The sequence below is a fragment of the Sporosarcina luteola genome (assembly GCF_023715535.1).
In the GTDB taxonomy this organism is placed as follows: domain Bacteria; phylum Bacillota; class Bacilli; order Bacillales_A; family Planococcaceae; genus Sporosarcina; species Sporosarcina luteola_B.
The window spans coordinates 57,672-141,926 of record NZ_JAMBOI010000006.1; the positions used below are offsets into that span (position 1 = coordinate 57,672).

74 protein-coding genes and 2 riboswitches (1 of these 76 cut by a window edge) are annotated in these 84,255 nt (G+C 45.4%); of the genes, 11 read left to right on the forward strand and 63 right to left on the reverse strand.

What is annotated here, in order from left to right:
• The 10 genes from rsgA to M3191_RS12755 form a co-directional block, all read right to left on the reverse strand.
• A protein-coding gene (gene rsgA / locus M3191_RS12710) for a ribosome small subunit-dependent GTPase A (RefSeq protein WP_251700823.1) crosses the window boundary here: on the reverse strand, positions 1-823 show its 5' portion. Its footprint begins 257 nt before the window's first position; the window shows 823 of its 1,080 coding nt (coding positions 1-823); the start codon lies at positions 821-823; its stop codon lies beyond the left edge, outside the window.
• 206 nt (positions 824-1,029) lie between these two features.
• Positions 1,030-1,635: a VanZ family protein gene (locus M3191_RS12715; RefSeq protein WP_251700751.1), complete on the reverse strand. Its 606-nt coding sequence runs from the start codon at positions 1,633-1,635 to the stop codon at positions 1,030-1,032.
• Positions 1,636-1,923: 288 nt separating this feature from the next.
• Complete coding sequence (locus tag M3191_RS12720) at positions 1,924-2,679, reverse strand: energy-coupling factor transporter transmembrane component T family protein (protein ID WP_251700752.1); 756 nt, start codon at positions 2,677-2,679, stop codon at positions 1,924-1,926.
• The gene (locus M3191_RS18710) at positions 2,660-4,030 is read right to left on the reverse strand and encodes an ABC transporter ATP-binding protein (protein WP_251700753.1); all 1,371 of its coding nucleotides are present in this window, start codon (positions 4,028-4,030) and stop codon (positions 2,660-2,662) included. The genes M3191_RS12720 and M3191_RS18710 overlap by 20 nt, the downstream gene beginning before the upstream one ends.
• A complete protein-coding gene (locus M3191_RS12730; protein WP_251700754.1) occupies positions 4,023-4,604 on the reverse strand; it encodes an ECF transporter S component in 582 nt (193 codons plus the stop codon). The genes M3191_RS18710 and M3191_RS12730 overlap by 8 nt, the downstream gene beginning before the upstream one ends.
• A 1-nt stretch (position 4,605) precedes the next feature.
• Complete coding sequence (locus M3191_RS12735; RefSeq protein WP_251700755.1) at positions 4,606-5,187, reverse strand: Ykof family thiamine-binding protein; 582 nt, start codon at positions 5,185-5,187, stop codon at positions 4,606-4,608.
• A gap of 78 nt (positions 5,188-5,265) precedes the next feature.
• Positions 5,266-5,372: riboswitch (TPP riboswitch) on the reverse strand.
• A gap of 285 nt (positions 5,373-5,657) precedes the next feature.
• Positions 5,658-6,140: an NUDIX hydrolase gene (locus M3191_RS12740; RefSeq protein ID WP_251700756.1), complete on the reverse strand. Its 483-nt coding sequence runs from the start codon at positions 6,138-6,140 to the stop codon at positions 5,658-5,660.
• Positions 6,141-6,257: 117 nt separating this feature from the next.
• Positions 6,258-7,256, reverse strand: a complete 999-nt coding sequence (locus M3191_RS12745) for a YecA family protein (RefSeq protein ID WP_251700757.1) — start codon at positions 7,254-7,256, stop codon at positions 6,258-6,260.
• A 147-nt stretch (positions 7,257-7,403) separates the two neighbouring features.
• The gene (locus tag M3191_RS12750; RefSeq protein WP_251700758.1) at positions 7,404-8,333 is read right to left on the reverse strand and encodes a polysaccharide deacetylase family protein; all 930 of its coding nucleotides are present in this window, start codon (positions 8,331-8,333) and stop codon (positions 7,404-7,406) included.
• 105 nt (positions 8,334-8,438) lie between these two features.
• Positions 8,439-9,005 carry an AAA family ATPase gene (locus M3191_RS12755; protein ID WP_251700759.1) on the reverse strand — a complete coding sequence of 189 codons (567 nt, stop codon included), beginning with the start codon at positions 9,003-9,005 and terminating at the stop codon, positions 8,439-8,441.
• A 113-nt stretch (positions 9,006-9,118) separates the two neighbouring features.
• Here M3191_RS12755 and M3191_RS12760 point away from each other — a divergent pair, with 113 nt between their 5' ends.
• Positions 9,119-9,448, forward strand: coding sequence for a DUF3889 domain-containing protein (locus M3191_RS12760; RefSeq protein ID WP_251700760.1), 330 nt, complete (start codon positions 9,119-9,121; stop codon positions 9,446-9,448).
• A 177-nt stretch (positions 9,449-9,625) separates the two neighbouring features.
• On the opposite strand, the gene M3191_RS12765 is transcribed toward M3191_RS12760, so the two are convergent.
• The 13 genes from M3191_RS12765 to M3191_RS12825 form a co-directional block, all read right to left on the reverse strand.
• Positions 9,626-10,471: an MBL fold metallo-hydrolase gene (locus M3191_RS12765; protein ID WP_251700761.1), complete on the reverse strand. Its 846-nt coding sequence runs from the start codon at positions 10,469-10,471 to the stop codon at positions 9,626-9,628.
• A 31-nt stretch (positions 10,472-10,502) separates the two neighbouring features.
• Positions 10,503-11,558 (reverse strand): LLM class flavin-dependent oxidoreductase, encoded by a 1,056-nt coding sequence (locus tag M3191_RS12770; protein WP_251700762.1) that lies wholly within the window; start codon positions 11,556-11,558, stop codon positions 10,503-10,505.
• 281 nt (positions 11,559-11,839) lie between these two features.
• Complete coding sequence (locus tag M3191_RS12775) at positions 11,840-12,502, reverse strand: ribonuclease H family protein (protein WP_251700763.1); 663 nt, start codon at positions 12,500-12,502, stop codon at positions 11,840-11,842.
• A gap of 178 nt (positions 12,503-12,680) precedes the next feature.
• Complete coding sequence (locus tag M3191_RS12780; RefSeq protein WP_251700764.1) at positions 12,681-13,613, reverse strand: DMT family transporter; 933 nt, start codon at positions 13,611-13,613, stop codon at positions 12,681-12,683.
• 261 nt (positions 13,614-13,874) lie between these two features.
• Complete coding sequence (locus tag M3191_RS12785; RefSeq protein WP_251700765.1) at positions 13,875-14,321, reverse strand: YueI family protein; 447 nt, start codon at positions 14,319-14,321, stop codon at positions 13,875-13,877.
• Positions 14,322-14,411: 90 nt separating this feature from the next.
• Complete coding sequence (gene arcC / locus M3191_RS12790; RefSeq protein ID WP_251700766.1) at positions 14,412-15,350, reverse strand: carbamate kinase; 939 nt, start codon at positions 15,348-15,350, stop codon at positions 14,412-14,414.
• A 138-nt stretch (positions 15,351-15,488) separates the two neighbouring features.
• Positions 15,489-16,763 carry a DUF1116 domain-containing protein gene (locus M3191_RS12795; RefSeq protein WP_251700767.1) on the reverse strand — a complete coding sequence of 425 codons (1,275 nt, stop codon included), beginning with the start codon at positions 16,761-16,763 and terminating at the stop codon, positions 15,489-15,491.
• A gap of 60 nt (positions 16,764-16,823) precedes the next feature.
• A complete protein-coding gene (fdrA, locus tag M3191_RS12800) occupies positions 16,824-18,572 on the reverse strand; it encodes an acyl-CoA synthetase FdrA (RefSeq protein ID WP_251700768.1) in 1,749 nt (582 codons plus the stop codon).
• Between the two features lie 92 nt (positions 18,573-18,664).
• A complete protein-coding gene (gene allD / locus M3191_RS12805; protein WP_251700769.1) occupies positions 18,665-19,714 on the reverse strand; it encodes an ureidoglycolate dehydrogenase in 1,050 nt (349 codons plus the stop codon).
• Positions 19,715-19,768: 54 nt separating this feature from the next.
• Positions 19,769-20,818: an ureidoglycolate dehydrogenase gene (allD, locus tag M3191_RS12810; protein ID WP_251700770.1), complete on the reverse strand. Its 1,050-nt coding sequence runs from the start codon at positions 20,816-20,818 to the stop codon at positions 19,769-19,771.
• A 24-nt stretch (positions 20,819-20,842) separates the two neighbouring features.
• Positions 20,843-21,610, reverse strand: a complete 768-nt coding sequence (allE, locus tag M3191_RS12815; RefSeq protein ID WP_251696539.1) for a (S)-ureidoglycine aminohydrolase — start codon at positions 21,608-21,610, stop codon at positions 20,843-20,845.
• 55 nt (positions 21,611-21,665) lie between these two features.
• Positions 21,666-22,913: an allantoate deiminase gene (gene allC, locus M3191_RS12820; protein WP_251700824.1), complete on the reverse strand. Its 1,248-nt coding sequence runs from the start codon at positions 22,911-22,913 to the stop codon at positions 21,666-21,668.
• A gap of 257 nt (positions 22,914-23,170) precedes the next feature.
• A complete protein-coding gene (locus tag M3191_RS12825) occupies positions 23,171-24,826 on the reverse strand; it encodes a PucR family transcriptional regulator (RefSeq protein WP_251700771.1) in 1,656 nt (551 codons plus the stop codon).
• Between the two features lie 108 nt (positions 24,827-24,934).
• Between M3191_RS12825 and M3191_RS12830 the strand changes: the two genes are divergently transcribed.
• Entirely contained in the window at positions 24,935-25,807 is an 873-nt protein-coding gene (locus tag M3191_RS12830) for an alpha/beta hydrolase (RefSeq protein WP_251700772.1), read from the forward strand.
• Between the two features lie 51 nt (positions 25,808-25,858).
• On the opposite strand, the gene M3191_RS12835 is transcribed toward M3191_RS12830, so the two are convergent.
• Together M3191_RS12835 and M3191_RS12840 are read right to left on the reverse strand one after the other, a co-directional pair.
• Complete coding sequence (locus tag M3191_RS12835; protein WP_251700773.1) at positions 25,859-27,223, reverse strand: uracil/xanthine transporter; 1,365 nt, start codon at positions 27,221-27,223, stop codon at positions 25,859-25,861.
• Entirely contained in the window at positions 27,220-28,179 is a 960-nt protein-coding gene (locus M3191_RS12840; RefSeq protein ID WP_251700774.1) for a DUF2877 domain-containing protein, read from the reverse strand. Before M3191_RS12840 ends, M3191_RS12835 begins: the two co-directional genes overlap by 4 nt.
• Positions 28,180-28,382: 203 nt before the next feature.
• On the opposite strand from M3191_RS12840, the gene M3191_RS12845 reads away from it, so the two are divergent.
• Positions 28,383-30,020 (forward strand): PucR family transcriptional regulator, encoded by a 1,638-nt coding sequence (locus tag M3191_RS12845; protein WP_251700775.1) that lies wholly within the window; start codon positions 28,383-28,385, stop codon positions 30,018-30,020.
• Between the two features lie 42 nt (positions 30,021-30,062).
• On the opposite strand, the gene M3191_RS12850 is transcribed toward M3191_RS12845, so the two are convergent.
• The 4 genes from M3191_RS12850 to M3191_RS12865 all read right to left on the reverse strand — a co-directional run bounded on the left by M3191_RS12850 (position 30,063) and on the right by M3191_RS12865 (position 36,090).
• Entirely contained in the window at positions 30,063-31,406 is a 1,344-nt protein-coding gene (locus M3191_RS12850) for an allantoinase (RefSeq protein WP_251700776.1), read from the reverse strand.
• Positions 31,407-31,476: 70 nt separating this feature from the next.
• Positions 31,477-32,835 (reverse strand): allantoinase AllB, encoded by a 1,359-nt coding sequence (gene allB / locus M3191_RS12855; RefSeq protein ID WP_251700777.1) that lies wholly within the window; start codon positions 32,833-32,835, stop codon positions 31,477-31,479.
• 79 nt (positions 32,836-32,914) lie between these two features.
• Positions 32,915-34,384, reverse strand: a complete 1,470-nt coding sequence (allW, locus tag M3191_RS12860) for an allantoin permease (RefSeq protein ID WP_251700778.1) — start codon at positions 34,382-34,384, stop codon at positions 32,915-32,917.
• Between the two features lie 308 nt (positions 34,385-34,692).
• Positions 34,693-36,090 carry an NCS1 family transporter gene (locus tag M3191_RS12865; RefSeq protein WP_251700779.1) on the reverse strand — a complete coding sequence of 466 codons (1,398 nt, stop codon included), beginning with the start codon at positions 36,088-36,090 and terminating at the stop codon, positions 34,693-34,695.
• 422 nt (positions 36,091-36,512) lie between these two features.
• Here M3191_RS12865 and M3191_RS12870 point away from each other — a divergent pair, with 422 nt between their 5' ends.
• From M3191_RS12870 to M3191_RS12885, 4 genes are all read left to right on the forward strand, one after another.
• Complete coding sequence (locus M3191_RS12870) at positions 36,513-36,830, forward strand: hypothetical protein (RefSeq protein ID WP_251700780.1); 318 nt, start codon at positions 36,513-36,515, stop codon at positions 36,828-36,830.
• A gap of 63 nt (positions 36,831-36,893) precedes the next feature.
• Entirely contained in the window at positions 36,894-37,562 is a 669-nt protein-coding gene (locus tag M3191_RS12875) for a spore coat protein (RefSeq protein ID WP_251700781.1), read from the forward strand.
• A 203-nt stretch (positions 37,563-37,765) separates the two neighbouring features.
• Positions 37,766-39,838 carry a S9 family peptidase gene (locus M3191_RS12880; RefSeq protein WP_251700782.1) on the forward strand — a complete coding sequence of 691 codons (2,073 nt, stop codon included), beginning with the start codon at positions 37,766-37,768 and terminating at the stop codon, positions 39,836-39,838.
• A 69-nt stretch (positions 39,839-39,907) separates the two neighbouring features.
• Positions 39,908-41,086: a DHH family phosphoesterase gene (locus tag M3191_RS12885; RefSeq protein ID WP_251700783.1), complete on the forward strand. Its 1,179-nt coding sequence runs from the start codon at positions 39,908-39,910 to the stop codon at positions 41,084-41,086.
• A gap of 38 nt (positions 41,087-41,124) precedes the next feature.
• Here the strand turns inward: M3191_RS12885 and M3191_RS12890 are convergent, their stop codons facing one another.
• The 10 genes from M3191_RS12890 to M3191_RS12930 all read right to left on the reverse strand — a co-directional run bounded on the left by M3191_RS12890 (position 41,125) and on the right by M3191_RS12930 (position 52,684).
• On the reverse strand, positions 41,125-41,892 hold the full coding sequence (locus M3191_RS12890; protein ID WP_251700784.1) for a 3-hydroxybutyrate dehydrogenase: 768 nt from the start codon (positions 41,890-41,892) through the stop codon (positions 41,125-41,127).
• 114 nt (positions 41,893-42,006) lie between these two features.
• A complete protein-coding gene (locus M3191_RS12895; protein WP_251700785.1) occupies positions 42,007-42,726 on the reverse strand; it encodes an ABC transporter ATP-binding protein in 720 nt (239 codons plus the stop codon).
• Positions 42,698-44,512 (reverse strand): branched-chain amino acid ABC transporter ATP-binding protein/permease, encoded by a 1,815-nt coding sequence (locus tag M3191_RS12900; protein ID WP_251700786.1) that lies wholly within the window; start codon positions 44,510-44,512, stop codon positions 42,698-42,700. The genes M3191_RS12895 and M3191_RS12900 overlap by 29 nt, the downstream gene beginning before the upstream one ends.
• Positions 44,513-45,412: a branched-chain amino acid ABC transporter permease gene (locus M3191_RS12905; protein ID WP_251700787.1), complete on the reverse strand. Its 900-nt coding sequence runs from the start codon at positions 45,410-45,412 to the stop codon at positions 44,513-44,515.
• A 168-nt stretch (positions 45,413-45,580) separates the two neighbouring features.
• Positions 45,581-46,786, reverse strand: a complete 1,206-nt coding sequence (locus M3191_RS12910; RefSeq protein WP_251700788.1) for an ABC transporter substrate-binding protein — start codon at positions 46,784-46,786, stop codon at positions 45,581-45,583.
• Between the two features lie 292 nt (positions 46,787-47,078).
• The gene (locus M3191_RS12915; protein ID WP_251700789.1) at positions 47,079-48,419 is read right to left on the reverse strand and encodes a sigma-54 interaction domain-containing protein; all 1,341 of its coding nucleotides are present in this window, start codon (positions 48,417-48,419) and stop codon (positions 47,079-47,081) included.
• 135 nt (positions 48,420-48,554) lie between these two features.
• Entirely contained in the window at positions 48,555-49,916 is a 1,362-nt protein-coding gene (gene rlmD / locus M3191_RS12920; RefSeq protein WP_251700790.1) for a 23S rRNA (uracil(1939)-C(5))-methyltransferase RlmD, read from the reverse strand.
• 273 nt (positions 49,917-50,189) lie between these two features.
• Entirely contained in the window at positions 50,190-50,300 is a 111-nt protein-coding gene (gene cydS / locus M3191_RS18785; protein WP_410055881.1) for a cytochrome bd oxidase small subunit CydS, read from the reverse strand.
• Positions 50,301-50,315: 15 nt separating this feature from the next.
• Complete coding sequence (locus M3191_RS12925; protein ID WP_251700791.1) at positions 50,316-51,341, reverse strand: cytochrome d ubiquinol oxidase subunit II; 1,026 nt, start codon at positions 51,339-51,341, stop codon at positions 50,316-50,318.
• A complete protein-coding gene (locus M3191_RS12930) occupies positions 51,338-52,684 on the reverse strand; it encodes a cytochrome ubiquinol oxidase subunit I (RefSeq protein WP_251700792.1) in 1,347 nt (448 codons plus the stop codon). Before M3191_RS12930 ends, M3191_RS12925 begins: the two co-directional genes overlap by 4 nt.
• 293 nt (positions 52,685-52,977) lie before the next feature.
• On the opposite strand from M3191_RS12930, the gene M3191_RS12935 reads away from it, so the two are divergent.
• On the forward strand, positions 52,978-53,412 hold the full coding sequence (locus M3191_RS12935; protein WP_251696594.1) for an NUDIX hydrolase: 435 nt from the start codon (positions 52,978-52,980) through the stop codon (positions 53,410-53,412).
• An 85-nt stretch (positions 53,413-53,497) separates the two neighbouring features.
• Here M3191_RS12935 and M3191_RS12940 read toward each other — a convergent pair whose 3' ends face one another.
• From M3191_RS12940 to M3191_RS12995, 12 genes are all read right to left on the reverse strand, one after another.
• The gene (locus tag M3191_RS12940) at positions 53,498-54,445 is read right to left on the reverse strand and encodes a diacylglycerol kinase (protein ID WP_251700793.1); all 948 of its coding nucleotides are present in this window, start codon (positions 54,443-54,445) and stop codon (positions 53,498-53,500) included.
• A 110-nt stretch (positions 54,446-54,555) separates the two neighbouring features.
• Positions 54,556-55,125 (reverse strand): thioredoxin family protein, encoded by a 570-nt coding sequence (locus M3191_RS12945; protein ID WP_251700794.1) that lies wholly within the window; start codon positions 55,123-55,125, stop codon positions 54,556-54,558.
• Between the two features lie 330 nt (positions 55,126-55,455).
• Positions 55,456-56,886, reverse strand: a complete 1,431-nt coding sequence (gene gatB / locus M3191_RS12950; protein ID WP_251700795.1) for an Asp-tRNA(Asn)/Glu-tRNA(Gln) amidotransferase subunit GatB — start codon at positions 56,884-56,886, stop codon at positions 55,456-55,458.
• Positions 56,886-58,352 (reverse strand): Asp-tRNA(Asn)/Glu-tRNA(Gln) amidotransferase subunit GatA, encoded by a 1,467-nt coding sequence (gatA, locus tag M3191_RS12955; protein WP_251700796.1) that lies wholly within the window; start codon positions 58,350-58,352, stop codon positions 56,886-56,888. Before gatA ends, gatB begins: the two co-directional genes overlap by 1 nt.
• Positions 58,353-58,376: 24 nt before the next feature.
• A complete protein-coding gene (gene gatC, locus M3191_RS12960) occupies positions 58,377-58,664 on the reverse strand; it encodes an Asp-tRNA(Asn)/Glu-tRNA(Gln) amidotransferase subunit GatC (RefSeq protein ID WP_251700797.1) in 288 nt (95 codons plus the stop codon).
• Positions 58,665-58,775: 111 nt separating this feature from the next.
• Positions 58,776-59,894: a CamS family sex pheromone protein gene (locus M3191_RS12965; protein WP_251700798.1), complete on the reverse strand. Its 1,119-nt coding sequence runs from the start codon at positions 59,892-59,894 to the stop codon at positions 58,776-58,778.
• A gap of 6 nt (positions 59,895-59,900) precedes the next feature.
• Positions 59,901-61,910 carry an NAD-dependent DNA ligase LigA gene (gene ligA / locus M3191_RS12970; protein WP_251700799.1) on the reverse strand — a complete coding sequence of 670 codons (2,010 nt, stop codon included), beginning with the start codon at positions 61,908-61,910 and terminating at the stop codon, positions 59,901-59,903.
• A gap of 12 nt (positions 61,911-61,922) precedes the next feature.
• Positions 61,923-64,157 (reverse strand): DNA helicase PcrA, encoded by a 2,235-nt coding sequence (gene pcrA / locus M3191_RS12975; protein ID WP_251700800.1) that lies wholly within the window; start codon positions 64,155-64,157, stop codon positions 61,923-61,925.
• A gap of 51 nt (positions 64,158-64,208) precedes the next feature.
• Positions 64,209-64,904 carry a heptaprenylglyceryl phosphate synthase gene (locus M3191_RS12980; RefSeq protein WP_251700801.1) on the reverse strand — a complete coding sequence of 232 codons (696 nt, stop codon included), beginning with the start codon at positions 64,902-64,904 and terminating at the stop codon, positions 64,209-64,211.
• Positions 64,905-65,016: 112 nt separating this feature from the next.
• The gene (locus tag M3191_RS12985; RefSeq protein ID WP_251629722.1) at positions 65,017-65,334 is read right to left on the reverse strand and encodes a YerC/YecD family TrpR-related protein; all 318 of its coding nucleotides are present in this window, start codon (positions 65,332-65,334) and stop codon (positions 65,017-65,019) included.
• Between the two features lie 24 nt (positions 65,335-65,358).
• Positions 65,359-66,438 (reverse strand): DUF3048 domain-containing protein, encoded by a 1,080-nt coding sequence (locus tag M3191_RS12990; protein WP_251700802.1) that lies wholly within the window; start codon positions 66,436-66,438, stop codon positions 65,359-65,361.
• A 9-nt stretch (positions 66,439-66,447) separates the two neighbouring features.
• Positions 66,448-68,166 carry an adenine deaminase C-terminal domain-containing protein gene (locus M3191_RS12995; RefSeq protein ID WP_251700803.1) on the reverse strand — a complete coding sequence of 573 codons (1,719 nt, stop codon included), beginning with the start codon at positions 68,164-68,166 and terminating at the stop codon, positions 66,448-66,450.
• 200 nt (positions 68,167-68,366) lie between these two features.
• Here M3191_RS12995 and M3191_RS13000 point away from each other — a divergent pair, with 200 nt between their 5' ends.
• From M3191_RS13000 to M3191_RS13010, 3 genes are read left to right on the forward strand one after another with little or no spacing between them, the layout of a single operon-like run.
• Positions 68,367-69,719: a spore germination protein gene (locus tag M3191_RS13000; protein ID WP_251700804.1), complete on the forward strand. Its 1,353-nt coding sequence runs from the start codon at positions 68,367-68,369 to the stop codon at positions 69,717-69,719.
• Positions 69,716-70,837 (forward strand): GerAB/ArcD/ProY family transporter, encoded by a 1,122-nt coding sequence (locus M3191_RS13005; RefSeq protein ID WP_251700805.1) that lies wholly within the window; start codon positions 69,716-69,718, stop codon positions 70,835-70,837. The genes M3191_RS13000 and M3191_RS13005 overlap by 4 nt, the downstream gene beginning before the upstream one ends.
• Positions 70,813-71,931: a Ger(x)C family spore germination protein gene (locus M3191_RS13010; RefSeq protein WP_251700806.1), complete on the forward strand. Its 1,119-nt coding sequence runs from the start codon at positions 70,813-70,815 to the stop codon at positions 71,929-71,931. Before M3191_RS13005 ends, M3191_RS13010 begins: the two co-directional genes overlap by 25 nt.
• A gap of 51 nt (positions 71,932-71,982) precedes the next feature.
• Here M3191_RS13010 and purD read toward each other — a convergent pair whose 3' ends face one another.
• From purD to M3191_RS13070, 12 genes are all read right to left on the reverse strand, one after another.
• On the reverse strand, positions 71,983-73,242 hold the full coding sequence (gene purD / locus M3191_RS13015) for a phosphoribosylamine--glycine ligase (RefSeq protein WP_251700807.1): 1,260 nt from the start codon (positions 73,240-73,242) through the stop codon (positions 71,983-71,985).
• A gap of 18 nt (positions 73,243-73,260) precedes the next feature.
• On the reverse strand, positions 73,261-74,796 hold the full coding sequence (purH, locus tag M3191_RS13020) for a bifunctional phosphoribosylaminoimidazolecarboxamide formyltransferase/IMP cyclohydrolase (protein WP_251700808.1): 1,536 nt from the start codon (positions 74,794-74,796) through the stop codon (positions 73,261-73,263).
• The gene (gene purN, locus M3191_RS13025; RefSeq protein WP_251700809.1) at positions 74,793-75,383 is read right to left on the reverse strand and encodes a phosphoribosylglycinamide formyltransferase; all 591 of its coding nucleotides are present in this window, start codon (positions 75,381-75,383) and stop codon (positions 74,793-74,795) included. The genes purH and purN overlap by 4 nt, the downstream gene beginning before the upstream one ends.
• Positions 75,380-76,438, reverse strand: coding sequence for a phosphoribosylformylglycinamidine cyclo-ligase (gene purM / locus M3191_RS13030; protein ID WP_251700810.1), 1,059 nt, complete (start codon positions 76,436-76,438; stop codon positions 75,380-75,382). Before purM ends, purN begins: the two co-directional genes overlap by 4 nt.
• A 12-nt stretch (positions 76,439-76,450) precedes the next feature.
• On the reverse strand, positions 76,451-77,878 hold the full coding sequence (gene purF, locus M3191_RS13035; RefSeq protein ID WP_251700811.1) for an amidophosphoribosyltransferase: 1,428 nt from the start codon (positions 77,876-77,878) through the stop codon (positions 76,451-76,453).
• Positions 77,854-80,085: a phosphoribosylformylglycinamidine synthase subunit PurL gene (gene purL / locus M3191_RS13040; RefSeq protein ID WP_251700812.1), complete on the reverse strand. Its 2,232-nt coding sequence runs from the start codon at positions 80,083-80,085 to the stop codon at positions 77,854-77,856. The genes purF and purL overlap by 25 nt, the downstream gene beginning before the upstream one ends.
• Entirely contained in the window at positions 80,069-80,755 is a 687-nt protein-coding gene (gene purQ, locus M3191_RS13045; protein ID WP_251700813.1) for a phosphoribosylformylglycinamidine synthase subunit PurQ, read from the reverse strand. Before purQ ends, purL begins: the two co-directional genes overlap by 17 nt.
• Positions 80,752-81,006: a phosphoribosylformylglycinamidine synthase subunit PurS gene (purS, locus tag M3191_RS13050; RefSeq protein WP_251696637.1), complete on the reverse strand. Its 255-nt coding sequence runs from the start codon at positions 81,004-81,006 to the stop codon at positions 80,752-80,754. Before purS ends, purQ begins: the two co-directional genes overlap by 4 nt.
• 54 nt (positions 81,007-81,060) lie before the next feature.
• Complete coding sequence (gene purK / locus M3191_RS13055) at positions 81,061-82,179, reverse strand: 5-(carboxyamino)imidazole ribonucleotide synthase (RefSeq protein WP_251700814.1); 1,119 nt, start codon at positions 82,177-82,179, stop codon at positions 81,061-81,063.
• Positions 82,176-82,664 (reverse strand): 5-(carboxyamino)imidazole ribonucleotide mutase, encoded by a 489-nt coding sequence (gene purE / locus M3191_RS13060; protein ID WP_251700815.1) that lies wholly within the window; start codon positions 82,662-82,664, stop codon positions 82,176-82,178. The genes purK and purE overlap by 4 nt, the downstream gene beginning before the upstream one ends.
• A gap of 170 nt (positions 82,665-82,834) precedes the next feature.
• A riboswitch (purine riboswitch) is annotated at positions 82,835-82,935 on the reverse strand.
• A gap of 84 nt (positions 82,936-83,019) precedes the next feature.
• Positions 83,020-83,211 carry an NETI motif-containing protein gene (locus tag M3191_RS13065; RefSeq protein ID WP_251700816.1) on the reverse strand — a complete coding sequence of 64 codons (192 nt, stop codon included), beginning with the start codon at positions 83,209-83,211 and terminating at the stop codon, positions 83,020-83,022.
• On the reverse strand, positions 83,208-83,735 hold the full coding sequence (locus tag M3191_RS13070; protein WP_251696645.1) for a DUF2179 domain-containing protein: 528 nt from the start codon (positions 83,733-83,735) through the stop codon (positions 83,208-83,210). Before M3191_RS13070 ends, M3191_RS13065 begins: the two co-directional genes overlap by 4 nt.
• Positions 83,736-84,255 lie beyond the last annotated feature (520 nt).

Sequence of the window (84,255 nt, forward strand, 5' to 3'; positions counted from 1 at the left end):
CGGAATCGAGGCTTTCACTTTCATTCCACAATTGGAACTCTCGCATTCCCGGCGTGTCAATGAGCACGCCTCCTGTCGGAATTTTGATGAGCTCACGGTGGGTCGTCGTATGTCTTCCTTTTGCGTCATCTTCCCGGATGTCTTGCACCGCCATCTTCCCTTCACCGCAAATCGAATTGACGAGCGATGATTTTCCAACGCCGGAAGAACCTAATAATGCTGCCGTTTTGCCGTTAGTCAACATATCCGTAATCTGATCGATGCCTTCCCCAGTCGTATTGCTCACCGGGAAAACATCCGTGCCGAGTGCGATAGCCCTTGCCATCTCTAAATAATGATCGGGGTCGTCGCTCACATCCATTTTCGTCAGGACGACAACCGGCGTCGCACCAGAATCATAGGCAGCAACGAGGTACCGTTCCAATCGTCTTGCATTGAAGTCGTGATTCATCGACATGACGAGGAAAACAATGTCGACATTCACTGCAATAATCTGTTCGGAAATTGTCGATCCCGCAGATTTTCTTGAGAATAGCGAAGTCCTTGGCAGGATGGCGTGGATGATGCCGCGCTCTTCCCCGGGCATCCTTTCGACGACTACCCAATCCCCGACTGCCGGATAATCCCTTCGTTCATGGGCCGCATGTTGAAATGCGCCCGAGCAGACGGAGAGCCACTCCCCTTCTGCCGTCATTACCCGGTACATCCGTTTATGTTCAAGCGTTACACGTCCTGGAACGCAATTGTCCGCTTTCACTTCTTCTACTATCGTTTTCATATTATCTTGATGGAATTCATTCCAACCGTATTCGTTTAAATTGATCAATGTTTTTCCTCCTATTATACATATAAAAAAGCATGGTTCCGGATCGGACACCATGCTTTCACGCGCATAACAGAAGAAACATGCCTATTAAGAAAGCATGGCAGGTGAATGTATGGTGCCGATCAATTGTGCAATAGCCTTATTGATTGTAGCCATAAAACATCACCCGCTTTCTGAAAGTTGTATTTATCATAACAAATCGATCATTTTAGGTCAACTGATTTTTTTTGCGATGCAACTACTTTCCAAATGAGAAAGATAAAATATCCAATAACGACGCCGATCGTATTCAAAATAATGTCGTCAATATCCGTGCTGCGGCCGATGAAATATTGGGTGCCTTCAATGAAGCAAGTGACACCTAACCCAATAAAGGCGATTTTACCAAACGATTGCATCCTTCTCCATAACAACGGAATGAAAAATCCAATCGGAGAAAACACGAACAAATTGCCGAGAAGATTCAAGAGCGAAACGCTGCTCCAACCACTCACATACTCATTGGCTTGAAAGTAATTCATAATTGTCCGGAACGGGATGAGATTGACGCTCGATAGACGGTCAAAGATGTAAACATCAAAAAAGAGCTTTCCCGTACTTCCGTCCACGCCCATACTCCACTTCGGAATAATCGTTTGGGAGGCGAGGCCGACTAAGTAGAGGATGAATACGGCAAGCAGCAGTTCATGTAATTTATTGACGGGATGCTTTCTTATTTTAATGATGATGATTCGGGCAATAATGTATATTGGTATTGCTACAATCATATACCCGAGCATATTAATGACATATGTACTAATTAACCACATAGCTCCTCCTTTTCACTCCGTTTTCTGCTTACAGAGCTTGACGTTTTCACTCTTGGAGTTGTTCCCATGATCCGCGGAAAGTTATCGGTCAATTCTTAGTGGTTATCGGTCATTTCCCTAGTTTTATCGTTCAATCTGGGCGAGTTATCGATCATTTCCCGGAAGTTATCGGTCATTTTCACAACTTTATCGTCATTTCATGACCTTCGACCCACAAGAAAAAGCTTCGACGGGCGTCTGCCTTCGAAGCTTTTCGTAGTAACCACACTTTAAGTGGACCCCGAGAACTTAATTGATATATAAAACACTGGTACAGCTTATGATGAGCAGCAGCATGAAGAGGCCAACCAAATATCCATCCAATCTGCCGACACGAATGACTTTGTAAAAGCTGGTCCTTTTCTCACCTGTGAATCCCCTTGCCTCCATTGCAAATGCGGCCCTTTCCGCTTTACGGACAGCCCCCGCTAGCATCGGTAGAAGGATTTTCCGCATATGCAACAGTCGGTGGATCGCATTTTTTTCTTGGATCGCTCCACGGAGACGATGGGCTTGTTGGATTTGCACAAATTCATCCTTCAGGACAGGCAGGAACTGATACCCGACTAAAATGCTGTAGGCGATTTTCGGCGACAGCTTCATTTGCTGCATGAGACTTAGTATGAATGAGACGGGATTTGTCGTCAATGCGAATAGCAATGACAAGCCCGAGAATGCCAAGACACGAAAACTTAATGACAATGCGTGATTCATCTGGACTTCCGTGATGTTAATCGACCAAATTGATAGAACGACAGGTCCTGACTTGTCTTCCGCAAAGACGAGCGTTGTCCAAAAATAACCGAACGCCATTATCACAAAGGGAATCATGAACAGGATCCATACCTTCCAATCAATCCGGCTGAACAACAGCTGGATGAGCAGCACGCCGATCCACATGAGCAACGGCGTCCATGGATTGAAGAAGAATGCCATCGTCAACATGCAAATCGTGACGACAATGAACTTTGCAGCAGGATTCATATTATGCAAAGCAGACTTCATGTTCCATCCACCCCTTTGGCTGAAGCAGATGATGCTCCGCCAGCAGCTTTTCATCACGCCATACTTGAGCAGCATCAAACTTCCCTGTCAAAGATCCACCCTTCATTAATAAAACCGAATCCGCTACATGAAACGCAAACTCCATATCATGGGTGACAATCAGAAAGGTCGTCCCTTCCCTTGCCCGCTCGTCAATCAACCCGAACAGCTCCACCATGGAAGCGGCGTCTTGCCCCGATGTCGGTTCATCCATCAAAATGATTTCCCTGCCGTCGCACAGCATCGAAGCAATCGCCACTCGCCTCTTCTGCCCATGGCTTACGGCAAACGGATGGGCATCTGCAACCGCCGCCAAGTGCAAACGAGATAGCAATTCATCTGCATCCGTTCCTCCGCCGAAAGCAATCTCATCCCGTACCGTTTTCGTAACGAATAAAAATTCCGGTGATTGAGGGACATAGCCTAAATGTTTTGGACGCACAGTTCCATGCGCAGGAATCAATTTGCATAATGCTTTCAGCAACGTCGATTTGCCACTTCCATTCGGTCCGGCCAGAATTGCAACTTCGCCCCGGTTCAATGAGAATGAAACGTCGTTTAGAAATGACTCCGTGCCGACGTTTGCCACTTCCAATGACTGACCTTCCTGTTTGCTGCTGATCCTTTTGCTCATTGGATTCACGTCATTTATTTGCTCCAACTGAATTTCACGATCGAAAAAACCTCCCCATAAATCGAGCCGATGCTCAATCGCCAAGATTGTCAGAGACCGTTCCTGTTGAAGCTCATCCAGCCAACTAATGAACTGCTTTGCGGTATACGGATCCAAATGGGAGATCGGTTCATCGAGCAGCAAAATTTTCGGTTCCATGATCAATGCACAGACGACCGCAATCCGCTGCTTTTGCCCTCCGGATAGCTGTTGGATGATGGAATGACGGAACTTGGTCAATCCTGTCAAATCCAATACGTCCTGAATCCGTCCATCCATTTCCTCCCGCTCCACATTCAAGTTTTCAAGCGTGAAGGCAAGCTCCTCCTCAACCGTCATCATGCAGAACTGTGCATCCGGATCTTGGAAAACGGTTGCAATGCGGTGATTCACTTCTCCCGGTGAATAAGACTGACTTTCTTTAGTAAATAACGTAACCGAGCCCTTCACGATGCCATCGCAGTTTTCAGGATACAGACGGTTGCACAAATAGAGCAACGTCGTTTTGCCACTTCCGCTAGGCCCCGTAATGACGACTCTTTCCCCGCTTTCCACGGAGAATGAAAGATCTTCAAAAATCCATTCCTCCTCGTCGGGATAACGGAAACTTACATTATCGAACCGGATCACTTCATGCACGTGCCTCACCTTTTTTCGCGCGCGTAATCGGATAGCCTCGGAGTGATCCCGTAGCTAGCAGTCCATCGACGACCGCCTTGCCCCCAATGCCCGCTATGACCGCGCCGCTGGCAATCCGGATACCGAGCATGAGCAGCACATATCCTGTGCTGAACACCGTGAATCCGCCTAGGAAATAACCATAAATGAAGCTGAATACCGAGGCGCCGACACCCGCCAGCATTAGCACCCATATATCAAATCGCCGATAGCGCGTTGCAGCGAAAGCCGCCTCGGCCCCTAGCCCTTGAATAATACCTGCGAGAATCAAACGCGGACCGACCGCATTTCCTAATAGCACCTCGATGGCAGCTGCAATCGTTTCCGAAATGACCGCAGCCCCGGGTTTTCGGATAATGTACATACAAATGATCGACACGATGAACCAAATGCCAAAAATCCATTCATAAGCGACTGGGCCAATGAACCCGGCCCAAATATTCCCGACGTGCAAAAACAACAAATAGACAATCCCGAACACAACAGAAAACAGCGACATGAGGACGACCTCTTTCAACTTCCATGACTTCAACATATTACAGTCCTCCGTGCGACGGACTGTTGATGCTCATCGAAACCGTCATGACGAGATGCTTATGCTCTTCCGAACGCGCATTGCTGAAAGCCTCTTCATAAAATGCAAACACATCATGGATATCCCCATGGATGCCGCTCGCATAATGCATCGATTCATTAAAAACGCCCTGCTCCTTCGCCCGATCCACTTCACGATAAATGATGTCCATATACGACGGATTATTCAGCGGATACAGTGCAAATTGAGACGACACATAATGCTTCGTATCATCTGTATTCGCGATCTTCTCGCTCTTTTCCAAATACGCGTCGCCCGCCGAATCACCCGGGCATCCTGCAGAAAATGTCCCGGATAGCGCAATATGCTTGCCCGTATTCGCCGCATGCAATGCAATCGCCTTCGCTACGTTAAAGACATGGACCTGCTTGCCGCGAATGACGGTAGAGACATCATCTGTATGCATCCACACATTGGACGTGTCCGTCTGTTCTAGCGCTCCTTTAATTACACTCACAAAATCATCTGCCATCGGATATAACGAAAAACGGAATCCGACGATTGGACTTAATCCACATTCCATTTCCTTCAACCCCCCGTAAAAATTTCATAAAAAAAACTACATCCCGGAAGATGTAGTACTTCTCCAATATGAAACAATCGGAAAGCCACTACACTTCCCCACGCAGGTATTATCCTGATCGGGTCGTAAGGGATCGGAGCTCATGCTCTCATCTCAGCCAATAGTGGGCACCCCTAGTGCAGAATCGGTATGTAGTTGGTTTTTATGTTGCCTTTAGTATAGATGAAGAATTTTTACTTGTAAATGGAATCTGACAAACTCGTACTTTCGTCTATAGTGTAGAATGCCTTTCTTGCAATGCGCATAAACTCTTCCATTTGCTCATAAAGTCGCGTAATCGCGCATAAACTCAAGGATTCACGCAGAAATCCATGAATGCACGCATAAACGTGATTAAAAGCTCATAAATCGCAGTATTCACGCATAAAGCAATTTATTCACGCATAACTGCACTAGCATGGAGTTTCCGCCTACATCTTCCTGCTCATTTTCACGTCAAATCCAGGATGTGTGACATATTCTTTATACTCCACATTCCCGTCAAACTTATAATATTCTTCAATTCGGGCTCGGATTGCAGGCTGCGTAATATACTCCAACACTTCATCCTTAGGAACCCACTTGCAATCCGACGTCTCGTCCGATGTGCAAAGCTCTCCGCCGACAGGCTTGCAAGCAAAGTCGAACATCACTTTAGTCGGGACGTCCGTCACTCCGTCATACCATTTATAAATGGCTGAATTTGTATACACGCCAATCAAGTGGCTCACTTCCACATCGATGCCGCTCTCCTCTTTCACTTCCCGGATGACGCCGTCCATCAAATTCTCCCCGACTTCGACTTGGCCGCCCGGAAACACCCACCCGCCATGATGCGTTTTTACGATTAATAGATTCCCTTCCCTGTCTTCCACAAGCGCCCCACAAGCAACAATATGTGTCGGCATTGCCATATTCCCCATCCCCTTTCTTTGAATATATCAATACTACCAATCTTTCACCATTAATAAAAGATTCAAAAAATCCACCTATCGCTTTTAATAGCAATAGGTGGAGTCGTCATGGAATATTTATGCTTCAACTTGCGAGCGGTAATAAGCGTCTAAGTCCTTATAATACTTATTCATGGAAGAAGGGGAAACATCGAACCATTCGGCGATTTCTTTCAATGTCATAGATAGGGGCTCGAAAAATGAATGTTCTTGGCCGAATCGGATTGCACCAGCTGCAATCGCTGTTTCTTTACGGGCATTTGGTTGTTGTTCCACTAAAAAGTCTTCGACAACGTCTAGTAACTTTCTAGACATGCGGTCATGTTTTTCGAGAAATTCCATTGCATCGAGTAATACGCCTGCTTCAAACTCAGTAAACTCGCCGCCTTGATATCCGTTTTGACCAAGCAGCTTCCAGAAATTCATCGCATTTTCTTTTAAGAACTTGCTGACATCCTGTTCTTCATACGCTGCAAATTGTTTTGCAAATTCCTTGAACACTTCTGCATGATCTGTCGGGAAAAAGATTAGGCTCGACACTGCCAAATGCTGACTTTCCTCCCCTGTACCGTCAGGAAGCATGAAACAGAATAAGTGTACACCGACTGGTACCGGCTTCTCACTTTCCCGTCGCAACCGGATGACTTCGTCAGTAAAGATCGATTTCACCGTAATGTACCCTTCTTCAACGCCAGTCACTTCTCCAATTATTGCTTGTGGCTGCTGCCATGTGTCAATTACCCGCAGAACGGAAGGACGCAACAGCTTCTTCCTCTGTTTGTCCAAGTAGCCAGTCCAAATTTCCGGTCGATGATGGAAAAAGAATTCATCCAAAACAATGGCTTCAATCATCTCTTCTTCGGGCAAATATGTATCCAATGAACGTTTCCATTCATTCGCTAGCTCCAAGTAGTCCGGAAGATCCTTCCGCTCTGGATACAGATCATAAAATGTCTGCAGTATCCCTTCCAGTTCTTCCATTTGAACTGTCTCAACGGTAACAGTCTGTTTCGACTGACAACATTTCTTATATTTCTTTCCACTGCCACAAGGACAAGGTTCATTACGTCCAATCATTCAAACACTTCCTTCATAAAAATAGAACTTATCTAGTTTACCATTTTTCTGCCGTTTCTGGAACGGTCCCAAATTCGTATTTTCTGATATGAATTAATGAACGAAAGCCCGGCATTTGATGATGTTTCATCAGATGCCGGGCTTTTTTTAATCAATTCGTTTTTCGCTCATTAGGTCGCTCACTGTTCCGAGTCGAAGCCCTTTTGCTTTAATATCAGTTATCATTGCCCCTAGCCCTTTAGCGACAGGGTCGGTTGGATGCATCAGGATCATTGAGCCGTTCTCCACTTTTGATACGACGCGCTGCACCATTTCAGAGGGTTCAGGTTTTTTCCAATCTACCGTGTCGACCGTCCATAATATCGTTTTCATATTAAGTTCATGTGCGACATCAATCGTTTGTTGATTGAAGCTTCCGCTAGGCGGTCCAAACCATTTCGGCTTGAAGCCGATTGTTTGCTCGATGACATCATTTGTCTTTGAGATTTCTTCCATCGTCTCAGTCCTGGAGCGCTTTTGGAGATCGGGATGACTATACGCATGGTTGCCGATTTCATGACCTTCATTATATATCATTAATGCCAAATCGGGATTCTTCTTCGTCCAACTGCCGTCAAAGAAAAAAGTTGCCTTTACTTTTTGATCTTTCAGGATTTTGAGGATGGGCGGGATATATTCATCACCCCACGCCACATTGATCAGAAGGGATACCATCGGCTTTTCAGGATTCCCCCTGAAGATCGGCTGAGGATCTAAGTCATCCAAATGAACAGCAGGAGGCACTTCTTTAAAAACGAGCTTTGTCTCGTCGAACTTCCCTGTTGTCTTCATCTTGTCATAACTGGCGTCGACGTCTACAATCAACCCATTATATCCCGGCATCGCCTTCCAGACCCTATCCACCTTCGCATCGATCGGTTTGATTTCATGCTGCTCACTGTAAGATTTGATCTCTTGATGAAGTGCTTCATTTTTCACAACGGTTTTCATCATTGAGTTTTGAAACATAGCGTTGCTTGGAATCTCGAAAGTTCCCGCTGCTAAGATGAATGCGCCGACAAGCAATAAATACTTCATGATGTCAATTTCCCAGGCCAGTTATCGTTTATCATTGCCAGTCCTCCATTTGGATATAGTGGCCTTACGATTCCCGTTCGCAAAGGAACTATACTTGGCCAGTGACTAGCGGTTATGTTTTGCCATCCTAACAATGCGCTGGATAACATCCTCAACTTCACCACTGTTTTTAATTACGAATAACTGATCTGCTTCTCCCTCAACTGGATCTACGACGTCTTCCTTAAGCGAATCGGCGTTTTGCCGAACGAGGACTTCTTCGAAATTGGACGCGCTTCTGAAGATATCCGTATCACGTTGACTGTTCGCAATGCGCGATTGAAGTACAGCATCCGGCAGATCCAAGTGGACGAGGACCCGATGGAATTCATTTTCAGGAAAGAACTGTTCAAGCAAATATGCGCGACCTTTCCGGCTTCGATTTGAATTGCAAATAATGAGATGGCAGTCGCTATGCTCTTTCGCATAATCAACAATTAGCCGGGAGATTGCGTGCTTCAGCGTATTCGGTCCTGTCTTCGGTTGTAAGGACTTGTAGTATGTATTAATAAATGCCCCATGGTTATCTTGATCCACCACAATGGAGTTAGTTAGCTTTTGTTCCAAAGCCTTCGCAAATGTAGTTTTTCCGCTATGTGTCTTGCCGACAGTAAGTATGATTAGCCTTTTCATTGCCACATCTCCTATTCTTACAATCTGCAAATCAGTTATTTGAGCACGAACAGAATGAATCCAAGCAAATGACTCATCCTAACAGCACTAGCCGAAAAAGGAGTTGAAACTTCATGAAATATTTACTTGTAACGCTTGGATTAATCATGTCAGTTCATGCATCGGTAGCAGATATAACTATCCCTACGCAGCAGCACGAACAAACACCCGCATACGCCAAATGGGGAGCACTGGCAGTCAAAGAGACTAAACAAAAATACCCCGACGCAAATATTGTCGACTACTTGCATATCGGGAGCGAAACAAAAGACGATACAACCATTGAAAAGTTCAAGTTATGGTTAAAAGACGACCAGCACGAATTCGGCGTTATTATCCATATCACATTCACCACAAAAACCGATAACATCATCAAAATCGATTTCCAGGAAACCGACAGGTAAAAGTTAAAAGCGGTGCCTGTGCAGCACACTAATCAGTTTATTAACCACAATTGAATAAACTGACAATGGAAACATTGAGCTATAAGTGTTTATATCTAATTAAGGTGTATTTTTATCCATAATATTAAATAGTCATAAATGCACCTTGCACAGGCACCCACACAATTCTCACACAATTCACCAGCCGTTGACGAAGTAGCCGATTGTTTCGATTTCTTCTTCGTTCAATTCTCGTTGCAGTGTGCTGGCCATTTCTTGGCGGATGGCTTCTTCGTTCCCATCATGCTTTTGGGTGAGCAGGGCTGAATTTTTCAGCAGTTGCAGAAACGAGTTGAATTCTTCTTTCGGTAGAGGCGCTGGATGATGGGAGAGGAAGTAAATATCCGCATCGTACTTCTCTAATTGCTGAACAAGCTTAAGTATCTTTCCCACTGTATAATTCCACTTTTCAGCGTACAGATTCGCATAGAGGCAGTCCCCTAAAAACAGTGCCTTTTCTTCCGGAATGAATACAATGCAGGAATCGCTTGAATGGTCGCCGCCGATGTGTTCAATTTCACAAGTCACCCCACCCACATATATTGTCATTCGATTTTCGAAGACAATCGTAGGAAGCTGAACTTGGATATCCCGCTCAGAACCGAATTCCTCTTTGATTGCGTCCGCACAAAACGGGATTTCCGTCCCCTCCTCTACCCGTTGATCCAAGTCTTTGTCTTCCCAGGATAGGGACTGCATTTCTCGGATATTTGCGTAGGTTTCCTTACAGGAAATACTCGGTACTGCGATCTCACGCATGCCAAAGACATGGTCCCAATGCCAATGGGTGAGGATGAGCAGATCCGCCCTGACTCCAATTTCCTCGAGCTGTTGTAAAAACAGCTTGGCATGCTGTGAGGAATTTCCGGAGTCGATGAGCACTGTCTTTTCTTCCCCGACAATCGCCCCTAGTATCGGGCGGTCCGTTACTTGAACAGGCGGTAAATAATAAAGTCGATCGGATACTTTCGTTAGTTTTTGCATTTTTCTTCTCCTTACTTCCTATCTAAATCTGTTATTGCGTGTTTTCTTTTTCCCATCGTCCAATTTCAGCTCTGACAATTGGAGCCACTTCCGTTCCTAGCAGCTCGATTGCCCTCATGACGTCTTCATGCGGCATGGAACCGACAGGAACGTGGAGCATGAAACGTTCAACTCCGACATTCTTACGTAGGAAAATTATTTTCTCCGCGACTGCTTCCGCGTCTCCTACGTACATGGCCCCTTCCAAGCTGCTTGCGGCCTCAAATGTATCACGTGTGTAAGGTCCCCACCCGCGTTCTTTCCCTAATATATTCATCACTTGAGCTGTTGGCGGGAAGAATTTATCCTTTGCTTCGGCTGTTGTCTCTCCTACAAACCCATGGGAATGGGATGCAATCTTCAGCTTCGATACGTCATGTCCAGCCTGCTGCGCAGCTCGTTTATATAACTTCACAATCGGTGCAAACTGCAGAGGACTGCCTCCAATAATCGCTAGAACTAATGGCAGTCCAAGGACACCGGCACGCACGGCGGACTGCGGCGTTCCTCCGCTCGCAATCCAAATTGGCAAACGGTCTTGTTCAGGTCGTGGATACACGCCTAAATTTGGAATGGATGGACGATGCTTGCCGTTCCAAATAACCTTTTCGGATTCATTGAGTTTCAATAATAATTCCAGCTTCTCATCAAATAATTCATTATAATCCTGAAGGTCGTAGCCAAAGAGAGGAAACGATTCGATGAAGGATCCCCTACCCGCCATTATTTCAGCGCGTCCATTTGATATCGCATCAACTGTTGCAAACTGTTGGTAGAGCCGTACCGGGTCGTCTGAAGACAAAACAGAGACTGCACTCGTCAGTTTAATCCGGCTTGTCTTTGCGGCCGCTGCAGCAAGCAGAACGGCAGGCGACGAGCATGCAAAATCTTCGCGATGATGTTCCCCTACCCCGAATACATCCAACCCGACTTTATCCGCCAATACGATTTCTTCCACGACTTCACGGATCCGTTCCGCATGGCTTACGACTTGACCCGTTTCTACATCAGGCGTCGTTTCCACGAATGTTGTTATACCGATTTCCATTATTACTGCCTCCTCGTTGAACAATAGCCTTTATTTATTGTATAACAACTTTGATGTATCGGCTGTTTCAAGGCATTGGCTCTTAATTTCATAGTCCAAGCTATATTCGTGCATAACCTTAGTTGTAACTGAATAAAATTTAAAAATATGCTTGCAAAGGAGTGATTGAGTGGCCAAATGCAAAAAATGTGGTGCAGACAAATCCCAATGCAAGAATTGCAAAAAATGCAGTTAACATAGCCCATTAAGAATTGCTTTTGTTCCCATACCGGGAACTTTTTTTATTCCTTTGCCCTTTCGATTGTTGCCGAAACTTCAATGCCATTCAACGCTTGTGTAGCTAGCCGGTCAGCCTCGGCATTCTTTTTTCGCGATACCAACTCATATTCCGGTCGAATTCCAAGCTCTTTCATTTTCGCCTCGATTCGATCAGCCCAACTGAATAAATTGTTCTCGACGACCGGCCACTCCTCACTCAAATGGTTGATGACGACACGGGAATCACCGATGAACCGTACGGAGAGATCATGAACGTTCAACAGCTCCAACTCTTGCAAGCCAAAATGAAGTGCCGCATATTCGGCTTCGTTATTAGAGATTAGCTCTGATATGGCTACGTTTCTCCTTAGTCGAAACGACGTCCCGTTCTGATCATAGTAGATGACACAGCCTAAACCGGCAGCCCTCGTTGTCAGGTCGAATCCCCCGTCAAAATAAACTGTGATGTTATGAGGTTCCGTTTCAATCCCTTTCAAATAGCCCTTCATTTCCTTAACCGTCCATGAGCTGTCGAAACGGTCGATGAACTTTATGCTTTTTGCGCGCCCCGTCCTCTCCAAATCTTCCGCAATGAGAATTGCTTGTGATGCATCCATTTCCTCGGAATGGAAGACGGTCTCCATTCCTTTGGGGGATTTATATGTCCATTCAATTGTGACGTTCATTGCTACCCCTCCAATTGCAATAATTGCTGTATTTATGTATATCCAATTTAGTCGCTCCTTGCACCTATACAGTTCCGAGTATACATTACACTTGGGATTTAAAATCAAGAAACCAACCGATTTACTCCTATCGGCTGGCTTCATTACGAATTTTTATCTAGCAAAGGCACCTACACAATCAACTTCTCTTGACGCTTCCTGATACAAGGATGGATCCTAATATCACGATGATCGCGCCTATGATAAATTGTAAATTTACTGCCGTCCCGATAAACACAATTTCGGTTAGGATTGCCCAAAACACATACGTATTGTTAAGTGATTGCCCCCTGGCTGCTCCAATTAAATCAATTGATGAGTAGTATAAGGAATAGTTAAGAGTTCCTAAAAGTCCCGCGATGACGATGACCCATACGATGCTTGATGTTGCCGCTTCAAATACTAGAGGATAGCCACCCATCAATGGAACAAGGATAACTCCATAACTAAGGGCTGAAGTGATTTGCCGAATATTAATCGCATACAGCGGCACGACTTCTTTTCCTCTCATTCCCCAAGCACCGATCACACCTTCGAGCCCCCAAAAGATGGCTGCCCCTAATGAAAACAATATCCCGATGAAAAAGGTGCTCTCAGTATCGAACTTCGTTGGCACATATGCCAATATAATGACGCCAATAATGCTCAATACAACGCCGGACCATGTTCTTCCGTTCATTTTCTCCTTCAAAAAAAAGAAAGCAAGCACTGCTCCTATGCCAGGAAATATTGATGCAATGCTTGCTGCGTACGTTACTCCGGCGTACTGAATCCCAAGAAAATAAAAACTCATAGCCAACGGTCCGCCTGCCAATGCACCCATCACTAAAATAGCGCCACTCTTCGTTTTATAAAGCTTTAAGACATTAATAAATTCCCCTTTAACAATCATCAGCAACGAAATCCAAATTGCAGAAAAAAAGTCATGCATGAAAGCAGCAATTATTGGGGCTAGCATGACGAACTCTTTAAAAGGCGTACTCGCGATAATTATACCAATTATTACAGTGTCTACTCCCCACGCTATCGCGGAAGTAGCCCCTAGGCCTATACCTTTAGCACTTTTTCTCATCAATTTTACCTCTTCTCAAAAATCATCATATATACAATCCACTCCTTCTTAATTTGTCTATCATTGAGAATATTATACTTCCCAAATTTGGGGTGCCTGTGCAGCAAACTATTCTGCCTATTCACTACAATTGAGTAAAAAAAATAAAGAAACCAACAGATTCAATGATCAGTCAGCTTCTTTATGAGTTTTTATACGAATAGTTGAATTGTCATAAATGCACCTTGCACAGGCACCGACACAATGGCACCGACACAATTTCTAATTGTCCTGCTTAAATAGTTTGGCGAGGAGGGAGAGAGGGCTTTTCTTAGTGCTTTTTTGTGGCTCCGTAGAGGAATTTTCTCTGGTTATAAAGATTTCCTCTTTATTGATAGCATGGTCATATGCCAGGATTAGGCCTATTTCAGTTTCATGTTCTTGATTTGTAACATATCTGTAAGATACATCATATTTGGAAGCAATCTTGGTGTATTTTGACAGCACTCGATAGTGAATATTGCCATTCAAGTATAGACGGGCCTCTCTATTTTCCTTGATGGCCTCTTCGACTTGTTTGTATACTCCCTTTTCCCTCACCTGCTCTTTTGTAAGTGCAATGACAATGCGTTCACGGATTGATCCGAGGAATTTCCGCCGTTCGTCTGGTTTCGTTACTCTCGGGCCATAGATCCCTTCCTGAAGATAATCATCAATATTACCAGACATCGAAATACCTCCTATTTTAATGTCCTTATCCTCAATTATATTTTCTAATGATATACAAAAGACAGCTACTAGAGCTGTCTCTTGGTTCTATTATAGAGTTACACGCGTTCCTGTTTTGCCTTCAAGTGCGTCTTGAAGTTTGTCCATTGAAGTGATAACGACGTTTTTGCCGCCTTTTTCTAAGAACATGATCGCTGCTTCGATTTTAGGACCCATGCTTCCTTTCGGGAAGTGGCCTTCATCCATATAGCGAAGTGCTTCTTCAACGGTCATTTCGAATAGGTTCTCTTGTTGTGGAGTACCGAAGTTGATTGCTACTTGCTCAACGCCAGTAAGGATGAACAAGTAATCAGCATTGATTTCTGCAGCTAATAGCGCACTTGCGAAGTCTTTATCGATAACAGCGTCTGTACCTTTCAGCATGCCGTTTTCTTCGACAACAGGGATTCCGCCGCCGCCAGCTGTGATGACAATGATTTCTTTGTCAAGTAGAGCTTGGATAGCGTCTTTCTCAACAATTGTAACCGGTTTTGGAGAAGCAACAACGCGTCTGTATCCACGTCCGCTGTCCTCGATGTAATCGATTTTTTCTGTTTCAAGAACTTTGTCCAACTCTTCTTGTGTGTAGAATGGACCGATCGGTTTTGTCGGGTTAGCGAAAGCCGGATCGTCTTGAGAAACAACCGATTGTGTAACGATTGTCGCAACTGGTCGTTGGATATTACGCTCTACCATTTTGTTTCTGAACGCTTGTTGAATCAAGTAACCTAAGTTCCCTTGCGTTTCAGCATCCAGTACATCAAGCGGGAAAGCTGGAACAACAGATTCCGCCATTTGGTTTTTGATTAATGAATTACCTACTTGCGGGCCGTTTCCGTGAGTGATGACAACTGTATTTCCTTGTTCGATCAAGTCAAGAACAGGTTCACAGCTTTCATTGATGTTTTGGATTTGCTCTTCAAGTGTACCTTTTTGGCCTTCTTTAATGATGGCGTTTCCGCCGATAGCTAATACAACTTTTTTACTCATCGATAACTCTCCTTTGATTAAGAAAAAATAAACTACAGATCAAGTCAAACCGTTAGGAGTTAAAATGAAACCCCTTCATTTTATCACAGAAAAGAGGAGAGGAACTAGCTTACAACCATTCCTCTCCACATAAAATCATTATTCCGCTTCGATTAAGCCAAGCTTCACTGCGTAAGCATCGATTGCTTTTTCAAAGGCAGCCAATGGAGCACGAACAGTACCTGCACCGATTTGGCCAACGCCAGCTTCTTTGTGAGCGATACCCGTGTTGATAACCGGCTCGATTCCTGTTTCAACTACTTTACGTGCATCGATTCCTAGGCAAGAACCTTTGAAGTCCCAAGTAGGAATTGAGAAGTTCGGGTTGTGATCGATACAAATATCCATCATATCGTTACTTGTGTTAACAGCATCGTCCATACCGCCGGCACCTACGAAACGTGTAACACCAGGAGCAGCGATCATTGCCATACCGCCGACACCGAATGTTTCAGTGATTGCACTGTCACCCATGTCCTTACAAGCCATGTCTTGGTCGTATCCTGTGAAGAACAGACCTTGCGGCGTGTTAACCGGTGCTGTGAACCATTGATCGCCCATGCCTGCGATACGGATTCCGAACTCATATCCGTTACGGCACATTGCAGTTACAACTGTACCATGTTGGATTTGTCTAGCTGAGTCCATAACCGCTTTTGTTGAAGCCATTGCAATGTTCAAGAAGTACTGATCTGTGTCAGCTAGGAATTGAATGACATCTTGTTTGTCTTTTTCATCGACATCAGTTTGTAGAATGAATGGAACGATGTCTTTCAAGAAAATTAGTGAACCGGCAATATTACGTTGGTGGAACTCGTCACCCATTGTAATTGCTCTAGCCATCATTACGTTGACGTTTAGGCCGTCACCTTTAATATGAAGAGCTTTGGATAGAGTTGGACCAAGAACATCTCTAAACCAGTTTAGGCGGTTGATAACTTCTTCTGAGTACGCACCGAAACGAAGTACTGCACCGATTCCTTCGTTCATTGTGCAATAAGCGCGATTTCCGCCGTCACGGTTTTCCGCAACGAGAACCGGCATGCTTCCAGAAGTGATTCCACCCATTGGACCTACTGCATTTACATGGTGACAAGGAATGAATTCAACTTCACCGTTTTCAAGCATAGCACGAGCATCATCAGCGTTCGTTGCCCAGCCTTCAAACAATGCAGCACCGATACAAGATCCTTGCATTGGGCTTGTCATGTTTTCCCACTTAATAGGTGGTCCTGCATGAAGTAATACTTTTCCATTTAATTCTTCAATAACAGATTTTGCTGGAACTACATCCGTTAAAAATGGTGCACCTGATACAACTTTATCGATAACCGCTCGGTTTGCTTCATCAATCGTTTTAAATTGTCCGTACATTTGGTTTCCTCCTGAAAAATCAATATTTCTAAAAAAGATTATCTAATTTTGAACCCTGGCTTACTTAAGGAGGCTCAAGATTTTGCGCAATCTTGGATTTCCGCCTGCAACTGGACGCCAGTCATATTGAACAACTCTGCCGCCGTTTGCTGTAACCGAATTAGTGAAGCTCTTCAAACCAACGTTAACAACGCTCGGCTTTTCGTTCATTAGTTTTTCGATTGCTTCTGAAACTGTAAAGTCTACATTTGCAGCCTCTACTGTAGCAGGAACAATTTCTTTAGTTCCTTCTTCAACTTGAATGCCAAGCATCGCCAAAGCAGTTAGAGTTGCTTGGTTATTGCTTTCACGGATGATAACGCCAGCTTTTTCAAGTTTCGCTTTTTGCTCGTCGATGTCTTGTGGATCTTGATCCGTACCACAAACAGTTGCAACGAAGTAGACGTTTCTGCCATTTGCTTTTGTTTCGTTTTGGATCTTTTCGATACCTGGAAGCAAAGCGCCTGCCATATCCTCATGTGCACCGTAACCAAGAACAACATCAAATAGGATGACTGCTGTTGATTCATCTTGTGCTGCTTTTTGGAAGAACTGGATTCTTGTATCCGGGTCGATCATTGGGTGCGGTTTTCCTTGTGTGTAAATATCGTCACCAAGGTCGATTATTTCAAAACCGTCAGCATTTAGAAGGTAGCCCGCTTGGTCATGGTCAGTTTCTCCAAGATTCAAGCCTCTGCTGATCAACGTAGCTGCTTCATATCCAAGCGTACCGCCGGAATAAAGACCCTTTATTGTTTTCTGTTCAGGTTTCAAGTCAACTGCAGGTACTTCGTCTTCAAGGTGATTGTAATTTGATTTGATTTCGTTGCCTTTTACTAGATCTACAGCAAGTGCTGCTGTCTCTTCTAGTGTGTTTGCATAGTAGACATTTCCTTCATGGTTATGCGGCTCTTCTCCAAGGAAGATTGCAACAACCGGTTTTGAAATGCTGTGCAACAATTGGACAACTTCGTCACGGACTTCTTTTGCAGGTGGCTTAGAGATAAGTGTGATCACTTCTGTTTGGTTATGCTGAGCCAATGCTTTCAGGCCATCAAGCATCGTGATTGCACCGATCTTGTCAGCAAGGTCGCGGCCGCCAGTACCAATTGCATGGCTTACACCAGCGCCTAGACGATCGATTTCAGTCGTAACTTCTTGGATTCCTGTTCCGGAAGCTCCGATGACTCCGATTTTCCCTGTTTTAACTACGTTTGCGAATGCAAGAGGAACACCGGAAACGATGACTGTACCAGCGTCAGGACCCATTACGAGAAGACCTTTTTCATGCGCCTTTTCTTTGATGCGTCGCTCATCTTCAATCGTTACGTTATCACTGAAAATCATGACGTGCATATCTCTGTCAAGCGCTTTTTCCGCTTCTTCAGCAGCGTATTGTCCTGGTGTAGAGATAACAGCAATATTTGCATCAGGAAGTGCATTCACAGCTTTGTCCCAAGAGTTAACCGTTTCAAAAGCTTCTTTACCAGCGCTAATTGCTTGGTTGCTTAGATAGTTATCGATTTCCTCGAGTACTTCTTCAATTTTCTCTTCCTGTTCCGTATCTACAACGATACACATATCATTTGAAGCGGCATTATCTAGTTCTTCAGTGTAAAGATCCGCAGCTTTGAGGATATCCTTGTTAGCAGGTGTTCCCATCATAATTTGAACTTTAGTAATGCCTTCCATTGTTGAAATTTTATTCGTGAGAAGCATTAGGTTAACTGAATCCTGGTATGAATTCTGTTTTACGATCGTATAAAGCATGTTTTCACGCACCTCTTAAATTATTTTTTTGTAAAATCCGCACAGAAAAGGGGGTGGCCACTTAGTTGACCACCCTTTATCTTTAAAAAGTCTTACTCAGCAAAAGGGCTTTTATTATCAAACGCATTGTTGTGAACAACATCTGAAGTTAAGTATTCATAAATGTGATCTACAATTTCAATGCCATTTTCCTCGTACTGCTTCTCCCTTTCGGCACTTCTTTGTCCAGGGTAGGAAACATGATCGAAACCAGGAGCAGGCTTAATGTTATTGAGATCTTGCATCGTTGTCGCAATGCTTTCTTGGAACGCGCCTAATCCTGTAAAGAATTCCGGATTGATGACAATGTGAAGCTGTCCAAGATTTCGATATTCGGTGAGATCATGGTACATGGAGGACACTTTGTTTCCAAAAGGAAGTCCAAGCAGAATTCCGGATAAGACGTCCACCATCATCATGAGTCCGTATCCTTTTGGTCCCGCAATCGGTACCAATGCATTCACTTTAAATGGATCAGTAGTCGGGTGTCCTTCACTATCAACTGCCCATGTATCAGGAATGGATTCGTTTTTTGAACGTGCATGGAGAATTTTCCCCCAAGCTTGAACGGTTGTAGCCATATCAAATGTAATATTCTTACCGTCTTTGCCTGGTGCAGCAAAAGCGATCGGGTTTGTTCCGTAATAAGGCTCTGCTCCGCCAAAAGGAACGACCATCGGATCTGATTGACAAACTGAAATGCCAATCAAATTCTCATTTGCAGCTTGTTGAACAAAATAGGAAAGTGCGCCGCTATGACCGATTCTTCTCACGCCGACAACAGCAACTCCGTTTTCTTTTGCCATTTGAATTGCTTCGTCCATTGCCAATTTAGCAGCGACATGCCCTACACCGTTATCACCATCAAAAATGGCTGTAACAGGACCCGTCTTTTCAAATTCGAAATCAGGATTTGCATTCAGTCCGCCTTTAGCAATTCGCTCTGCGTAATACTCTACACGCATAGCTCCATGGGAGTGGACTCCCCTGGCATCTGCGTGAACGAGCACGTCAGCAACGCCGCGCGCATGATCCTCAGTCAATCCTGCTTTATGCAACTTCGTTGTAATCAACTCGTTCAACTGCTCACTACTTACTCTCATTCCGCTCACCCCTATTAAGTTTTACACCGATGCTCTCTATTTAAAGAATGGATATCATTCAGCGAATGGGTTCTTATGGTCATATTGATTATTATGGATGACATCCGATTTTAGATACTCATAAATGTCATCGACAATCTCAATTCCATTTTCCTTATAATCCTCAATGACTACATCATTGTTTTGACCCGGGTAAAGGACTTTTGAAAAGCCTGGTGCCGGTTTGATCCCATTCAGGTCGTCCATCGTTTGGGTAATGTCATCTTTGAAAGATGCTAAACCTGTAAAGAATTCTGGATTGATGACAATATGAAGTTGCCCAAGCTTGCGGTATTCCGCCAAATCTTCGTACATTGACGAAACTTTATTGCCGAACGGAAGTCCGAGAAGGATGCCTGAGAGAACATCTACCATCATTGCAAGGCCATAACCTTTTGGACCTGAGATTGGTAGTAAAGCATTGACGTTCATTGGATCTGTAGTTGGCTCCCCATTGTTGTCAACCGCCCACGTGTCAGGGATTGATTCGTTCTTGGAACGTGCATGAAGAATTTTACCCCACGCCTGAACAGTTGTTGCCATATCCAATGTAATCATCTTTCCGTTGCTGCTTGGCGCAGCGAAGGCAATCGGATTTGTACCGTAGTAAGGCTCAGCGCCGCCGAACGGAACAACCATTGGGTCTGATTGACAAACGGAGAAGCCGATCAGGTCAGCATCAGCCGCTTGGTTTGTGAAGTAGGAGATTGCTCCGCTATGAGAGATATCCCTAACGCCAATGATGGCAACTCCACTTTCTTTGGCCATTTTAATTGCTTCGTCCATAGCCAATTTCGCTGCTGTATGGCCGTTTCCGCCATCGCCGTGGAATATACCTGTTGCCGGGCCTGTTTTTTCAAATCTAAAGTCCGGGTTTGTGTTCATTCCACCCTTGGCGATGCGTTCAGCATAATATTCGACGCGCATTGCGCCATGGGAGTGAATGCCTCTCTCGTCGGCAAACGTTAGCACGTCTGCCGCGACATCAGCATGTTCCTCAATAAGGCCAGCTTTTTCAAGCTTTGTTTTAATTAGACCTTTCAAGTCATCTCTACTTACTCTCATCTTGACACCTCTTTACTGGGATTATTATAGTGATGCATCCCGATTACAATCTTTGGAATAGACATATGTCAAAGGCTCTCTGCCGACTGCATAAGCTGCTTGGTGCACATATGGTGCCATGAAAATGTAATCGCCTTTTTTAACTGGAATCCATTCATTATCCAAGTTGTACATGCCTTCACCTGATAGCAAGTACGCGCCATGTCCTTGATAATGTGTTTCTACGAATGGATGGCTTGCTGCAGGATCGAATGAAAGGATATGGAAGTTCATATCGAATTCAAGATCCAACGGCAATAGATCCTTCAAGTGAACGTTGTGCATATCGTCATAGTTCATGTACTCGATAGCATTCGCATGACCTGAAACAACCCATGGCTTGCGTCCATCTTTTAATGGGATGTGTTTTTGTTTGTATAGGAATAAACGGGAATCGCCGGACTCCATGTTTTCCAAGTACATTTTCACGCCTGGTGGGCAATATAGGTAGCCGCTCTCTTCAAGAATGAACTCTTGGTCGTCAGCTTTCGCTTTCACTTTTCCGCTAATAACATAAACGAAGCTCTGTACGTCTTCTTCACCGCAGAAGCCTTCGCTGTTCTTGCCGCCTTCATGCATTGTAACCATGTAGTCGACAAAGCCCGCACCCAGTTTCGGTGAAGCTAAAATGGAGATTCTGCAATTTTCAAATCCAGGAATGACGTTATTCACTAATCCTTCTGGAGCGATTAGCGCATATTGTCCTGGTTTAATAATTGACCTGCTTGAAAGTATATCTTGTGGATAACCCATCGTTACATTCTCCTCTGTTTGTTTATATTTCCGGGCATACACCCGATTCAAAAAGTTATTCTTTATAGCCCAACTCATATAGAGCACCGATCAGCGCTTTAACACCTTCCGCCAAATCAGCGGGCTCTGTATATTCAGCCGGGTTATGGCTGATTCCTTTCAGACTCGGAACAAACAGCATAGCTGTCGGCACAACAGGAGCAAAGATTTGGGAATCGTGACCCGCACCGCTGTGCATCACTTTATAATTGAGGCCATTTTCTTTACATTGTTTTTCAATGAGCTCAACAACTTTTTGATCCATTGGAACTGGATCTTCATCCATCCAAAGATCAATGTCCATTTCAACTTCATGCTCTTTGGAGATTTCTTGCATCCTAGCCGTCATTTGTTCTGTAAATGACACGATCGCTTCTTTTTCAGTATGACGAACATCGATCGTGAAAATTGTCTTTCCTGGAACGACGTTTACGATGTTCGGATAAGCTTCAATCTTTCCAACAGTCGTCACCAATGGGTCTCCGATTTTTCTAGCCATTGAAATAATTTCATGAATCATATGGCTAGCCGCAAACATGGCATCTTTCCGATACCCCATCGGCGTTGTTCCGGCATGATTAGCTTCACCCGTTATCTCAACCGTATACCGTCTTTGTCCAACAATGTTATTCACTACACCAATAGCCGTTTTCTCGGTTTCCAAAACGCTGCCTTGTTCTACGTGAACTTCCACGAATGCTGTCAGATCCTTCCGCGGACCTTTCGATTCTTCTGTAAAGTTGAAACCTGCATTCTTCATTGCTTCAACAAATGGGACGCCATCGAAATCCGTAATTGTTTCAACGTCTTCTCGTTTGGCTAAACCGACAATGTTTTTGGATCCCCAGAACGAGTATGGGAAACGGCTTCCTTCCTCTTCAGCCATTGAAACGACTTCAATGTTTCTGACTGGTTGGCCGAAATGCTTTTTCAAGTATTTCAACGCAATGATGCCGGCGATGATGCCATATGCACCGTCATAGCGTCCACCGTTTGTCACTGTATCTACATGGGAGCCTGTCAAAACCGTTTCGTTTGTGTTCTTCCCTTTTAATGTACCGTACAGATTTCCGATTTCATCAAAGCGAGCTTCAAGTCCTTCGTTTTCTATCCAGTCTTTCAAAGCGTGTTGACCTTCAACCCACTCTTTTGTATAGAGTAAACGAGAAACACCGCCCTCGGAATCTTTGCCGAAATCGCCGAGCCAATCAAGTCTGCCGGCTGTTTCTTCCGCCAAATCAAGCTTTTGTATAATGTCTTTCATATCGTTCACCTATTTCACCACCCTTTTCCGCGTTATGTATGCTTATTACTATTGTAGAACGCAATTATTGTTTGTAATCATACGGATAGTATGCAATGAATCGTCTTTCATAAACGACTGACTTTTTAGCTCCACTTTTAATTGTAAGCGTTCTAAACTAAATAGTCTTTAGCGTGAGTTGATAAAGTTTTATCTATTATTTATCTAAAGTGGATAACAAAATAAAAAAGAGACAGCGCGAATGGCTGCCTCTGTACCTATTCTGCGTTTTCACGTTGAAGTAGTTCGTGAATTTTAAGTCCAACCCGTACAGACAGCATTTCTTCGGGGTCATCAAAGTCCATCCCCGTAATCTCTCTGACCCTTTCCAAACGATAGACAACGGTCTTATAGTGAACAAAGAGAAGTTTTGCAGTTTGGGCCGCGTTTTGATTGCACTCCAAAAAAGTTTGTAATGTTTCCAGCAAATCGGATTGATTCGCCTGTTGGTAATCAAGCAACTCCTTAAGGGATTTCGGGATGAACTGCAGCAGAGCCGATGAATCCTCGATATGACGCAGCAGCCGAAAAATCCCAAGTTCCGAAAACGCTGTAATTGATGCCAGACCGTTTAACGTTTCGCCCAAATCCAGTGCATCATGTGCTTCCCGATAGCTTTGCGGAATTTCGGCAATATCTCCTACTGCACTTCCAATTCCCACTTGGACATCGATGTCTTTAGCTTGTTTTTGAATGACTGCTTGAATTGTCAGCGCCGTTTTCTTTATGTCTTCCATCCATGCAGTATCATTTTTACTTACCTTCTCAACTTTCCAAAGAACAATGAAGAGATTGCTTTTGTTTGAAATGATACCGTTCGGCAAGTAATGATGAATCGCTTCATTCACAAGGAAATGCGCTCGGTCAGCGAGGTCTCCTTTTTGTTTCAAAGCGCCTTCCGACTGGCGATTAATTTTAAATAACACCGCAGCAAATGCACCAGTGAAGTCCCAACCGATGACATTCGCCTTTTCATACACTGCTTGAATCGATTGGATTTTCCCGCTGATCAATTCCTCAATGAGATCGTTTTTATACTTCTTCTCCACTTCCGCAACGGCAAATTGCTTCACTAATTCCAAGGATAAGGAAGTCGCTGCGTTTTCGACAGCAATTAAATCCAATTCTCCAAGCGATTTATTAATTTCACCAATCAATAAATACATTTTGTTATGGTTCAGCGCTTCTATCGGAACAACAATTTGATGTCCTTTCACATTATCCAGTTCAGGATATTTCACAATTTGTCGATAGTGAGGAAATTTAATGCCTGAAGTCTGTTCGTAAAAATGTACTTTCTCGACCATTTCAAATTGTTCAAGTTCAGGGTATGTCGATACGATACATCTGAAATTCCGATCGAAAAGTGCAACCGGGTTCCCAATCAACTTTTCAAGTGTATGAATGATTTTCTCAAGGCCTTTATCAGCGAGAGATAAAGCTGTAAATCGATCATGGATCTCCTTAAAGTACCGTAGTTTCGTGACTTGATTATTGAAAAGCTCCCCCATGATCGGATACATGACATCTACAAAGGGGACTTCTTGCGGAAGCTGGATGATCGGCATTCTGTTCTTTTCACCGGCTTCGAGCAATTGATCGGAAATATCTTCACTGTGCTTCTTGATGACGAGAGCACTCACGCTCTTTTCAGCTAATTTGGCGATAAAAGCCTTTTGTTCTTGAACACTGAAATCCCGGATCGAATAGAGGCTTGTTAAAATCACTTCGCCGCCCTTGATCCAATTCGCAATATCAGGTCCTTCCATGATCGTTACGCCTTCAACCACGTTTTGAATAAACGTACCGCCGCTTAAAATTTCAGCATCCTTCATCGGTTCGATTGCCAATAAATCCTTTACTCTAAACTCCATTTGCCGCACCCCTTTCCATGTATTCTAGAGTCCTTATCTCGAAATATTATTCTTCTTATTATACAATACTAACGAAAGCATATCTAACGAAGGAAAGAGCGTGACGTCATGTCAAAAACAACAGTCATTTATAAACAGAAGGATGACTTCGAGTTGAAAGCGGACTTTTACCCCGCTGCAGAAACCTTCCGCCCAGTGATTGTCTATATACACGGCGGCGGACTTCTATGGGGATCCCGTGAAGATATGAAGAAAGAACAGATTGAGTTTTATCACCAAGCAGGTTACAACATCTTTTCAATCGATTATCGGCTAGCCCCAGAGTCGAAGTTGCCCGCGATTCAAGAGGATATCGCAGACGCCCTGAACTGGATCGAACAAGAAGGGATCAAGCAGTTCGACTATGATCCGATGAATATCGCCGTCATTGGAAGTTCAGCGGGCGGATATCTTGCACTTTTAACGGGAACATTCCGGAACAAGCCGAAAGCCATCGTTTCTTTCTATGGGTATGGCGATATTACCGGCGATTGGGCAGTGAAGCCGAGCCCCCACTATTCAGCGATGACAACTGTGCCTCGGGAACTGGCCAAAATGCTCGTGTCGGACGAAATCATTTCGGTCGGTCCGATTGAAAAGCGGTACGCAATCTATATGCATGCGAGACAGCATGGCGTTTGGATCGAAGAATTAAGCGGACTAATACCTGTCTTAGCAAAAGACGAGCTTTCCAAGTACTGTCCACTATTCAATATCCATTCGCACTACCCGCCTACCCTGCTCCTCCACGGAACGAAAGACGAGGATGTCCCATATGAGCAATCCGTTCTGATGGCTGAAGGCTTGCAAAAAAACGGCGTTGATCATAAACTGATCACCATTCCGGATGGAAAGCATCAGTTTGACGAAGACTTGCAAAGCCCGATTGTACAAAATGCATTTGACGAAGTGATCACTTTCTTACACAATCAACTGAAGTAAGCCAAAAGGGCCGAGAGTATACTCTCGCGCCCTTTTCCTTATTCATAGTTATTATTTTGATTTAACCGGAAGTGAATCCACTTTATCCTTCTGTTCCGTCTTACCTTCCACACCATACGTATCCCATTTGAAGAGATTCTCCAGCAGAAGGGCTAATATGATTCCCACTAGCAACCCACTGCTAAGCAGCGGTCGGATCACGCCTGGTATCGTAACAAAGTACGTTGCTGGAAGCGTCATGATAACAACTCCTACAAACAACGGAATTGCTGAACGATAAACGTTGACAGTATTGAATTCAACTTGCTTAAAGAAATTCAATGAAGAATTTAACAGAAGCAAATACGAAACAAATAATGCAGCACTACCGATACTTAACGGAAGCTGTGAGAAAAAGTGGCCGAGCGGAGGAATAAGTCCCATGACTAAGAACATGAATCCACCAAGAACAAACGGAAGCCTTTTAATGATCCCTGTTTGGCTTAAGAAACCAATAGAAGAAACGAATGGTGAGTTTGGAACGAGGCCGAAAATACCTGCAATAAGTGTGAAGACACCAGTAATGGTGAATGAAGCCCTGTATTCCGACTTTGTCGTTTCCACCTCATACATGCTTTCCGTTCCTTTTAACGCACCGAATGTATTCGCTGTGTTCAATAAGCCCGCTAAAATAGTCGTAATGATAATCCCGACATCCCATGCCGGCTTCCCTAATGGGAATAATTCGAGAGTGAACTTTGTCGTTCCGCTAATTGTGCTTTCCGGCTTGAAAATAAGCGCATAAACAATCCATCCGACGATAATTCCGATCAGCAACCCATATCGCCTAATACTTGACGGCGCCTTCACGCTGATGACGATGATCAAAGTCGCAATGACAATCGCTAATAGTGAAACGGATAAATTGATCTGTGGGTTAACAGCCTGGTTGCCAAAAGGAATACCGAGCATCCCCTTTAAAAAGATCCCGATCAATTGACAACCGAACAGGAACATGAATACACCCATCACTGCAGGAGTGAATAACTTGGCTATCTGAGGTCCGAGCCCTGTTACACCGATCAAGAAAGTCATGATCGAAACAATGATAATACCGACTGTCAAACTGCCTCCCAGAATATGCAATGGCATCCCTTGAGCCGCAGCTGTCGTACAAAGCGTTAGAATGACACCCCACCATAGACCGGATTGCCCTTCCATGATGGCCCGTTTATGCCCAAAGAACGCTTGGATAATACACGCTAGTCCAGTGACAATAAAGGATAGCTGAAGCATATTGACAATTGTCTCCGGCGGAAGATCAAAAGCCGCCCCGACAGTAATGGGAATGACAACGATATTCGTGAAAATAAAAAAGAGCCACTGTAAGCCCGAAATCCAGTTACTTGATTTTACTAACTCCTTGATAACAATCACCTTTCTTTTTTATGAATAACGGCAGCTTTCATGCCGAGCAACATGCCTAGTACTGTGTCTGCACCTGACGTATGGCCGATTTCCTTCATCTCTTCAACAGCCTTCAGAAATTCTGTTCCACGCGGTTTATCTAAAACATAACATAACTGTTGGAGATGGGAATGGAATTTGTTATCAGTTGCATAGAGAAGATATTCCAAAGCGACATAAGTCGTCCGTTTTTGGCCATATTCAATTAAATAGGGTTTCAACTTTCGCAGAAACGTTTGGTCTGTCCCTTCCAGCGCCGAAAGAACCGCACAAATCCCGGTAATGACGTCATCTCCGCTCGGTGTAAGTCCAAGTCCCCTGCCAATCCAATAGTCGAAGACTTTTTTCTCGTCCAACTCATGATGCCAGACAAGATTTTTCAAGTCATTCAATTTATCCAGGACGGCGATTCCTTCTATGGAAGAAGAGGGGTCGACGATATAGTGGATGATCCGTTTTTTCTCATCCGACGTTTCGGCCAGACCAGTATTCCAGTCGTCTTGAAGAAGCCGATTTGCCAAAAACTTGAAGTTGTCCTCGAGAGAAGTGAGATCGTAAGTGGAAGACTGTACTGTATGGTTTGTCCATTTTGCTTCATTTAACGAGAGGCTGATACCTTTCGGGAAAAGTACTGACATTGATTCCTTATCCCACACAACTTCCAAATCGACAGCAAGCAACGTGGTTAGCAAATGCGCACCCGTTTGTTCCAACCCAATTCCGAATGGCGCGATGCCATTCCCCAATGCGCCAACATGGACAAGATGCCCACCGAAGGCTAAATTGAAACTAGTCGAAAATACACTATGGACATGTCCGTTCGGGTTTGCCTTCAAGATATGGGAAACTTCATCACTCGCCGCGATCGCCTTCAAAACAAACGCATCTCTATTACGATTTGAGTTTACATTTATCGAGCCAAACAATTCCTCACCCCCGAAGCGTATAGCATTCCATTATTTTTGCCTGTATCTATTATAGTCTACATGTATGCGCCAAAAATTTCATTGTCTATTATGAACAAAACCAAGCTTGATTTTTGTCCACTTTTAACGTACAATAAAGGGTGGTACGTATGTGCAAACTGCTCAAAAATTCTAGTGGGAATTCTATAAAAGAGGTTATGCTTATGAAAACAGTAAACGATCTATTTATATTGGAAGGCATGAAAGAAAGCATTGTGCTTGCGGGCCATCGCGGCCTTACAAGAAATGTGCAATTTGTAAATATATCCGACACGCCGGACATCATCAATTTCTTGGCGGAGAATCATCTTCTGCTCACGACCGGATATGCATTCAAGGACGACCCTGAGAAATTCTGCGAATTAATTAAACAGATGTATGAGTTGAACTGTTCAGGTCTTGCCATTAAAATCAATCGATTCTTCAAAGAATTGCCCCGTGAAGTCAAGCTGCTCGCCGATGATCTGGCGTTTCCAATCATTGATTTGCCTACGAAGCATACATTAGGTGAAGTATCCCGACACATCTTGAATTATTTGAACGATGCTGAATCGGAACAGCTTTATTATGCGTTGCATGTCCAAAAAGAGTTTTCCGATATGATGATTAAAGGCTATAGCTTAACTGCGCTCATCGAGCAATTGGGGCATTTTCTATCCCGCCCTACCCTCCTCCTGAACCATAGGGGAGAAAAAATTGCGCATAGTCATGATTTCCGGATGGATTCCATGAAGCTGGCCGAAAAGGAAATCATCGAAAAAGTGAAAGAAGACTTAGCATCTGCCCGGGAAGGAAGCACCTTTACGATTCCTTCAAGGGAGCATCAATCCGTTTCCACTTTTCCTGTCCAAACAAAACGGCAGCATCCGAGCATGCTTGTCATCGTCGATTCAATGACTTTGCCTTACCCATCTTCGCAAATGGCGATTGAGCAGGCCGGCAACGTCATTACGTTTACAATCATCAAGGAGCAGGCGATCGAAGAAAACTCCAGGCTCCTCAAAAATAATTTCTTTGACGACTTGATTGAAAATCGGATTCATTCTGATGAAGAGATTTTGAGCCGCGCCAATTATTATGGTTTGAACGAGGATTTGAATAATATTTGCATTATTTGTACTGTAGACCAAAAAGGGCAGAATTACGAAGACCTACAGTTGTACGAGAAAAAGGCTGGAGAATTATACAATAGTATTTATGATCAGCTCGAAGATGAAATCGTTCATAGCGAACTGGACGGCATTTTATTTACGAAGGAAAAGTACTTTGTCATGATCTTGCAATACGCTGATGAAGTTGACCCATCAGAAGTGAACGAATTCGTCGAGAAATGTCAAGAAAACTTACAAGGTGATTATTCGATCTCCTTCGGCGTCAGCAATACGGTTCAGTCCATTAAGGATATTACAACCGCTTATGCAGAAGCTTGTGAAGCAATTATGAGCGGATATGATATGAATATGCTTGGGTTCATCAATTTCTACAAAATGAAAGAGCTTGAAGATTTATTAAACACAATTCCCGAAAAAGATTTAAAGGCACTGTATGAAAACACACTGAAGTCCCTTGCCCATCCTAAGACTAAAGAAGATCTGGAATTGGTCAAAACGATTCAAGTCTATTTGGATTCGCAATGTGAGATTTCGGAAACGTCTCGCCGCTTGTACATCCATCGAAATACAGTGAAATACCGTATCGAGAAAGCCGAAGAGTTGCTGAATTGCTCTTTCCGCGACCCAGCCCACTCATTGCGCATCCGAGTAGCACTGATGATCGGATCTCTTTTAAAAGAAGCAGAATAAAAAACCAAAGCCCGGTTTGAATGGGCTTTGGTTTTTGTGTTTTTATTGAACAACAGTTGTTTTATCAGAGACGATTTCATCGTTCTCAAAGACAACTTCTCCATTGACGATAGTCGTTTTGACTTTTCCTTTGAATGTCATGCCAACGTATGGTGAGTGCTGGTGACGGTAGAAGAGGTCTTCATTCTTCAGTTCAAAGCTTTCGTTCAAGTCAACAATCGCGATATCCGCATCATAGCCAGCTTCGAGTGCACCTTTATTCGTAAGGCCGAATAGTTTAGCAGGGTTTGTTGCAGTCAATTCAACAATTTTCTCCAATGGAAGGTTGCGTTTGAAATATCCTTCCGTCAACATGATGTTGAGCGTTGATTGAGCACCTGAAATTCCGCCCCAACCTTCGAAATAGTTATCTGTAATTGTTTTCATAGACGCTGGAGCTGGAGAATGGTCAGATGCGATGACGTTAATTTCCCCATTCGCTACAGCAGCCCATAGATCTTCGACTTCGTTCTCATCGCGTAGTGGAGGGCAGCATTTTGCCAATCCGCCTTTTTCTTCAAAGTCTTGTATATTTAGAGCTAAATAATGTGGGCACGTTTCGACCGTAATATCAACGCCACGCTGTTTAGCTTCAGTAATGATCTCAACTACTTTTCTGCTGCTCGCATGGACAACATGCAATTTACAGCCAGTAGCTTCTGCATAAGAGATAATTCTTCTGACAGCTTCAATTTCCGAAATGATCGGGCGTGATTCTACGAAATCTCTTGCAGTCGTTTTCCCTTGTTTTTGCTTTTCTTCAGCAAGCTGATCACAGATGACAGTGCTTTCAGCGTGAACCGCAAGAAGCGATCCAAAGGAAGCGATCTCTTTCATCCCTTTGAAGATCGTTTCATCGTCGACATGATTGAAGTCAACAATTCCGCTTGGGGACATGAATGCTTTGAAGCCAATTACCCCGTTTTCGTGAAGCTCTTTCAGGTCAGCAATATTCTCAGGAACTAGACCGCCCCAGAAATAAGGATTGACGACAGATTTCTCTTCGGCACATGCCTTTTTCAAGTCGAGATTTTCTTTATTGATCGTCGGTGGAGTGCTGTTCAACGGCATATCGAAGAAAGAAGTCGCTCCGCCGGCAGCTAAGCTTCGGCTACCTGTAGCAAGTCCTTCCCATTCCGTTCTGCCCGGCTCATTGAAGTGGACATGCGTATCGATCAAGCCTGGTAAAACGTGTTGCCCTTCTGCATCGATCACTCGTACAGCCGTGCCTTGCAGCGCTTGGCCAACTTCTTGGATCTTACCGTCTTTAACAGCAATATCCCCTTGGATAACGGATTCAGCTGTAACAATCGTACCGTTTTTAATAATCAAATCGTATGTAGTCATCTTTCATTCCTCCAAACAAAAATTTACCTTTGCCATTGCCGGATCGGACAACGGCAAAGGTATGAATGAATTAGTTAGTAGCAGCAATCAACTTGCCGACAGGTTCTCCGACAATGCCTTCTTCCAGGTCGAATACGACATGTCCGCGAACGATTGTTTTAGTCACGCGGCAGTCGATTTTTCTGCCTTCGTATGCACTATGTTTGTTTTTGTAGTAAAGGTCTTCCCTTTTCACTGTGTACGATTGGTTTGGGTCGACTAAAATGATGTCTGCGTCTTTGGAAACTGCAATTTCACCTTTATGCGTAATGTTGAAACGCTCAGACGGGTTTGTTGAAATCAATTTAACGAACTCATGAACCGGAAGTCCGCGCTGCTTCACAGCCAAGTCAAACATAAGGTCGACGTTGTTTTGCGCGCCGCTAATTCCGCCCCATGCTTCCCAAATCGTTCCTTGCTTCAAGTCCTCCGTACAAGGCGAGTGGTCGGACGTCAGCCAGTCGATATTGCCAGCTAGAAGCTCGTCCCATAGTCTTGCTTGGTCTTCCGCTTTTCTAATTGGAGGCTGACATTTTGCTTTCGGACCGACTTCATCGACTTGGTCGGCAGTGAATGCGAAATAGTGAGGGCAAGATTCAACCGTTACATCGACGCCTTCTTCACGCGCTTTCAAGATCACTTGGATTGCCTCTGAAGTGCTGATATGAACTAGGTGCAATTTACATCCAGTTTCTTTAGCGAATAGAATCGCACGTTGAACCGCTTCCACTTCTGTGAAGATCGGACGGGATTCCGCATATTCGACTCCGGAGTTTTTGCCTTCCCTTTCAAATTCCTTAGCAAGGCCTGATGGTACAGACCCGTTTTCTGCGTGGATGCAAAGGATTTGATCCAATTCAGCCAGTTTTTGCATGCCTTTATACAAAGTGTAGTCATCCACATTTACGAAATCATCCGGAATATCACTTGTAATATCGGATAAGAAGCATTTAAATGCAAGAACGCCAGCGTCCGACATTTCCTTCAGCTTATCCACGTTTCCAGGGACGAGTCCACCGTAAAATGCGTAGTCGACGTAGTTCTGGTCAACAGCCGCTTCCAATTTAAGATCCAACGCTGCTTTGTTCGTTGTTGCCGGCAATGCATTCAGCGGCATTTCTACGTAGCTTGTTGTGCCTCCTGCAGCCAGTGATTTCGATCCTGTTTCGAATCCTTCCCACTCTGCACGTCCAGGTTCACTGATGTGTACATGCGTGTCAATCATTCCAGGCATGACATATTGGCCGGCCGCGTCAATAACTTCCTTTGCATCATCCGAAATATTCTCGGCGATGCATGAAATCTTTTCATCTTTGATCCCTAAGTCAACGTTATAAACACCATCACGTAAAACTACTTTTCCGCCTTTAATAACTAAATCGAAAGCCATTTGAATTTCCCCTCTCAGTTATCAATGATTTTTTTGCCCAACAATTTCACACCAAACATCAGTTTCACCATTTCTCGAATTACCTATTCTCCTTAGATAACTCTGGAGCTTTTCGCATCATTGCACCTTTTGAATAGGTCGATTCAAGCGCCGTGTAGAGAATAAAGGCTGCAATGATTCCTACAAACCAAGACATATCGTAAAGAGGTTTTAGGACAGGTACGACGTTTCCGATCAAACAAAGGACTCCTGCAATTATAGTTGTGATAATCGCATTTACATTAAAACCTTTTGTATAATAATACTTCCCCTTATCTGCATCATATAAAGCATTCAAGTCGATTTTGGTTTTTGAAATGAGGAAGTACTGGGCTAGCATGATTCCAGTGACTGGAGCTAGGATCCCGCCAATAATGTTTAGGAAAGTGAAAATACTTGTTGCATTTTCCATCAACTTCCACGGCATGACGAGAATACCAGTAATCGCTGCAATGATGGCACCCGATTTGAATGTGAGTGTCTTTGGGAATAGAGATGCTAATTGGTAACCGGCCGGTACAATATTTCCAGTTACGTTAACAGATAATGTTGTTAAGCAAAGTGTAAGAACGGAAATAGCGATTGCAAATGTCCCGTCAAAACGAGCTACAACATCGAGTACGTTCCATATTGGTGTTCCAAAGGCGATTTCAGATCCGACAATGATGGCGATACTTGCAACCGCGAATAGCAAATACGTCACAATAAGGCCGACAGTTTGTCCTATCGCTTGCGTCTTCGTCGATTTTGCCAGCTTCGTGAAATCTGAAGCATTAACAATCGGCGCTGCCCATGCCGCAACGACTGCCGTTACAGCTGCGATGAAAATAACTACTTTATTTCCTGGAACTCCTGTACCTGTATAAGACAGAATAGGACCGATTCCTCCAGCTAAGTTAATGGCCCAAATTGCCATTCCTCCAAAAACAATGTACACAAGCGGCGAGAGGATATTTGTAAACTTCCCTAGGAAAGCCATTCCTCCATAAATCAAAGCAATGTTCAATAACCAGAACAGTAAAAACGATATCAACGCTGGCAAAGATAACCCTAGAAGGTTCCAATCTCCACCTAATGTCAAATACGTCGGCCAAAGCTTACCAATTAAAATTGATAATGCTTGGCTTCCTGCGTACGTTTGAAACCCGAACCACATAATTGCAGAAATGACTCCTCTTAACACACCCGGAATCATTGCGCCTTTCGGGCCGTAAGATAAACGCAGCAACATCGCAAACGGCAATCCATATTTCGATCCTGCATGGCCATTTAGAACAAGCATTGCTGATATGACAATGGAAGCAGCCATGATTGCAGCAAACACTTGGCCGACCGACAACCCTAAAGCAAATAGAGCACCGATGGCAATATAGTTTGGAATGTTATGAACAGAACCCATCCAGACTGTCAGGAAATTGCTTATCCCCCATTTTCGATCTTCTACTTTTGTGGGCAGAACATCTTCACTATATCCTGCACTCTTCATTTTTTCTCTATCAAAAAGAGTCAAAAAAACCCCTCCTTAAAATTTACCACTAGTATTCGAAACCTACCTATATTGAGGTTCATCGGCAAGGGTTTCGTACCGTTGTCTTCGCCCCAACGAGCTTCACATCTACCGTAGTAGTGGACGTCCTCATTATACAACCTATATTGATATACTTCTTTAGGTCACTTAAACAAAAGAACGATGTTTTATTAGATACAGTGGATAAGGAAGGGCTTAATAATAGACACTTTATATAACCGGTTGTGCAGTTTGAACAAAATAATTGCCCCTTGAAGAGTGGTTCTTCAAGAGGCAATTTATAAGATTCATTATTTCTCGAAAATAGTTCCTTTTTTGAAGCTTGAATTTTTAAACGCGTATTTCGACAGTAGATAGTACGATGTCCCCGCGACTACTAGACCGATGATCCATGCTAGTTCAACCTCTATGAACGCAGCGCCTGCACCGATGAACATGGCAATCAATCCTGCTGGATTATATCCGGCAAATGATCCCTCGTCATTATACAGGTCAGTCATATCCACTTTCTGTTTCCGTAAAATATAATAATCAACTAGAAGGATGGATATAACAGGTCCTAAGAATGCTGAATAGATGAGGATGAACATATTCAAACCTGTAGCCGATGACTCCTGGATAAGCAACCAAGGAAATGCACCTAAAGCTAGCAATCCTGTAATCGTTACAGATGCTTTATATTTCAATTTTGTCAGCAAAGTAATGACATAGGCCGGCGGAATGATGTTCGCCACCATATTTGTTGCAATAACTGCAACTACGATAAAGGCTGATACGAACACGGAAACATAATCATTATTGAGTATGATTGGAAGTGCTTGTGCAGGGTTCGTTACACCTGTTGCAGCTGCCAACATTGCACCGATGACAATAACAAAACCATATGAAATTGTTATTGGAATAAAGTATAATGCTCCGCGCTTCTTATCACTCAAACCAGTTTTCAACTCTCGTGAATAGTCTGCAGCACTTACAAAGATCCCTGCATAGTTCCCCAAGAAGACCATGATGAGTCCGAAGAACGGCAAGCCCCATGAGCCTTTAGCTTGTACCCATGTTTCAGCAATCTGAGTTGTATGTGAAGTCATAAGGATCCCAAATACATATACGAGTGCTGCCATGAAAACTACAGATGCAACTGTTTCCACCCATTTAATTGCATGGAAACCGAAGAGCGAAAGGACAATCTGGAACAATTGAAGTCCGATGAAACAGATGACAACATTATTAAATGCTCCGTTTGTAACGATTTTCATTATTTCATTCAACGCAGTACCGCCAATCCAGCTTTGAATACCGTACCAGACTATGGCAGGTACACCGCGTAATAACGATGAAATAACTTTCCCTTTTATCCCGAAGGACATTCTAAGCTGTACTACGTATGGAATACCTTCACGATACCCAAGTCGGTCATTTAATGCGAAGATTGTTGAAATGATCCCAATTGAGATCAAAGCTGCCAGGATGGTTTGAAAGATGTTCAAAGTTGCTGCTCCTGCAACAATTACGCTGGCTCCCAACGTCATATTCCCTAAGTTAACTCCATCACCGATCCACATGAAGACATAGTCTTTTGGCTTGACGGTTCTATCCTGCTCGGCTTTCGGATGCAGTGATTCATCTAACGTCGAGTGTTGGTCGACCTGAATTGCTTTTGCATCGATAGCTTCATTTATTACTGTCATATCAACTGCCCCTTTCAATGCTGTATTTTCAACTGCATTTATTTTGTTTTGGCTGATAAAAGTTTTACTTCTAAAACATTTTCATCGTGCACCACTTATTATACATAGCTTTATGGTTCCGGTCTTTATGTCTAGTAACCAAAATGCACAACCCCCCGCTATGTACTGTGCATAAGGTTTTTACGATAATCGCTAATTCGGCCAAACCTTTGTGCATAGTGAACAATGATTTCAGGGCATTCTTGTCTACTCGTTGGAATTCATTGGCATAGGTTCCAACATTCCGAATCAATGAAAACGAAGAACATCCCCTTTTCATTGGGCATGTTCTTCGTTTTTTTTCCTGCTGTATGTACAGATGCCTGTCTCCAATGGTTTTTCGCGAGTATACATATTTGTAAGTGCAAAAGGAGGTGATTTGAGTGGAAGACAAAAATAACCGCGAACAATTATATGGACTGTCGAGCCAGTTGATGGAACTGTTTGTAGCTGATTTATTCTCCAAAAACAAAATCAATGTCGAAGAAGCAAAACAACGTATGACAGATGAGCAGCGTGAACGCTTGAAGCAGACTGTTGAACAGCTAAAAACTCAAGTAGAGGGCTTTTTGGAATCGAAAGCCGTTCGGAAGGTAACAGATTCACAGGAAAAAACCGACGGACAGGCGCCTCATCCGCTACGGGAAGCATTCATGAAAAAGAAACAGCAGAAAGAAAATAAAAAAAATGAACAAGATTAGATGATTTGTCCAGCTCAAGAACTTTCCCGCACATGTAATAGGAAGAGAGAGGAGGGAAGAATAATGGACTATGACAATGACTATGAATATTATTCACGTGAAGAAGACAGATGCAGAGACAAAGACAGAGACAGAGACAGAGACCGGGACAGAGACCGGGACAGAGACAGAGACCGGGACAGAGACAAAGACAGATGCAGAGACAAAGACAGAGACCGGGATAGAGATAGAGACCGGGATAGAGACAGAGACCGGGATAGAGACAGAGACCGGGATAGAGACAAAGACAGAGACAGAGACAGATGGTCTGCATTAGATGCTGATTCAAGGCACCCAATCGCTCATTGCAGGAATGATAGAGAGAATACGGGTGCAGATGCGGAGTTGGATACTGATATCGAACAGCTTTCCAACGAACTAATTGTCATCCGCGACTCTTGCGATGTCACTGTCAGAACGACTGACACGCAAGTTGCCGTGTCCCTGCAAGCAGCGCTCCAAGTAGCCATCGCGATTGTTGTCAATATCTCGATTGCTGATGGTACAAGGGCGGAACGAGTGACAGCTGAATTACTGGAACGAGCACAGATCCGTCAGACCAATCGCCAAAGACTGATCATCGTCAACTCCCGTGATATCGAAGTAACTACGGAAGACACCGATGTAGCGATTTCCTTGCAGCTATTGTTACAAATCCTCTTGGCGTTAATCGTACAACTGGAAATTCTATAATGCCAAGAGAATAAGTAGTTCTCTACACTAACCACCCCCGCGACTCCCAAGTTGACGGGGGCGGTTGTCTGCAAGGAAACCCCTTTAGCCTAAAATATGCAGTGACCCACATGTTTGTTACGAATCCATCACGCTTCTTTTAAAAAGAGGTATTTTTGTACATTGTCACGAAACTACTAGTTATAAGGAGAGGAGGAACTAGTATGGAACCACCTATAGCAAAACGGATTCCCCATCCCCATCAATTGCATGGCGATGTACGCGAAGACGACTATTATTGGCTGAAGGATCGTACTAACCCGGAGGTCATCAATTATCTTGAAGAAGAAAATCGGTATTATGACAACATCATGCGCCCCATGGAGGAACTAACCGACCAGATTTATCAAAGTATGGTTGACCGTGTTCCCGATTCGGAAATGAAAGTGCCTGTACAGCATGGACAATACTTCTACTATTCACGTTTGGAAAAGGACAAGCAATACCCGATCTATGCACGCAAGCGGGCGGCAAGCCGCGAACTTTTAAACGATGCATCGGAGGAAATGGTGCTCGATCTGAATGTATTGGCCGAGGGCAGTGACTATTTAAGCGTGACGGTGCAGCGTATGAGTACCGATCAGAACCGTCTGGCCTATTTGGAGAACCGTGATGGAACCGACCGTTATACTATCCATATAAAGGACATGGAAACTGGGGAGCTTCTGCCCGATCGGATTCCTGATGTGTTTTTGTATGGCAGCATGGAATGGAGCCGTTGCGGCGACTATATTTTTTACATTACTGTTGATGAGAATCAACGCCCTTGCAAATTATGGAGGCATCGAGTAGGCAGTGACGTGGAGAGTGATGAGCTTGTCTATGAAGAAAAAGACGAGACATTTACACTTTACGTGTCTAAATCGCAAAGCGGGAAGTTTATTCTTGTTTATTCACATTCGAATACGTCAAGCGAAATCCGCATGTTGGAGGCAGATGCCCCGTCATCCCCTTTGCAACTACTGGATGCGCGGCGTGATGGGATTCTCTATGATGTGGAGCATTGGGGCGATGACCTGCTCATACTGACAAACGAAAATGCGCTGAACTTTCAACTGCTCCGCTGTCCACTCGACGACATCAGGTCACGGGTGAATGTCATTGCGTATAGCGAAAATCGCTATCTTCAAGGTGTGTATCCGTTTCGTGATAAGCTTCTTGTCTCCGGCCGGGAGAACGGTTTGACACAGATTTGGGTATTACAGGACGGCGAGTTGAATCCGATTGATTGGGATGAATCTCTCTATACTGTATCGGTTTTATCCGACCAGAGCTACGAGACGACTGAAGTGTTGCTTCAATATGAGTCGCTGCTTACGCCAAAAACGACATATGGACTGAATCTGTCAACCGGAGTGAAGCATAAATTGCAAGTGGCTCCCGTCAGCGGAGAATATGACCGTTCAAGCTATCGTCAAGAGCAATTATGGGCAGTCGCCGAGGATGGCGTCAACGTGCCGATGACCGTCGTCTATCGGGACGATGCGCTCGATGAAGGGCCTGCACCATTAATTCTATCTGGATATGGCTCATATGGAGCAAACAGCGATCCGCATTTCGATCCGTATCGTCTCCCGCTTTTGGACAAGGGTATCATATTTGTCACAGCGCAAGTGCGTGGCGGTTCCGAAATGGGACGGAGTTGGTACGAAGATGGAAAGATGGAGCATAAACGAAATACGTTCACAGATTTTATTGCTGCAGCGAAGCATCTAATTGAGCAGGGTTATACAACTCCGAACCGAATGGCGGCACGCGGAGGCAGTGCGGGAGGCTTGCTCGTCGGCGCAGTCGCGAACTTGGCAGGCAACTTGTTCAAGGCAGTCGTTCCAGCCGTGCCGTTCGTCGACGTCGTGACAACGATGTTGGATACTACGATTCCCCTTACAACCTTGGAGTGGGATGAATGGGGCAATCCACAAAATCGCGAGGATTATTTCTATATGAAGTCCTATAGCCCCTATGACAATGTGGAAGCGAAAGAGTATCCGCATATGTATATTACAACCGGTCTGAATGATCCGCGTGTCGGTTACTGGGAACCAGCGAAGTGGGTTGCACGCCTGAGAGCGGTAAAAACCGATGACAATGTCATTGTGTTTAAAACGAATATGGGTGCAGGACACTTCGGCAAGTCTGGCCGCTTCAACCATTTGAAAGAAGCTGCCGAATGTTATGCATTTGTTCTTGATAAGCTTGGTGTTGGTGCTGAACTAACAATTCCAACCTCCCGGTAATTCCGGGGGGTTTTTTGATGTCTGTCACCCGTGCAATTTGACTATACTGTCTTTCGAGGAGTGATGGATGTGTATAAATTGTTGTCACATAATGATCTGGACGGCGTTGGATGTGGAATTTTAGCGAAGATGGCTTTTGGAAAGCAGGTCAAAGTACGCTACAATTCCATTTCCGGTCTTAATCGGGAAGTAGAATGGTTTCTGGAAAATGAAGATAAGGAAACTTTCTTGTTCATTACAGATTTGTCTGTACATGAAGAAAATGAGAAAAGACTTGAGGCGTTTTATCAAGATGGCGGGAAGATTCAATTGATTGATCACCATAAGACAGCGCTTCACTTTAATGAGTATGGGTGGGGGCATGTCGTAGTCGAGGATGCGGATAAAAAATTAACTTCAGCGACTTCCCTATTTTATGAATACCTAGTGACACATGAACACATAGAACCGTCTGAATCTATTGCCGAATTTGTCGAGCTCGTCAGGCAATATGATACATGGGAATGGGAGAAGAATAATAATCAGAGTGCACAACGTCTCAACGCTCTATTTTTCCTCCTCTCCATTGATGAATTTGAAGAAAAGATGATTGAGCGACTACTTTCTAATGACCACTTCCACTTTGATGAATTCGAAAAGAAATTACTCGATATGGAAGAAGATAAAATCGAACGCTATATTCGCCGGAAGAGACGTGGACTCGTCCAGACGCAAGCGGACAACCTTTTTGCCGGAGTCGTATATGCGGAATCCTACCATTCAGAGCTTGGAAATGAACTTGGCAAAGAATACCCGCATCTTGATTACATTGTCATCTTAAACATGAGCGGGAAACGAGCCGGTTTCCGAACAATCCATGAGCATGTTGATGTATCCGAAGTGGCCGGTCAATTCGGTGGAGGCGGACATGCAAAAGCTTCTGGATGCTCTTTAACTAACGAGGCTTTTCAACAGTTTGTTTTGGACACGTTCCACTTAGAACCTTTAAGAGAAGATGCGCGACGAAATCGATATAACTTGAAACATTCTTCCTTCGGTTCCCTCTATAAAAACCGAATGGACGATAGCTTTTTCCTCTACCCGGAAAACGATCAAACATGGGCAATTAAACAAAATAACATAAAGCTGGAACAGACCTTTACTAGCTTCGAGGAAGCGGAGCGTTTCCTTAAAAGAAAGTACGAAGCTTGGCTTGTACGGGACGATGCTTTCGTCGATTATTTAATGGAACAGGTACGTAATGATTAATAAGAGGTGCCTGTGCTGCACAGGCACCTCCCTCTTCATTACTGCACCGTATATCCGCCATCTAGCACGACCGCTTGACCCGTCATGCCTTTCGCTGCATCGCTCGAAAGGAACAGTGCTAAATCGGCAACTTCCTTAACATCTAACAGCCGCTTCTGAGGCACTAATGGATAAATGATTTCCTCCAGTACAGATTCGAGTGGAACATTGCGTGTCATCGCTAAATCTTTGAACTGATTGCGCACTAATGGCGTGTCAACATAGCCAGGACAGATTGCGTTTACCGTAATCCCATCCGCTGCCGTTTCGAGAGCCGCGACTTTCGTCAACCCGATGACACCATGCTTGGCTGAGTTATAGGCAGCTTTTCCTGCAAAACCGACAAGTCCATTAATGGAAGCCATATTCAAGATACGTCCAAATCCATTCTCCCTCATATGCGGCAATACGAGTTTCGTTGCGATAAATGGAGCTGTCAGCATAATCTTCACAAGCAATTCAAATCGCTCCGTCGGAAAATCCTCAAGCATCGCAACATGCTGCATTCCTGCATTATTAATGAGGATATCAATTCTTCCGAAATGATCGATTGCTTCATTGATCGCCTTTTCCAGATCTGCTTCGGACGTGACATCACACTTAATACCAATCGCATCTCCACTCAGTCTTCGGGCAGCATCCTTCACTTTTTCCCCATTAATATCAGAAAGTACAACTTGAGCGCCTGCTTTAGAAAACTCTTGGGCAACTTCAAAGCCGATTCCTTGTGCGGCTCCTGTTATAAATAAAACTTTTCCTTCTACCATGTGAATTCCTCCCCACACAAAATACAGGGCGCTTACGAGATGTACCTATAACGCTCCAAAGGTTAAACTGTCATCCGTCAATCGAAATACATAACAACGTATTTTACATATCCGTTAATTAGGTGAAGCTGCACCTAAATACGTTTTTACCAGACCATCATCCCTTAACAAATCTTGTGATTGTCCGTGTAACTTCACCTCACCTACTTGTAAAACATAAGCCCGGTCAGATATAGCCAAAGCAGCCATTGCTAATTGCTCGACGACCATTACCGTCTTGCCAGATTTCTTCAACTCTAGTAACGTGTCGAATATCTGTTTTACAAATATAGGTGATAACCCCATGGATGGCTCATCAAGAATAACAAAATCAGGATCCGACATAAGCGCTCTGGATACTGCTAGCATTTGTTGCTCTCCACCGCTTAATGTACCCGCATGCTGCCATCTTCTCTCCTTTAGTCTCGGAAATCTTTCGTATTCTCTTTCTATAAGCTCTTGAATTTTTTGTTTTTCTTTTTTAATCGAAAACGCACCTAGAATTAGATTATCCTCTACAGACTGATCACCAAATACTTGACGGCCTTGAGGGACATGGGATATCCCAACCCCTAAAATTTTATGAGCAGGTGTACCTGTAATCATGTTATCTTTATAGCGAATCGTACCCTCCTTCGCCTTCAGCAACCCCGTTATCGCTTTCAATAGCGTAGTTTTTCCGGCCCCATTAGGACCAATAACAGCAACAATTTCACCCTCATTCACTTCCATTGTCACATTGTGTAAAGCGGATGCCCGACCATAACTAACTGATAGATTTTGTACCTGCAACAAGCTGGTTCACCTCTTCCCCACCAAGATAGGCCTCAATTACTCTTGGATCGTTTTGAATAGTTTCAGGAGTTCCCTCACAAATTTTCTTGCCAAAATCTAATACTGTAATATAATCACAAACATTCATAACGATATCCATATGATGCTCAACCAATATAATGGACAATCCTGCATTCTTCAGACGTTGGATGACATCCATGATTTTTTCAATTTCTTTTGGACTGGCCCCTGCTGCCGGTTCATCTAAAATAAGTAACGAAGGTTTTAAAGCTAACCCCCTAGCTATTTCAACTAATCGCTGTTCCCCATACGGCAAGTCAGATGCTTTTTCATGGGCTTTTTCTTCTAAGCCGACAATTCGTAATAGATCATAGGCTTTTTGTGCATAATAGCGCTCTTCGTCAGATACTTGACCTAGATATAATACGTTTTTCAGGAATCCTGTTTTGAAATGAAGATGAAAACCAACCATGACGTTCTGTAAAACGCTCATGTCTTCAAACAACTGCAAGTTTTGGAACGTTCTCGTAATCCCTTCTTGCGCTATTCCATGAGGAGCATATTTTGTAATGTTCTTCCCTTTCCAAAGAAGGTTGCCGCCAGTCGGCATATAAACCCCACTCAGGACGTTAACAGTCGTACTTTTACCTGAACCATTTGGGCCAATAATTCCGTGAACAATTCCACCCCAAACCTCGATTTCAACATCGTCGATCGCTTTTATTCCACCAAAATGCATAGAAATATTTTCAAGCTCCAGAAGCTTTCCATTAATCCCGTCAGGTAAATCGATTGTTGCCTCCCGATCATCATGTAAGATTCCTAACTCAGTAGTAACTTTCTTACTAGAAAGCTTTTTAATGAACGAAAGATTGGTGAAGGCACCTACTATACCATCTGGTAAAAGGATAAGTGCGACTAATAATATTCCACCAAAAATCATTAAATGATAATCTACAAAGTTGTGTAGGAATTGCGGTAACCCAACGATAATCGCTGTACCTATAATAGGACCTATCTTTGTTCCTGATCCTCCGATAATGACCGCAATAAGGAATAGAATTGATAAGTTCAATTCAAAAGTGGTACTACTTATAAACTGATTTTGAAAAGCGAAGAGCCCTCCACCTACACCTGCTAAAAAAGCGGAAATAGAAAAGGCTAATATTTTCCAGCCTCGTACATTAATGCCCAGTACTTCAGAAGCAACCTCACTATTTCCAAAAGCAGTCATAGTCCGACCAAAACGACCTCTAAAGATATTTGTTGCGCCTGCTGTAATGATTACAGCCAACAGACCAATAAACCACATATACTCAATTGGACCAAGTTCAAAACCGAATAAGGATGGTTGCGAAGTTCTGACTCCTGCCGGACCGCCAGTAACATCTACCCAGCGGTTGGCTATAATACCAACCAATTCTCCAAATGCAATTGTTACCATTGCCAAATAAGGTCCTTTCGCTCGTAACGACAAAAGAGCTACCACGGCTCCAAATAAAGCAGCAACTAATGCAGCGATAATAACACTTACAAAGAAATTCAATCCTACTTTCATCGTAAGGATTACAGATAAATATGCTCCAATTGCATAGAACCCAACATGTCCCAAGGAAAGCTGCTTGGAGAGACCGACAAGTAGATTTAACCCGACGATGACAATGTAAGTAATTAAAAATGACTGGGCTACATGGATCGTATGAGCATTATTAAAAACCCAAGGAAACGCATATAGGAGGACGAGCGGGATACCAATTTGATAAATCCACCATTTTGCTTTTGTCATTTAAAACTTCTCCTTTACTCGTTTTCCAAATAACCCTTGAGGAAGGACTGCTAAAATGACAAGAATTAAAAAGAACGCAGCAGCTTCTTTCATGGATGTACTATATAGAGCAAAGAGATTTTCTGATACACCTAGTAAAAGTCCTCCGATAAAAATGCCCCGTGGATTTTCGATACCACCAATAATTGCAACCGCAAATGCTTTTAATCCAAGGAAAAGACCAATAAATGCACCTGGATGTACCATAGGCCCGACTAAAACTCCACCCACACCTGCTAAGGTACCTGCAATTATAAAAGCAATGGAAGCCATTAACCGTGGATTAATGCCCATTAGTGAAGCAGCATCCTTATTAAAAGCAACCGCTTCTAGCGCCTTTCCGAATAACGATTTCTTTAAGAAAACGTATAACAGCAACATAATAACTGCAGCGCCAACTAGTACAAATATTTCATGATAACGGATTTTCAATATGCCTAAATCTAAAATAGCGCGTCCAAATGGAGACGGGGCCATCAAAACATCTCTTCCCCATATAAGCATAGCTACGTTTCTCACGATCATGGCAACGGCCACAGTACTTAATATCCAACCAATGGAATGCCAACTCCGTAACGGTCGGATAGCGACTTGTTCCAATGCCCAACCGGAAATACCCACTACGACGATTACCAATAGTAAGGATGCTATAAAGGCAATCCAAACACCCATGCCTGCAGCAGTTATTGCTGTAAAGGTAGATAATCCAATAAGTGAACCAAGCATGACAAAGTCACCTTGACCAAAGTTCATCGTTTTAGTCGTAATAAAAGTAATATAGTAGCCTTGGGCGATGATCGCATAAACACTTCCATACACTAACCCATTAATAATGGCCTTTAATACATCTGTTAAATCCAAAGCAAACGTCCCCCTTGTAATTTGCTACAGAAAACAGCAAAGGTGAAAAGGGAAATCTTCGTATGGACTCCCCTTTACACCAGAACAAATGCGCCTTGGCGTATTTGTTTCCTGTGCGCTGCGCTTTCGGCACAAAAAACATTTGATAAATGTAGTTAAATAACTCGATTATTCTGCTGAAATAATTTGTAAATCGTCGTTATATGTGGCAATGAATACTTCATCAATACCAAATGCTTCATGGTTTTCCTTTGTAAAAGGTGTTGATTTAATGGCTGTTACACCTTCAAAATCCGTGAAGGATTCAATTTGATCACGAATTTTCTCACTGTCCAAGCCAACCTTTTTTATTGCATCTAAGATAAGTTTTGCACTGTCATATCCTTGTGCCGTAGCAATAGGGAAAACGTCTTCACCATATGTGTCCACTACTTTTTGATGGAATTTTTTTGCTACTTCATTTTGATCAATCGTATAGGACTGTACAAAATACAAATCATCTTTCACAAGATCACCAACAAGATTTAAAACAGTAGGGTCCCCTGTAGCCCAAGTCGCGTAAATAGGAGCATCCAATCCTTCATTGAAACGAGCTTCAAGTAACTTTGCTGACTGTGGAGCAAGCCCGTAGAAGACTACTGCCTCCACCCCTGCATTATTCATTTCACGAATAGATGGTTCGAGATTTAATTCCTTTGGATCAAAGGCTGAAATGACAGTTGGTTCCATATTGTAGTTTTCTTTCATTTGTTTAAGAATATCTTCCCTGCCACCTTGCCCGTATCCTTCTGTATCATGGATAACACCAAGCTTCGTAAGTCCTTGTTTATCGATCAGCTCTTTTAAAATAGCAGACACTTGAACCCCATCAAGAGGAGCCACACGGAAAATATAGTTTTTATCAGCATCTTTATATTCTTGTGTGATTTTTGTCCCTGTAGCTACTGGTACGACTTCAGGAATTTTCGCTTCTTGAACAAATGGAATATGTGCCATGGCATTCCCCGAGTTCGCAGGTCCAACTAGGGCTACAATGTTATCTTGATTGATTAACTTTTGAACAATCTCGATTGACTTTTCTGGTTTGGCTTCATCATCGTAAAGAATTAAATTCGCTTGTTGTCCTTCAAAACCGCCAGCATCGTTAAACTCCTTAACAGCTAGGTCTACACCTCTTTTTACTCCTTCACCAAATAGAGCTGTTCCACCTGACATAGAAATAGCTAATCCAATGTTAAAGGTATCCTGACCTTTAGAATCTACTGGATCACTAGTACTGGCGGAACCTGTTTCTTTTACCTGCGGACTACATCCAGCTAAAATTGTAAATAACACCATAAAGCCCACTAGAAAAATTGCGCTTGATTTTTTCAAATTAATTCCTCCCCCTTTTTAATAAACCTAAAGTTACTCTCCCATCAACCGATTCTATAGCTCGTCCCCCTTGGAACCACCTCCAATTTATGTAAGAGAGAAAGCGCTTTCAATTCATTTAATCAAATCTTATGAAAACTTGCAAACCTTTATTTCTGGGCATCTTACTAGATAAAGAGAAAAAACAGTCCGGGAATTCGGACTGTTAATTGATAATGCTTTCCAATATATGATACTGGCTTTTCTTTACGTCCGAATTTCCGTACTAGTGTCCGTATTTTCGGAAATTAGGTCAAAAGTTATATTTTTTCAACTTTTCATAAAATGTGCTTTTACTTAAGCCTAATACCTTTGCAGCTTCTCTCCTACTAGGAAACGCCTGAAGGGTTTCAGAAATGATATTCTTCTCCAATTGTTCAACAGCTTGCTGCAGAGTTTGTGTATTGCTCGTATAGTATAGGGACTTGAGCCGGACTTCTTGAGGCAGGGCACTAGGCAGTACCACATCTCCATTTGTTAAATAGACTGCTGCTTGAATTACGTTATACAATTCTCTCACATTCCCTGGCCAACTATATTCTTTTAAATATTGCATTGTCTCTGCTGCTATCGATAGATTACGCTTTCCCACTTTGGCAATTGTTCCTTGAAAAAAGTTACTTGTGATTTCCTCGAAGTCATCCATTCGCTGACGAAGCGGTGGAATTTGCAACGTAATGGCATGAATCCGATAATAGAGATCCTCGCGGAATTTCCCGGATTCCATTAAGGTTTTCAATGGTTGATTTACAGCAGCGATAATTCGGACATTTACTTTAATTGCTTTTTGTGACCCGATCGGCTCAATCGTTCCTTCTTGGAGTACCCGCAATAATTCAACTTGCAGCGGTAGTGGCATGTCACCTAAATCATCCAAGAACAAAGTACCGCCTTCAGCTTGGTGGAATCTCCCTTTTCTTTGGCTTTGTTCGGTAGATCCAACACTTCCAAAAAGCTCAAGTTCCAGAAAATCTACAGGTATTGCCGCACAATTCACCTTCACAAAAGGCTTGTCAGAGCGATTCGATAGGTAATGAATACTTTGCGCAAACATTTCCTTACCTGTTCCACTTTCTCCTTGAATCAATACAGGTAAATCACTTGGAGCAATCATCTTAATCGTTTCTTTAACCGATCTGATCGAATCAGAAGATCCAAGGATATCCTGAAGTTGGAAGATCGCATTTTCTGTTGCATGACCTACCTTAATTTTTTCCATCGTCGTTCTCACATGGGAGCTCAAGTTATGCCAATCGTTCAAATCTCTAAACATGACGCTTCCGAAAGCCCCTACAATTTCCCCGTCAACCTCCAATGGGACACGATTCGCTAACATATAGGTTCCTTTTATAAAATGCGGCGATGCGATATGCACCTCACCTGTCTGTACAACTTCATGCATCCGAGAGTTTTCAATGACTTCTTCTACTGGCATTCCAATTGCTTCTTCACGAGTCGTTTCTAGGAACTTACAGTATTCTTCATTGATATATAAAATATTCGCTTCTTTATCAACGACAACAAACCACTGAAATGCATTCTCCAATATCTCTAGTAAGACCGATTCCGTTAATCTCTCCGTTACAGATGTCATCATATCCCTCCATTACATTCCCCTTTTATTCTTATCTTCTCAGAATAATGAATATAGTGCAAATACATAATTAGCAAAAAAAGAGGTGAAATCCTTCGGGTATGAAAGGATTTCACCTGTAAACTGGGAATAGTATTAAATCTCCAACCAAGCGACTGATTCGACATGGCTGCTTTGCGGGAACATGTCGACGGGCTGGACTTCTTTTGTCTTGTAGCCGCCGTCTTCTAAGATTCTCAAGTCGCGTGCAAGTGTGCCTGGGTTGCATGATACGTAGACGACACGCTTTGGTTTGTATTCCAAGATTGTCTGTAAGAGTTTCTCGTCGCATCCTTTGCGCGGCGGGTCGACGACTAGGACATCGAAGTGTTTGCCTTCTGCGTACCATCTTGGGATGACGTTTTCCGCTGCGCCCGCTTCGAAATGGGCGTTCGTCATTCCGTTTAGTTCCGCGTTGCGTTTGGCGTCTTCGATCGCTTGCGGGACGATCTCCACTCCGTATACTTCCTTCGCTTTTTGGGCGAGGAACAGTGAAATGGTGCCGATTCCGCAGTATGCGTCGATGACCATTTCGTCGCCTGTCAGCTGCGCATAGTCGAGTGCTTGCTTATAGAGCACTTCGGTTTGCGCGGGGTTCACTTGATAGAAGGAGCGCGCCGATATTTCAAACTCAATGTCGCCAATCTTGTCGATGATGAACGACTTGCCGTAGAGAGGGAGCGTTTCATTTCCGAAGATGACGTTCGTCTTCTCTCCATTGACGTTTTGCATGATCGATGTCACTTCCGGTACAACTCGTTTAATGAGTTCGACAACGGCGTCTTTCTGCGGGAATTTTTTCTTCAACGTTACGAGGACAACCATGATCTCGCCTGTCGCCTTCCCTTTCCGGACGATCAGATGCCGAAGCATGCCGCGATGGGTCTTTTCGTTGTACGCTTCAAGTCCAAGTGCATGCATTTCGTGCTTCAGCGTGGACATCAGTTCATCTGCCTCTTCGCTTTGGATGATACAGACGTCCGTGTCGACGATATGATGGGAGCGCGACCGGTAAAATCCGGATACAACTTTTCCGTCCCGTTCGCTGAAGGGAATCTGGGATTTATTGCGATAGCGCCAAGGGTCTTCCATCCCTTTGACTGGGTGGACAGGCACGTGCGGCAACTTCGCGATGCGGTCGATGACGTCGCGGACCTGTTTTTGCTTTTGGATGAGCTGACCTTCATATGATAAATGCTGCAGCTGGCAGCCGCCGCATTCCCAGAACACATGGCATGGCGGTTCAATGCGATCCGGTGAAGGCTTTGTTACGTTCAATAGCCGCGCGAATCCATAATTCTTCAACGTCTTCCCGACTTTGACCTCGACTTCCTCTCCTGGCAGCGCACCAGGTATGAAAAGCGGGTAGCCTTCCACTTTTGCAACGCCCGATCCGTCATGCGTCAAATCCTCCACATGGACAGTGAGACGATCATTTTGATTCACAATAAAAGACATGATATTTCCTCCAAATTTCGTATGTACCTAGTTTATCACAAAAGCGGGAGTCGGCAGGCATGCAAAGCGGCAGGTATTCACTAACTACAGGTGAGTCAAATGTCCTGAAATGACGATAACTCTTGGGAAGTGACCGATAAAATTGTGAAGTTGACCGATAAGAAACTGGGAATGATCGATAAACTTGTGAAAATGATCGATAACCTCCCGGAAATGATCGATAAGTTTTCAGGAAGTAAAAAACAGACGCCGTCAAGACGTCTGTTTTCTACGTTACTCCTCTTTATCCGTTACCGAACCATCTAGCGGCGCGATGAGAAAAGCGACGACGATGGCTGCAATCAAGATGATGAAAGGTGCATAGAAAATAATGAAATCAGTCATGCCCATAAGCCCCCTTTACACATGGAAATCCTTCTTCCCACGGACGTATCCTTTATTAAACAGGAACAGTCGCATGAGCAGCACAAGCGACGGGATCAAGAGCCCCAGTCCGAGAATGAACGCGACAATGAGCGAGATTGCCATTGCTGGGTTCGTAAAACTGTCGTAAATCGTCAAATACGGGTACAGCAAGTACGGATAATGCGATGCACCGTAACCGAAAAACGCAAAAATGAATTGGCCCATGAGCAAAATGAATGCCCACCCGTAATTATGACGCTTCCAAAGCAGCCAAACCGTTCCTGCAAACAACAGGAATGAAATGAGGAACATTGGCCAAAACGTTTGGATATTGTTGTAATGCTCGAAATTATGTCTCCGAAGTTCAAAAATGATGCCGCCTGCCGTAATAATTGTCGGCAATGACCAGATGAGCGCATATTTCCGCAGCAAATTGGTCGCTTCCACGTCGCCGGCTTTATGCGCATACCATGTCAGGAACACTGCCGAAATATATAGCGTTGCCGCAATGCTCAAGACGACAATCGACCAAGTCAATGGGCTTGTGAATAACACCCAGTAATCGAGCACCGGATTCCCATCGACAATTTCGATGAAGCCGCCTTCTGATATGGTCAGGACGATTGACAGCGACGCGGGAATCAATATACCCGCCAGACCATACATGAATGAATAGCCTTTATGGCCTCTTGCGCCATATGTCTCGAAAGCATAATACGAACCACGGATCGCTAGCAGGATGATGCCAAAGCTGACAGGCACCAAAAGCGTAGTTCCGTAATAGAAGGCTGTTTTCGGGAAGAACCCGATGATCCCTACGAAGAAGAAGACGAGAAAAACGTTCGTCACTTCCCATACAGGAGATAAATACCGCTGGATGACTTTCGTCAAAATACGCTGTTTACCGGTCAGCAAGCTGTATGCATTGAAAAAGCCAGCTCCGAAATCAATGGCGCCTACGAGAATATAACCGAAGAGGAATGTCCAAAGAACTGAAATCCCTAAAATCTCCAAGTTCATTGTACATCACCGCCTTGTTCCTTATGACGATCTTCCAATTCCCGTTCGACTGGGTTTTTGTTGAACATCCGCCGCAGGACGACGACGCTTCCGATGCCAAGGACGATGTACAACCCTGCGAACAGCATGAGCATCAAGTCGACTTGCCCGCTTGTCGTTGCGGCATCCTCGACGCGCATAATCTTCCGAAGGATCCACGGCTGCCGTCCGACTTCCGCAAGCCACCAACCAGATTCGATGGCGATCATTGTAAGCGGTGCTCCGAGGACAATGAGCCAGCGGAACCATTTTGTCGAAACGCGTTTCCAGCCTCGGTTGATACCGATCCAATACAATGCAGATAGGATTGTCATCCACATGCCGATGAATACCATGATGTTAAATAAATAATGGATATAAAGCGGTGGAATTTCATCCTCCGGAAATTGATCCAGACCGATTACTTCCGCGTTAGGATTATTAAATGCGAGCATGGAAAGCCCGAACGGAATATTAATGGCATACTTCACTTCCCCATCTTTCAACACACCAAATAAGATGAGAGGTGCATTTTCCTGCGTTTCAAAATGCCACTCTGCTGCAGCAAGTTTTTCGGGTTGGTACTCGGCTAAATACTTACCGGAGAAATCCCCGATCAATGCAGTTGCGATTGAAAATACAAACCCTAGTTTCATTGTTAAATACAGGGCTTTCTTATGATAAACATGGTCGGAGCCTCTCAATAAACGGAATGCCGCAATCGCTGCCAACACAAATGCCGCAGTCATATATGCCGTGATGACGACATGCGCCACTTTCGTCGGCATTGCCGGGTTGAACATCGCAATGATCGGATTGATATTGACGATTTCCCCGTCCACGATGTCAAATCCTCGAGGTGCATTCATGAATGCATTCACCATTGTGATAAAAACGGCAGAAAACGAAGCGCCGATTGCAACCGGCACTAATAAAAGCAAATGCTTTTTCTGATTCTCGAATCGATCCCATGTGTATAGATAAATCCCGAGGAAGATGGCTTCAAAAAAGAAAGCGAACGTTTCCATGAATAACGGAAGTGCTATGACATTTCCCGCGAACTCCATGAAATTCGGCCAAAGCAACGATAATTGCAGACCAATGGCGGTTCCTGTAACAACCCCGACAGCCACAGTAATGATAAAACCTCGCGCCCACCGTCTGGCAAGCAATATATAATGTTCATCGTTTTTCTTAATGCCCACCCACTGCGCAATCATAATCATGAGCGGGACACCGACGCCGATTGTCGCGTAAATAATATGGAATGATAATGTAAGTTCTGTTAGCACACGCGAATAAAAAACGGCTTCTTCATTCCCCATTTATTTCCCTCCTTCAACTTCCGAAAATTCTACCGACAATTGATAGCAACATGATTCCCGCCACTGCAAAGACAAGCCACATGAGCCACTTCTCTTGTTTCTTATACACGGGATCCCTCCGTCCGTTGAATGCCTTTTTAGTATCATAAGATAACTGTTCCTTACTTTTCCCTATTTACGATTGAAATAACAGGATTGTCATATGAATTGTGAAATGTTTTCGACTAACGTATTGCTCTTGAGAGTATTTGGAATCTTGTGTATAATAGAGAGATTAAAGAGAGGTGGACACAATGGAAATTAAAAGAAAAGTGCTGGCTTACATTACGAAGGATGACAATGCAGAACGGAAGCTCCTTGTGTTCGAGCATAAGGATAATCCGGAAGCAGGTTGGCAAGTGCCGGGCGGAACGATTGAAGAGGATGAATTGCTCTTAGATGCGCTCTACCGCGAGATCGAGGAAGAAACCGGCATTCGCCGGGAGCAGTTGCAGTTGAATGGCAAAGTGAATAAGGAGAATTATTTTCCTGAAAACCGTCCGAATGTCATACATGAGCGGAATATCTTTCATCTCACCTATATCGGCGAGGAAGAATCGGAATGGGACACTTGCGTCAACAGTACCGGTAAAGACAACGGCATGATTTTCCATTGCCGCTGGATTCCGGTGAATGAGTTGCCCGAGTTAGCTGCAAGTCAGGATAAAGCGCTCGAGTTTATCATTTGAGGAGAATTACTAGCGTCCTTGTGCAAGGAATTGAGTTTAATTGAGTCCTTGGTATTTCCGCAAAAAATAAAAGCTGCATGGATGTTCAATCCAATGCAGCTTCTTCATCTTCAAGTTCATTATCAATTCGATCCTGCTCACGCAATTGGTCGAGCGGTGCGAACATTTCAATATGGCGATATCGGTTTTCAAAAGTGGCAGGAAGGGTTCCGCCGTATTCCCCATCCAAGTTGAGCAACACTTCTTCGGACGACGTGATTGTCACTTTCGAAGGCTTTGCGGATATGACGAGCGGATCATCCAAATGCTCACCGCGCAATGCTAGTGTGACAATCCTGATGAATTCGGCCATATTACATTTTTTCAATACTAATAACGTAAATTTACCGTCATTGATGCTTGAATTCGGCGCCAATTTCTCCAGTCCACCGACAGAGTTGGTCAAACCGACGAGGAAGAGCATCACTTCCCCTTCAAACACTTCATCATCATACTCGATTTTCACATTACTCGAATGGATGGATGGGAGCATTTCAATCCCTTTTAAATAATAGGCAAGCTGGCCGAGTACAGTCTTGAGCTTGCTTGGTACTTCATATGTCAGCTCCGTCATACGCCCGCCGCCTGCGATGTTGATGAAATGACGATCGTTCATGAGGCCGACGTCCACCGGAATCGTCTCTCCGCGGACGATGATGTCGATGGCTTCGTCAATATCCCTCGGGATTCGAATGGCCCTCGCAAAGTCGTTCGTCGTACCGGTTGGAATAAGCCCGATCGTCGGCCGTTTTTCAAATGGGGAGACTCCGGCGACGACTTCGTTCAACGTACCATCTCCACCTGATGCGATAATGACGTCAAAGCCCCTCTCCACGGCATTTTTTGCAGCAATGGTTGCGTCTCCTTCCGCCGTAGTCGCATGTACGGATGTTTCATAGCCGGCCACTTCTAGCTTTTCCAATACTTCGGCCAGGTGCCTCCGGAATATTTCACGTCCAGCTGTCGGGTTATAAATGATTCTAGCACGCTTCATACATGTTCCCTCTCAATTCATACAAAATGCAACGCTTGCAGTCGTCAATAATCCAGTAATCAATCGCTTACTTGGACTATCGGTCCTGCCAAAAAGTTCCCACGGCAGTATTATTTCGTCTGCTGTAATGCGGGCATGAACGTTTTGCGGATATCTTCGTAAACGGTAAGCCATAATTCTGGCTGGGTCGTATATTGCTTCATCAATTCAGAAATGAATTCCCGCTGCTTTTCATCAAAGTCCGGCGCGTCTTTTGCCGGTAGCTGTTTGCGGCGCTCCATTACATCTTCCTGGATGGACGTTGCACGTGGTCCCCACTTCGCCAGTACTTCTCCTTCTTTATCAAGCAGCAAATAGATAGGAATTGAGCGGCCGCCATTTGTCAGATGCCTGTCAATCAAATCTGTGTCTTCATCCCGATAGACCACCCGTACATCCAGGTCAGCAGCTTCTGCAATACGGCGCAGGATCGGATTGTTCATCATTGCATCCCCGCACCAATCTTCCGTTATGACTAGTATATTGGGCTTTTCCGTTTTTGCTATTTCAATAAATGCATCGTCTTGAGGAACATCGAATTTTTCATAAATACCGAAGCTGTTTTCTTTATGTTTGTCCATGCGATCCATGTAATCTGCAAGTGAAATCGCTTCTTCGAAGTATTGCTTTTCAGTTTTCATTCCGACACCTTCCTTTTTCTTTATTAAATTCTGTGAAATATAACGAACCCGGATTTACGCTACAGACGGACGCTTTCCGTGGGCGAGCGATGAGCCTCCTCAGTCGCTACGCTCCCTCCGGGGTCTCATCTGTCTCGCTTTCCCACAGGAGTCGCCGTCTTTCGCTTCAATCCTGCAACCCTGAAATAAAATAGAATCCTTTTCTTTAGTGTAAGGCTATTTGTTGTGTGAATCAAATAGGATGCCGGTGCAACTTTTCATTTATACAATAAAAAAACGCCCTATACGGAGACTATCGCAAGACCCGTATAGGACGATTCAATTTCGGACTTATCGCTTGTTGATTTCCTCAAGAAGGATTTTATTCACCAATGGCGGGTTAGCTTGTCCCTTTGTTGCTTTCATGACTTGTCCGACGAGGAAGCCGACTGCGCGGTCCTTGCCGTTTTTGAAGTCTTCGATCGATTGTTCATTCGCATCGAGAATTTCCGTCACGATTGTGCGGAGTGTGCCTTCGTCGGAAATTTGGACGAGGCCTTTCTCTTTGACGATGTCAGCGGCATTTCCGCCGTTTTCGATCAATTCTTTGAACACTTTCTTAGCGATTTTGGATGAAATGGTGCCATCTTCGATCAACTTAATCATGCTGGATAGGCCTTCCGGCGTGAGCGCTGTGTCATGAAGCTCTTTTTGTTCAGCATTCAAATATGCAGACACTTCACCCATCAGCCAGTTGGAAGCAAGTTTCGCCTCAGCTCCCGCTTCAACAGTTGCATCAAAGAAATCGGACATCTCTTTCGTCAATGTCAACACATGCGCGTCATATTCCGGCAGGTCGAGCTCATTGACATACCTTGCTTTACGAGCATCCGGCAACTCCGGAATCTCGGCACGTACCCGATCGACCCACTCTTTATCGATGTGGATTTCAGGCAAGTCCGGGTCGTTGATGAAACGGTAATCGTTCGCGCTGCCTTTAATACGCATAAGCACGGTTTGACCCGTTGCTTCGTCGTAACGGCGTGTTTCTTGCTGGATTTCCCCGCCGGAAAGAAGAATCTTTTCCTGGCGCTCGACTTCATTTGCAATTCCTCTGCGGACGAAGTTGAATGAGTTCAAGTTTTTCAATTCGGTTTTCGTTCCGAATTCCTCTTGTCCGAACGGGCGAAGTGAAATATTGGCGTCGCAGCGCAAGGAGCCTTCCTCCATGCGGACGTCCGAAACGCCTGTATATTGGATGATTGCTTTCAGCTTCTCAAGGAATGCATATGCCTCTTCCGGAGAACGGATATCAGCTTCCGTTACGATTTCAATCAACGGTGTGCCTTGTCTATTCAAGTCGACGAGTGAATAGCCGTTGTCGGAGTGTGTCAATTTTCCTGCATCCTCTTCAAGATGGACGCGTTCGATGCGGATTTTCTTCTTTTTGCCTTCGACTTCGATTTCGATCCATCCGTTTTGGCCAACTGGACGCTTGTCCTGCGAAGTTTGATAGGCGCTCGGGTTATCCGGATAGAAATAGTGCTTACGGTCGAAGTTCATGACCTTTGCCACTTCACAGTTCAATGCGAGTGAAGCTTTCATTCCGAAGTCCACCGCACGTTTGTTCAACGTAGGCAATGTTCCCGGGTATGCCAAGTCGTACACATGGATGTTCATATTCGGCTCTGCACCGTAATGGGATGGTGCCGGTGAAAAGATTTTCGTATCGGTTTTTAATTCAACGTGGACTTCAAGTCCAACAATCGTTTCAAAGTTCATTAGTTAGTACCCTCCCCTAAAGATGGAGTGCTTTTATGGAAATCGGTCGCTTGTTCGAATGCGTGCGCCACTCTATAAATGAGCGCCTCATCGAAATGTTTCCCGATGATTTGGAGACCGACTGGCAATCCATTCGAAAAGCCGCACGGAATTGAAATGGCCGGAATACCAGCCAAGTTAACAGACACTGTCAAAATGTCGTTCGCGTACAATGTCAATTGGTTTTGCGCGACGCCGCCGATTTCGTATGCAGTTGTTGCACTTGTTGGTCCGACGATGACATCGTGATTTTCAAATACGGATGCAAAGTCTTGAGCGATCAGCGTACGGACTTTCATCGCTTTAACGTACAACTCTTCATGATGATCTGCACTTAGTGCATATGTGCCGTAGAGGATTCGTTTTTTCACTTCTGTTCCGAACCCTTCTGCACGTGAGCGTGTATAGACCTCTTCCAGATTTCCAGCATTCTCTGAGCGGTATCCATAACGAATTCCGTCGAATCTCGCGAGGTTGGAAGAAGCTTCTGCCGTTGCAATCGCGTAGTAAGTTGGCGATGCATATTTGGAATGCGGAAGCGTCACTTCTTCGATAGATGCGCCAAGCGATTCAAGCACTTTCAACGATGCACGGACCTTATCTTTTACATCTTCTGTGATGCCTTCACCTAAATATTCCTTTGGAACAGCGATGCGCAAGCCCTTAATATCTCCAGTCAATGCGGATTTGAAATCAGGCACTTGCTGTGGTGAAGATGAGGAATCTCTATGATCGATTCCTGAAATCGCATTCAACAATAGTGCATTGTCCTCGACTGTCCGAGTGATCGGTCCGATTTGATCCAATGAAGATGCAAACGCGACGAGACCGCTCCGGGATACTCTGCCGTATGTCGGCTTCATTCCGACGACTCCACAGAACGCAGCTGGCTGGCGAACAGATCCACCAGTATCCGTACCGAGTGAAAATGGCACTTCGCCCGCTGCAACAGCAGCTGCAGAACCGCCTGAAGAACCGCCAGGCACGCAGTCCAAATTCCATGGATTATGCGTTGTCTGGAATGCTGAACGTTCAGTTGTAGAACCCATGGCAAACTCGTCCATATTCAATTTACCGACACTGACCATGCCCGCTTCGTTCACTTTTTCCACGGCTGTAGCGTCATAGACAGGTACGAAATTCTCCAGCATCTTGCTTGCACAAGTTGTAGCTGTTCCTTTTGTAACAATATTGTCTTTTATGCCGATCGGCAATCCGAATAGCGGACCGCGGCTATCTTGCGATGAGTTGTCCAAGGCTTCCGCTTTCGCTAGCGCTTCTTCTTCCGTCAACGCCAGGAATGCTTTCACTTGTCCATCCAGTTTTGCAATCTGCTTGAATGAATCTTCGGTAACTTCTTTGACAGAGACTTCCCGGTTATGTAAAAGTGCTTGAAGTTCTGCTGCCGTCTTTTTCATTAACGTCATGTTACTTCCTCCTAAAAACCGTTATCACAGGATATTCGGAACTTTGATCATTCCGTCTTCATGCTCTTTTACGCTAGCCAACATTTCGTCGCGATCAAGTACATCTTGCGGGACGTCTTCCCGAAGCACATTGAACATCTGCAACGGATGAGTCATCGGCTCTATGTTATCTGTATCCACTTCTTTCAACGCATCTCCAAATTCTACAAGTTCGGAAATGATTTCAGAAAACACTTCCGCTTCTTGATCCGAAAAGGCGATTTTCGCAAAGTTCGCGAAGTAATGTACGTCTTCTGTCGTAAATTTCGTCATTTGATTTCCTCCCCAATTGCAATTGTACGACTTATCATACCACCTAACCGGTATGTTGAAAAGCAACTGCGCCCATGGTTAACAGCATGGACGCGCATGTAAACTGATATTCTAATAGCCATAAATATGGACGAACGGTTCATCACTACCGGCTTCCTTAACAATGAGCGCCTCGGGGCCGTTCACCGAGGTGACACTCACTTCGACATCGATGTTGGGAAAGTACTTGATGATATGCGAAGCCAAAAACTGTGTGAATCCGATAACTTCACCTTTCCCGAAAAACTGGATTGGAATGTCGATGGAAATCGATTGCATCCTTTTGTCTTTGAAAAAGCCTTTTCCGATCACATTGACGAAGCTCGGAAAATAGTTATCGATATCCTGTTTGAAATTGCTGAATTTCGTATTGATATCTCGGTAATTGTCAATGTCAGCGGGAGCGGGAAGCAACACGTACCGTTCATTCACTTCTTTCCATCCGGATGCTGATGATTTTCCTTTATCAGCAAAAGCGGTTGCGAAATACGTGCCAGGTACGATTGCATTTCTTTTCTCCTGTTTGAACAGACCGATGACGATCGGAATATCCTGGAAACCTTCTTTTGCACGCATCCTGCTGACGATTTTGTCCGCCATGGCGATGCCTTGCTTTTCGAGTACCGAATCCGTTATTTCAATCTCTTTCCCGTCTTTGGAATAATAGACGGAATTCAACGCAAGTCCAATCGAAACACCGGACAGACGTACTTTCTTTTCGTCCGTCAACGTCAGGTAGTTTTGCTCGATAATATGCGCCAAATAGATCGGCTTCTCTTCCGCATCTTCCCCTTCCGCTTCAGGGGGATTCAAGCCTTGTTCATTGGTTGAACTTCTGGCAAGCCATGCGCGTGCAGTTTTTCCATCAATATACTGCCCTTCTTGGAAGAAATAGTTTTTCGTGTCGAAATGCTGGGCGGATAAACGCAATAGCCCTTCTTCCGCTTCCCCGATATCATATTTCGTATAGATATTGCTCACGACAAGGCCGCGGCTAGCGCTTTTCTTGAACGGGGTGACTGTCTTGTAATAGGTGTCATTCACCTGTACATCTGGAATCATGACGGTTTCTTCTACCTGTTCCTCATCATTTTCCTGGATGACTTCCTCTTTGTCGGGTCCGATTGACGGCATACAGCCGCCTAACGTAAGGACAACTGCCATGCCGGTTAGTGCAAATAGCCTTTTCATTGAAAATTACTCCTTTTCGCCGAGCGCGTCGACCAACTCTGTTTCGTTCCATACTGTAATACCGAGTTCCTCTGCCTTCACGAGCTTCGATCCGGCCTCTTCCCCGGCTATGACAAGATCCGTCTTTTTGCTGACGCTCCCGCTCACTTTACCGCCAAGCGCTTCAATCCGCTCTTTTGCTTCATTGCGCGTCAATATCGAAAGCTTGCCCGTCAATACTACTGTTTTTCCGGCAAATGGGCCTTCAATCGGAAGCTCTTGGCGCGTTCTTCCTTTGTAGTCCATATTGACGCCGTATGTCTCCAGCTTGCCGATCACTTCCAACACATCTTCATTAGTGAAGAACGTGATGACTGCGTCTGCTACTTTATCGCCGATTTCATGAATCGATGTAAGCCTATCTGCATCCGCTTTAGCGATTTCGTCCATTGTTCCGAATTCCTCCGACAAAATATGTGCCGCTCTTACCCCGACATGCCGTATGCCAAGGCCGAACAGCAGCTTCTCCAAGGAATTCGTTTTAGATGCTTCGATTGCATTCAATAAATTCGTCGCGGACTTCTCTCCCATACGCTCGAGTGACAATAGCTGCTCTTTCGTCAAACCGTAAAGGTCCGAAACATCGTGGACGAGACCTGACGTATACAATTGATCGACGACCCGCTCGCCGATCCCTTCAATATTCATCGCATTACGGGAAACGAAGTGGATGAGCGCTTCCTTCATCTGTGCAGGACATTGCGGATTGACGCAACGGAGCGCCACCTCGCCTTCAATCCTGACAAGTTCGGAATCACAGACTGGACAATTTTCAGGCATATGATACGGTTCTTCATTCCCTTTTCGCTGATCGATCAATACAGTGACGACTTCGGGAATGATATCACCCGCTTTCCGGATGACGACTGCGTCACCGATACGGATATCCTTTTCGCGGATGAGGTCCTCGTTATGGAGGGAAGCCCTTGCCACTGTCGTTCCCGCAACTTGGACCGGTTCCAAAATCGCGGTCGGGGTGACGACCCCTGTCCTGCCGACGCTCAACTCGATATCGAGAAGCTTCGTATGGACTTCTTCCGCCGGGAATTTGTAAGCGGTCGCCCAACGCGGACTTTTTGCTGTGAAGCCAAGCTGCTCCTGATCTTCATAGCTGTCCACTTTAATGACGATTCCGTCGATTTCATAATCAAGGTCCTGCCTGCGATCCTGCCAGGAGTCTATATATTCAAGCACTTCCTCGATCGTCTTGCACCGTTTGCTTTTGTTATTCGTTTCGAAGCCGATCGACGCGAGATATTCGAGCGAATCGGAATGGCTGTCCTGCCCGTAGGCAGTGCCATCTCCACCGACTCCATAGATGAACACCGCAAGGTTACGGCTGGCGGCTATTTTTGGATCGAGCTGCCGAAGTGATCCCGCAGCTGCATTCCGAGGATTTGCGAATGGCTCTTCACCGTTTTCATCCCGTGCTTCATTCAATCTCATGAATGATTTCTTCGGCATATATGCTTCCCCGCGGACTTCAATTGTCACCGGTTCAGATAGCTTCAGCGGAACGGTCCGGATCGTCTTTAAATTTGCGGTGATTTCCTCTCCGACCGTTCCGTCCCCGCGCGTAGAACCTTGGACGAACGTCCCGTTTTCATATTTTAATGAAACAGCAAGTCCGTCAATCTTCAATTCACAAATATACGTGGCATTCCCCGCCTCCGCTTGCACTCGTCTGTCGAAGTCGCGTATGTCCTCTTCATTAAACACATTTGATAAGCTTAGCATCGGGTATTCATGGACGACTTTGCTGAAACCTTCAAGGACTTCCCCGCCAACCCGCTGCGATGGCGAATCGGGAAAGATCAGATCGGGATTTTCTGCCTCAATGGAAAGCAATTCCTGCATGAGGCTGTCATAGACGGAATCAGGCACGGCCGGCTTGTCCAGCACATAATAGGCATGCCCGTACTCCTTCAGCAGATCATTGAGCTCCTGTACACGTCTTTCAACTGCATTGCGATCCATTCTGTCCTCTCCCTACGCTTTTTCTATCGGTGCAAATTTGGCAAGAAGCCGTTTGATGCCTACCGGTTCCGGGAACGCGATATCGAGTTCCAGATCATCATGATTCCCTTTGACGCTGACGACCATGCCCGTCCCCCATGCTTTATGGATCGCTTTGTCGCCCGCTTTCCAGCCCATCTTCTCTCCGCCGCTTGTTTTATAGACCGGCCTTTTGACAGCTGGACGCACGGGTGCTTCCCCACGCGAAAACCCGCCATATGAAAAGCCTTGATTGTTATTGGATGTCACTTCGATAATATCATCTGAAATCTCGTTTAAAAAACGGGAAGGATTATTAATACTTGAGCGGCCGAACAATGTCCGGTAGGAAGCGCAAGTCAAAAAGAGCCGCCGTTCCGCACGGGTGATCGCCACATAGGCAAGCCGGCGCTCCTCTTCCATTTCTTCATCGTCGCCGATTGACCTGACATGCGGGAAGATGTTCTCTTCCATGCCGATGACGAAGACGACCGGGAATTCAAGCCCTTTCGCCGCGTGCATTGTCATTAGGACGATTTTTTCCGTCGATTGGTTCTCTTCTTTATCCAACGAATCGATATCGGCAATTAACGCAAGGTCTGTCAGGAATGCGACGAGCGAACGGTCGCCTTCCTCTTCTTCGGCCCTCTTTTCGAAAGCTTCCGTGACGGAAAGGAATTCCTCGATATTTTCCAATCGGCTTTCCGATTCAATCGTTTTCTCGCGGAGGAGCATTTCACGATAGCCCGTCTTTTCAAGCACCTGTTCAACAAGTTCCGTCACGGACAAGTATTCCTGCATTTGTGTAAACCCGCTGATCATATCCCTGAATTTAGAGGCTTCGTTTGCAGCCCTTGCCGTCAGCCCCATGAAATGGACTTCCTGCAACGCATCGAATACAGATCGGTCGTTCTCGATAGCGAATGATGCCATCCGTTCGAAAGAAGTCGCCCCGATGCTTCGCTTCGGTTCGTTTATGATCCGCGCGAGCGCCAAGTCGTCGTCGTTATTTGCAATCAATCGCAAATAAGCGAGCAAGTCTTTGATCTCTTTTCTGTCATAGAACTTCGTGCCGCCAACAATTGTATAATCGAGATTCGATTTCACCAGGTATTCCTCAATGACACGGGATTGGGCATTCGTCCGGTAAAGGATTGCGAATTGATCCAGCTTCAGGTTTTCTCGTTCTTTCAGCTCGATGATCTGCTGGACGATGAACTGGGATTCGTCCTTTTCATCGGAGGCCTTATAGATCGTGATGGAATCACCCTCTGCATTTTCCGTCCGCAGCTTCTTGTCGTAGCGGCTGCGGTTGTTCTGGATGACGTCGTTAGCCGCCTGCAAAATCGTTTTCGTCGAACGGTAATTCTGCTCGAGTAAAATGACGGTTGCATCATTATAATCCTTTTCGAACGAAAGGATATTGCCGATGTCAGCGCCTCGCCATCTGTAGATCGATTGGTCGGAGTCACCTACGACGCACAGGTTCCGGAATTTCGCGGCTAGCATGTTGACAAGCCTGTATTGCGCATTGTTCGTATCTTGATATTCATCTACGTGGATGTATTGGAATTTATTTTGATAAAATTCGAGGACTTCAGGGACGCGTTCGAATAATTTGAGAGTCATCATGATGAGGTCGTCAAAATCAAGCGATTGGTTTTGTCGCAGTTTTTTCGTATAGCCTTCGTAGATATCTGCAATCGTCTTTTCGTAAGGATTGTGCGGGTTGATTTGCCCTTTATACATTTCCGCATCGATGCATTCGTTTTTCGCCGAGCTGATTGCTCCGAGCATTGCACGCGGATCGTATTGCTTCGGATCGATATTGCGATCTTTCAGCACATTTTTAACGGCCGTCAATTGGTCGGATGAATCGAGGATCGTGAAGCTTTTCGAAATTCCGATCCGGTCGATGTCCCTCCGTAAAATGCGGACGCACATCGAGTGGAAAGTCGAGACCCACATCCGCTCACCAGACCCGGGTCCAAGCAGGCCGTTGATCCGTTCGCGCATTTCACGGGCTGCCTTGTTCGTAAACGTGATTGCCAATACATTGGAAGGATACACCCCTTTTTCAACAATCAAGTAAGCGATCCGGTGGGTCAGCACCCGAGTCTTCCCGGATCCTGCGCCTGCCATGATCAGCAGCGGCCCTTCCGTCTTTTTCACTGCGCGGGCTTGTTCAGGGTTCATGCCTGCAAGCAGATTTTGCGCGATTTCCTTCATACATCATACCGCCTTTCAAAAGAACATTTGTTCTTTATTATATCTTAAAACTTATCTATTGGATACCGATTTCACTGCTTCGACTGTCGAAAGGGCAGCCTTCAGATCTTCATAGATGATATTGCCCACAATGACCGTATCTGCAAGCTCCGCCATCATTTTTGCGTCTGCCGCATTCCGAATTCCGCCGCCGTAAAATAACTTCGTCTGCTCAAGGGCACGCGCCGCCGCTTTGACGATAGCAGGATCGCCAAGCGTTCCGCTATATTCCAAATAAAATACGGGCAGCTTGAACAGGTGCTCCGCCATTCGCGCATAGGCGATGACATCCTCTTCATCGGGAGCTTCCTTTACACCGGTGAGACGAGCCGCTTTGCAATCTGTGTTGACGATTACGTAGCCTTCCGCGATGACTTCATCCCAATCCATCATATGACCGTATTCCTTCAAAGCCGCATGATGAATGCCGTTTACCCATTTCGTATCGGTCGAATTCAGGACCGTCGGGATGAAATAGTAATCGAATCCCATCGACACCGATTCGACAGTCGACACCTCAAGCGCCACCGGCACGGAAAATCTTCGGATGCGCGCCAGCAGGTCAAGGACATTCTCGAGTGTCACGCCATCCGTTCCTCCGATGATGATGCCGTCCGTTCCGGATTCAGCCAGCTGTTCGAGCTCTTTATCCGCCAATTGTTTTGCGGGATCCACTTTAAAGGCGTGGCGCCAATTCATATAGTCCATTCTAGCTTCCACCTACTTCTTCAATTGCTTTTTGGATGCGCTCTAGTTAACCTTGCGCGTCTGCTATTCCCCAGTATACCAAAAAAACCGGACGGATAGTTTCTCCGCCCGATCACTTCTTATCATTATTGTCCGCAAGCTCAGGATAGAGGCGGTCAAGCACGGTGTTATAGCCGCCAGATCCGTAATCTACGCATCGTCTCACCCTTGAGATTGTCGCAGTGCTCGCACCGGTTTCATTTTGAATCCGGTCATACGTCTTTTTCTGTCGCAATGCATGCGCAACTTCCAAACGCTGTGCCAACGATTGCAGTTCGCTCATCGTTGCAAGGTCGTCAAAAAACATATAGCATTCTTCCAGATCCTTCAATTCCAATATCGCTTTGAACAGCTGATCCGTTTGTTCACTTCGGATTTTATCGATTTGCATGTTTCCCCCTCTTTCTTTCAAGATTTAAGGCGTAAATGTTACAGACTTTGCAATTCCGGAATATGTTGGGATGATATGAATCCACGTCTTGCCGGGAACTAATTTTGCCGGAACACCATTTTCCACCGGGACGAGGAATCCATCAACGTTTTTCCATTCCAGCTCTTTCACGGAGCCCGCTTGGAACAGCATTGCCTTGCCTCCGCTTTCAATATCGACAGATTGTCTTCCGACATTGTCGATCGTACGATGGTCCGCTTCCATGACGATGATGTTCGACAGGCCGACTTGTTCTCCGTTCCCTTTATCCATCGTGAGGATTCCATTCACCATCCGATTGTATGTTTCCGTCTCCGGATCGTAGGAGAACGTGTTGATGAAATCCTGACTGGAGCTGAAGCGGACGACGATCATCGATGCGCTATCCCCTATTTTAGCATCCTCAATCGATTCGTGGAAAGCAAATGGAGGAACCTTCGCGATTTCGTCGGATGCACCGACCTTCTCCATCGCAGCCATTATGTTTTCGCCGGTTATATACGAATTATGGGGAGCTTTACGGTCATTCGATCGTTTGAATAAAGTCCCGTCATATTGCATGCCATTCACATTATCGACATATCTGTTCGCCAACAGCTTCTGCGCATCGGGGCTATAGCCGTGCGCTACGTAAAATGCATCCATCCCTTTTGATAGATGAATGAAATAATCACGTGCACTTCGGATCGGGCCGACCGTTTCCGGCAACTCGCTTTGGAACAAAGCTAAAAATCTCGTGACATTCCCTTCCGCCATGAATTCATAAATGATATCCGCCTGGCTTACCCCCGATTGAGGCCTTGCATGCGGATGATTGTTGATCGTTGCTAGCACTGGTCTCGTCCAGTTCTCCTCTTCGGTCAACACGCCGGTAAATGGCGCCTGATAACGGAGAGTACCTTCTTCCTCAGGCTCTTCCATCGGCTCTTCAATTTCGACTTCTTCCATCTCTTCCGGCTCCGGTATAATCTCTTCCGCGCCGGCTTTCTCTTTTTTTGAACACGCTGACAGCAACAGCAACATGATGGCTAGTCCTAGCAGCCACCCTCTCTTTTTCCCTTTCATCCGTTCCTCCTATCTTCCCGTCGCCGGAATGATTACTTCATTTTTCATAACTTCATAAAGCCCTATTTGTGTCGCCCGTACATATGGCAAGTGTGTCGACTGGAGGAACAGGAACGTGTAGATGGCATCGCCATGTTTGTACCCCCGCTCTGATAACGCCTTTTTCATTGTAATCTCCCGATCAATTAAAACATCCATATGCTCCGCTGATAGCCCCCCGCCGATCGGCAGCGGAATTGACGCAGCAATATCACCGTCCTCAACGAGAACCATGCCGCCCTTCATCCGTTTCATTTCATTGAAAGCAAGCAGCATTGCCTGTTTGTCCTTCCCGATGAGGATAATGTCGCCCGTATTGGAATAGGAGGATGCAAAGCCCTGCACGTGATCCGCGAAGCCTTTGATGACCGTATTCACCCGCCACTTTCCGTTTCGATCAATGAGCATGAGGAAACTTTCATCGTGCTCATTGGAAAGTTTGTCCGCTGATAGGTCAAGTGTCACTTCATATTGCTTTGTAATGACGTCATTCAACATTTTAATACCGACTGTTCCATTGAAGTCAAAATCCTTTTCATCCAAATCGAAATCCAGTTCGAATGACGGGACGAGCGACCAATCGACTTCCTTGAACGGAGCAGTCGGCGCGTTTTCGCGTTTCAGCCATTTACCTTTTGACAGGACGTCCGTCGGTACCGGGTTCGTTTCATCCTCCAGGAAATTGAGCGTTGCATATCTTCCTGTCGCGATGATGCCATGCTTATCATCTATGCCGTAGTAGCGGGCAACATTATACGACGCCATCAAATACGCGTCAACCGGCTTCACCCCTGCATCGAGTGCGACTTGGATGCATTTGTCCATGACCCCATCGATATGGAAGGAAGGCGTTGAGCCGTCCGTCGTCATCATGAGATGGTCGAAGACGTCCAACTCCTTGTCGAGTACGCCTTTCAATAAATCCGGCAAATCCGGACGGATCGATGAATGGCGCAACGTCACTGCATACCCTTGCAATAGGCGTGCTTCCACTTCCTCGGTCGTCATTGCTTCATGATCGCCGTCAGTTCCGAGTAGTTTCATCCTCGCAAGAGTCCGCTCGGAAGCCCCCGGGAAGTGGCCTTCAATCTTTTTCCCCGCATGTTTAGCTGCAATGACAGACGCCGTCATATCCGGATCGCCGTTCATGAGGCGCGGCCAACCCGTCAGCTCCCCACCCATGAGAACATCGTCCCGCTCCAGCCATTCAGCGATTGCCTGCTGGTTGAACACATCCGTTTCATGTTGCAAAACTGTTTGGGAATCAAACCGTGCCCACCAATAAAATGAAAACGGCAGTTCATTCAATTGGTCAATCAATTTGAACGCTCTTTCATTTCCGAGCAGCAAGAAGAACGTCAGGTTGTCCGATAAGAACGTCGTCGTTCCAAGCCTGCCAGCATAGTCGGCGAATGTTTCGGGATTGTACAGCTGAAACGGATGGACATGCGGCTCGATATAGCCGGGAACGATTCTTTTGCCGGTTGCATCGACGATTTCCGAGCCTTCTGTCATGGCTGGCATTCTGCCGCCTGCATAGACGATCCGATCTCCTTTAATCCAAATATTGCCCGTCACCCATTTCTTGAAAATGGAATGTAAATACGTCGCATTTTGAATAATGAGGTCCGGGGCAACTTTCCCGTTGATTACCCCGAGTTGCCGTTGTATTTCATGTTGGTCCCACATATCGATAAACCCCTTTTAAGAGAATTCTATATATTTTATCCTAGCATAGCATCCATTTGAAATATAGATGTTTTACATCATTTGCATGAAATTTCAGTCGCCTTCGAATGAATTGATCATCTATGTATCGTTTATGTCATTGCGGGAAAGCTAAAGACAAACTTTTTTTCCATGCTTTTTTATGAAGGGAGTGTTGTCATATGACTGAAAAACAGGCTCCTCCATTATTCGATGAACTAGCAACTATATTCAAGCCTTCGAGCGATATCGTTCAAACGCCTCTTCAATTAAAAGATCATAGAGCCTTCCTGTTCTATGTAAAATCGGTCGTTGACGGCGATAAGCTCCAGCAAACGGTCATCAGGCCTTTTTTTGAAATGGGATCGGAAGAAGACTTTGCATCATATATTCAATCTTTGCCGAACCGAACGGATATCCCGGATAAAGATAAACTACTTATTAAGCTTAGTTCAGGGCTCGTCCTGATTGCGATTGGGGATAGTACATTTTTATTGGATGTCCGCATCGTTAAAAATAATGAGATCCAAGAAACTGTAATGGAACCGACGATACATGGGCCACAGAAAGGTTTAAGTGAGGACATTGAAACGACAATCAATTTAATCAGGCAACGTTACCATAATTCTTCTTTAAAAGTCGAAGAAATACCGAAGAATGATATATCCAACCGTGCAATCGTATTGCTTTACGACAATGACCGAATCGATCCGAGAATATTAAAGAAAATCAAAGCGGAGCTGGAAGGGATCACCAACGCTTTATTCGAATCTGCGGAGGACCTTCAACACTTCCTGAACAGGAGCAAGTTGACCCTTTTCCCAACTACAATGGTAACGGAACGTCCCGATCGCATCGTCTACAATTTGGTCGCTGGGAAGGTGATCATCGCTATTGATGGAAGCCCGAATGTCATCGTTGCCCCTATCATTTTTTTCGATTTCATGTCATCGATGGAAGACAATTATCACGTCTCTGTCATAACGGGATTCACAATTTTATTAAGATATTTGGGTTTATTCACATGTATTCTGCTTCCTAGTTTATATATAGCGATGACATCTTATAACCCCGAAATACTTAGGATTGAACTCGCCCTTACCGTTGCAGGCAGCAGGATCGGCGTGCCATATCCTTCGTTTATCGAAGTTATTTTTATGCTTTTTTTCATGGAATTATTGACAGAGGCGAGCATGCGGCTGCCGAAAGCGGTCAGTGGCACCGCTACGACTGTCGGCGGGCTCATATTAGGGACGGCAGCAACGGAAGCCGCACTCACGTCAACCATTATGGTCATTATTATTTCAGCTGTCGCAATCTCGACATTCGTCATACCGATTAATGAAATGAGCTTTGCAGTTCGTGTTGTACGGTTCCTTTTGATTATTTACACGTCACTTTTCGGGTTGGTCGGACTATTGCTCGGCTTCATGGGATTCATTATGTTTTTAGCGAACAAGGATAGTTTAGGCGAACCGTATTTACGGATTCCATGGAAAGGCAAGAATGCTGAATTGGGGATGGACAATAAATGAACCGCTTTTTAATTTATTTGATTCTAATTAATACCCTGACGAACATGGTTTCTATTACGCCGAGAATTCTAATTGCCGGGGGCGACACGGGTACGATCCTCGGGATGGCTCTTGCGATTACTACTGGAATTGTATTGACCTATTTCCTAGTAATCCTGTTCAGCCGTTTTCCCGGTCAAGGTCTGCCGGAGATTTTGAAGGCATACACGCCTAAATGGTTCGCATTTCCCGTTCTCCTATTTATGGCTGCAGCCTGGTATGTCGCAGGTCTCTTTACACTTATGATTTATACATTCATCATCCTCCGTTTCTTGACACCCGAAATGTCAATTTACACGATTGTGTTGACGTTCGCCCTCGTTGTCACGTATGGAGTGTTAATGGCAACTAGAAATATCTTATATATGAGTGAAGTCATCTTTATTCTAGTTGTCCCTTTTATCGTATTCGTTCAAATGAAGGGCTATCTAGACCCTTCTCTAAATTGGGATTATATCCGGATCGCTCTCATGCAAGTTAATCAGTTGCCGGATTATGGGGCTTTTACGTCTTCACTTTTCATCGTCATTGGAACTGCAAACCTAGTCATCTTCAATCGGGCTTTCACAACTTTGAAAAAACCGACTCTTAAAGGAATGGCTATTCTTACGGTTGCTTTTATGTATATCCTCGCAACGACTTATCTGCTTCCAATCGGCTTCGGGGGGTTCGATTCCCTTGAGAATGCCTTGTATCCGTGGATCATGACAAGTGATTCCATCCGTATGAAATTCGGGATCGTTGAAAGGATCGTCTTTATATTCATCGGCTCCTTTTTAGCTCTTGGTGTAGTCAGTATGATCATACATTGGCATGTTTCCATCCACTTATTTTCGAGCGTCTTTCAATTTAAGCGTTTAAAATGGAAGTCATATAATTTGACCCTTCCTTTATTCATCGTCTTTTTCTGGATTGTTGCAATGACTCTGACGAAACGGATGACAGTGGAAGGACTTTATAGAACAATCGAAATGTATGACGACTTTGTTTTACCGGCCATGCTGATCTTGCTAGTGGGTTCTTTACTTTTAGCGAAGAAAGGGGCTTCTTCCAAATGGCGGGAAAACAAAAAATATTGAAAGGTTCCATTGTCTTTATCCTTTTGCTCTCCTTGCTCATTCAAGCGGGATGTGCATTCAAGGATATCGATAAGAGGGTGTTTGTCCTAGGATTCGGCATTGACCCCTCGGAACAAGTGAGAAACGGCTTCAGGGTCACTTTGAAGTTGGCCAAGCAAGTCGGTGATATAAAACAATCAACATCCCCGCCTTATCTCTATATTTCCCATGATGCCGAATCAGTTGCAGAAGCCATCCATGAGATGGAAACCCGTGTCGATAAAGTTTTGGATTTCGGACATAGCAAAATCATCGTTATGCACAAGGAATTACTAACTAAGGATTTAGATACTTTCATGGACTTTTTCACGAGGCGCGGGGATATCCAGATGATTTCTTACGTCGCTGTAGCTGATAAAACGGCTGAAGAGATCATTTCCTTTGAACCGACAACTGAAGCTCCTGCATCGATTGCTCTTTATAATTATTTCGATAATACCGGAACGGAAAGCCCATTCGTCGTGACAACATTTCTTTTTGAGTTCAGACGGGAGGTTTTAGGGGAAGGTCATGATACAATCATGCCAATCATTGGGACAGATGAAGAAAATCATGATTTCGTTATTGACAAGTCGATTGTTCTTAAACGGGGAGCACCACCAGTGGAATTGACACCAGAGGAAACAAAGTATTTTAATTCCCTTATGAATAAAGCTTACGGCTTCAGTTACAAAATCAAAGAAGATGGTCTGATCATGGTATTGAACTTTGACGAAATCAGGATGAGTTATAAAATCCTACTCAATGATGGCGATCCGCGAATTGATATGAAAATTACGAAGGTCGGTGTTGTCGGCGAATCCAACAAGCGTTTGAATAGCAAACAGATAGAGAAATACAATAAGATAGCTGGTAAAGAAATCGGAAAGACAGTTACCGACCTGCTGATAAAACTCCAAGAAAATGATGTCAATCCATTCGGTTTCGGCCTCCGTTATCGGGCCACACGATTATCGAAAAAGGGGATCATGGAAGAGTGGAAGCGCATTTATCCCGACATCAAATTTAATGTCAAAGTGAATATAGAGCTGAAAAGCACCGGAGCGGTTGAATAGAATCAGTTAAAAGGGGTTGTCACAGAAATTTTTCTGGACAACCCCTTTTATTCATTTACTTTGGAATGCGCGCCAACCGATGTCCATCCGGTAGAAAAATCCATTCCATTCGGTTTGATTTAATCTTTCGTACACTAGAGTTTTCGCCTCTTCCAACGTTTCCGCTTTTGCCGCAGCGAGCAGAACTCTTCCGCCATTGCCGACAAAATGAGCATCAACGGCTTTCGTGCCGGCATGGAAAACGTCTAGTCCGTTCAACACATCAAGATCGGGCAGTCGCGCCCCATTCACAACGTTGCCTGGATAACGGTCGGACGCGATGACAACGCCAAACATTGCATCGTCATGCCACTCCAATTCAAATGGCTCTTTATTCATAAGCGCCATCATGAATTCCCCGAAGTCCGACGCCATTCTTGGCAGCACAACTTGTGTTTCCGGGTCGCCGAAGCGTGCATTGAACTCGATCACTTTCGGTCCTTCTTCCGTCAAAATGAGGCCGGCATAGAGGATTCCTGTAAACGGCGTCCCTTCATCCAACATGGCCTGGACTGTCGGAACAACGACTTTCTTATACGCTTCTTCAATCACATGCTCCGGAATATGCGGAACCGGTGAATAAGCACCCATTCCGCCGGTGTTCGGCCCTCTATCGCCGTCATACGCACGCTTATGATCTTGGGCGATGACCATCGGATAGATCTGCCCGTCATGGACGAATGACATATACGAGAACTCTTCCCCGTCAAGGAATTCCTCGATGACGACGCGGGAAGAGGATTCACCGAACCGTTGATTGCCGATCATGTCATCCACCGCATAAATCGCCTCTTCGACAGTCATCGCTACGATGACACCTTTTCCAGCTGCCAGTCCATCCGCTTTCACGACAATCGGGGCACCTTGCTGACGGATGAACGCCTTCGCTTCCTCAGCGTCCGTGAACGTCCCGTATGCTGCCGTCGGGATACCGTATTTACTCATTAATTCCTTTGCGAAAGACTTGCTGCCCTCGATTTGCGCAGCAGCCTTCGTCGGTCCGAAAATACGCAGACCTTTTTCAATGAATCGATCGACGATCCCTTCCGCCAACGGCTGCTCAGGACCTACAAACGTCAAGTCAATCCCTTGCTCAATTGCGAATGAAGCGAGCGCATCAAAATCAGTCGCATCGATTCCGATACATTCCGCATCGTTTCTCATGCCGTCGTTTCCGGGTGCAACATATACGTTTGAAACGGATGGCGATTCATTGAACTGCCTTGCAATCGCATGCTCCCGGCCTCCGCTGCCGATTACGAGTACTTTCATCTGTATCTTCTCCTTCAATCAATGTTTGAAATGACGTACGCCTGTGAATACCATTGCAATGCCATATTCATTCGCCTTCTTAATGGAATCCTCGTCCTTCACGGATCCCCCGGGCTGGATGATTGCCGTAATGCCCGCTTTCGCTGCCGCTTCCACGGTATCATCCATCGGGAAGAATGCATCAGAGGCCATTGCTGCCCCCTTCGCACGCTCACCTGCTTGCGTTAATGCAATCGCAGCAGCTCCGACACGGTTCATCTGCCCCGCTCCGACGCCGAGCGTCCTTTGCGAATCAGATACGACGATCGCATTTGACTTCACATGCTTGACGACTGCCCAACCTAACTTCATTGCTTCCCATTCAGATTCCGTCGGTTCACGGTCTGTTGCAACTCGGATCTCTGCATCGTCAAAGCCGTATGCATCAGGTTGCTGCATGAGCAGTCCACCTTCAACCGACACCGTATTCCAAGCTTCTTGCTTATGCTGTTCAAACGGGATTGTGAGTAGACGGATGTTTTTCTTCTTCGTCAATACATCAATCGCTTCTTCCGTGAACGAAGGCGCGATGACGATTTCGAGGAAGATGCCCGAAAGCTTTTCAGCTGTTGCAGCATCCACTTCACGGTTCAAGGCGATAATGCCTCCGAAGATGGAAACCGGGTCGGCTTCGTATGCTTTATTGAACGCCTCGGCGATTGTTTCTCCGACACCTACGCCGCAAGGGTTCATATGCTTAACTGCCACTGCCGCCGGTTGGTTGAACTCCTTCACGATTTGGATCGCCGCATTGGCATCTTGGATATTGTTATAGGAAAGCTCTTTCCCGTGCAGTTGCTCCGCATTCGCAATAGAAAAGTCCGAACCGAGCGGACGGCTGTAGAACGCCGCTTGCTGATGCGGGTTTTCGCCGTAGCGGAGCGGCTGTTTCAACTCGTATGTAAACGTCACTTGCTCAGGGAATTGTTCGTCTGCAAGGTCAGTCAAATATCCGGAAATGAGTGCATCATACGCAGCTGTATGACGGAAGACCTTCGCTGCAAGGCGGCGGCGTGTTTCAAGTGTCGTCTGCCCTTCCGTTTGCAGCTCCTCAAGTACTTGGACGTAATCCGCCGCATCGACGATGACAGTGACGTAGGCATGGTTTTTTGCGGATGCGCGAAGCATTGCCGGACCGCCGATATCGATATTTTCAATTGCGTCATTGATGGCTACGTCAGGTTTCGAAATCGTTTCTTTAAATGGGTATAGGTTCACGCAGACAATATGGATCGGTTGGATGCCGTGTTCTCTCATTTGCGCTTGATGTGCCGCGTCGTCCTGTTTTGCAAGAAGTCCGCCGTGGATCATCGGGTTGAGCGTTTTGACGCGGCCTTCCATAATTTCAGGGAAGCCCGTCACTTCGTCGACCGCCGTCACCGCGACGCCGTTTTCCTTCAGATGTTTCATTGTTCCGCCGGTTGACAGAATTTCATAGTCGAGTGCTTCTAGTGCTTGAGCGAATTCTAAGACTCCCTTTTTGTCCGAAACGCTGAGCAATGCCCGTTTTTTCACGAATGAACCCCTCCGTTAGTTAAGATCAACTTCTGCAATGTTTCTTTATAAAGCACATGCTCCACCGCATGTATCGCCTGTGCAGTCAATTCCGCATCGCCTTCCACGACAGGCACCGCCACCTGCGCGAGGATCGGACCCGTGTCCATCCCTTCATCGACCAGATGGACAGTGACGCCGGTCAGTTTCACACCGTGGGCGATCGCCTGCCCGATTGCGTCCTTGCCTGGGAATGAAGGGAGCAACGACGGATGGATATTGACGATTCGTGAAGGATAGGCTGCCAACAACGTCGGTCCGATGAGCCGCATATATCCCGCAAGCACAATCCATTCGACATTCTCTTCATGTAAAATGCCGAGCATTGCTTCCTCATACGCCTGCTTCGACGGGAAGGCTTTCGGTTCCAATGCGACGACCCGGATGTCTGTCTGCCTTGCCCGCTCCACAACAAATGATGCGGGTTTGTCTGTCATGACGAGGACGATTTCCGCGTCCAACTCGCCATCGCGGCATGCGTTTTCAAGCGCTTCATAGTTGCTGCCGCTGCCGGAAGCGAATACCGCGATTCTTGCTTTTTCCTTCATTCTGCCAAGCTCCCATCATGGCTTCCGTTGAAAACGACTCCCGTGCCGCGAATGACACGACCGATTTCGTATGCATCCTCACCGTGTTCCGCAGCGATTTGAATCGCGCGTTTCGCTTGTTCGGCGGGAAGTGCAACGACAAAGCCGATACCCATATTGAAGACGCTGTACAAGTCTTTATCAAGAAGTTCGCCTTTCTCCTTCAGCATTTTGAAGATAGGCAGAACAGGCCATGAGCCGAGATCGACTTCGATGCCGAACCCCTCCCCGAACATCCTCGGAAGGTTCTCATAAAATCCTCCGCCCGTAATATGCCCCATCGAATGGACGTCTAGCTCCCCATGGATTTGCATGACAGGCTTCGCATAGATTTTCGTCGGTTCAAGCAAAGCGGCTCCGACTTTGCCAAGCTCCTCGAACCCAGCGATATATTCGTCAATCTTATATCCTTGCTCTTCCAGGACGATCTGGCGGACGAGCGAGAATCCATTCGAGTGGATGCCGCTTGAAGCGATGCCGACAAGCACGTCCCCTTCAGCGACTTTCTCCCCTGTAACGACCTTGCTCTTTTCACAGGCACCGACCGCAAATCCGGCCAAGTCATATTCATTCACATCATAGAGCCCTGGCATTTCAGCCGTCTCTCCGCCGATCAGCGCAGCACCCGACTGAACGCAGCCGTCCGCGATTCCCTTGACGATCGCCTCGACCTTTTCAGGGACCGCTTTACCGAGTGCGATATAGTCCAAGAAATAAAGCGGCTCCGCGCCTTGCGCGACGATATCATTCACGCACATCGCCACACAGTCGATGCCGATTGTATCGTGCTTATCTGCCATAAATGCCAATTTCAATTTCGTTCCGACGCCATCCGTGCCGGAAATGAGCACAGGCTCTTTATAGTTAAGCTCCGACAGATCGAACATCCCTCCGAAACCGCCGAATGCACCTGCAACGCCTTTCCGCGCCGTACGCGCGACATGCGACTTCATCCGTTCAACCGATTCATAACCCGCCTCGATATTGACTCCCGCTTTTTCATACGCCTTTGACATGGAAGTTCCTCCTTACCGCCCGATTTCTTTTTCGTGTGGCAATACTGTATCCGCGTAAATTTCCGTCGGATATTCACCTGTGAAGCACGCAAGACATTGTCCGCAATCTTTCATTTCAGACGGTCTGCCGATCGCATTCAGCATCCCTTCCGCCGAAAGGAACGTCAGTGAATCCGCGCCGATCAATTCCCGCACTTCGTCCACCGAACGCCCCGTCGCAATCAATTCGGAATCCGTGCTTATGTCGACGCCATAGAAGCAAGGGCTGACGAGCGGAGGCGCCGCAATGACAACGTGCACTTCTTTCGCGCCTGCATCCCTCAGCATTTTGACGATACGTCTCGAAGTCGTCCCGCGGACAATCGAATCATCCACCATGACGACCCGCTTCCCTTCGATGACTTGATGCACCGGGGAAAGCTTCATCTTCACGCCTCTTTCGCGCATCGCCTGCGTCGGTTGGATGAATGTCCTGCCGACATACCTGTTCTTAATCAACCCAAGTTCGTACGGAATGCCGCTTTCCTCGGAAAATCCGATGGCCGCAGAAATACTTGAATCCGGAACGCCCGTCACGACATCCGCCTCGATTTTGACTTCCCTTGCAAGCTGTTTGCCGCACCGTTTCCGCGCCATATGGATATTGATTCCGTCAATATCCGAATCCGGCCTTGAAAAATAGACGTATTCCATCGAGCAGATTGCCCGGTCAGCAGCTTCCGCGAATCGATCGGAATGCAAGCCTTTGTCATTGATGACGATCAACTCGCCCGGTTCAACCGAACGGATCGTTTCCGCGCCGATCAAGTCGAACGCGCATGTTTCAGAAGCGACAACCCATGCATCTCCTAATTTCCCTAGAGACAATGGCCGCAAACCGTTCGGATCCTGGGCGACGAGCAAACCATCCTCCGTCAATACGACGAATGCGAACGCCCCTTTCAACATCGACAGCGCCTTTTTCACTCGGTCCCGCTGCGTCAAAGAACCACTGCCGCTCCGTTTAATCAAATGGGCAAGCACTTCCGTATCGGAAGTTGTTTGAAAGATGCTTCCTTGCTTTTCAAGACTCTCCTTCAAATCCTTCGCGTTAATTAAATTGCCGTTATGCGCAATCGCCAAACTGCCTGTCATGGAACGGAAGACGAGCGGCTGCACGTTTTCAGCGCCCCGCCCCTCCTCCGTCGTGTAACGGACTTGGCCAATTGCCGAACGTCCCGTCAAGCTTTTCAGCGCGTCACCGGAGAACACATCATTTACAAGGCCTTCCCCTTTTACGACATGAAACCCTTTGCCATTTTTCGTTACGATACCTGCACCTTCCTGCCCGCGGTGCTGCAGCGCGTGTAAGCCGTAATAGCTTAGCTGCGCCGCTTCTTCATGGCCCCAAATGCCGAACACGCCGCATTCTTCGTTCAGGCCTCTGAGTTCAGCAAGCATGGAATTGCCCCTTTCCAATCGGAACGGAATTCTTCCACCGTCCCGTCAATCAACACCGCATCGTTATCGCCAGTAATTACGATTTTATTTTGATCGGTAACTGTACCGACTTTCACTGCATCCGTTACGATCGCTTCAAACGCTGTCGCAAGTTCTTCTTTTACCGTCACGAGGAAGCGGGATTGCGTCTCACTGAATAAAGCCGTCACCGCAGAACCTGTAACAGTCACTTCTGCACCAAGGCCTTCCGCGTCAAATGCCTTCTCGCAAAGTGCAATTGCGAAACCGCCTTCCGACAAATCAGTAGCGGACTGGACAAGTCTGCTTTGGATCGCTTTCAACAACGCTTGTTGACGGGTTGCTTCCACTTCCAAATCGATAGCAGGCGCTTTCCCAAAAATCTTGCCATGGATCATTTGTTGAAGCTCGCTTCCACCGAATTCCGTTGCCGCTTCGCCAATCAAGTAAATCGCGTCGCCCGCTTGTTTGAATGAAGTCGTCGTCACTTGCGACAGATCATGCACGAGGCCAACCAAGCCCATCGTCGGTGTCGGGTAGACTGGAACTCCGTTCACTTCATTCGACATCGATACGTTTCCGCCGATGATCGGTGCATTCAACGTTCGGCACGCCGCTGCAATGCCATCAGCCGATTTTTCAATCTGCCAGAACACTTCCGGCTTGTCCGGACTTCCGAAGTTCAGGCAATCCGTTGCCGCAATTGGTTCCGCACCTGAACAGATCAGGTTGCGAGCCGCTTCCGCAACTGCAATCTTCCCGCCCGTTTCCGGATCGAGGTAAATATACCGGGAGTTGCAATCCGCTGTCATTGCAAGGCCTTTATTCGTGCCGCGTACGCGGATCACTCCTGCTGAAGAGCCTGGCGCTACGACTGTATTCGTGCGTGCCTGCGAATCGAATTGGCTGTACACCCACTCTTTCGACGCGATTGTCGGACGTTGCAATAACGCTGATAATGTCTCCTTCAAATCTTCGACAGCCGGCTCTTCATTTTCCATCGCCTGGAATTCACTGAAATAAGCAGGCTCTTCCGATTTTTTATAGTAGACTGGCGCGTCTTCCGCTAGAATATCTGCATTAATTTCCGCGACAATCTCACCTTTATGTGTAAGTCGAAGCATTTTGTCATCCGTCACTTTCCCGATCGACACTGCTTCCAGACCATATTTCTTGCACAAGTCAATGATTTCCTGCTCACGGCCTTGCTTCACGACGACGAGCATCCGCTCTTGAGACTCGGAAAGCATCATTTCATAGGCGGTCATGCCTTCTTCGCGCTGTGGAACGAGGTCTAAGTTCAATTCAACGCCATAGCCCGCTTTCGAAGCCATTTCCGCTGATGATGAAGTGAGTCCTGCCGCACCCATGTCCTGGATTCCGATCAAAGCATCCGATTTAACCAACTCCAGGCAAGCTTCCATGAGCAGCTTCTCAAGATACGGGTCACCCGCCTGCATGACCGGCAGCTCTTCCTCTTTATCGACTGCGACTTCAGCAGATGACATCGTCGCTCCATGAATGCCGTCACGGCCAGTCTTCGCACCGACATACAGCACCGTATTATCGACACCCGATGCAATGCCTTTCTGGATATCTTCATGATTCAACAAACCGACAGCCATCGCATTGACGAGAGGACGCTTCGAATAGCAATTATCGAACTGGACTTCGCCTGCAACCGTCGGAATCCCGATCGTATTCCCGTAGCTCGCAATCCCTGCAACCGCCTGTTCGAATAAATAACGGTCGCGCTCATCCGTCAAATCACCGAAACGCATTGAGTTCACAAGCGCCACTGGACGGGCTCCCATTGAGAAGACATCACGGATGATGCCCCCCGCTCCTGTAGCTGCACCGATGAATGGCTCGATAGCGGATGGAGAGTTGTGAGATTCCATTTTGAAGACAGCCGCCTGGTTATCGCCGATATCGACGATACCCGCACCTTCCCCAGGACCTTGCAAGACGCGCGCGCCTTCTGTCGGGAATTTGCGCAATACCGGCTTCGAGCTTTTATAAGAACAATGCTCCGACCACATCGCCGAGAACAATCCTGTTTCCGTATAATTCGGAAGACGTCCGATCATTTCGACTGCACGATCGAACTCCTCATCGGTCATACCCATTTGACGATACAATTTTTCATCTTTGATTTGCTGAGCTGTAGGTTCATGCATGGTTGACATTCTTCTCACTCCAGTTCTTCAGAATTGATCGGAATAAAGGCAAACCGTCCGTCCCGCCGATGATTTCCTCGACTGCACGTTCAGGCAGCGGCATCATGCCGAGTACATTCCCTTGTTCATTCAATACGCCCGCGATTTTCTCTACACTGCCGTCAGGATTGCCGTCTTCATATGTGAAAACGATGCGGTTCTGCTCTTTCAATTGTGTTGCAGTGTCCGCATCGACGTAATAATTGCCGTATTCATGGGCGAAAGGAAGTGTGATCTGCTGTCCTTGCTCATAAATGCTTGTAAATGTCGATTCAGTATTTTGAACAGCCAGCTTTGCGTTTCCGCTTCTGAACTTCAATCCTTTATTCCGCAAGAAAGCACCTGGAAGGATTCCTGCCTCGACAAGAATCTGGAATCCGTTCCCTACGCCAAGCACCGGCTTGCCAGAATCCGCGAATGCCTTCAGACTGTCAATCGATTTAGAGCTTTGGGCAAGTGCGCCCGGACGTAAATAATCACCGTAGGAAGCTCCTGTAGGAATGACGACAGCATCGAAATTGTTTAGGTCTGCATCCTGATGGCTGACGATTTCCGCGCCGACGCCTACGATATCCAAGAGGGCGTGATACATGTCTACATCACAGCTGGAACCTGGGAAACTTAGAACTGCGAACCTCATTTGCCCGCGACCTCCCCGATTTCAAAGCTGTAGTCCTCGATCACTTTATTGACAAGCAGCTTATCGCACATTTCTTTGACACGCGTCTCGATTTCACTGTCCGTCCCTGCAAGCTCAAGCTCGATCAGTCTGCCGATGCGGACGCTTTCGACTTCATTGAACCCCAATGTCTGGAGTGCCTCCTGAGCTGCAATTCCTTGTGGATCAACAACACTTTCGCGTAATGTTACGTAAACGTTCACTTTTGTCATGTCAATTTCCTCCCGAATGGATTAAGTTTGTCATCGATTTAATGTGTATGTTTTTTAAGCCCAAATGCCTGTCGAATCGATTTCTTCCAGCGTCTTCTCTAAACAATCGGTCATGATGGTCACATGGCCCATCTTCCGTTTCTCTTTCGCCTCGGCCTTCCCATATAGATGGATTGACCAATCAGGATGATTCATGACCACTTTCTTCAAAGGTACGACATGCTCCCCGAGCACATTCACCATGACGGACGGCGCCCAGAGCCTTGGCTTGCGCAATGGCCAGCCGCACACAGCACGGATATGCTGATGGAACTGGGAGACATTACATGCCTCAATCGAGTAATGGCCTGAATTATGAGGACGCGGTGCGAGCTCATTGATGACAATTTCATCGTTCTCAAGCACGAACATTTCCACTGCCAACGTTCCGACAAGTTCCAAGTGATCCGCGATTTTCCTAGCCGCTTTCTCCGCCTTGGCGAGGACTGCCTCCGCAACCCTTGCAGGAACGATCGACTGATGCAAAATATGATGCTTATGGATATTTTCCGCGATCGGCAGGCAATACGATTCCCCTTCAGGATTCCGTTGGATAATGACGGATATTTCCGTCTTGAAAGGGACGAACGCTTCCGCGATGCAAGCTGAATGGGCGAAGAGAGGTTCCGCTAGTTCAAGATCGTTAGCCGACTCAAGCTTCACTTGCCCTTTCCCGTCATAACCGCCGTACGCAGTTTTCACGATGCATGGAAATCCAACCTGATCGATTTTCGCTATTAACTCAGTAAATGAATCAGCAGCGACATAATTGGCGACCGGCGCACCGGAAGCCCGTATTTCCGCTTTTTCCGCTATCCGATTTTGCGTGATTCTTACAAGTTCGGCTCCTTGAGGAACATACGCGATTTGGCTGAGTCGCTCGAGACCCTCGAAATCGATATTCTCAAATTCGTATGTAATGACATCACTCACTTCGCCAAGCTCCTCAAGCGCTGCTTCATCGTCATACGGAGCGACGATACGGATATCTGCAATCTGGCCGCATGGTGAATCCATATTTGGATCAAGCACGGCAATCTTGAATCCAGCTTCCTTTGCAGCAAGGCCCATCATGCGGCCAAGCTGTCCGCCGCCGATGATTCCAATTGTCTGTCCCGGCAAAATCGTCTTCATAGCAACTCACCACTGCTTTCTAATGACGCATTCCGCATTTGTGTTCGACGTTCTTCAAGGCGGCTGCGTAGCTTCGAATCGTGGACGGCTAAAAACTGGGCAGCGAGCAATCCCGCATTCGTAGCACCTGCTTTACCGATCGATACGGTAGCGACCGGAACGCCTCCTGGCATCTGAACGATGGATAGCAATGAATCCATTCCATTCAACGCCTTGGACTGGACTGGAACACCAATGACGGGCAATAATGTCTTCGCTGCCACCATTCCGGGAAGATGTGCGGCACCGCCTGCACCGGCGACAATCACTTCAATCCCCCGGTCCTGTGCCTGCTCTGCATATTCAAACATGAAGTCCGGAGTACGATGCGCTGATACTACCTTCTTTTCATAATCAACACCTAACTCGTCCAGTATGTCGCAAGCATGCTTCATCGTTTCCCAATCACTTTTACTCCCCATGATCACGCCGACTTTCGGTCCCATAGACAATCCGCTCCTTTAGTAGACTGATGAAGAATTTCACTTCGTTAATTTTCCATTAAAAAATCCTTGAATAAGCTGCCTTCCAAATGCATGGAAAGCAGTTCATTCAAGGATATTCACAATGCTCAAGATGAACGTATCCATAAGATATGGCACACCCTTCGCTGAATCCTAGAAATCGCTTTCCACATAGTCCGGACATTTACGGCGTCCTGGTAGAAACGCTGAAGCCGATCCTTCAGCATATATGTGGGTTATCGAACTACACTCAGTGTACCAACTGAATTCGAATACGTCAATAAAAAATACGAACAATAGCCATCCCAGAATGACCATCGTTCGTATAATAGACATTTTACTCATCTAAAATCCCTTTAAACTTAATGACTTGCCGGATCGGGACGTACTCGCCATCCTTCTCCATAAAAACAGGCTCCTCCATCCTGCCCGCCACGCGATAGCCTTCCGCAGCCAACCGCTGCAAACAATCATCAATTGTCTCGCCTTCTCCGACTTCAAACCATACTGTTTTCTTTTTCGTACTCATTTAAATAAGTTTCCTCTCCTTACAGACTTCACCCAGAATCCCCCATGGATCGTCCTTGCTTCATATGCAATAATGAACGCCTTCGGATCAATCTGTTTTATCGTCTCATACAACTTCAATTCATCTTTCCGGGGCGTCAAAATCTGCATCGCCGAACGACTTCCTTCCAATCCGTGCGCAGACCAATCCGTCACCCCATATCCTTTCTCCCGCAACAGCCTCGGCATCTCATAATCAATGCCAGCCGTAATGACATTCACCGTTATATACCCAAGCGCCATCTTCTCCTCAATCTTCGTCCCGACTATGACACCACTGCCGTACCCTAGTGCATACGCAATTATATTCTGTATTTCATTCAGATTATCCAATACCAATCCAAGACCTACAATATAAATGACAATCTCGATCATGCTCACGAAGGCAGCAGAATATCGATAGCCCTTCAAAGTAAGAATCATCCTGATGGTAAAGAAGGATACATACACGATGTTTATAAGAAATATGATTAGTACCATTTTCATTCTTTAGCAAACCTCCCAAGACTATATAGGTTGAAATAAACTGACTGCAGCTACCAACTGTTGATTTCCGTTGCAGGCGGACGCTTTCCGCGGGCATGGCTTGAGCCAATCGAACACCATAGTGTTCGATTGGCCGTATTTTTGCGTTCTGTGCAAAAATTAAGGCATCATACCACATCCTGCTCGCAACGCTTCGCTTGTGCTCGCAAAAGCCGTTCTTCGTGACGGCTTTCGCTGGAGTCGCCGCCTTCCACTCCAATCAACTAGATAGTTCAACTGACTTGATTATTTCACTTGATGTAGATTGACTACCATCGTATCGTGCAAAGCAATTGATTACAAGGAATTGCGGCTATCGGATAGTAGGTAATTTAGAGGATTTACGCGTTTTTTGATTGAGTCCATATAATTGTGTAAATAGGAAAAGGCCTTTTCCATCCCCTGTGATAAAATGTTTTCAACCACGATAAACATTTGGAGGAATGGAAAATGGCCCAACTTAATTTTAACCTAGATATGG

Excerpts from the sequence above, each read along its gene's own strand:
- M3191_RS12925 (WP_251700791.1), bottom strand. The coding sequence starts at position 51,341 with ATGAACTTGGAGATTTTAGGGATTTCAGTTCTTTGGACATTCCTCTTC.
- M3191_RS12965 (WP_251700798.1), bottom strand. The coding sequence starts at position 59,894 with ATGAAAAGGCTATTTGCACTAACCGGCATGGCAGTTGTCCTTACGTTA.
- M3191_RS12720 (WP_251700752.1), bottom strand. The coding sequence starts at position 2,679 with ATGAAGTCTGCTTTGCATAATATGAATCCTGCTGCAAAGTTCATTGTC.
- M3191_RS12825 (WP_251700771.1), bottom strand. The coding sequence starts at position 24,826 with ATGGAGTTTAGAGTAAAGGATTTATTGGCAATCGAACCGATGAAGGAT.
- purN (WP_251700809.1), bottom strand. The coding sequence starts at position 75,383 with ATGAAGGAAAAAGCAAGAATCGCGGTATTCGCTTCCGGCAGCGGCAGC.
- fdrA (WP_251700768.1), bottom strand. The coding sequence starts at position 18,572 with ATGCTTTATACGATCGTAAAACAGAATTCATACCAGGATTCAGTTAAC.
- M3191_RS12935 (WP_251696594.1), top strand. The coding sequence starts at position 52,978 with ATGGAAATTAAAAGAAAAGTGCTGGCTTACATTACGAAGGATGACAAT.
- M3191_RS12775 (WP_251700763.1), bottom strand. The coding sequence starts at position 12,502 with ATGAACGTCACAATTGAATGGACATATAAATCCCCCAAAGGAATGGAG.
- arcC (WP_251700766.1), bottom strand. The coding sequence starts at position 15,350 with ATGAGTAAAAAAGTTGTATTAGCTATCGGCGGAAACGCCATCATTAAA.
- purQ (WP_251700813.1), bottom strand. The coding sequence starts at position 80,755 with ATGAGGTTCGCAGTTCTAAGTTTCCCAGGTTCCAGCTGTGATGTAGAC.
- allE (WP_251696539.1), bottom strand. The coding sequence starts at position 21,610 with ATGGGTTATCCACAAGATATACTTTCAAGCAGGTCAATTATTAAACCA.
- M3191_RS12940 (WP_251700793.1), bottom strand. The coding sequence starts at position 54,445 with ATGAAGCGTGCTAGAATCATTTATAACCCGACAGCTGGACGTGAAATA.
- M3191_RS12770 (WP_251700762.1), bottom strand. The coding sequence starts at position 11,558 with ATGGAAATCGGTATAACAACATTCGTGGAAACGACGCCTGATGTAGAA.
- M3191_RS12785 (WP_251700765.1), bottom strand. The coding sequence starts at position 14,321 with ATGTCTGGTAATATTGATGATTATCTTCAGGAAGGGATCTATGGCCCG.
- purF (WP_251700811.1), bottom strand. The coding sequence starts at position 77,878 with ATGCTTGCTGAACTCAGAGGCCTGAACGAAGAATGCGGCGTGTTCGGC.
- M3191_RS12890 (WP_251700784.1), bottom strand. The coding sequence starts at position 41,892 with ATGGTAGAAGGAAAAGTTTTATTTATAACAGGAGCCGCACAAGGAATC.
- M3191_RS12980 (WP_251700801.1), bottom strand. The coding sequence starts at position 64,904 with ATGGACTATATGAATTGGCGCCACGCCTTTAAAGTGGATCCCGCAAAA.
- gatB (WP_251700795.1), bottom strand. The coding sequence starts at position 56,886 with ATGAACTTTGAAACGATTGTTGGACTTGAAGTCCACGTTGAATTAAAA.
- allC (WP_251700824.1), bottom strand. The coding sequence starts at position 22,913 with ATGAAAGACATTATACAAAAGCTTGATTTGGCGGAAGAAACAGCCGGC.
- gatC (WP_251700797.1), bottom strand. The coding sequence starts at position 58,664 with ATGACGAAATTTACGACAGAAGACGTACATTACTTCGCGAACTTTGCG.
- purK (WP_251700814.1), bottom strand. The coding sequence starts at position 82,179 with ATGAAGACGATTTTGCCGGGACAGACAATTGGAATCATCGGCGGCGGA.
- cydS (WP_410055881.1), bottom strand. The coding sequence starts at position 50,300 with ATGACTGATTTCATTATTTTCTATGCACCTTTCATCATCTTGATTGCA.
- pcrA (WP_251700800.1), bottom strand. The coding sequence starts at position 64,157 with ATGAAGGAAATCGCGCAAAATCTGCTTGCAGGCATGAACCCTGAACAA.
- M3191_RS12880 (WP_251700782.1), top strand. The coding sequence starts at position 37,766 with ATGGAACCACCTATAGCAAAACGGATTCCCCATCCCCATCAATTGCAT.
- M3191_RS12995 (WP_251700803.1), bottom strand. The coding sequence starts at position 68,166 with ATGTGGGACCAACATGAAATACAACGGCAACTCGGGGTAATCAACGGG.
- M3191_RS12795 (WP_251700767.1), bottom strand. The coding sequence starts at position 16,763 with ATGTACGGACAATTTAAAACGATTGATGAAGCAAACCGAGCGGTTATC.
- M3191_RS12865 (WP_251700779.1), bottom strand. The coding sequence starts at position 36,090 with ATGACAGTAATAAATGAAGCTATCGATGCAAAAGCAATTCAGGTCGAC.
- allD (WP_251700770.1), bottom strand. The coding sequence starts at position 20,818 with ATGAGAGTAAGTAGAGATGACTTGAAAGGTCTAATTAAAACAAAGCTT.
- purD (WP_251700807.1), bottom strand. The coding sequence starts at position 73,242 with ATGAAAGTACTCGTAATCGGCAGCGGAGGCCGGGAGCATGCGATTGCA.
- M3191_RS13065 (WP_251700816.1), bottom strand. The coding sequence starts at position 83,211 with ATGAGTACGAAAAAGAAAACAGTATGGTTTGAAGTCGGAGAAGGCGAG.
- M3191_RS13010 (WP_251700806.1), top strand. The coding sequence starts at position 70,813 with ATGGCGGGAAAACAAAAAATATTGAAAGGTTCCATTGTCTTTATCCTT.
- M3191_RS12945 (WP_251700794.1), bottom strand. The coding sequence starts at position 55,125 with ATGAAAACTGAAAAGCAATACTTCGAAGAAGCGATTTCACTTGCAGAT.
- M3191_RS12755 (WP_251700759.1), bottom strand. The coding sequence starts at position 9,005 with ATGAAAAGGCTAATCATACTTACTGTCGGCAAGACACATAGCGGAAAA.
- M3191_RS12990 (WP_251700802.1), bottom strand. The coding sequence starts at position 66,438 with ATGAAAGGGAAAAAGAGAGGGTGGCTGCTAGGACTAGCCATCATGTTG.
- gatA (WP_251700796.1), bottom strand. The coding sequence starts at position 58,352 with ATGACGTTAATGAAAAAGACGGCAGCAGAACTTCAAGCACTTTTACAT.
- ligA (WP_251700799.1), bottom strand. The coding sequence starts at position 61,910 with ATGGATCGCAATGCAGTTGAAAGACGTGTACAGGAGCTCAATGATCTG.
- M3191_RS12875 (WP_251700781.1), top strand. The coding sequence starts at position 36,894 with ATGGACTATGACAATGACTATGAATATTATTCACGTGAAGAAGACAGA.
- M3191_RS13000 (WP_251700804.1), top strand. The coding sequence starts at position 68,367 with ATGACTGAAAAACAGGCTCCTCCATTATTCGATGAACTAGCAACTATA.
- M3191_RS12740 (WP_251700756.1), bottom strand. The coding sequence starts at position 6,140 with ATGGCAATGCCGACACATATTGTTGCTTGTGGGGCGCTTGTGGAAGAC.
- M3191_RS13070 (WP_251696645.1), bottom strand. The coding sequence starts at position 83,735 with ATGAAAATGGTACTAATCATATTTCTTATAAACATCGTGTATGTATCC.
- M3191_RS12750 (WP_251700758.1), bottom strand. The coding sequence starts at position 8,333 with ATGAAGTATTTATTGCTTGTCGGCGCATTCATCTTAGCAGCGGGAACT.
- M3191_RS12830 (WP_251700772.1), top strand. The coding sequence starts at position 24,935 with ATGTCAAAAACAACAGTCATTTATAAACAGAAGGATGACTTCGAGTTG.
- rlmD (WP_251700790.1), bottom strand. The coding sequence starts at position 49,916 with ATGTCTTTTATTGTGAATCAAAATGATCGTCTCACTGTCCATGTGGAG.
- M3191_RS12780 (WP_251700764.1), bottom strand. The coding sequence starts at position 13,613 with ATGAGAAAAAGTGCTAAAGGTATAGGCCTAGGGGCTACTTCCGCGATA.
- M3191_RS12845 (WP_251700775.1), top strand. The coding sequence starts at position 28,383 with ATGAAAACAGTAAACGATCTATTTATATTGGAAGGCATGAAAGAAAGC.
- purS (WP_251696637.1), bottom strand. The coding sequence starts at position 81,006 with ATGACAAAAGTGAACGTTTACGTAACATTACGCGAAAGTGTTGTTGAT.
- M3191_RS12730 (WP_251700754.1), bottom strand. The coding sequence starts at position 4,604 with ATGTTGAAGTCATGGAAGTTGAAAGAGGTCGTCCTCATGTCGCTGTTT.
- M3191_RS12930 (WP_251700792.1), bottom strand. The coding sequence starts at position 52,684 with ATGGGGAATGAAGAAGCCGTTTTTTATTCGCGTGTGCTAACAGAACTT.
- M3191_RS12760 (WP_251700760.1), top strand. The coding sequence starts at position 9,119 with ATGAAATATTTACTTGTAACGCTTGGATTAATCATGTCAGTTCATGCA.
- purL (WP_251700812.1), bottom strand. The coding sequence starts at position 80,085 with ATGTCAACCATGCATGAACCTACAGCTCAGCAAATCAAAGATGAAAAA.
- purE (WP_251700815.1), bottom strand. The coding sequence starts at position 82,664 with ATGGGACCGAAAGTCGGCGTGATCATGGGGAGTAAAAGTGATTGGGAA.
- M3191_RS12715 (WP_251700751.1), bottom strand. The coding sequence starts at position 1,635 with ATGTGGTTAATTAGTACATATGTCATTAATATGCTCGGGTATATGATT.
- purM (WP_251700810.1), bottom strand. The coding sequence starts at position 76,438 with ATGTCAAAGGCGTATGAAAAAGCGGGAGTCAATATCGAGGCGGGTTAT.
- M3191_RS13005 (WP_251700805.1), top strand. The coding sequence starts at position 69,716 with ATGAACCGCTTTTTAATTTATTTGATTCTAATTAATACCCTGACGAAC.
- M3191_RS12765 (WP_251700761.1), bottom strand. The coding sequence starts at position 10,471 with ATGCAAAAACTAACGAAAGTATCCGATCGACTTTATTATTTACCGCCT.
- allD (WP_251700769.1), bottom strand. The coding sequence starts at position 19,714 with ATGAGAGTAAGTAGTGAGCAGTTGAACGAGTTGATTACAACGAAGTTG.
- M3191_RS12850 (WP_251700776.1), bottom strand. The coding sequence starts at position 31,406 with ATGACTACATACGATTTGATTATTAAAAACGGTACGATTGTTACAGCT.
- allB (WP_251700777.1), bottom strand. The coding sequence starts at position 32,835 with ATGGCTTTCGATTTAGTTATTAAAGGCGGAAAAGTAGTTTTACGTGAT.
- M3191_RS12900 (WP_251700786.1), bottom strand. The coding sequence starts at position 44,512 with ATGACAAAAGCAAAATGGTGGATTTATCAAATTGGTATCCCGCTCGTC.
- M3191_RS12745 (WP_251700757.1), bottom strand. The coding sequence starts at position 7,256 with ATGATTGGACGTAATGAACCTTGTCCTTGTGGCAGTGGAAAGAAATAT.
- M3191_RS12735 (WP_251700755.1), bottom strand. The coding sequence starts at position 5,187 with ATGGAATGTGGATTAAGTCCAATCGTCGGATTCCGTTTTTCGTTATAT.
- M3191_RS12915 (WP_251700789.1), bottom strand. The coding sequence starts at position 48,419 with ATGACATCTGTAACGGAGAGATTAACGGAATCGGTCTTACTAGAGATA.
- M3191_RS12985 (WP_251629722.1), bottom strand. The coding sequence starts at position 65,334 with ATGCAAATCGATAAAATCCGAAGTGAACAAACGGATCAGCTGTTCAAA.